The organism is Kurthia sp. FSL E2-0154, from assembly GCF_038003625.1.
Taxonomy (GTDB): Bacteria; Bacillota; Bacilli; order Bacillales_A; family Planococcaceae; genus Kurthia; species Kurthia gibsonii.
Genome location: NZ_JBBOPO010000001.1, coordinates 2,485,172 through 2,600,514 on the forward strand (window position 1 = coordinate 2,485,172; position 115,343 = coordinate 2,600,514).

General features: G+C 35.4%; 114 protein-coding genes, 2 pseudogenes and 1 riboswitch (2 of these 117 running past the window's edge). Of the genes and pseudogenes, 27 read left to right on the forward strand and 89 right to left on the reverse strand.

All coding sequences use genetic code 11. The features are described from left to right. The 5 genes from MHB75_RS12395 to MHB75_RS12415 all read right to left on the reverse strand — a co-directional run. A protein-coding gene (locus MHB75_RS12395) for an ATP-dependent Clp protease ATP-binding subunit (RefSeq protein ID WP_340998028.1) crosses the window boundary here: on the reverse strand, nucleotides 1-105 show its 5' end (the start). Its footprint begins 2,334 nt before the window's first position; 105 of the gene's 2,439 nt are visible here — the first part of the coding sequence; it begins with the start codon at nucleotides 103-105; the stop codon falls past the left edge of the window. Beyond that, nucleotides 95-1,198, reverse strand: coding sequence for a protein arginine kinase (locus tag MHB75_RS12400; RefSeq protein ID WP_340998030.1), 1,104 nt, complete (start codon nucleotides 1,196-1,198; stop codon nucleotides 95-97). The genes MHB75_RS12395 and MHB75_RS12400 overlap by 11 nt, the downstream gene beginning before the upstream one ends. Next, on the reverse strand, nucleotides 1,188-1,742 hold the full coding sequence (locus tag MHB75_RS12405; RefSeq protein WP_141272408.1) for a UvrB/UvrC motif-containing protein: 555 nt from the start codon (nucleotides 1,740-1,742) through the stop codon (nucleotides 1,188-1,190). The genes MHB75_RS12400 and MHB75_RS12405 overlap by 11 nt, the downstream gene beginning before the upstream one ends. A 17-nt stretch (nucleotides 1,743-1,759) precedes the next feature. Further along, the gene (locus MHB75_RS12410; protein ID WP_141272406.1) at nucleotides 1,760-2,230 is read right to left on the reverse strand and encodes a CtsR family transcriptional regulator; all 471 of its coding nucleotides are present in this window, start codon (nucleotides 2,228-2,230) and stop codon (nucleotides 1,760-1,762) included. A 160-nt stretch (nucleotides 2,231-2,390) separates the two neighbouring features. After that, nucleotides 2,391-2,705, reverse strand: coding sequence for a DUF4870 domain-containing protein (locus tag MHB75_RS12415; RefSeq protein WP_141272404.1), 315 nt, complete (start codon nucleotides 2,703-2,705; stop codon nucleotides 2,391-2,393). Nucleotides 2,706-2,849: 144 nt separating this feature from the next. Between MHB75_RS12415 and corA the strand changes: the two genes are divergently transcribed. From corA to MHB75_RS12430, 3 genes are all read left to right on the forward strand, one after another. Further along, nucleotides 2,850-3,815 carry a magnesium/cobalt transporter CorA gene (gene corA, locus MHB75_RS12420; protein ID WP_340998033.1) on the forward strand — a complete coding sequence of 322 codons (966 nt, stop codon included), beginning with the start codon at nucleotides 2,850-2,852 and terminating at the stop codon, nucleotides 3,813-3,815. Nucleotides 3,816-4,444: 629 nt separating this feature from the next. Then, on the forward strand, nucleotides 4,445-5,749 hold the full coding sequence (locus tag MHB75_RS12425; RefSeq protein WP_340998035.1) for a globin-coupled sensor protein: 1,305 nt from the start codon (nucleotides 4,445-4,447) through the stop codon (nucleotides 5,747-5,749). A 99-nt stretch (nucleotides 5,750-5,848) separates the two neighbouring features. Continuing rightward, nucleotides 5,849-6,475 carry a histidine phosphatase family protein gene (locus MHB75_RS12430; RefSeq protein WP_340998038.1) on the forward strand — a complete coding sequence of 209 codons (627 nt, stop codon included), beginning with the start codon at nucleotides 5,849-5,851 and terminating at the stop codon, nucleotides 6,473-6,475. Between the two features lie 118 nt (nucleotides 6,476-6,593). Here the strand turns inward: MHB75_RS12430 and MHB75_RS12435 are convergent, their stop codons facing one another. The 5 genes from MHB75_RS12435 to exaC all read right to left on the reverse strand — a co-directional run bounded on the left by MHB75_RS12435 (nucleotide 6,594) and on the right by exaC (nucleotide 12,573). Next, nucleotides 6,594-7,082: an acyl-CoA thioesterase gene (locus MHB75_RS12435; protein WP_068450058.1), complete on the reverse strand. Its 489-nt coding sequence runs from the start codon at nucleotides 7,080-7,082 to the stop codon at nucleotides 6,594-6,596. 116 nt (nucleotides 7,083-7,198) lie between these two features. Next, nucleotides 7,199-8,626: an aldehyde dehydrogenase family protein gene (locus tag MHB75_RS12440; RefSeq protein WP_340998040.1), complete on the reverse strand. Its 1,428-nt coding sequence runs from the start codon at nucleotides 8,624-8,626 to the stop codon at nucleotides 7,199-7,201. Between the two features lie 177 nt (nucleotides 8,627-8,803). After that, complete coding sequence (locus MHB75_RS12445) at nucleotides 8,804-10,372, reverse strand: IS1182 family transposase (protein WP_141275126.1); 1,569 nt, start codon at nucleotides 10,370-10,372, stop codon at nucleotides 8,804-8,806. Nucleotides 10,373-10,663: 291 nt separating this feature from the next. Next, complete coding sequence (locus MHB75_RS12450) at nucleotides 10,664-11,029, reverse strand: DUF779 domain-containing protein (protein ID WP_141272392.1); 366 nt, start codon at nucleotides 11,027-11,029, stop codon at nucleotides 10,664-10,666. A 23-nt stretch (nucleotides 11,030-11,052) separates the two neighbouring features. Continuing rightward, nucleotides 11,053-12,573, reverse strand: a complete 1,521-nt coding sequence (gene exaC / locus MHB75_RS12455; RefSeq protein ID WP_340998042.1) for an acetaldehyde dehydrogenase ExaC — start codon at nucleotides 12,571-12,573, stop codon at nucleotides 11,053-11,055. 262 nt (nucleotides 12,574-12,835) lie between these two features. Between exaC and MHB75_RS15140 the strand changes: the two genes are divergently transcribed. Further along, nucleotides 12,836-13,453: a DUF6904 family protein gene (locus MHB75_RS15140; protein ID WP_445667025.1), complete on the forward strand. Its 618-nt coding sequence runs from the start codon at nucleotides 12,836-12,838 to the stop codon at nucleotides 13,451-13,453. A 144-nt stretch (nucleotides 13,454-13,597) separates the two neighbouring features. Here the strand turns inward: MHB75_RS15140 and MHB75_RS12460 are convergent, their stop codons facing one another. The 12 genes from MHB75_RS12460 to MHB75_RS12515 form a co-directional block, all read right to left on the reverse strand. After that, a complete protein-coding gene (locus MHB75_RS12460; RefSeq protein ID WP_141272440.1) occupies nucleotides 13,598-14,305 on the reverse strand; it encodes an ABC transporter ATP-binding protein in 708 nt (235 codons plus the stop codon). Continuing rightward, nucleotides 14,305-15,081 carry an ABC transporter ATP-binding protein gene (locus MHB75_RS12465; RefSeq protein ID WP_068457156.1) on the reverse strand — a complete coding sequence of 259 codons (777 nt, stop codon included), beginning with the start codon at nucleotides 15,079-15,081 and terminating at the stop codon, nucleotides 14,305-14,307. Before MHB75_RS12465 ends, MHB75_RS12460 begins: the two co-directional genes overlap by 1 nt. A gap of 1 nt (nucleotide 15,082) precedes the next feature. Then, nucleotides 15,083-16,033, reverse strand: coding sequence for a branched-chain amino acid ABC transporter permease (locus MHB75_RS12470; protein ID WP_340998045.1), 951 nt, complete (start codon nucleotides 16,031-16,033; stop codon nucleotides 15,083-15,085). An 11-nt stretch (nucleotides 16,034-16,044) separates the two neighbouring features. Next, the gene (locus MHB75_RS12475; protein WP_340998046.1) at nucleotides 16,045-16,923 is read right to left on the reverse strand and encodes a branched-chain amino acid ABC transporter permease; all 879 of its coding nucleotides are present in this window, start codon (nucleotides 16,921-16,923) and stop codon (nucleotides 16,045-16,047) included. Nucleotides 16,924-17,000: 77 nt separating this feature from the next. Continuing rightward, the gene (locus MHB75_RS12480) at nucleotides 17,001-18,194 is read right to left on the reverse strand and encodes an ABC transporter substrate-binding protein (RefSeq protein ID WP_340998047.1); all 1,194 of its coding nucleotides are present in this window, start codon (nucleotides 18,192-18,194) and stop codon (nucleotides 17,001-17,003) included. Nucleotides 18,195-18,561: 367 nt separating this feature from the next. Next, on the reverse strand, nucleotides 18,562-20,130 hold the full coding sequence (locus tag MHB75_RS12485; protein ID WP_340998048.1) for an IS1182 family transposase: 1,569 nt from the start codon (nucleotides 20,128-20,130) through the stop codon (nucleotides 18,562-18,564). Nucleotides 20,131-20,168: 38 nt separating this feature from the next. Next, nucleotides 20,169-20,372 (reverse strand): hypothetical protein, encoded by a 204-nt coding sequence (locus tag MHB75_RS12490; protein ID WP_340995029.1) that lies wholly within the window; start codon nucleotides 20,370-20,372, stop codon nucleotides 20,169-20,171. 53 nt (nucleotides 20,373-20,425) lie between these two features. Then, nucleotides 20,426-20,872 carry a MarR family winged helix-turn-helix transcriptional regulator gene (locus tag MHB75_RS12495; RefSeq protein WP_087681994.1) on the reverse strand — a complete coding sequence of 149 codons (447 nt, stop codon included), beginning with the start codon at nucleotides 20,870-20,872 and terminating at the stop codon, nucleotides 20,426-20,428. A 38-nt stretch (nucleotides 20,873-20,910) separates the two neighbouring features. Beyond that, a complete protein-coding gene (locus MHB75_RS12500) occupies nucleotides 20,911-21,666 on the reverse strand; it encodes an SDR family NAD(P)-dependent oxidoreductase (RefSeq protein WP_340998049.1) in 756 nt (251 codons plus the stop codon). 66 nt (nucleotides 21,667-21,732) lie between these two features. Then, on the reverse strand, nucleotides 21,733-22,938 hold the full coding sequence (locus tag MHB75_RS12505) for an MFS transporter (RefSeq protein WP_340998051.1): 1,206 nt from the start codon (nucleotides 22,936-22,938) through the stop codon (nucleotides 21,733-21,735). A gap of 17 nt (nucleotides 22,939-22,955) precedes the next feature. Further along, on the reverse strand, nucleotides 22,956-23,369 hold the full coding sequence (locus tag MHB75_RS12510; protein ID WP_340998052.1) for a MarR family winged helix-turn-helix transcriptional regulator: 414 nt from the start codon (nucleotides 23,367-23,369) through the stop codon (nucleotides 22,956-22,958). A gap of 119 nt (nucleotides 23,370-23,488) precedes the next feature. Next, nucleotides 23,489-24,082: a class I SAM-dependent methyltransferase gene (locus tag MHB75_RS12515; protein WP_340998054.1), complete on the reverse strand. Its 594-nt coding sequence runs from the start codon at nucleotides 24,080-24,082 to the stop codon at nucleotides 23,489-23,491. 155 nt (nucleotides 24,083-24,237) lie between these two features. On the opposite strand from MHB75_RS12515, the gene MHB75_RS12520 reads away from it, so the two are divergent. After that, nucleotides 24,238-24,909 carry an SDR family oxidoreductase gene (locus MHB75_RS12520; protein ID WP_340998056.1) on the forward strand — a complete coding sequence of 224 codons (672 nt, stop codon included), beginning with the start codon at nucleotides 24,238-24,240 and terminating at the stop codon, nucleotides 24,907-24,909. A gap of 108 nt (nucleotides 24,910-25,017) precedes the next feature. On the opposite strand, the gene gltP is transcribed toward MHB75_RS12520, so the two are convergent. From gltP to MHB75_RS12560, 8 genes are all read right to left on the reverse strand, one after another. Beyond that, nucleotides 25,018-26,286, reverse strand: coding sequence for a glutamate/aspartate:proton symporter GltP (gltP, locus tag MHB75_RS12525; RefSeq protein WP_141272375.1), 1,269 nt, complete (start codon nucleotides 26,284-26,286; stop codon nucleotides 25,018-25,020). A 200-nt stretch (nucleotides 26,287-26,486) separates the two neighbouring features. Then, nucleotides 26,487-27,386, reverse strand: coding sequence for a response regulator (locus MHB75_RS12530; protein ID WP_340998059.1), 900 nt, complete (start codon nucleotides 27,384-27,386; stop codon nucleotides 26,487-26,489). A gap of 2 nt (nucleotides 27,387-27,388) precedes the next feature. After that, nucleotides 27,389-28,663 carry a sensor histidine kinase gene (locus MHB75_RS12535; protein WP_340998061.1) on the reverse strand — a complete coding sequence of 425 codons (1,275 nt, stop codon included), beginning with the start codon at nucleotides 28,661-28,663 and terminating at the stop codon, nucleotides 27,389-27,391. A gap of 221 nt (nucleotides 28,664-28,884) precedes the next feature. Continuing rightward, nucleotides 28,885-29,319, reverse strand: a complete 435-nt coding sequence (locus MHB75_RS12540; RefSeq protein WP_340998063.1) for a CAP domain-containing protein — start codon at nucleotides 29,317-29,319, stop codon at nucleotides 28,885-28,887. Between the two features lie 439 nt (nucleotides 29,320-29,758). After that, nucleotides 29,759-30,496, reverse strand: a complete 738-nt coding sequence (locus tag MHB75_RS12545; protein ID WP_141272369.1) for an amino acid ABC transporter ATP-binding protein — start codon at nucleotides 30,494-30,496, stop codon at nucleotides 29,759-29,761. A 14-nt stretch (nucleotides 30,497-30,510) separates the two neighbouring features. Continuing rightward, nucleotides 30,511-31,299, reverse strand: a complete 789-nt coding sequence (locus tag MHB75_RS12550; RefSeq protein ID WP_141272367.1) for an amino acid ABC transporter permease — start codon at nucleotides 31,297-31,299, stop codon at nucleotides 30,511-30,513. Nucleotides 31,300-31,363: 64 nt separating this feature from the next. Then, on the reverse strand, nucleotides 31,364-32,215 hold the full coding sequence (locus MHB75_RS12555; RefSeq protein ID WP_340998067.1) for a transporter substrate-binding domain-containing protein: 852 nt from the start codon (nucleotides 32,213-32,215) through the stop codon (nucleotides 31,364-31,366). A gap of 120 nt (nucleotides 32,216-32,335) precedes the next feature. Continuing rightward, nucleotides 32,336-32,522: riboswitch (Lysine riboswitch) on the reverse strand. Between the two features lie 128 nt (nucleotides 32,523-32,650). Continuing rightward, a complete protein-coding gene (locus tag MHB75_RS12560) occupies nucleotides 32,651-34,090 on the reverse strand; it encodes a hypothetical protein (RefSeq protein ID WP_340998068.1) in 1,440 nt (479 codons plus the stop codon). 342 nt (nucleotides 34,091-34,432) lie between these two features. On the opposite strand from MHB75_RS12560, the gene guaC reads away from it, so the two are divergent. Next, a complete protein-coding gene (guaC, locus tag MHB75_RS12565; RefSeq protein WP_068457104.1) occupies nucleotides 34,433-35,416 on the forward strand; it encodes a GMP reductase in 984 nt (327 codons plus the stop codon). Nucleotides 35,417-35,765: 349 nt separating this feature from the next. Further along, a complete protein-coding gene (locus MHB75_RS12570; protein ID WP_340998069.1) occupies nucleotides 35,766-37,655 on the forward strand; it encodes a methyl-accepting chemotaxis protein in 1,890 nt (629 codons plus the stop codon). Nucleotides 37,656-37,791: 136 nt separating this feature from the next. Here MHB75_RS12570 and MHB75_RS12575 read toward each other — a convergent pair whose 3' ends face one another. From MHB75_RS12575 to MHB75_RS12585, 3 genes are all read right to left on the reverse strand, one after another. Further along, a complete protein-coding gene (locus tag MHB75_RS12575; protein WP_068457098.1) occupies nucleotides 37,792-38,142 on the reverse strand; it encodes a hypothetical protein in 351 nt (116 codons plus the stop codon). Between the two features lie 110 nt (nucleotides 38,143-38,252). Further along, nucleotides 38,253-38,747 carry a HugZ family pyridoxamine 5'-phosphate oxidase gene (locus MHB75_RS12580; RefSeq protein WP_340998071.1) on the reverse strand — a complete coding sequence of 165 codons (495 nt, stop codon included), beginning with the start codon at nucleotides 38,745-38,747 and terminating at the stop codon, nucleotides 38,253-38,255. 4 nt (nucleotides 38,748-38,751) lie between these two features. Continuing rightward, nucleotides 38,752-39,165, reverse strand: coding sequence for an ABC transporter ATP-binding protein (locus MHB75_RS12585; RefSeq protein ID WP_340998074.1), 414 nt, complete (start codon nucleotides 39,163-39,165; stop codon nucleotides 38,752-38,754). An 8-nt stretch (nucleotides 39,166-39,173) separates the two neighbouring features. Between MHB75_RS12585 and MHB75_RS12590 the strand changes: the two genes are divergently transcribed. Continuing rightward, on the forward strand, nucleotides 39,174-40,052 hold the full coding sequence (locus tag MHB75_RS12590; protein WP_340998076.1) for an IS110 family transposase: 879 nt from the start codon (nucleotides 39,174-39,176) through the stop codon (nucleotides 40,050-40,052). A gap of 486 nt (nucleotides 40,053-40,538) precedes the next feature. Here the strand turns inward: MHB75_RS12590 and MHB75_RS12595 are convergent, their stop codons facing one another. Both MHB75_RS12595 and MHB75_RS12600 read right to left on the reverse strand, forming a co-directional pair. After that, nucleotides 40,539-41,981 (reverse strand): DEAD/DEAH box helicase, encoded by a 1,443-nt coding sequence (locus MHB75_RS12595; RefSeq protein ID WP_445667009.1) that lies wholly within the window; start codon nucleotides 41,979-41,981, stop codon nucleotides 40,539-40,541. Between the two features lie 20 nt (nucleotides 41,982-42,001). Then, on the reverse strand, nucleotides 42,002-42,883 hold the full coding sequence (locus MHB75_RS12600; protein ID WP_340998081.1) for a LysR family transcriptional regulator: 882 nt from the start codon (nucleotides 42,881-42,883) through the stop codon (nucleotides 42,002-42,004). 110 nt (nucleotides 42,884-42,993) lie between these two features. On the opposite strand from MHB75_RS12600, the gene MHB75_RS12605 reads away from it, so the two are divergent. The 3 genes from MHB75_RS12605 to MHB75_RS12615 all read left to right on the forward strand — a co-directional run bounded on the left by MHB75_RS12605 (nucleotide 42,994) and on the right by MHB75_RS12615 (nucleotide 46,292). Further along, nucleotides 42,994-44,184: a coenzyme F420-0:L-glutamate ligase gene (locus MHB75_RS12605; protein WP_141272353.1), complete on the forward strand. Its 1,191-nt coding sequence runs from the start codon at nucleotides 42,994-42,996 to the stop codon at nucleotides 44,182-44,184. Nucleotides 44,185-44,320: 136 nt separating this feature from the next. Further along, complete coding sequence (pgeF, locus tag MHB75_RS12610) at nucleotides 44,321-45,079, forward strand: peptidoglycan editing factor PgeF (RefSeq protein ID WP_340998083.1); 759 nt, start codon at nucleotides 44,321-44,323, stop codon at nucleotides 45,077-45,079. Nucleotides 45,080-45,164: 85 nt separating this feature from the next. Next, the gene (locus tag MHB75_RS12615; RefSeq protein ID WP_340998084.1) at nucleotides 45,165-46,292 is read left to right on the forward strand and encodes a fused response regulator/phosphatase; all 1,128 of its coding nucleotides are present in this window, start codon (nucleotides 45,165-45,167) and stop codon (nucleotides 46,290-46,292) included. A 22-nt stretch (nucleotides 46,293-46,314) separates the two neighbouring features. On the opposite strand, the gene MHB75_RS12620 is transcribed toward MHB75_RS12615, so the two are convergent. From MHB75_RS12620 to MHB75_RS12660, 9 genes are all read right to left on the reverse strand, one after another. Further along, the gene (locus MHB75_RS12620; protein WP_340998633.1) at nucleotides 46,315-47,148 is read right to left on the reverse strand and encodes a CheR family methyltransferase; all 834 of its coding nucleotides are present in this window, start codon (nucleotides 47,146-47,148) and stop codon (nucleotides 46,315-46,317) included. After that, a complete protein-coding gene (locus tag MHB75_RS12625; RefSeq protein WP_340998085.1) occupies nucleotides 47,148-49,823 on the reverse strand; it encodes an ATP-binding protein in 2,676 nt (891 codons plus the stop codon). The genes MHB75_RS12620 and MHB75_RS12625 overlap by 1 nt, the downstream gene beginning before the upstream one ends. A 241-nt stretch (nucleotides 49,824-50,064) precedes the next feature. Beyond that, nucleotides 50,065-50,571 carry a QueT transporter family protein gene (locus MHB75_RS12630; RefSeq protein ID WP_141272345.1) on the reverse strand — a complete coding sequence of 169 codons (507 nt, stop codon included), beginning with the start codon at nucleotides 50,569-50,571 and terminating at the stop codon, nucleotides 50,065-50,067. 130 nt (nucleotides 50,572-50,701) lie between these two features. Beyond that, nucleotides 50,702-51,448 (reverse strand): 3-oxoacyl-ACP reductase, encoded by a 747-nt coding sequence (locus MHB75_RS12635; RefSeq protein WP_340998087.1) that lies wholly within the window; start codon nucleotides 51,446-51,448, stop codon nucleotides 50,702-50,704. A 55-nt stretch (nucleotides 51,449-51,503) separates the two neighbouring features. Further along, complete coding sequence (locus tag MHB75_RS12640; RefSeq protein WP_068457053.1) at nucleotides 51,504-51,725, reverse strand: DUF2829 domain-containing protein; 222 nt, start codon at nucleotides 51,723-51,725, stop codon at nucleotides 51,504-51,506. 35 nt (nucleotides 51,726-51,760) lie between these two features. Beyond that, entirely contained in the window at nucleotides 51,761-52,723 is a 963-nt protein-coding gene (locus MHB75_RS12645) for a sensor domain-containing diguanylate cyclase (protein ID WP_340998089.1), read from the reverse strand. Beyond that, nucleotides 52,720-53,532: an alpha/beta fold hydrolase gene (locus MHB75_RS12650; RefSeq protein ID WP_340998091.1), complete on the reverse strand. Its 813-nt coding sequence runs from the start codon at nucleotides 53,530-53,532 to the stop codon at nucleotides 52,720-52,722. Before MHB75_RS12650 ends, MHB75_RS12645 begins: the two co-directional genes overlap by 4 nt. A 139-nt stretch (nucleotides 53,533-53,671) precedes the next feature. Continuing rightward, nucleotides 53,672-55,360 carry an FAD-dependent oxidoreductase gene (locus MHB75_RS12655; RefSeq protein ID WP_340998094.1) on the reverse strand — a complete coding sequence of 563 codons (1,689 nt, stop codon included), beginning with the start codon at nucleotides 55,358-55,360 and terminating at the stop codon, nucleotides 53,672-53,674. 70 nt (nucleotides 55,361-55,430) lie between these two features. Continuing rightward, the gene (locus MHB75_RS12660; protein ID WP_170214687.1) at nucleotides 55,431-55,604 is read right to left on the reverse strand and encodes a hypothetical protein; all 174 of its coding nucleotides are present in this window, start codon (nucleotides 55,602-55,604) and stop codon (nucleotides 55,431-55,433) included. Between the two features lie 230 nt (nucleotides 55,605-55,834). On the opposite strand from MHB75_RS12660, the gene MHB75_RS12665 reads away from it, so the two are divergent. Continuing rightward, nucleotides 55,835-56,383 (forward strand): ECF transporter S component, encoded by a 549-nt coding sequence (locus MHB75_RS12665; RefSeq protein WP_068457043.1) that lies wholly within the window; start codon nucleotides 55,835-55,837, stop codon nucleotides 56,381-56,383. Between the two features lie 39 nt (nucleotides 56,384-56,422). Here the strand turns inward: MHB75_RS12665 and MHB75_RS12670 are convergent, their stop codons facing one another. From MHB75_RS12670 to MHB75_RS12695, 6 genes are all read right to left on the reverse strand, one after another. Beyond that, on the reverse strand, nucleotides 56,423-57,046 hold the full coding sequence (locus tag MHB75_RS12670; protein ID WP_141272333.1) for an NUDIX hydrolase: 624 nt from the start codon (nucleotides 57,044-57,046) through the stop codon (nucleotides 56,423-56,425). A gap of 189 nt (nucleotides 57,047-57,235) precedes the next feature. Next, on the reverse strand, nucleotides 57,236-57,733 hold the full coding sequence (locus MHB75_RS12675; protein WP_340998101.1) for an LURP-one-related/scramblase family protein: 498 nt from the start codon (nucleotides 57,731-57,733) through the stop codon (nucleotides 57,236-57,238). Nucleotides 57,734-57,743: 10 nt separating this feature from the next. Then, on the reverse strand, nucleotides 57,744-58,673 hold the full coding sequence (locus MHB75_RS12680) for a Gfo/Idh/MocA family protein (protein ID WP_340998103.1): 930 nt from the start codon (nucleotides 58,671-58,673) through the stop codon (nucleotides 57,744-57,746). A gap of 122 nt (nucleotides 58,674-58,795) precedes the next feature. Continuing rightward, on the reverse strand, nucleotides 58,796-59,440 hold the full coding sequence (locus MHB75_RS12685; RefSeq protein WP_340998106.1) for a peptidylprolyl isomerase: 645 nt from the start codon (nucleotides 59,438-59,440) through the stop codon (nucleotides 58,796-58,798). Nucleotides 59,441-59,771: 331 nt separating this feature from the next. Further along, nucleotides 59,772-60,113 (reverse strand): ankyrin repeat domain-containing protein, encoded by a 342-nt coding sequence (locus tag MHB75_RS12690; protein ID WP_340998108.1) that lies wholly within the window; start codon nucleotides 60,111-60,113, stop codon nucleotides 59,772-59,774. An 8-nt stretch (nucleotides 60,114-60,121) separates the two neighbouring features. Continuing rightward, a complete protein-coding gene (locus tag MHB75_RS12695) occupies nucleotides 60,122-60,325 on the reverse strand; it encodes a hypothetical protein (RefSeq protein ID WP_255314682.1) in 204 nt (67 codons plus the stop codon). 159 nt (nucleotides 60,326-60,484) lie between these two features. Between MHB75_RS12695 and MHB75_RS12700 the strand changes: the two genes are divergently transcribed. Further along, nucleotides 60,485-61,666 carry an MFS transporter gene (locus tag MHB75_RS12700; RefSeq protein ID WP_340998111.1) on the forward strand — a complete coding sequence of 394 codons (1,182 nt, stop codon included), beginning with the start codon at nucleotides 60,485-60,487 and terminating at the stop codon, nucleotides 61,664-61,666. A 297-nt stretch (nucleotides 61,667-61,963) separates the two neighbouring features. On the opposite strand, the gene MHB75_RS12705 is transcribed toward MHB75_RS12700, so the two are convergent. Further along, nucleotides 61,964-63,736, reverse strand: a complete 1,773-nt coding sequence (locus MHB75_RS12705) for an aminopeptidase P family protein (protein WP_340998113.1) — start codon at nucleotides 63,734-63,736, stop codon at nucleotides 61,964-61,966. 169 nt (nucleotides 63,737-63,905) lie between these two features. On the opposite strand from MHB75_RS12705, the gene MHB75_RS12710 reads away from it, so the two are divergent. Continuing rightward, entirely contained in the window at nucleotides 63,906-64,526 is a 621-nt protein-coding gene (locus tag MHB75_RS12710) for an NAD(P)-dependent oxidoreductase (RefSeq protein WP_340998115.1), read from the forward strand. Nucleotides 64,527-64,580: 54 nt separating this feature from the next. Here MHB75_RS12710 and MHB75_RS12715 read toward each other — a convergent pair whose 3' ends face one another. After that, entirely contained in the window at nucleotides 64,581-65,267 is a 687-nt protein-coding gene (locus MHB75_RS12715) for a type 1 glutamine amidotransferase domain-containing protein (protein WP_068457013.1), read from the reverse strand. A gap of 74 nt (nucleotides 65,268-65,341) precedes the next feature. On the opposite strand from MHB75_RS12715, the gene MHB75_RS12720 reads away from it, so the two are divergent. Beyond that, the gene (locus MHB75_RS12720) at nucleotides 65,342-65,674 is read left to right on the forward strand and encodes a MerR family transcriptional regulator (protein WP_340998118.1); all 333 of its coding nucleotides are present in this window, start codon (nucleotides 65,342-65,344) and stop codon (nucleotides 65,672-65,674) included. Between the two features lie 41 nt (nucleotides 65,675-65,715). On the opposite strand, the pseudogene MHB75_RS12725 reads toward MHB75_RS12720, so the two are convergent. Beyond that, nucleotides 65,716-66,297: pseudogene (locus MHB75_RS12725) on the reverse strand (NAD(P)H-dependent oxidoreductase). 119 nt (nucleotides 66,298-66,416) lie between these two features. Between MHB75_RS12725 and MHB75_RS12730 the strand changes: the two are divergent. Beyond that, on the forward strand, nucleotides 66,417-66,848 hold the full coding sequence (locus MHB75_RS12730) for a MarR family winged helix-turn-helix transcriptional regulator (RefSeq protein ID WP_141272317.1): 432 nt from the start codon (nucleotides 66,417-66,419) through the stop codon (nucleotides 66,846-66,848). Between the two features lie 44 nt (nucleotides 66,849-66,892). Here MHB75_RS12730 and MHB75_RS12735 read toward each other — a convergent pair whose 3' ends face one another. From MHB75_RS12735 to MHB75_RS12745, 3 genes and pseudogenes are all read right to left on the reverse strand, one after another. Next, nucleotides 66,893-67,222 (reverse strand): sensor histidine kinase, encoded by a 330-nt coding sequence (locus MHB75_RS12735; RefSeq protein WP_141272315.1) that lies wholly within the window; start codon nucleotides 67,220-67,222, stop codon nucleotides 66,893-66,895. A gap of 208 nt (nucleotides 67,223-67,430) precedes the next feature. Beyond that, the gene (locus MHB75_RS12740) at nucleotides 67,431-68,276 is read right to left on the reverse strand and encodes an AraC family transcriptional regulator (RefSeq protein ID WP_010731423.1); all 846 of its coding nucleotides are present in this window, start codon (nucleotides 68,274-68,276) and stop codon (nucleotides 67,431-67,433) included. A 114-nt stretch (nucleotides 68,277-68,390) separates the two neighbouring features. After that, nucleotides 68,391-68,810, reverse strand: a pseudogene (locus tag MHB75_RS12745) (recombinase family protein); the annotation flags it as partial. Nucleotides 68,811-68,968: 158 nt separating this feature from the next. On the opposite strand from MHB75_RS12745, the gene MHB75_RS12750 reads away from it, so the two are divergent. Further along, the gene (locus MHB75_RS12750; RefSeq protein ID WP_340998121.1) at nucleotides 68,969-69,349 is read left to right on the forward strand and encodes a hypothetical protein; all 381 of its coding nucleotides are present in this window, start codon (nucleotides 68,969-68,971) and stop codon (nucleotides 69,347-69,349) included. A gap of 124 nt (nucleotides 69,350-69,473) precedes the next feature. Here MHB75_RS12750 and MHB75_RS12755 read toward each other — a convergent pair whose 3' ends face one another. The 5 genes from MHB75_RS12755 to MHB75_RS12775 all read right to left on the reverse strand — a co-directional run bounded on the left by MHB75_RS12755 (nucleotide 69,474) and on the right by MHB75_RS12775 (nucleotide 75,857). Next, on the reverse strand, nucleotides 69,474-70,940 hold the full coding sequence (locus MHB75_RS12755) for an N-6 DNA methylase (RefSeq protein WP_340998123.1): 1,467 nt from the start codon (nucleotides 70,938-70,940) through the stop codon (nucleotides 69,474-69,476). A 74-nt stretch (nucleotides 70,941-71,014) separates the two neighbouring features. Continuing rightward, entirely contained in the window at nucleotides 71,015-72,523 is a 1,509-nt protein-coding gene (locus tag MHB75_RS12760; protein ID WP_340998125.1) for a DUF1846 domain-containing protein, read from the reverse strand. A 219-nt stretch (nucleotides 72,524-72,742) separates the two neighbouring features. Beyond that, nucleotides 72,743-74,311, reverse strand: a complete 1,569-nt coding sequence (locus tag MHB75_RS12765) for an IS1182 family transposase (protein WP_340998127.1) — start codon at nucleotides 74,309-74,311, stop codon at nucleotides 72,743-72,745. Nucleotides 74,312-74,391: 80 nt separating this feature from the next. Then, on the reverse strand, nucleotides 74,392-74,553 hold the full coding sequence (locus MHB75_RS12770; RefSeq protein ID WP_340995838.1) for a hypothetical protein: 162 nt from the start codon (nucleotides 74,551-74,553) through the stop codon (nucleotides 74,392-74,394). A 56-nt stretch (nucleotides 74,554-74,609) separates the two neighbouring features. Next, nucleotides 74,610-75,857 carry a GTPase family protein gene (locus MHB75_RS12775; protein WP_340998129.1) on the reverse strand — a complete coding sequence of 416 codons (1,248 nt, stop codon included), beginning with the start codon at nucleotides 75,855-75,857 and terminating at the stop codon, nucleotides 74,610-74,612. A 399-nt stretch (nucleotides 75,858-76,256) separates the two neighbouring features. On the opposite strand from MHB75_RS12775, the gene MHB75_RS12780 reads away from it, so the two are divergent. Both MHB75_RS12780 and rluF read left to right on the forward strand, forming a co-directional pair. Next, nucleotides 76,257-77,381 carry an IS4 family transposase gene (locus MHB75_RS12780; protein ID WP_340998131.1) on the forward strand — a complete coding sequence of 375 codons (1,125 nt, stop codon included), beginning with the start codon at nucleotides 76,257-76,259 and terminating at the stop codon, nucleotides 77,379-77,381. Nucleotides 77,382-77,967: 586 nt separating this feature from the next. Then, nucleotides 77,968-78,675 carry a 23S rRNA pseudouridine(2604) synthase RluF gene (rluF, locus tag MHB75_RS12785; RefSeq protein ID WP_068456946.1) on the forward strand — a complete coding sequence of 236 codons (708 nt, stop codon included), beginning with the start codon at nucleotides 77,968-77,970 and terminating at the stop codon, nucleotides 78,673-78,675. Between the two features lie 200 nt (nucleotides 78,676-78,875). On the opposite strand, the gene rlmH is transcribed toward rluF, so the two are convergent. From rlmH to yycF, 8 genes are all read right to left on the reverse strand, one after another. Next, entirely contained in the window at nucleotides 78,876-79,355 is a 480-nt protein-coding gene (gene rlmH, locus MHB75_RS12790) for a 23S rRNA (pseudouridine(1915)-N(3))-methyltransferase RlmH (protein ID WP_087682057.1), read from the reverse strand. Nucleotides 79,356-79,444: 89 nt separating this feature from the next. Beyond that, complete coding sequence (locus tag MHB75_RS12795) at nucleotides 79,445-79,609, reverse strand: CxxH/CxxC protein (protein ID WP_082701495.1); 165 nt, start codon at nucleotides 79,607-79,609, stop codon at nucleotides 79,445-79,447. A 146-nt stretch (nucleotides 79,610-79,755) separates the two neighbouring features. Next, nucleotides 79,756-80,976, reverse strand: coding sequence for a S1C family serine protease (locus MHB75_RS12800; RefSeq protein WP_340998136.1), 1,221 nt, complete (start codon nucleotides 80,974-80,976; stop codon nucleotides 79,756-79,758). A 187-nt stretch (nucleotides 80,977-81,163) separates the two neighbouring features. Continuing rightward, nucleotides 81,164-81,952: an MBL fold metallo-hydrolase gene (locus tag MHB75_RS12805; RefSeq protein WP_141272287.1), complete on the reverse strand. Its 789-nt coding sequence runs from the start codon at nucleotides 81,950-81,952 to the stop codon at nucleotides 81,164-81,166. Between the two features lie 12 nt (nucleotides 81,953-81,964). Continuing rightward, nucleotides 81,965-82,858, reverse strand: coding sequence for a two-component system regulatory protein YycI (locus MHB75_RS12810; protein ID WP_141272285.1), 894 nt, complete (start codon nucleotides 82,856-82,858; stop codon nucleotides 81,965-81,967). Further along, a complete protein-coding gene (locus MHB75_RS12815) occupies nucleotides 82,845-84,200 on the reverse strand; it encodes a YycH family regulatory protein (RefSeq protein WP_255314690.1) in 1,356 nt (451 codons plus the stop codon). The genes MHB75_RS12810 and MHB75_RS12815 overlap by 14 nt, the downstream gene beginning before the upstream one ends. Then, nucleotides 84,200-86,029 carry a cell wall metabolism sensor histidine kinase WalK gene (gene walK, locus MHB75_RS12820; protein WP_340998139.1) on the reverse strand — a complete coding sequence of 610 codons (1,830 nt, stop codon included), beginning with the start codon at nucleotides 86,027-86,029 and terminating at the stop codon, nucleotides 84,200-84,202. Before walK ends, MHB75_RS12815 begins: the two co-directional genes overlap by 1 nt. A gap of 6 nt (nucleotides 86,030-86,035) precedes the next feature. Continuing rightward, nucleotides 86,036-86,746 carry a response regulator YycF gene (gene yycF, locus MHB75_RS12825; RefSeq protein WP_141272279.1) on the reverse strand — a complete coding sequence of 237 codons (711 nt, stop codon included), beginning with the start codon at nucleotides 86,744-86,746 and terminating at the stop codon, nucleotides 86,036-86,038. Between the two features lie 310 nt (nucleotides 86,747-87,056). Here yycF and MHB75_RS12830 point away from each other — a divergent pair, with 310 nt between their 5' ends. Beyond that, entirely contained in the window at nucleotides 87,057-87,464 is a 408-nt protein-coding gene (locus MHB75_RS12830; protein WP_340998142.1) for a hypothetical protein, read from the forward strand. 54 nt (nucleotides 87,465-87,518) lie between these two features. Here the strand turns inward: MHB75_RS12830 and MHB75_RS12835 are convergent, their stop codons facing one another. The 8 genes from MHB75_RS12835 to rpsF all read right to left on the reverse strand — a co-directional run bounded on the left by MHB75_RS12835 (nucleotide 87,519) and on the right by rpsF (nucleotide 95,008). Further along, on the reverse strand, nucleotides 87,519-88,811 hold the full coding sequence (locus tag MHB75_RS12835) for an adenylosuccinate synthase (RefSeq protein ID WP_141272275.1): 1,293 nt from the start codon (nucleotides 88,809-88,811) through the stop codon (nucleotides 87,519-87,521). 136 nt (nucleotides 88,812-88,947) lie between these two features. After that, nucleotides 88,948-90,309: a replicative DNA helicase gene (gene dnaB / locus MHB75_RS12840; protein WP_141272273.1), complete on the reverse strand. Its 1,362-nt coding sequence runs from the start codon at nucleotides 90,307-90,309 to the stop codon at nucleotides 88,948-88,950. Between the two features lie 12 nt (nucleotides 90,310-90,321). Beyond that, nucleotides 90,322-90,771, reverse strand: coding sequence for a 50S ribosomal protein L9 (gene rplI, locus MHB75_RS12845; RefSeq protein WP_141272271.1), 450 nt, complete (start codon nucleotides 90,769-90,771; stop codon nucleotides 90,322-90,324). Next, nucleotides 90,768-92,744 carry a DHH family phosphoesterase gene (locus MHB75_RS12850; RefSeq protein ID WP_340998144.1) on the reverse strand — a complete coding sequence of 659 codons (1,977 nt, stop codon included), beginning with the start codon at nucleotides 92,742-92,744 and terminating at the stop codon, nucleotides 90,768-90,770. The genes rplI and MHB75_RS12850 overlap by 4 nt, the downstream gene beginning before the upstream one ends. Nucleotides 92,745-92,756: 12 nt before the next feature. After that, nucleotides 92,757-93,710, reverse strand: a complete 954-nt coding sequence (locus MHB75_RS12855) for a YybS family protein (protein ID WP_340998146.1) — start codon at nucleotides 93,708-93,710, stop codon at nucleotides 92,757-92,759. A 162-nt stretch (nucleotides 93,711-93,872) separates the two neighbouring features. Continuing rightward, nucleotides 93,873-94,109, reverse strand: coding sequence for a 30S ribosomal protein S18 (gene rpsR / locus MHB75_RS12860; RefSeq protein ID WP_068456906.1), 237 nt, complete (start codon nucleotides 94,107-94,109; stop codon nucleotides 93,873-93,875). Between the two features lie 36 nt (nucleotides 94,110-94,145). Continuing rightward, the gene (ssb, locus tag MHB75_RS12865; protein ID WP_068456903.1) at nucleotides 94,146-94,679 is read right to left on the reverse strand and encodes a single-stranded DNA-binding protein; all 534 of its coding nucleotides are present in this window, start codon (nucleotides 94,677-94,679) and stop codon (nucleotides 94,146-94,148) included. Nucleotides 94,680-94,717: 38 nt separating this feature from the next. Then, a complete protein-coding gene (gene rpsF / locus MHB75_RS12870) occupies nucleotides 94,718-95,008 on the reverse strand; it encodes a 30S ribosomal protein S6 (RefSeq protein ID WP_068456899.1) in 291 nt (96 codons plus the stop codon). A gap of 158 nt (nucleotides 95,009-95,166) precedes the next feature. On the opposite strand from rpsF, the gene MHB75_RS12875 reads away from it, so the two are divergent. Further along, the gene (locus MHB75_RS12875; protein ID WP_340998148.1) at nucleotides 95,167-95,730 is read left to right on the forward strand and encodes a DUF3267 domain-containing protein; all 564 of its coding nucleotides are present in this window, start codon (nucleotides 95,167-95,169) and stop codon (nucleotides 95,728-95,730) included. A gap of 18 nt (nucleotides 95,731-95,748) precedes the next feature. Here MHB75_RS12875 and ychF read toward each other — a convergent pair whose 3' ends face one another. The 12 genes from ychF to rpmH form a co-directional block, all read right to left on the reverse strand. Then, nucleotides 95,749-96,849 carry a redox-regulated ATPase YchF gene (gene ychF / locus MHB75_RS12880; protein WP_068456893.1) on the reverse strand — a complete coding sequence of 367 codons (1,101 nt, stop codon included), beginning with the start codon at nucleotides 96,847-96,849 and terminating at the stop codon, nucleotides 95,749-95,751. A 76-nt stretch (nucleotides 96,850-96,925) separates the two neighbouring features. Then, nucleotides 96,926-97,132, reverse strand: a complete 207-nt coding sequence (locus MHB75_RS12885; RefSeq protein WP_141272262.1) for a DUF951 domain-containing protein — start codon at nucleotides 97,130-97,132, stop codon at nucleotides 96,926-96,928. A gap of 2 nt (nucleotides 97,133-97,134) precedes the next feature. Next, nucleotides 97,135-98,043: a mechanosensitive ion channel family protein gene (locus tag MHB75_RS12890; protein WP_340998150.1), complete on the reverse strand. Its 909-nt coding sequence runs from the start codon at nucleotides 98,041-98,043 to the stop codon at nucleotides 97,135-97,137. Nucleotides 98,044-98,193: 150 nt separating this feature from the next. Further along, nucleotides 98,194-99,033 (reverse strand): ParB/RepB/Spo0J family partition protein, encoded by an 840-nt coding sequence (locus MHB75_RS12895; protein WP_340998152.1) that lies wholly within the window; start codon nucleotides 99,031-99,033, stop codon nucleotides 98,194-98,196. Next, the gene (locus MHB75_RS12900; protein ID WP_340998154.1) at nucleotides 99,026-99,787 is read right to left on the reverse strand and encodes a ParA family protein; all 762 of its coding nucleotides are present in this window, start codon (nucleotides 99,785-99,787) and stop codon (nucleotides 99,026-99,028) included. Before MHB75_RS12900 ends, MHB75_RS12895 begins: the two co-directional genes overlap by 8 nt. A gap of 114 nt (nucleotides 99,788-99,901) precedes the next feature. After that, nucleotides 99,902-100,747 (reverse strand): nucleoid occlusion protein, encoded by an 846-nt coding sequence (gene noc, locus MHB75_RS12905; RefSeq protein WP_340998156.1) that lies wholly within the window; start codon nucleotides 100,745-100,747, stop codon nucleotides 99,902-99,904. A gap of 156 nt (nucleotides 100,748-100,903) precedes the next feature. Continuing rightward, a complete protein-coding gene (rsmG, locus tag MHB75_RS12910; RefSeq protein ID WP_340998158.1) occupies nucleotides 100,904-101,620 on the reverse strand; it encodes a 16S rRNA (guanine(527)-N(7))-methyltransferase RsmG in 717 nt (238 codons plus the stop codon). A gap of 31 nt (nucleotides 101,621-101,651) precedes the next feature. After that, the gene (gene mnmG, locus MHB75_RS12915) at nucleotides 101,652-103,541 is read right to left on the reverse strand and encodes a tRNA uridine-5-carboxymethylaminomethyl(34) synthesis enzyme MnmG (protein ID WP_340998159.1); all 1,890 of its coding nucleotides are present in this window, start codon (nucleotides 103,539-103,541) and stop codon (nucleotides 101,652-101,654) included. Between the two features lie 32 nt (nucleotides 103,542-103,573). Continuing rightward, nucleotides 103,574-104,962: a tRNA uridine-5-carboxymethylaminomethyl(34) synthesis GTPase MnmE gene (gene mnmE / locus MHB75_RS12920; RefSeq protein ID WP_068456871.1), complete on the reverse strand. Its 1,389-nt coding sequence runs from the start codon at nucleotides 104,960-104,962 to the stop codon at nucleotides 103,574-103,576. Between the two features lie 151 nt (nucleotides 104,963-105,113). Continuing rightward, on the reverse strand, nucleotides 105,114-105,845 hold the full coding sequence (jag, locus tag MHB75_RS12925; RefSeq protein WP_340998163.1) for an RNA-binding cell elongation regulator Jag/EloR: 732 nt from the start codon (nucleotides 105,843-105,845) through the stop codon (nucleotides 105,114-105,116). A gap of 67 nt (nucleotides 105,846-105,912) precedes the next feature. Beyond that, complete coding sequence (gene rnpA, locus MHB75_RS12930) at nucleotides 105,913-106,302, reverse strand: ribonuclease P protein component (RefSeq protein WP_087682065.1); 390 nt, start codon at nucleotides 106,300-106,302, stop codon at nucleotides 105,913-105,915. Nucleotides 106,303-106,403: 101 nt separating this feature from the next. Further along, nucleotides 106,404-106,538: a 50S ribosomal protein L34 gene (rpmH, locus tag MHB75_RS12935; protein ID WP_036200974.1), complete on the reverse strand. Its 135-nt coding sequence runs from the start codon at nucleotides 106,536-106,538 to the stop codon at nucleotides 106,404-106,406. A gap of 546 nt (nucleotides 106,539-107,084) precedes the next feature. Here rpmH and dnaA point away from each other — a divergent pair. The 6 genes from dnaA to gyrA all read left to right on the forward strand — a co-directional run. After that, the gene (dnaA, locus tag MHB75_RS12940) at nucleotides 107,085-108,428 is read left to right on the forward strand and encodes a chromosomal replication initiator protein DnaA (RefSeq protein WP_141272246.1); all 1,344 of its coding nucleotides are present in this window, start codon (nucleotides 107,085-107,087) and stop codon (nucleotides 108,426-108,428) included. Nucleotides 108,429-108,596: 168 nt separating this feature from the next. Continuing rightward, nucleotides 108,597-109,733: a DNA polymerase III subunit beta gene (dnaN, locus tag MHB75_RS12945; protein WP_068456860.1), complete on the forward strand. Its 1,137-nt coding sequence runs from the start codon at nucleotides 108,597-108,599 to the stop codon at nucleotides 109,731-109,733. 146 nt (nucleotides 109,734-109,879) lie between these two features. Continuing rightward, nucleotides 109,880-110,107 (forward strand): S4 domain-containing protein YaaA, encoded by a 228-nt coding sequence (gene yaaA / locus MHB75_RS12950; RefSeq protein WP_141272244.1) that lies wholly within the window; start codon nucleotides 109,880-109,882, stop codon nucleotides 110,105-110,107. A gap of 3 nt (nucleotides 110,108-110,110) precedes the next feature. After that, nucleotides 110,111-111,226, forward strand: coding sequence for a DNA replication/repair protein RecF (gene recF, locus MHB75_RS12955; protein ID WP_141272242.1), 1,116 nt, complete (start codon nucleotides 110,111-110,113; stop codon nucleotides 111,224-111,226). Between the two features lie 70 nt (nucleotides 111,227-111,296). Beyond that, nucleotides 111,297-113,216, forward strand: coding sequence for a DNA topoisomerase (ATP-hydrolyzing) subunit B (gene gyrB, locus MHB75_RS12960; RefSeq protein WP_141272240.1), 1,920 nt, complete (start codon nucleotides 111,297-111,299; stop codon nucleotides 113,214-113,216). 28 nt (nucleotides 113,217-113,244) lie between these two features. After that, nucleotides 113,245-115,343, forward strand: the 5' portion of a protein-coding gene (gene gyrA, locus MHB75_RS12965) for a DNA gyrase subunit A (protein WP_340998172.1). Its footprint extends 385 nt past the window's final position; only the first 2,099 of its 2,484 coding nucleotides appear in the window; it begins with the start codon at nucleotides 113,245-113,247; its stop codon lies off the right edge, out of view.

Below are 115,343 nucleotides of genomic sequence, written 5' to 3' on the forward strand. Positions count from 1 at the left end.
TAAGATGTGTTCTGTCCCAATCGCTTCATGCTTCATACGAATGGCTTCTTCTTGTGCTAATTGCAATACTTTTTGAGCTCTTTGTGTAAATCGATTAAACATCATATGAGTCCTCTCCTTCATCTTCCAATTTATTTTGGCATGCTTCGCTAATCATGTCGCGAATCAATGTCGCGCGGTACACATCTCGCTCATTTGGCTTCAATGTTGTACCTGTATATTGTTGTAAGAAGCCCGGTTGCATAATCAGCATACATTTATTTAAAACTTCATTTGGAATTCTTTGTATGATACCTAAATCTATACCCAAACGCACGTTAGATAAACAATTCGCAGCTTCTGTACTCGATAGGATTCGAGCTGTTTGTAAGACTCCTAACGAGCGATGCAAACGGTCTGAAATTGCAATCGGCGCATGTTCTAACATTGCCTTTCTAGCTTCCACCTCTTTTGCAACAACTTGTTCTACAATCGTTTCTAATTCTTGAATGATTTCTTCTTCTGATTTACCAAGTGTTACTTGATTTGAAATTTGATAATAATTCCCTACAGCCTCTGTTCCTTCACCATAAATTCCACGCACGATTAAACCTAGTCGTGGCATCATATTGATTAAGGCGCGAACTTGATTCGTCATCGTAAGAGCTGGTAAGTGCATCATGACGGAAGCACGTAATCCTGTCCCTACATTTGTCGGACAAGTGGTCATATAACCAAATTTTTCATCAAATGCATAGTTCACTTGTTTTTCAATACAATCATCAATTTCATTTGCTTTTAGTAAAGCTTTTTTAAGATTAAGTCCTGGTTCTAAACATTGAATGCGAATGTGATCTTCTTCGTTAATCATGACACTAATTGATTCATCTTCAGATACGAGAATCGAACCAATCCGTTCTTTTTTCGCAAGTTGTGGGCTAATTAAATGCTTCTCTACTAAAATTTGTTTTTGCAAAGAAGGTCTTTGCCCCAAATCAAAGTGATAGAGTGGTGTTTGAAGTGTTTCGCAGTCGAGTAAAGCACTACTCACTTGACGATCAATAGCCATCGCTTCTTCTTCACTAAAAGCACGTGGGAAACGATACGCAGATATGTTACGCGCTAAACGAATACGTGTACTCATGACAATATCACCGTGCTCACCATCGCCAGCCATCCAACTAATATTGTCACCTTTTAGAAAATGATCAATCTTCATCGTTCGCTGCACCACCTTGCGTTAACTGTTTTTCAAGTTGTTTTACCTCATCTCGAAGTTTTGCTGCTTCTTCAAACTCTTCTTGCTCTACAGCTGATTTCATCTTCTGACGTAATACTTCAATCTCTTTTTTAATTTGATATGTTTTATTTAATCCGCCCGGTATCTTACCCGTATGTTCCGTTGCACCATTATGAAGTCTTTTAAATACTTCAGGCAAACGTTCATAAAAAGCATGATAACAATTTGGACAGTTAAATTTACCCTCTTTTAAAAACTGTTGGTACGTCATACCACATGATTCGCATTGCTGCTTTCCTTGCGGTGGTTGTTTTGACTGAGGTGCATTGGATGACCATGTTGGAATACCAAACCAGTCCGAAAAGATTTGTTCGATTGTCACAGGCTTTACTTCTTCATCTATATGCAAATAATCTTGTTGCCCACTGCAAACTTCGCAGTAGTGTTTTACGACTTCTTCATTATTTTTTGTCATCGTAATGGTGACAGTAGCTGGACGTTGTTTACAGTTTTCACAGATCATCCTCTATACACCTTCTTTTAAAATTCTTTTTCATACTTCAGTGCTACTAACATTGCTTGTAAAAGACGAGAGCGGAGCTGATCACGATATGGTAAATCAATCGCAATGACTTCTCGGTCCATAGCAGTAAGAATGAGCTTTGCCTCACGTTTTGTAATTGCTTGTTCTTCAGTTAAGCGATGTACAATATCCTCTGCAGCCGTTTGCGAAATTTGATAATTAATTTGAGATAGAATATCGTCTAACAGTTCTGTTTTCGAGTTCGTACGTACACGTAAAATGCGAATATATCCCCCACCTCCACGTTTACTTTCGACGATATAACCTCTCTCTACTGTGAATCTTGTATTGATTACGTAATTTATTTGCGACGGTACACATTGGAAGCGGTCTGCAATCTCACTGCGTTTAATCTCAATGTGTCCATTACCACCCATTTCAATAATTTCTTTTAAATACGCCTCAATAATATTCGACATATTCTTCATGTCGAGTCCCCACCTCCTTTAATCAAGCTGACTTTGACTATCTTTGACTATATTATAAATAAATTGTTTTATAAATTGCAATAAAAATGCTCGTTCCTTTTTTGTTTTATAAAAAACAGACATCCTAACCATTACAATTAAAATGTCTGTCTATTTATGATTATTTAACCCAACGTCCAACGATTGGATAATTCCAATACTCACCTTGCAATGCACGAATAATCCCGATGATTGGAATAATGAATCCCATTAGTCCAAAGACGATTAAAAACGGAATTCCAATTAACACATACGAAAATACAACTGAAATACTAATAAGAATTGACATAACAATTTGGAATAACAATGCTTGTAGCGATAAACTTTTCACTCTCGAATCATCAATTAAGAGCATAAAGAGTAGTGGAAGTAGAATCGGTAAATAATATGCACTTGAATGTAGTATAACTTTAATCCATTTATTGTCTTGTTCCATCTAAAACCCGCTCCTTTTCTTCCTTATATATACATATATACGTATGAACAGTACCATCCGTTTCATTTTATTTTTGTGATTATGTGACAAAAAAATTTAATTATGGGAAGATATAGAGTAAATAGATCATGAAGAGGTGACAAGATGATTTACACTCTAGGTCTTACAAAAGACCAGCAGCTCGTGGAAAACTTCCCTTTAGAACATATTAAAGAAGATCGTTTCGATTGGTTTTGGGTTGATTTTTCAGAACCTACTGCTAAAGAAAATTTATTACTGCATACTTTTTTCCAATTTCATCCCCTAGCTGTAGAAGATGCATTGATGCGTTTACAGCGTCCAAAAATAGATTACTATGATGATTATTATTTCACTGTTGTCCATAAATTAAACCCAAAAGAACTAATATCTGAGGAAATTAGTCTATTTATTTCTTCTAAATTTGTCGTCTCATATCATCAATTCCCTGTTCACGAATTTGAAATCGTCAAACGTGAATTAGAAAGTCATCCGAATCGTTGGGATCGCGGTACATTTTTCATCATGTATCAGACAATCGATAAAATTGTCGATGAGTTTTTCCCCCTTGTTTTTACTATTGAAGATCGACTTAATACCATTGAAGATCAGTTAGATTATAAAAATAGTGTAGATTTAATGAACGATGTATTCGACCTTCGCAATGATTTACTCCATATAAGAAGAACGGTTCTCCCAATGCGTGATTTATTATATCGGATTTTAAATTCAAACCGCTTAAATTTGACACAAAAAGAAAAAGCCTATTTTAGTGATGTACACGACCATCTCGTGAAATTGACTGAAATGGTTGAATCAAATCGTGAATTAACTGCCGACATGCGAGATAGTCATATGTCAATGAACGCAATTCGTATGAATAATATTATGATGACGCTTACCATTGTATCAACTATTTTTATTCCACTCACATTCATCGCAGGAGTTTATGGTATGAACTTTGTGAATATGCCCGAATTGAATTGGCATTATGGATACTACTTTACATTAGGACTTATGGTTTTCATCGTATTTGCGATGCTCATGCTATTCAAAAAACGTGGCTGGCTTGGATTTTTTAAAGATGATTAGTAAGGTACGTCTAAGACAGAAGTATTTTAAACAGCGAAAACCCTGTATGATTGAAGTGACACCTAAAAGTTAGACACGGTTATTTCATCAGGCAACGGTTTGGGTATGCGTTCGATATTGTATCGAACGCATACCTTTTAATTTTGCCTTGATGCGTTTCGCGAGCAGGGATTATTTTTTCTATGCGTTTAATTAATTTGATTATCCGTTTTTGAAACACTCTAATTTTACTCTATCGTAAGCTCTTTATTTTTAACCTATTTACGATATCAAAAAAATATCATTTATTCGTTAATAACCATATGAATTACTCATATTTTATTATTACTTAACTTTTTTCACTGTTAAATACAATTTATACTCTTTTTACTTCAAAAAAAACGATTTAAATCATCATTTAATATTTTTATTGCTATAAACACAAATATATAGAAATTTATGTGAAATCTTTTTTTTTTCGTTGAATACGGTTCTCTTTTTCTTAATAAAATGATAAATTATTAGATGATACACTCCCAAGATTTAAAACTTATTACTTATTATTTTTCAAAAAAACAAGACTAAAGAAATGATATACCTTTCTAAGATTGAAAAGACTTTTTTACTATAATATTTTGGAGGCTTCACCTATGATTTGGAACCGTTCGAAAAAGACAAAGAACGAGACTTTTTTCGATATAGAACAATATAAGAAAAACGTCAAAATTGATTTATCACATAATCAGCACTTACAAAAACAAATTGAACTACTTAGTTTAACATTAGAGGACTTAGCTATTATTCATCAATTGAAATTTGTTGCAACAGATACTTTTGTACATATGACAGATGCATTCTATGATGCGATCGTAAAAGCACCTGAATTAACACATATGATTTCACAGAACTCTAGTATTGATCGTTTAAAAGTAACGCTAACAAAGCATATCAGCGAAATGTTCGATGGACGAATTGATGCACAATATATTGAACAGCGAAAAATTATTGCACATGTTCACGTTAAGATTGGTCTACCTTCAAAATGGTACTTAAACTCATTCCAATCACTAACAAATTCATTCATTGACTTTATTGAAGATTTACAAATTTCAACACATGAATCTACTCAAGCAATTAAAGCATTTACAAAATTGATTAACTTTGAACAGCAAATTGTTATTGAAGCTTATGAAAATCGAGTGGATGCCATTCGTGATGAACACGGTCGTGTAAAACAACAAGTTATTCACACAGTTCAAAATACTTCAGAAGAATTAAATGCGATTAGTGAAGAAACAACCGCTGCAATCCAATCACTATCTCGCCAAGCTGATGAAATTGCTTCTTCTACAAAACAAGGTTTAGACTTTGTAAATTCAACAAAAGAAAAATCTGAAAATGGTCGCGCATTACTTCATACGCAAAATGAATTAATGCAAAAAATGTCTGCAAGCATCAAAATGCTCGACGAAACAATGTCTAAACTGAAAATCTCTTCTAAACAAATTAATGATATTGTTCATTTAGTAACAGGTATTGCCGACCAAACAAACTTATTAGCATTGAATGCATCAATTGAAGCAGCACGTGCTGGGGAGCACGGTAAAGGCTTCGCTGTTGTTGCTGAAGAAGTTCGCAAACTAGCTGAAGAAACAAAGTCAGCTGTTCAAAATGTCTCTAAATTAATTTTAGAAACTGAAAACAACATTGAAAACATGTCTGTATCCGTAAACGATGTTGACGAACAAATTAATGAAGGTGTTCAAATGCAGGATGATTTATCTACTAGCTTCCATACAATTGTTGAAGCGGTGAGTGGTATTCAAGCAATCAATGAAAGTACAACTGAAGATGTAAATACAATTTCACGTTTATTAGATGATTTAACAGAAGGTACAATTCAAGTATGTAATTCTGCTGAACAACTATTAGAAGTTACTTATGAGTTAAATTAAAACGAAATATGAAATAGATAGCTAACCTATGCGATGTAGGCTATCTATTTTTTTCATTCTTCGCTACAATATGTCCATGCAGATGGAGGAGGATTCAATATGGTTAAAATTTATCTTACACGACATGGGCAAACAGAATGGAATTTACAAAAGAGAATGCAAGGCTGGTTTGATTCCCCTCTTACGCAAGAGGGTCAACAAGCTGCAATCGCGCTTGGTAGAAGACTGGCGCAAATTCCTTTTAGTGCGATTTATGCCAGTTCTAGCGGTCGAACAGTGGATACTGCGAAATTTATTTGTTGTGAACGCCAAATGCCTATTTTCTTTAAACAACAACTACGCGAAATTAACGTAGGTGAGTGGCAAGGTTTGACAGACGGTGAAATTAAACAAACATATCCTGAACAGTATCATCATTATTACAATCACCCAACAGCATATAAATCTGAAGAAGGTGAAACTTTTGAAGATGTTTTACAACGCGTGCTACCATTAATTAAAGATTTAATAGAAGATTACGAAGATGATGAACCCGTTTTAATCGTCACACATGCCGTTGTAAAGAAACTATTAATTGCTCATTTTCAAAATCAATCAATTGATCATGTATGGGATCCTCCCTTCATTCACGGAACGAGTTTAACGGTACTTCATTTAAAGAAAAATGGTGATGTACACTTTGAATGCATTGGTGATACAGAACACATGCAAAAACAGATTAGCTAACAAAAAACACCTCCACGTTGATTTACTAGGTTTAATACCCGTTTTTCAACGAAAGGTGTTTTTATTTGTCTCATTTAATTTAGGTCAGTTCCATATTCGCGTGGAAAGTGTTTTATATTTATAAAAAGAATGAATGTGGCATATTACGTTTTTCTTTACGATGAGCACGACGCAGTGGACCTGATTCAAAGAGTCTTTTTTCTTCTTCTGACTCAGGAAACACAGGTGGAACAGCTTGAGGTTTCCCATCTGCATCAATCGCTACCATCGTTACAAAAGATTCAGTTGTTAATTTTCGTTCTTTTGTTTGAATGTTAAGTGAAGATACACGAATATAAACTTCCATCGAAGTGCGACCTGTTGCACTGACAATTCCTTCTAACTCCATAATTTCTCCTGCACGAATTGGTGAGAAGAAATCCACTGAATCAAAAGATGCTGTAACTGTCTCCATTTTAGAATGTTTCATCGAAATAATTGCTGCAATTTCATCGATATACGCTAATACTTTACCACCAAAAATTGTATTCATATAGTTGGTATCAGGTGGCGCAACCAGCCTTGTTTGAACTGTACGTGAATTTGACATTGGAATCGCTTCTAACATGATCAACACTCCTTTTTTATTTTCTGTATCTATTTTAACATAAATAAAATGAAACACACCTATTATTTACATATTAAAATAAATATTCTGTACCTATACACAACGAAAATATATTATTACAGTTTTGTTTTTATAGTAATGAATTTCATTTCAGACATTTCTTGAACAGCATATTTAATTCCTTCTCGTCCATAACCACTCGTTTTCACACCGCCATATGGCATATTATCTGTGCGGAATGTTGGAATATCATTAATAATAACGCCGCCAGCTTCAATCTCATCTGCTGCTCTTAAAGCATCTTCAATATTCATTGTGAAAATACCCGCATTTAAGCCTAAATCTGATTCATTCACATATTGAATCGCTTCGTCTAATGTGCCATATGGAATAATTGATACAATCGGTGCGAATGTTTCTTGTTTAATAATTTTCGCATCATGTTTAGCGTTTAATATCACAGTTGGTTTCATCGTACGTTCTGTATATTCTGCACCTGTCGCTACCTTTGCACCATCTGCTACTGCTTCATCAACCCATTCTTTAATACGCATTACTTCTTTTGGATGAATCATTGCACTTACATCTGTTTTTTGATCCATTGGACTACCTACAACTAACTTTTCTGTTTCTTCTACGAAAGCTTTTGTGAATTCTTCATAAATCGACGCATGTACATAAATACGTTGTACTGAAATACATACTTGACCTGCAAAACCAAATGCGCCATCTACACAACGTTTCACCATCTTATCGATTGGTGTACTTGGTTCAACAATGACTGCTGCATTGGACCCAAGTTCAAGTGTAATCTTACGTAGGCCTACTTGTTCCTTAATCTTCATTCCGACAGCACCGCTACCTGTGAATGTCACCTTTTTAACTAATGGATGTGTTACAAGAATCTCACTTAATTCACTACCTTTTCCTGTTACAATTTGTAACATTCCATCTGGTAATCCTGCTTCTTTAAATATTTCAGCTAGCGCAATACTACTTAAAGGTGTTTGAGAAGCTGGTTTCAATACAACTGCGTTACCTACAGCAAAAGCAGGACCTAATTTATGTGCAACTAGATTGAACGGAAAGTTAAATGGTGTAATAGCAGATACGACACCAAGTGATTCTCTTTTTGTCCAACCAATTCGATCACGTACGCCAGGCGCTGCATCTAAAGGTACTGTTTCACCATGTAAATGTTTTGCTTCCTCCGCCGCAAACTCATACGTTGCAATTGTACGATCTAATTCACCTAAAGCAGCTGTTAAAGGCTTCGCTGCTTCCATTGCAATTATTTTAGCTAGTTCTTCTTTTTTATCTTTCATAATTTCAGATACGCGATGTAAAATTTCAGCTCTTTCATAAGCTGTTTTTTCTTTAAATTTTATATAGGCACGGTGTGCACCTTCTATCGCAACCGATACTTGTTCAGGAGTAGCACGTGCAACTTCCGCAATGGTTTCACCATCATAAGGGGCTTTTAACGTATCTTTCTTCACCGTTTCCACCCACTGACCGTCAATCCATAAACTTGTTTTAATCATGTAATCTCCTCCTATGCTTTTTTACTATCATACGCTTATTGTATACACTTTTAAAATAATTTTAATCATAGAAGAAAAAGAGGCTGGGACATAAATAGCTCTCAGTCACACAAAAAAGGAGATTGCGCAGGCAATCTCCTTTTTTGTGTGATTTTTTTCATAAGTGATGGGAGGGTTTTACCCTCTCATCGCATACTTTCTTAGGTTGGTTGCCATTAAGGCAAGTCCGATTTCATTTCGGACCTTCGATTTTCCACGAAGTGAAAATCGAGTGAAACCTAAATTCGCCTTCAAAAATCCAAAAACTGGTTCCACATCGATTTTTCGTTTTCGATAAATGGCGCCTGTTTTTGCTTCTGAAAGCGTCGCTTGAATCATTTTCTTCTGTTCTTCCCAATGCGTATTGATGGCCAATCTTCGATTGTTTCCTTCACGTGCTTTTGTACAAGATGAACGGAAAGGACATCCTGAACAGTCTTCACATGTATAGATTTTAAAATGACGTGTAAATCCTGTCTTATCCGTACGTGTTGAATCATATTGGTACTTTACTAATTGTCCATTCGGGCAAGTATAACAATCGGTCGTTGCGTCATATGCCCAATTGCTTGTTTTAAAAGGATCTTTAAGATATTTTCGTTGCTGTTCTTTGCGATACATACCATATGTAATTAATGCTTTACGTTGGAGTGTTTCTACCACGTATTGATAGTTCGGTTCACTACCATAACCTGCATCGGCGACAATATGTTCAGGTAATTCAAAATAATGAGCTTGAATATCTTGTAAAAAGGGCACGAGCGTTTTTGTATCTGTCGGATTCGGATACACCTCATAAGCAAGGACATATTGATTTTCTGTTGCGATTTGAACATTGTAACCGGGTTTCAGTTGTCCATTCTTCATATAATCGTCTTTCATACGCATAAATGTCGCGTCGACATCGGTTTTTGAATAACTATTTCGTGTACCCATCTGTTGTAAATGAAGACGATATTGTCTTTTTCGGACAATCCAATCTTTCACTTGTTTTAAATATTGTTTCGGTGTTTTACGTGCTGCACGCAATTGTTTTCGTTCGGTTGAATCAGAGGAAGCTTCCAGCTTTTCTGTATAATCATCAATTACTTCTTCTAATGTCGAAGCGACTTGTTCTAGCTCTTCTTCAGATAAAGCCTCTTTTTGTTCCTTTTGAATGGCAGGCAAAATACGTTCTTCTACGAGTTGCTCGTATAAGGCATTAGACTTTTCAATCATACTAGCTTGATAGTTTTCAACCGACTTCTTCCATACAAAAGTGAACTTATTGGCATTCGCTTCAATTTTTGTACCATCAATGAAGATTGCTTGTTGGTCAATGCATTTTTCTTCAATTAATCGACACCGGAATTGGATAAAGCATTGTTTTAGAAGTTCTTGCATCTGTGGATGAACGCGAAAACGATTAATCGTACGGTAACTTGGTTCGTAACCTTGTGCTAACCACATCATACGTACACTATCTTTTGTTAAATCTTCCATCCGGCGACCTGAAAAAATAGATTGTGTATAACCACATAAAATAATTTTCAACATCATTTTAGGGTGATAAGAAGGACAACCTGTCGCTTTGTAGAAAGGAGCGAAAGCTTCTTCTGGAATACTTTCGACTAAATGATGGATCGAAAAAGCAATATCTTTTTCAGCTAGTTTCATTTCAAAATCTAATGGTAAAATCACTTGATTCATGTTATAGTTTTTATACATAAAGAGCACTTCCTTTTATTATTTTTGTGGTAGGATACTTAAATTTTAACAGGAAAGGCTCTTTTTTTGTATCCGTTTTTTTGTTTTGGATGGGCGTGTGGGCGTGACTTCTGCGGGAACAGCACGAGCGGAATATCCATGTTGGCGATTCATCGCCAACATGAGATGAAGCCGTGCCCGCGAAAAGCATCGCCCAAAACGAACATCCGCAGACAGACCAAAAAGAGCTTCGGCATTTTCATGTGCCGAAGCTCTCTTGCTTTTAACTAGGGTTTTGTCCCAGCCTCTTTTTTAGAGACTCTTTTTTATTTCTGCATACTCTTCATCTGTAAACATGTGGCTCCGTGATAGAAAACTTTTCCCTTCTAAACTTTCAAGTGAAAACCCACTACCAAATCCATCGATAAGATCTACAATAATTTGTGTATGTTTATTGTAACGATACAAAGCCTCATGCATATAGAATGGAACATCTTCATCTATTGTTTCTAACAATAAATCTACACTGCCTACTTGAAAATCACCTTGTTTATAACACATAGGGGCAGAACCTTCACAGCATCCACCAGACTGATGGAACATGATTGGGCCATGCTTTTCTTTTAAAAATCGAATCATTTGTAAAGCCTCTGGTGTTACTTCTACACGCTTCACCATATTTGCTTCACCTCCTATTCGATTTAGAAGAACCCTTGTGGCTTTTCAGCGTAACTTACAAGTAAGTTTTTCGTTTGTTGATAGCTATCTAACATCATTTTGTGGTTTTCACGTCCGATACCCGACATTTTGTAACCACCGAATGCTGCTGCTGCTGGATATTGATGATATGTGTTTGTCCATACACGACCAGCTTGAATTGCACGCCCTGCTTTGTAAGCTGTATCGCCATGACGTGACCATACACCTGCACCTAGACCGTAGTCTGTATCATTCGCAATCTTGATTGCTTCATCGAAGTCTTTAAATGTTGTAACAGCTACAACTGGACCAAAGATTTCTTCCTGGAATACACGCATATCATTCGTACCTTTAAAAACAGTCGGCTGGATGTAAAAACCATTTGCAAATTCTTCGCCTAAATCATTTACATCGCCACCTGCAAGAACTTCAGCGCCTTCTTCTTTACCGATTTTTAGGTAAGAAATGATTTTTTGATATTGCTCATTTGAATTTTGTGCGCCCATCATTGTTTCTGTATCAAGTGGGTTACCGATTTTAATCGCTTTAACACGCTCAAGAACACGCTTCATAAATTCATCGTAGATTGATTCATGAATTAATGCACGTGATGGACATGTACATACTTCACCAGAGTTAAGTGCAAACATAACGAATCCTTCTACTGCTTTATCTAAGAAATCATCATCTGCTTCCATAATATCTGGGAAGAAGATATTCGGTGATTTACCACCTAATTCAAGTGTTACAGGAATGATATTTTCAGTCGCATATTGCATAATTAGACGACCTACTGCTGTAGAACCTGTGAATGCAATTTTTGAAATACGCTTATTTGTTGCTAAAGCTTTACCTACTTCTGCACCAAAACCATTTACGATATTTAAAACACCTGGTGGTAATAAATCTTGGATTAACTCTACAACATATAGAATCGAAGCTGGTGTTTGCTCAGCTGGTTTTAATACAACACAATTCCCTGCAGCTAAAGCTGGTGCTAGCTTCCATGTAGCCATTAAAATAGGGAAGTTCCAAGGAATGATTTGTCCTACTACACCAAGCGGCTCTTGGAAGTGGTAAGCAATTGTATCTTCATTAATCTGAGAAGAGAAGCCTTCTTGTGTACGAATTGCACTTGCAAAATAACGGAAGTGATCTACTGCTAATGGAATGTCTGCATTTAATGTTTCGCGAACTGCCTTACCATTTTCCCACGTCTCAGCAACAGCGATTTTTTCAAGATTCTCTTCAATACGATCAGCAATCGCATTTAAAACCTGCGCGCGGTGTGCTGGGGATGTTTTACCCCAAGCATCTTTTGCAGCGTGTGCCGCATCAAGTGCTAATTCAATATCTTCAGGTGTTGATTTCGGAATGCATGTAAAAGCTTCACCTGTAATTGGTGTAATATTGTCAAAATACTGTCCTTTTACCGGTGGAACCCACTCGCCCCCAATAAAGTTTTCATATTGCGGTTTAAAATCTACAACGGCACCTGCTGTATTTGGATTTGCATAAATCATGATAAATTTCCTCCTCTGCAATCATTCAATACACAAGAAAAATTACGTCTTAAACAGAATTTTTGTGTATCTTTGACTTTATTTTGTCTTAAAATTCAATATTTTTCAACTATTAACTTTCAAAGTATGGTATTTATTTTAAAATAATAGGGTATACGTTCTAAAAATGAGGTCTTTATGTGTTAGCCGTACTAAATACAGAACAATTAGAAAATATCCGTATAAGTGGTGATTATTAGGATTTAAAAGGCCTACAAAAGCTATTGAACAATTACTTCATACATCTATTAAAAATAATTGTACAAATCATGTACAAAAAAATTATGTACTTCGTTTTTGTCGCGAACTTGAACAAGTAATCAAAGGCGAAGTTGCTATCGAGACCACATATAATGGCATTTACGACGAATTACAAGAAGAGTTTGTTATTCCATTTCCACAAGAAAATATTTATTTCTCTTTTGAAAAATGTTGGCCAAAAATGCTGTTTATAGTTCTCTGCTTAAATCATTTTATTGAAAAAACAACAACTCATAAAGAACAACCATTCACACAAACTCATATTATGGTCATTCGAAAATTCGAGTCCCTCGTGTTCGAATGTTTCACCTCAAAAATCACGCTCATTAATAAGTCTCAAATCGCTACATTATTTTTTAGCGCCCCTCACGACTTTCGTCAATTCATTGCACAATATGTCGATCTCATCACAGCTAAATATCTGGCTCTACCCCAAGAAACTAAAATGATATACCTACCTCACATTCTTAAAAAATTCCATATACGTGATTTTGAATACACTTGTTTTAAAAACATGCTAAATCGTACTGCAAAAGAATCTAATCTACCAATACATAGAATTGTCTTACAAGCAGACTAAATCATTGGTAGTTCAAAATAAACAGATTGAGACAAAACATTTTTTAACGTTCGCAACGAAAAACTGGAACCGTGCCATAGCGCAATTCCAGTTTTTATTATGCTCTTGTAATATGGTGTTTTCACACTTATATCCCAGCTTGTTTTAAATACCACCTAAATAGGCAGCGCGTACTTCATCAGACGCTTGTAATGTTTTCGCATCTCCAGACAATACGACCTTACCTGTTTCAATTACATAACCACGTTCCGCAATCGATAATGCCATATGCGCATTTTGTTCCACAAGTAAGATAGTTGTACCATTACGATTTATTTCTTCAATAATTTCAAAAATCGTTTTAACCATTAAAGGTGCTAAGCCCATAGAAGGTTCATCTAAGAGTAACAGCTTTGGTTTTGCCATAATGGCTCTGCCCATTGCGAGCATTTGCTGTTCACCACCAGATAATGTACCTGAAGGTTGTTTTCGACGTTCAAGTAGTCGAGGGAATAACTCGAATACACGCTCTAAATCTTTCGAGATATTCGCGCGATCACGTCGCAAGTATGCACCTAAGTCTAAGTTCTCTTCAACTGTCATATTCGAAAAGACACGACGACCTTCTGGCACATGTGAGATTCCCGTCTTGACAATACTTTGCGCTGCTTTTTTATTGATAGATGAACCTAAATATTCAATCGTACCTTGCTTCGGACGAAGTAGCCCTGAGATTGTTTTGAGCAATGTACTTTTGCCTGCACCATTCGCGCCAATTAACGTAACGATTTCGCCCTCATTTACTTCGAGTGATACACCTTTAAGCGCTTGAATATTACCGTAATATACATTTAGGTTCTCGATTCTCAACATCACTCATCAACCTCCTGACCTAAGTAAGCTTCAATTACTTTCGGGTTATTTCGAATTTCTTCTGGTAATCCATCTGCGATTAATTGTCCATGATCAAGTACATAGATTCGTTCACAAATGCCCATTACAAGACCCATATCATGTTCAATCAATAGAATCGTTAAATCAAAACGTTTTCGAATGAGTGCAATCAATTCCATCAATTCTTTTGTTTCTTGTGGGTTCATACCAGCAGCTGGCTCATCAAGTAATAATAGTTTCGGTTTAGCCGCTAAAGCGCGCGCAATTTCTAAACGCCGTTGCATACCATAAGGTAAATTTTTAGAAAGTTCATCTTTATACTTTTCAAGTCCGAATATTTCTAAAAAAGCAATTGACTCTTTCTCCATCTCTTCTTCGCCTCTGAAAAAAGATGGTAGACGTAAAACAGAGCTTAAGATAGAGTGCTTAGCTAATGAATGGTTCGCTACTTTCACATTATCTAAAACCGATAATTCCTTGAATAGACGAATATTTTGGAATGTACGACTCACACCACTTTTAGTAATTTGGTGAGGTGACATACTTTTTGTATTCTTACCATCAAAATAGATGGCTCCTTCTGTCGGTTTATAAACACCTGTTAACATGTTGAATGTTGTCGTTTTTCCCGCACCATTCGGTCCAATTAGCCCAATTAACTCACCTTGATATAATTCCATATTCAAACCTGAAACAGCTTTTAAACCACCAAATTGAATCCCTGCTTGATCTACTTTTAATAAAGGGTTATTCATGCTAATCTTCCCCCTTCGCTACAGGTTTACGTTGTTTTTTTGTTTTAAAAATATCCGTAATTTCTTTCGTACCCATTAAACCCGAAGGACGATATAGCATCACAATAATTAAAACTAAACTGTAAATAATCATGCGTGTCTCTGGGAACTCTTGTAGGTACTGTGAAATAATCGTTAACAGTGTTGCTGCGATAATCGCACCTGACATACTTCCTAAACCACCAAGTACTACATAAATTAAAATATCAAATGACTTTAAGAAACCAAACTGTGATGGCAGGATAATATAGAAGTTGTGCGAGAATAACCCACCCGCAAGACCTGCAAAGAATGCACCCATCACAAAGGCAATTACTTTATAAAATGTCGTATTAATCCCCATTGAATCTGCTGCAATCTCATCTTCTCTTACTGCGATACATGCACGGCCATGACGTGATTTCGTAAAGTTTGAAATAACAATAATCGTCACGAGTGTCGCAAAGAATGCGAATGTCCATGTTGTTTGCTGATCTACTTGGAAGCCTGAGGCACCACCTACGAACTCCCAGTTTAAAAACGTAATACGAATGATTTCAGCGAACCCTAGTGTTGCAATAGCTAAATAGTCTCCTCGTAAACGAAGGGTTGGCATACCAATTAGGAATCCCATTACTGCCGCTGCCAATGCACCGATAATTAAACTCACAATGAATGGCATATTAAAATTCATTGTACACATCGCAGAAATGTAAGCACCAACCGCTAAGAACCCAGCGTGTCCGATTGAGAACTGCCCTGTGATTCCAATAACGAGGTGAAGACTAACTGCTAATGAAATATTAATTAAAATCGTAATCATTAAATTTGTATAATATGCATCTAGTTGTCCACTTGTAATCATAAACTGAACGACTGCATATACAACAAGCGCCAAAACAGTATATATCCAAAACACTTTAGACTTTTTCATAAGGCCGCCACCTACACTTTCTCGCGGGTATTTTTACCGAAAATACCTGCTGGTCTAAAGATTAAAATAATAATCAAAATAATGAATGCGGCTGCATCTCTCCACAGTGAGAAGCCAACTGCACTTACAATTGTTTCAATAACACCTAAAATCATACCGCCTGTCATCGCTCCTGGAATACTACCAATTCCACCTAATACCGCTGCAACGAAGGCCTTCATTCCTGGAATAACACCCATTAAAGGGTCGATTTTTGTGTAATATAATCCGAAAATAACGCCTGCTGCACCTGCTAATGCAGATCCAATCGCAAATGTAGCTGAGATTGTATTGTCCACATTAATTCCCATTAATTTTGCTGCTTCCGCGTCATGTGATACCGCACGCATCGCTTTACCAACCTTCGTTTTATGTACAATAAACTGTAATAAAATCATCAATGTAATCGATACACCTAAAATTAATAATGATTGCGAACTAATATCTGCACCGAATAAATTAATTTGCTTATTGGCAACTAAATCTTTTGGATAGGCTTCAGGTTGTGCACCACGAATATAAATTGTGACATATTCAATTAATAACGAAACGCCAATCGCCGTAATAAGTGCCGCAATTCTGGTTGAATTTCTCAATCGTTTATAAGCGAGTCTTTCAATTACTACGCCAAGTATTGCGCATAAAACCATCGCAATGATGAGTGCTGGGAAAAAGCCCATTTGCCAAGACGTGACAGCATAAAAACCTACAAATGCCCCGATCATGAATACATCACCATGTGCAAAGTTAATCAGTTTAATAATGCCGTATACCATTGTGTATCCTAATGCAATAAGCGCATAAATACTACCAAGTGATATACCATTAATGAGTTGTTGTAACCACTCCATTTGCACCTCTCCCTATCATTAAAGTAAAAGAGCGTGCCTAGCGTAAACTAGACACTCTCTTACTATTCAGCTCATTATTAAGGATTTACTTTTGAGTTGAATACTTGTTTGCCTTCTTTAAACTCAAGTACTGTTGCTGTTTTTACAGGGTGATGATTTTTATCAACTGAGAATGTACCTGTTACAAGACTTAAATCTTTTGTATCAGCTAATGATTTTTGGACTTTCTCACCATCTGTTGATCCAGCACGTTCAATTGCATCCTTCAACCAATACACTGTATCGTAACCAAGTGCATTGAATGCATCTGGTGTTTTATCGTATTTCTTTTTATATGCACTTACGAAATCTTGAATACGCTTGTCTGGATCTTCAGCTGAATAGTGATTTGTGAAGTACGTATTGTTCAGTGCTTCATCTCCTGCTAATTCAACTAATTTTGGCGAATCCCAACCGTCTCCACCCATTAGTGGTGCTGTAATACCTATTTCACGTGCTTGTTTTACAATAATACCCACTTCTTCATAGTATCCCGGAATATAAATAAAGTCAGGATTTTTAGCTTTTAAACGTGTAAGTGTTGATTTGAAGTCTGTATCTTTTGCTACATATGCTTCTTGTGCAACGACTTTCCCACCTTTACTTTCGACTGTCTCTTTGAATGATTTTGCCAGTCCTTTTGCATAGTCACTTGAACTATCTGAGAAAATTGCTACATTTTTTGCTTTTAACGTATCAATGGCAAAGTTAGCTGCAATTTTACCTTGGAATGGATCAATGAAACATGTACGGAATGCGTAGTCATTTACTTTATTTGTCTTTTCATCGACTGTTACGTTTGGTGACGTTGCAGATGGTCCGATAACTGGCATTTTGTTTTGATTCGCAATTTTCACCGAGGCAAGTGTATTACCTGATGTTGCAGAACCGATTTGTGCAACTACTTTGTCTTGTGTAGCTAACTTCAAAGCAGCTGTTGTTGCTTCGGCAGAATCAGATTTATTATCTACTTTAACTACTGTAATTTTTTTACCGTCAATTCCACCATCGGCATTAATTTCGTCAATCGCTAGTTGTGCACCATTTGCGATACCAGATCCATAAGAAGCTACAGGACCTGACAATTCTAAGTTCATACCTAACTTGATTTCTTTTGCGTCGTCTTTACTGCCACCGCCTGATGAATCTTTTGCTCCACATCCTGTAAGTGTTGCTAAAACAAAAGAAGTTGCTAAAAATACCGAACCATACCGTTTTAATTTTTTATTCATATGAATCCCCCTAAATTCTGATTTTTCTGAATTATGTAATGATACTTGTTCAGAAATATAAATGATACTTCCCCTTCATCTAACAATTCAAATTTTAAATGATTACTTTTAATTCGTCTACATTAATTTTCTGTAAATTCTAAATTTTTAAATAAAATTAATTGTTTAAACTAGTTTTTTTATATAAAAGTCCTTATACAGCTTCACTTCAAGCCTTTTACGAGAAAATTATTTCGAATAAATAATTCTTCTCTTTTACATACAAAAAAGAGGCTGGGACATAAATAGCTCTCAGTCACACAAAAAAGGAGATTGCGCAGGCAATCTCCTTTTTTGTGTGATTTTTTTCATAAGTGATGGGAGGGTTTTACCCTCTCATCGCATACTTTCTTAGGTTGGTTGCCATTAAGGCAAGTCCGATTTCATTTCGGACCTTCGATTTTCCACGAAGTGAAAATCGAGTGAAACCTAAATTCGCCTTCAAAAATCCAAAAACTGGTTCCACATCGATTTTTCGTTTTCGATAAATGGCGCCTGTTTTTGCTTCTGAAAGCGTCGCTTGAATCATTTTCTTCTGTTCTTCCCAATGCGTATTGATGGCCAATCTTCGATTGTTTCCTTCACGTGCTTTTGTACAAGATGAACGGAAAGGGCATCCTGAACAGTCTTCACATGTATATATTTTAAAATGACGTGTAAATCCTGTTTTGTCCGTACGTGTTGAGTCGTATTGATACGTTACTAATTGTCCATTCGGGCACGTATAACAATCTGTCGTTGCGTTATATGCCCAATTGCTTGTTTTAAAAGGATCTTTAAGATATTTTCGTTGCTGTTCTTTGCGATACATACCATATGTAATTAATGCTTTACGTTGGAGTGTTTCTACCACGTATTGATAGTTCGGTTCACTACCATAACCTGCATCGGCGACAATATGTTCAGGTAGTTCAAAATAATGAGCTTGAATATCTTGTAAAAAGGGCACGAGCGTTTTTGTATCTGTCGGATTCGGATACACCTCATAAGCAAGGACATATTGATTTTCTGTTGCGATTTGAACATTGTAACCGGGTTTCAGTTGTCCATTCTTCATATAATCGTCTTTCATACGCATAAATGTCGCGTCGACATCGGTTTTTGAATAACTATTTCGTGTACCCATCTGTTGTAAATGAAGACGATATTGTCTTTTTCGGACAATCCAATCTTTCACTTGTTTTAAATATTGTTTCGGTGTTTTACGTGCTGCACGCAATTGTTTTCGTTCGGTTGAATCAGAGGAAGCTTCCAGCTTTTCTGTATAATCATCAATTACTTCTTCTAATGTCGAAGCGACTTGTTCTAGCTCTTCTTCAGATAAAGCCTCTTTTTGTTCCTTTTGAATGGCAGGCAAAATACGTTCTTCTACGAGTTGCTCGTATAAGGCATTAGACTTTTCAATCATACTAGCTTGATAGTTTTCAACCGACTTCTTCCATACAAAAGTGAACTTATTGGCATTCGCTTCAATTTTTGTACCATCAATGAAGATTGCTTGTTGGTCAATGCATTTTTCTTCAATTAATCGACACCGGAATTGGATAAAGCATTGTTTTAGAAGTTCTTGCATCTGTGGATGAACGCGAAAACGATTAATCGTACGATAGCTTGGTTCGTAACCTTGTGCTAACCACATCATACGTACACTATCTTTTGTTAAATCTTCCATCCGGCGACCTGAAAAAATAGATTGTGTATAACCACATAAAATAATTTTTAACATCATTTTAGGGTGATAAGAAGGACAACCTGTCGCTTTGTAGAAAGGAGCGAAAGCTTCTTCTGGAATACTTTCGACTAAATGATGGATCGAAAAAGCAATATCTTTTTCAGCTAGTTTCATTTCAAAATCTAATGGTAAAATCACTTGATTCATGTTATAGTTTTTATACATAAAGAGCACTTCCTTTTATTATTTTTGTGGTAAGATACTTAAATTTTAACAGGAAAGGCTCTTTTTTTGTATCCTATTTTTTGTTTTAGATGGGCGTGAGGGCGTGACTTCTGCGGGAACAGCACGAGCGGAATATCCATGTTGGCGATGCATCGCCAACATGAGATGAAGCCGTGCCCGCGAAAAGCATCGCCCAAAACGAACATCCGCAGACAGACCAAAAAGAGCTTCGGCATTTTCATGTGCCGAAGCTCTCTTGCTTTTAGCTAGGGTTTTGTCCCAGCCTCTTTTCAAACTAAGGCTTATATTGTTGATTTCGTGCTATTGAAGCTTCTAATAACTTCTCAGTAATATTTAAATATTGTTCGAGTTCTTCATCAGTTAATACTTCAAATAGTTCTTGATGTACTTTTCGTCCTTGTACCTGTGCATCTTTTAATACTGAAACACCTGCATCAGTAATTTCCATGAGCACATGACGACGATCTTCTTCGTTGTAAACACGCTTCGCATAACCTAATTTTACAAGTTTATTCGCAATATTTGTCATAGCACCAGGTGTACATCCCATTCTTTCTGCTAACACAGTTTGCTTTAAAGCACCATGCTGTAAAAGTTCAGAGAGTACAAGTACAGGTGTTACACCTAATTTATGCGGAAAACGTCTTGTAAAATGATAGATGTTTGAGTTATTAATATACTCCGTTTTGTGTATAACTTGAAATAAATTTGAATCCTTCACAACTATATCCTCCTCAATAGCCACGAAAATCATCGTTTCTAGTGAAGCATTAATGATCCACCATCAACCATTAGAGTTTGACCAGTGATATATGAAGAATCATCTGAAGCTAAGAATACAGCTACACGGCCGATGTCTTGTTCTACTTCACCAAAGCGACCTAGTGGGATTTGATTACGAACTTGCTCATAGTACTCTGGTTGTGATTTTGACCAAGCTTCAACGCCTGGAGTGTATGCTAATGGACTGATGATATTGACATTAATACCGAATTCGCCCCATTCATTTGCTGCTACACGTGATAATCCACGAATTGCCTCTTTTGCTGCTGCATAAGCACCTTGTGTTTTATGGCCAGAAAGACCAGCACCTGATGCAAAGTTAATGATATTACCTTTTGTCTCTTTTAAGTATGGTAATGCAGCATTCATTAAATAGAATGTAGGGTAGAAACTTGTACCAAATGATAGATCTAAGTGTGCTTGTGTTGTTTCTGCTAGTGGCACTTGTTTTGAAACGTGTGCATTGTTTACTAGAATATCTAGTTTACCACATTTTTCAACCACTGTTTCTACAATGTTTGGAAGATTTGCATAATCCATTAAATCGGCTTTTAAGAAAAATGATTTTGGAGAAATCGCTTGAAGTTCTGCTTTAGTCGCTTTTCCCATTTCTTCGTTTAAATCAACGATTGCTACAACTGCACCTTCTTTATCCATTGCACGTGCCATACCACTTCCGATACCGCCAGCTCCTCCAGTAATAATTGCTACTTTACCTTCTAACTTTCCCATATATTTCACTCTTTAAAATATGTCCATGCATATTTTAACACTAAAACATTTATTTTTAAAACGTTTTTAGCTTAATTGTGAAACTTTTAACATTCTTTCTCTTTTACCATAGACTACGTAATAGAGAAGAATGAGTACAAAAATAAAAATACCAAGAGAGGTATATAGAACACTATAGCCGAATACAGGAATCACATACCCCAAGAGATATGGTCCTACACCTAAGCCGGCGTCTAACGCAATAAAGTAAGTAGATGTAGCCAGTCCCATACGCTGCGGAGGCGTTAACTTAATAGCCAGTGCTTGGGCACCAGATGATAAATTACCATACCCAATACCAATTAAAATACCAGCTAAGAGGAGTATAAAAGCTGAATGTGCAAAGCTCATTAAAATTAATCCAGTACCAAAGAAAATAAAACAAGGATACATGACGGAGTTTCCACCGAAACGATCTAGCATTTTCCCTGTTACAGGTCGTGTTAATAAAACAGCAATTGCATAAACGATAAAGAAGTAACTAGAAGCTACTTCTAAATTACGTTCTTTTGCAAACAAGCTAATAAAAGATAAAATTGCTGCATAACCAAAGCACATTAAAAACGTAACAATGGCAATGGGCATTGCTTTTAGTTCAATATATTGTGAAATAAAACTTCCTTTTGATTTTTCAGTTGGTTGTACTACTGTAGTTGATTCAGCATCAGGTACTTTTGTGAATACAGCAAGTAAGAAACTAATAATACCGATTATCATACACATCATAAAAATAACAGAATATGTTGTATGTTGAACCATAGATAGTCCAATAAAAGGACCAATTGCTGTACCTAATGTTGCACTCATTGCAAAATAACCAATTCCTTCACCTTTACGCGATGGAGGCAAAATTTGCGCAACAATGGTTCCAGTTGCTGTAGAGGCAACTCCTACCCCAATCCCATGTACAAGGCGACATACTAATAAAAGAATAATTCCTGCATGAATGAAATATAATCCCGTAGTTGCAATGAAAAAGAGCAAACCAAATAATAATACTCTTTTGCGTCCAATTTGTTCAATGACACGACCTGTAAATAATCGTCCTAATAATGTACCAATAATATAAATACCTGTTACTAAACCAACTTGACTTGTTGTTGCTCCGTACTCACTAATCGCAAATTTGCCGATTGTTACCATTAATAAATAAAAAATAACAATTAATAAAAAATTAATGGCTGACATCACAATAAATTGTGGTGTCCATAAAGCTGCTTTTGTCTTACTCATATTATTCCTTCTTTTTATTAAATTTTTTCTCTTAACGCTACTAGCAATTCAATCATCTGCAGCTGTTCTTCCTCTGAAACCCCCTCCAATAAACGATGTTCAAATGCATCAATTGGAATACGAACTTGATGATATAGTGTTCTTCCTTTTTCTGTTATGGTTATACGTTTCTCTCGTTTATCATGTGTAGCCATAGGTTTAATTAAACCAGCTTCCTCTAATTTTGTAACAGTTCTTGTCACAGTCGGTTTTTCAACTCCTTGTAACTGTGCTAATTCAACTAAAGTTATTGAATCATTTTTCTCTAAGTAATAAAGAATTGACCACTGCGCTCGATGCAATTGATGGTCTGCTAAAATAGCATTCAAATGTGTTTCAAAAGGTCTATAAAATAAAATGATTTGATGGAACAGTGATGATATATGTGCCAAATCAGTTCCTCCCTTCACAATTAGTTACTTTGGGTAACTTTTAGTTTCACTAAATAATTGTATCACAATTTCCCAGGAAATAAAGAGTAAATAAAAATAGATTGCCTTATAAAGGCAATCTATTTTTGAATAATGAATTGTATAACATGCGCTAATCCTGTGTGCAACGTGCCTTCATTACGTACTACTTCACCAACATAAAAATGTTTAATCTTATAGTCACTACACCACTCTAAAACATCTTGTGGATTATATAATAAATCGATATCTTTTGGTCCACCTGTTTGATAATGTAATTGTTCTTCGCTATACAGCTCCATCATAATCATGCCACTTGGCGTGACTGATTTTACTACTTTATCAAAAATGAGCTTTTGATATTTTTTGGGGAAATGCCCAAAAATCATAACAGCTCCATTAAACTCTTCAATTGGTGTTTCATTATGAATAAGGTCTGTTAATCTTGTTGCGACATGCACATGATTTTCAGAAGCTAATTTCTTCGTTTTACTTAAACCACTTTGTGCAAAATCAAAAGCAGTTAGCATAAATCCTCGCATTGATAAGAAAACAGCATTTCGTCCTTCTCCCTCTGCAAAAGCACCGATTTTCTTACTTCCCTTAAATACTTTGTAATATTGTTTTACAAACTCATTTGGCTCGATACCGTACACATAACCCTCTGTATCAAAACGATCTTGCCACATATTCATTGCTAACCCTCCACTGTGATTAAAAGACTTAAATTTATATCTATAATAGATGATCAAATCATTCAACTATAAATACTTTATTTTTATTAAAATATCGTTACATATAACGATTGCGTAATCTATCTTAACTATATAATAGGAAAAGGTGAAGAACAATGTCACGATTAAATGATAAAGTTGCAATCATTACAGATAGTGATTCTGAAATCGGTAAGGAAATTGCACGTAGTTATGCAAAAGAAGGTGCAAAGGTTGTTATTGCTGACTTTAATGACGAATCCTTACGCGAAACAGTTGCAGAATTTCAAAAAGAAGGATTAGATGCTTTCGGTGTTCAAGTGAATGTCGCTTCTGAAGATGATATTCAGCGCATGGTAGATGATACATGGAATCGTATAATTGATATTAACTTAACTGGTGTCATGCGAGCCATGCGAAAAGTAATTCCTCACTTTGTTGAGCAAGGAGGCGGTACGATGGTTAATATGGCCTCTATCTCTAGTTTAACAGGTGGTTGTGACGACTTAGCCTATACAGCTGTGACACATGCAGTTGTTAGTATGACAAAGAACGTCGCTTCACCATACGGACCTCATCACATCCATTATAACGCGATTGCGCCTGCCCAAGTCGCAACAAAATTCGCTGCAAATATAAGTAAGATGGACCAATTCGGCTTAGAAGTCGCAACGCGTGGTGTCAGCATGATGCCTCGCATTAGAACAGTCGAAGAAGTTGCGAATATCGCAATCTTCCTTGCTTCAGATGAATCATCTCTTATTAATGATGTAGCCATTGCTGCCGATTCAGGTTGGAGCGCTTACTAAACCAGACTATTTAAGTCATATACCCTGAAATAAATATTACAATTCATAAATTAGAAAAGGAGAGCACTCGATATGAGTACTCTCCTTTTTCACTATATAAATACTGTATTATGCTTTTGATTGGTTTTCAAAGTAGTTATCGTACTTCTCTTGATCGAAACGACCTTCCCAACGAGCCATTACTAATGACGCTAATGAGTTACCTACTACGTTTACAGCTGTACGAGCCATATCTAGGATACGGTCAATACCAAGGATGAATGCTAAGCCTTCAACTGGAATACCTACAGCGCCAAGTGTTGATAATAATACAACGAATGATACGCCAGGTACACCTGCAATACCTTTAGAAGTAACCATTAATGTTAATACTAATGTAATTTGTTGTGTGATTGATAAATCAATGCCATACATTTGTGCAATGAAAATCGCTGCGATTGACTGGTACAATGTTGAACCATCTAAGTTAAATGAATAACCTGTTGGAATAACGAATGATACAACATCTTTTGGAGCACCAAGGTTCTCCATCTTTTTCATAACACGTGGTAAAACGGTTTCAGAACTTGATGTTGAATAAGCTAGAATCAATTCTTCTTTTAATACTTTGATTAACTTGAAGATGCTGATTTTCGCCATTTTTGCCACAATTCCTAATACAACAAAAATGAAGAATGCCATTGCTACATATACAAGAATTGCTAATTTTGATAATGGAATTAATGATTTTACTCCGAACGTTGAAACTGTTACAGCGATTAATGCAAATACGCCAATCGGAGCGAATTTCATGATTGTGTTTGTTACCCAGAACATCGCATCTGCTACACCAGAGAAGAATGCTAGAACTGGTTTACCACGTTCACCAATTGCTGCGACACCTAAACCAAATAATACTGAGAAGAAGATGATTGCAAGCATATTACCGCTAGCCATTGCTGCTACAATATTTGTTGGCACGACGCTAATAATCGTATCCGCAAAACCACCATGCTTCACTTCTTCTGTAGTTGTTTGATATTGAGAAATATCACCTTTAGATAAATGTTCCATATCAACGCCAGCGCCTGGGTTGAAAATGTTTGCTGCTAGTAAACCAATTAAAATAGCTACTGTTGTGATAATTTCAAAGTAAACGATTGTTTTTAAACCTAGTTTACCAAGCTTCTTCATATCTCCAGTACCAGCTACACCTAAAATTAAAGTTGAAATGATAATAGGTACTACGATCATTTTGATCATGTTCATAAAGATTGTACCTAATGGTTGAAGATATTTAGTTACGTTGTCGTTTCCGTAGAATACAGCACCGACAATAACACCTAAAATAAGACCGATTAAAATCTGCCATGCTAGACCTAATTTAAACTTCTTCATCAATGAGTCACCTCTCAGATTATATTAGTTTTTTTCATGAATTTTTAAAAACTATAATCTTATTCTATGGTTGACCTTAATTTTCCGACATTATCCGACATTTTAATTAGATAAAATTTTCAAAAAAAGTTCAAAAACATATATTTTCCTTATCATTGAAGTAACTATTATGCTGTTTTGATATGAAAACGATTTCTGAATTATATTTTACTAGAATTATTGTTAAATTTTTCATTTGATTCGATATAGAGTACTTGTAAGAACTTTTTCACATTAATCTTCACCTTTTTAGGTGTTGTTTCATCTTGAATCGCCTTCATCACTGTACGAATCTCTGAGAATTCAAAATAACGTGGCGCATAATATTCAAATTCTGGATTTGTATAGTCTACTACACCTAATGTCGCAATATTATTCATTGCTGCACCGACTGTACGACGAATACGTTGTTCAATAGCTTTACTCTCTTTTAGAATCTCAAGTGGATCAATTTTTGTTTTACGTGCTACTGCTTCATATAACTCTTTAAGCGGTGGTAGTTGCATCGAATGTTCTTCCTGTTCAGCTAAATACGTCAGCATATTCACAATATCATCTGTTCCTACCTCACCAACAATCCCCATGTCGTTCAAAATAGAAAGTGCGATATCTTTTAAATTACGATAATTTTCTGTATTCGTACTTTCTTCAAAGTTCATGATTGATTTACGAATCGTCATAAGCGATTGTTTCAAAATTAAATTCTCACTCGTTCTCTTTAAAATACTATGCACTTCAATACGATTAATGGGCTTATGAATAAAAAATTCGACACCTTTTTCATATGCCTCTCCCACCATCTCTTTATTTACAACTTGAGATAACATAATGAACGTTCCTTTGAATCCGTGCTTTTGCAATTCATCAATTGTTTCGATTCCATCTAAATGTGGCATTAGTAAGTCTATTAATACAACATCTGGATCACTTGCGATAATTTTTTGAATAGCCGACTCACCGCTATCTGCCTCACCGACGATTACACCCATTTCTTCTTCTAAAATAATCGTTTTTAACATACGGCGACTTGCCGCATCATCATCTACTATAAAATAACGCATTATTATTCGCCCCTCTGCTCAATTTTGCTCCTTGGTATTTTAATTGTAAATGTTGTACCTTTTCCTATAACCGATTGCACACGAAGCTCTCCTTCTAATAAACGAATCGCCTCTTGAACATGCGATAAACCGATTCCTGTTGCCGCGACACCTTTGTCATTAAATTTAGTTGTAAAACCAGGCTCATAAATTAATTGCAAATCTTCTTCTGAAATACCTTTACCTGAATCTCTTACTTGTATATAAATTGAATCGTTTAATTCATTAATAATGAATGAGATGCTTCCTTTTTTCTTAATTGCTTCGATTGCATTCGCAAGTACATTATTAATAATCGCTAAAAAAAGCATTTGCTCTTTTACAATAAAATTCACATTCACAGTTGTATAAATTGTAATTTCTTTCTCTAAATGTTGAGCATATTTACGATTTCCTTCTATAGCTACTTCTATTACTTCGGATAAATCATAATGTGTATAATCACGTGATCGTGTAATTGCAGATAAGCCCGAATAAATACGCTGTGAATCTTTTTTAACTTCATGAATTTCTTGAGAAATGTGCAAAGCTTTTTGGCTAAACTCTCTTTGTTCGCTTTTTTTTAATACACGATATAAATCATAACTATCTGCCATGATTTGCTCAATATGGTTCATGGATTTTTGTAAATAAAGTGTTTCAATATATAAACCTGACCCTACCGCGAACTCATCTTCCAATCTTTTTTTCTGTTCAGATAACAAGACAGAGCTGTATAATCCCACAACAAAGAAACTACGAAATACAGCAACTGCTGCGAGTAGTAACCATTCTTGTAAACTACTCGTTAAACCATCCGTTGTTAAAATACGTAATAGATGCTCGATACTATTACTTAGTATTTCTAAAAATGTTGCTAAAAAACCTAATTTTAAAGGTTGTCCAATAAAATTTTTAAGCTTTAAAAAATGAAAACCTATTATATATACGAAATAATAAGCACCTGCTGGATAATGTTCAATGAATCGATTATAAATTGTTATGTTCGGCACTTGTTCTAATGGAAAACATATACGAAATCCAACAACAATACACGCTGTAACTATACCCGTTAGTATGTAACGCTTTGGCATACGAATAAGTAACATTAAAAAAAATACAATACTCCCCATGCCAAAACGGAAATTTTCGCCACTAAATGGAGAGAGTTTAATTTCACTACTGATTGCTGTAAATACAGCTATTAATATAATCCAGACCCACTCAAAACGAAATATCTGATTAACTCTTTTATTCATTAGTCTCTCCTTTATCCCCATTGTTTCTTCAGTTTACCACTGCCTCTTTATAATTCTCTACTATTTCATAAAACAAAACCGGCTGGACAAAACATTTAACTTTTATTTTTTAGCGTTCGCAACGAAAAACTGGAACCATGCTACAGCATGATTCCAGTTTTTCACACTTATGTCCCATCCTGTTCAATTTATTTAGCAAACCATTGTGTAGCATAGGTAGGCTAGTCACTATTTTTTGTACCTTTTACTACTGTTACGCTAATCTTTTCAAATCGAGGATTTAACATATTTGCTTTATGGCCTGGTGAATCCATCCATCCTTGTATAAAATCTTTCGCAGTCATGTACCCCGCCGCTAGATTCTCACCTGCAAATGAAAATTTATATTCCCCTGTATAAAGAAAATTTGCCCAGCGTCCATATTTTGGACTGCTATGACCAAAATAATTTACCATTGCCATATCATTACTTCTAAAATGTGTGTATTCTTTTAATGATGTATCTACTTTTAGAGAGGAAATTCCACGTTTTTTACGTTCTTTATTTACTAATGTCACAATTTCTTTTTCCATTGTTGCATTCGTCTTAGTAGGTAATTTCGAAAGGCTTTTTACATTTTTAATCCATACATATTTTTGTGTCTTACTATTTTTCACCTTAACCCAGCTACCAGACTTACTATATTGCTTATAAATACTTGGCGATAATTTCGATTTATATTTTCTTTTCCTTTACTTTTATACATGGTCGTTGCTTGATTCACATAAATAAGCAGTTGTTCTTTTTTTGCTTGTGGATTACCTTCCATAGAGAAAGAAGGAATCATAAGAAAACATAATAGTAATAAACTAATATACAATCGAACATATTTTTTATTTACTAAAATCGCACTCACCACTTTCTAAGTTGTTTTAGGATGTGTTAATATTTTTGACTAATTTGCCATTTCCTAAACAACAATTTATGTCTTTTATGAAAGTATTTTGTATAAAAAGTGATGATATCCTTGATAGAGCAAGGTTTTACAATTTTAAAATAAAAAAGAATCATGCTGATTTAGCACAATTCTTTCTTAATTATAATAAAATACTACCCTCAGTTTTTAAACGTACGTTGTAAAAAGGCTTTTGTTCGTTCATGTTTTGGATGATTAAATACTTCATCTGGCGTTCCGTCTTCAACAATCACACCTTGATCCATGAAAACAATACGATCCGATACTTCACGCGCAAATTCCATTTCATGCGTTACGATAATCATTGTTGAACCTGCTTCTGCTAATTTTTTCATGACTTTTAATACTTCACCGACCATCTCTGGATCAAGTGCTGAAGTTGGTTCATCAAATAATAATGCAGTCGGCTTCATAGATAATGCTCTCGCAATCGCCACGCGCTGTTTTTGACCACCCGATAATTGAGCTGGTCTTGCGTTAATATATCTGCCCATCCCCACGATATCTAGATATTCTTTCGCAATTTCTTCTGCCTGTTGTTTTGAACGCTTTAATACTTTAATCTGTCCCAATGTGCAGTTCTGTAAAACATTGCAGTTATTAAATAAATTAAACTGTTGGAACACCATGCCTAACTTTGTTCGGTACTCATTCACATCTTCCATATGTGTTAATACATTTTGACCTTCATAATTCACTTCACCACCATCTGGTGTTTCAAGTAAATTTAAACAACGTAATAAAGTAGATTTACCTGAACCTGAAGAACCAATTACGGTCACAACTTCTCCTTTTTCAACTGAAAAGTTAATGTCCTTCAAGACTTCATGTGACCCGAAGGATTTACTTAAATTTTTAATATTAATGACTGTGCTCAATGTAAATTACCTCCCTACTTCATTGGTCCTTCAGCTCTTCTAGGCTGCGGAATATCTAACATTTGATAGTTGGCTGTGCCACCTAATTTACGTTCAAAGAATCGTAGAATCTGTGTCACAACAATCGTTAAGACTAGATAGATTAAACATGCTACGAAGAATGATTCAAAGTATCTAAAGTTCGCACCTGCAATTGACTTTGTGACGAAGTATAACTCGGTTACACCGATTACATTTAATACAGATGTATCTTTAATATTCATAACGAATTGGTTACCTGTAGCTGGTAAAATATTGCGTAAAACTTGTGGTAATACGACATGCATCATCGTTTTCCAGTGATTCATACCAATTGCTTGTGCCGCTTCGAATTGTCCTTTATCTACGCTGACAATACCACCACGGACAATTTCTGCCATGTAAGCCCCTGTATTCAGGGATACAACTAATACTGCCGCAACTGTACGATTCATATCACCTGTGACACCAAAATCAGTTCCGATTGATTCTTTAATTGACTGCATAATCAATGGGAATCCGTAGAATACGACCATCGCTTGTACCATCATTGGTGTACCACGGAAGAACTCTACATAGACACGTAAGATGACACGAATGACTTTTAATACAATCATTTTAAATGCTGATTTTGTTTTCGGAATCGTATCAATTACCCCAATTAATAAACCGATAATCGCCCCCAGAATGGTACTGACGGTGGCAATAAACATCGTCATTCCTGCGCCACGTAAAAACATTTGCCAATTATCTTTAGCAATTTCAAATAGCCATTCTAGACTCATTTCGCTCTCCCCTTATAAAATACAAGCTACCGACTAAACAAGACAGTCGGTAGCCACGTACGTTCTATTTTGCTGCTGGTTGGTTTTTAATCTCTGTTTCCATAATCTTTTGACGCTCGTCTTCTGAAATACTTGCTAATGCTTTATTCACTTGCTCTGTTAATTCGCTACCTTTTTTCACACCAACTGCGACTGAGAATTCCGCTTTATCAGCTTTGAAACCTGAACCGTCTTTGAACTCAATCATTTTAAATTTATCATTTGCTGCTGAAGCTGATAAACCTTCTGGACGTTCTGATACGTATGCATCAATTTTTCCTGATTCGAGTGCTACACGCATTGCTGAGAAATTATCTGAAGCAGGTTGTTTTTGTACACCATTAATTTGGTCAATTACTGTATAGTGTGACGTATTTAACTGACCTGTTACTTTTGCACCTTTGAAATCTTGAATTGATGTAGCATTGTCGTATTTACCGCCTTTTTTCACGACCATTACAAGATTTGAAGTGTAGTAAATATCTGAGAAATCAATTGTTTTTTTACGTTCCTCTGTTGGTGACATCCCTGCAATTACTGCATCAATTTTCCCTGAAATAAGTGCCGGAATTAAACCATCCCACTCTGTTTTTACAATCACTAATTCACGATCTAAGCTATCTGCGATTTTTTTAGCAATTTGTACATCATAACCGCCCGCATATTCTGCATTACCTTCGATTTTTACAGCGCCGTTAGCGTCATCTTTTTGTGTCCAGTTGAATGGTGCATATCCCGCCTCCATACCGACTGTAAATTTTTCTTTCTCTTTATCGCCTGAAGATTCCGATTTTTTCGAATCTTCCGAGCTACATCCTGCTAATGCAAAGACAAGCACAAGTAATAGTGCTGTAAATATTCCCCATGATTTTTTCATTTGTACCTCTCCTTTAAATATGTTCCCATTGTGAAAACGAAAAGGACTATAACAAAAGGTGGATGAGATACTTCTCCAGACCTTTTGGTATAGTCCTTCTAAAAATCCTCATCATTGCCCAATTGAGATAGCTCAACTTACTTTATTCGGGTAAAAAAAGTAAGACAGTCCTGCAACTATTAATTGCAGACCCAGCATATGATGTTGAGAACCCACCATACACTTCGGCGACATCTCCTTCTAAGTAGCATCTTTGTATTCTCGTACTCCGCTACTTACTAATAAATATCGCGCCTCTACCTCACAATTGTGTCAATGTGAGGTCATATTCGTTTGTTATAATTAACAATAGTCTACTTTATAGACTATTTTATGTCAATATACTGAAAAAAAGAAAAATATAAATTTTTTATTTAAAAATAAAAATTTATGTATTTATTCTTCGTATTCAATATCATCTAATTGATCATAATAAAAAATATTTCCATTCTCTGCATCAATTCTCTCAATGCGTTGTCCCACTTCTTTTTCTTTTACAACATAGCATAATTCATATTTTGTAAATTCTTCATCTTCATATGGAACACGTGCTAATTCCATCTTAATGGAGTCTTTATAAATTTCATTTGCTTCTTCTAATGTAATTGTCGGTTCCATTGACATATTCTCAATATGCTCTTCTTTTAACATTGGAATCACTGCATCTGTTACACGACCTGAATAAATACCCATATCAATATTTGCTGTATATTCACTTAGTGGAATGCCATTAATGTAACGGTGGAATGTAAAAGTCACAAATGGTTCGAAAGCATAAGAATCATCTTCGTCATCTTCCTCTTCATACTCACCATCTTCTGCTGATAGAGCTTTTAACATCTCAATTTCCTCTTCTGTTAACTCATCATCTTCATCATCTTCTAAATCTTCTTCAACGAATGCATCTTCTAATAAATAATGTTCAGACACATTTCCTACTTTGGATTCTAAAAAGGCAATTGCACGTTTACGAAGTTCATCTAGTGTGTATTCGTCCCCTTCTTTGAATGGCAGAGTAGAATCAATAATCAATTGATGTTCATCAGACATATCGAATTTAACATAATGTTGGTCAGATTGTTCATATGTAACTGTATTTTCTTCTTCAACTTTATTCATATCCGGTGTAATACCTAACAAAATTGCTTCATCATACATTTCCATAACAGGTGGAACTTTTTCTAATTCAACAGGACCATTTTCTAAAAATTGATTTAATGAAATAATATCTCCGTTTGCGCCAACTACTTCATTTAAATTTTTAGGGTAGTACATTAATCGAATTTCATCTTCTTGTTGGAAAGCAGCTAATTCAACTAACATTCTATTTTTATAAATCATCAATGCCACATCTGCATCGACTGTAAGTTTCGGATGTGTTAATTGATAATAAGATTGATTGAATGTTGCGGATAATACAAAACCTTGTTTATTCATCTCAATTGTTGCACCTGAATCAGGTAGTGGGATTTGATACTGCACATCCATTGCCTCAAACGTTAGTAAAAACGTCTGATCGCCCCACTCAGAAAAAGAAGTTAACTGTAAATTCTTTTGACCATATTCATCTACAAAATCTTGAGCAATCTCTTTTAAATCTTCAGCTGATAGTTCTTCATATTCATCTAAAGATACATCATTATTTTCTAAAATGGCTTCTAAATCAATAATTAATGATGTAATTTTCCCTTCATCTGACACTTCAACTTGTCCATAAGAGATTTCGCGATGTGCATCTACAATCTCTCCGAATTCTTCCATTTCTTCTTCTGTCATAATTTTAATCGGTGGTGCACCAATTAAAAGTTCACGTAATTCTATTTCTAATTGTCGCATGACTAACTTCCTTTCTCACTTGCTCTTTCCGTATTTCAATCTATGAATAAAGCAATCAATAACTGTATATATTTTACTACTCTTTAAATTCTAATTTTATCATATTGTTACCACTTCGTCTTGATAGTTTCATACTTCCACGTATTTTATTCGTTTTTATAACTTAAAATGAAAGCATTTACAAGTCTTAAATTGTTCAATTTGTGTGAACATCAAAAAATTTTCTAAATATTTATACACAAAACCTTTGACATGACTTTGAAAATGAGGTAAATTACCAAAGGACGAACATTTATAGTCCCAACAAAAATAATATTCGCCTTTAGGAGTGTATTTTAAACAATGGATAACGTATTTGATTATGAAGACATTCAATTAGTACCAGCAAAGTGTATCGTAAATAGCCGCTCAGAGTGTGATACAACAATCGAGCTTGGTGGACATAAATTTAAATTACCGGTTGTCCCTGCAAATATGCAAACAATCATTGATGAAACAATTGCTACAAAATTAGCAGAAGATGGTTACTTCTACATTATGCACCGCTTCAACCCTGAAAAACGTATTGGCTTTATTAAAGACATGCAATCAAAAGGTTTAATCGCATCAATTAGCGTAGGTGTAAAACCAGAAGAATATACATTCGTAGAAGAATTAGCTGCTTTAGGTTTAACACCTGAATTCATTACAATTGATATTGCACATGGTCATTCAAATGCAGTCATCAACATGATTCAACATATTAAAGGTCTATTACCAAACGCATTCGTAATTGCAGGTAATGTTGGTACACCTGAAGCAGTTCGTGAACTTGAAAATGCTGGCGCTGACGCTACAAAAGTAGGAATCGGACCAGGTAAAGTATGCATTACAAAAATCAAAACAGGCTTTGGTACTGGTGGCTGGCAATTAGCTGCTTTACGTTGGTGCTCAAAAGCTGCAACGAAACCAATTATCGCAGATGGTGGTATTCGTACACATGGCGATATCGCAAAATCAATTCGTTTTGGTGCTTCAATGGTTATGATTGGTTCATTATTCGCAGGTCATGAAGAGTCACCTGGTAAAACAGTTGAAGTCGATGGTAAAAAAGTAAAAGAGTACTTCGGCTCAGCTTCTGAATTCCAAAAAGGTGAAAAGAAAAATGTTGAAGGTAAGAAAATGTATGTGGAGCACAAAGGTGCTTTAAAAGATACATTAGTTGAGATGCAACAAGATCTTCAATCATCAATTTCTTACGCTGGCGGCACAAAACTAGATGCTATCCGTACAGTTGATTATGTAATCGTTAAAAACTCAATTTTCAACGGTGACAAAGTTTACTAATCGTATCAACCAATATATAAAGCAGCTTACATTATTTTGTAAGCTGTTTTTTTATATCAAAATTACATTTAATGACTTTCATTCTATTAATTTTTTTTTAGTATATTTATCACACTCTTAATCATTAATTAACCTATACAAAATATTAGTTTTTTACTAAAAAACACTATGAAATGTTAATTTTCCTTTATTACAACTTGAATTCATCATTTTTGTTTATAATACATATTTTGTTCCGATACTAATATATATGTATTTTATGAAAGAAGGTTATTAGAAAATGTTAAAAAATATGCGCTTGCGTACCAAACTAATTATTTCGTTTTCGGCAATTTTAATCATTCCTAGCATGATTATCAGTACTGTAGCATTTCAAAATATCAAATCTCTTGTAATTGAACAGCAAGGTGGATATGCGCATTCTAGTTCAGATATATTGAACGCAAATATCACAAATACATTACAAAGTAAAATAGATGATATTGATTATTTAGCAGATCGCATCTCAAAACTGCCTTTAAAAATGGATAAGAAATCTGAAGTACGAACAGTTTTAAGTGAGTATGCAGAAGGACATAATGATGTACAGATTGCGTATGTTGGATCTGCAAAGGGCGATATGATTCAAATGCCTTACTACATTTATCCAAAAGATTATAATCCAATAGAACGTCCGTGGTATAAAGGGGCTTTAAATGAACAAGATTATTCAATTTCAGACCCCTACATCTCTGCTTTAGATAATAAATTGGTTATTACCATTTCAAAAAAGTTACCGAATGATATGGGTGTTGTCGGTATCGATATGTCGATTAATTCATTCCAAAAATTAGCGAATGAAGTGAAAATCGGCAAGAAGGGTTTTATCTCTATTATTGACCAACATGGAAACTATATTACCCATCCGACAAAGGAACTTGGAAAACCTGTAGATGATGAGATGAAATCTATCATATCTAGCAATAAAAAAACTGACACAAAAGATATAAATAATAAAACTTTATCGTTAAAAACAAATGATTTATCTGATTGGAAAATTGTAAGTACAACTTATATTTCAGAAGCTACTACACAAGCAAGTAAAACATGGATGAATATCATGTACATTCTTGTTGGTTCTTTAATTTTAGGTGGTATTTTAAATTTCTTCATTATTCGTTCAATCATTTCGCCAATTAAAAAATTACGTGATAGTGCTTTAACAATCAGTGAAGGTGATTTAACAACTGAAATTACGGTTTCTGGTAAAGATGAAGTAGGTCAATTAGCTGAAGCATTCGAAAAGATGAAAATTCATTTAACAGCTTTAATATCTAATTTAAAAAATAATGCTAATACCATTCGCGAGTCTTCTGACTTACTTTCTGCAAGTACAAGCGAAAATATGGCAAGCTCACAGCAAATTACTGCTGCATTGCAACAAGTAACGATTAATAATGAACATCAAACAAACCAAATGGCACAATCTAACCAAGCTCTTGGTGAAGTTTCTGATGGTATCCAAGATATGGCTTCAGACACTAGTCAAGTAACTGAATTATCACAAACAGCAAACCAACAAGCTCTTGAAGGCGGACAATCAATCCAAGAAACTGTTGAAAAGATGGAAAGTATTCAATTGGCTGTAAATGAAACAGATTTAAAAGTCCGTTCACTTTATGATCGTACAAAAGAAATCAATTCAATTTTAGAAATGATACGCTCAATTGCTGACCAAACAAATTTACTTGCATTAAACGCTTCAATTGAAGCAGCACGTGCTGGGGAACATGGGAAAGGTTTTGCTGTTGTAGCTGAAGAAGTTCGTAAACTTGCTGAAAGCTCACAACAATCTGCAGGACAAATTGAAACATTGATTCAAACAGTTCAAGATGATACGGGCGAAACAGTGAAAATTATGGAATCTGCTCTTCATCATGTGCAAGATGGAACAAAAGTGGTTGAAAATACAGCTGAGAAATTTGATGTAATCGTTAAAAATATGCAAAGTATTACACCACGTATGGAAAATGTTTCTGCTGTTTCACAAGAAATTGCAGCAACTATTTCAACGATGACAAGTAGTTCACAAGTATTAATTGATGCAGCAACTGAAAATGCAGCTGCATTAGAAGAAGTATCTGCTTCTACTGAAGAATCTTTGTCTTCAATGGCAAGTATGGAACGTACTGCACAAGAATTACAACACTTAGCTGAAGAATTACAACAAAGTATTCAAAAATTTAAATTACCAAATTAAACAGACTAGGACATAAGTGCAAAAAACACTATCACACATGAGCATAAAAAAACTGGAATCGCGCTGTAGCACGGTTCCAGTTTTTCGTTGCGAACGCTAAAAAAGGGAAGTGAAATGTTTTATCCTAGCCTGTCTCTTATGAGATTTTTCTTTGAATTGAAGAAGTTAAAACTTTTGATAAGTAATTCCCTTCGAACGGTTGAATGACTAGACCTTGCTGAATAAGATGTAACCAAATCGCTTGATCAAGTGCATACGGAGATTCTTGCTGTAAAATGTCAATTTCACTTTTAGTAAAGGCAACTTGATAAGACTGTCCACGATATTGTATTTTAACCGTGTATAAACGCCATGCTTCTGCTTCTAATACAACTTCTGAATCCCATTGTTGTAATTGCAAATATGCATCATGTACAACTTTTTTGAAAAACTTTCGTGCCGTATAAGATGTTGCCATCGTTGTTCTAAAAAAGTGATTTGTATTCATTTTAATCAGCCTCCGTTCAATACCCTAGTTATCTTATAAGAATAATAACAAAATTATTTTGAAATGTAAATAAAGAAAACAGACACCTATCGTCTAAGTGTCTGCTTCTCTTACTTTTTATCGATGACTACATGTGAGATGGTATTCTCAAGTAAATTAATATCAAAAGCTTTTCTAAAACCAACTACATATCGTCCTTCCAATGGTGTTAACTCAAAAAGCGAAAAATCTAAGCCACGTAAAAGATCAATCATTGGCTTCTTAAACTTTTCTTCAAATTTTTGAAAAATTGATTCGTGTGTAGCTTCTTCTACTAATTGTGGTCTACATACAAAACGTAATCGTTCTCGTGCAAATAAATTAGGTGAATGCACTTCATCTACTATTAACATAGCTTGAATACACTCACTTTGTTGAATAGAGGCGTAGTGATCTGATATACGGCTAATATAGATATATAACTTCCCCTCATTCAAAATATAAGGAGCATAACTAATTAAAGGTGTCCCTTCCGATGTTATACTGCTAATCATAACTATTTTTTGTGTTTGTAAAAATGTTTGACATGCTTGTTGTTGTTCAGCTAAATCTATTTCTTTTTTCATATGTTTAATCTACTTTTGCAATGCCAACCCATTGAATTCTTGGTCGACCATGTTTAAAGTGTGCATTAATATCGCAATCCACATGATAAACTTGGCGAATTAATTCACGTGTCATCACTTCTTCTGACGTTCCATACTTCACGATTTTTCCTTTTTGAATCATACATACACGATCGCTATATAGGCTCGCTTGATTTAAATCATGTAAAACCATCACAATGGTCATACCAAAATCACGATTCACACGATGGATAAGTTCGAGTAATTGTAACTGATGTGCGATATCTAAATAAGTAGTAGGTTCGTCTAAGAGTAGAATTTTAGGTCGCTGTGCGAGCGACATAGCAATCCATGCTCTCTGTGCTTCTCCACCTGAAAGAGAGGATACAAAGCGATGCTCATGAACTCGCAAAAACACATTTCAAAATGGAGCGAAAAATAACCTATATTCAAGATGATTATTATGAACAGATGCGAGCACTTACACGTTATTATGATGAAATTGATGAAGAAATGATTTTACTAAAGAGCCGTATGCATGCAATTTTACATATGAGTTTTCCTGAATTAGAAAAATTATTTACTCCGAGCTCCGCATTATTTTTAAATGTTGTACAGCTCTATCCACATCCAGCACTTGTACTAGCCCATTCCAAAACCATCATTAAAAATCGTTTGAAAGCGAATACGAAAAAGAACCTTTCACTTACTCGTGCGGAGAAAAAGGCGATTGAACTAATAGAAGCAGCTCAAAATAGTTATCCCGCAATTAAGCCGACAGATGTTCGATGTGATCAAGTAAAGGATTACGCCATTCGTATTGCGGAATTAAAGGAAAAGAAAGAAGCACTCGTCCAACAGATGACAGAGCTATCAAAAGAACGGCAAGAATATCATGTATTGCGTTCGATTTCTGGTGTGGGCGATTCAACTGCTTGTCGTCTAATTGGTGAAATGGGTGATATTCGTCGTTTCCAAAATGCGAAACAATTAAACGCCTATGTAGGAATTGACATTATGCGATACCAGTCTGGGAACACACAGTACCGCGATCGAATTAATAAACGAGGAAACAAGCATTTACGAAAGATTTTATATTTTATGGTGTGTGCCATGTTAATGGCGAAGGGAAAGCCAAATCATTTTGTCGATTATTATTATAAATTAAAAAAGCAACCTCAGAGAAAACCTCATAAGGTTGCGATCATCGCCTGCATCAATAAGTTTCTGAAAGTGACATTTCAGTTACTGACGCGTGGCATTCTTTACGATTATGAGTCCGCACTACCAGCTCAGAAATCGTAATACCTATTCTTAAACTATATCACAACGACCTTTCGAAAAAAATAAAAAGTCGCAAGGTCTTTTTGGCTTGTGTAATTTTTGTGAGGGAGGGGGTACCCCCTCCCTCACAAAAAAACCTTTCAATATCTTACTATTTTTTTATAAAAGCTATTGACTAATCGTAAGTAAAGAGCTTGGGACAGAACAAAATAATATGTCTCAAATGCGAATGATCAAATCAATTGAACGCGTAGAAAACGACTCCTGCGGGAATAGCATGAGCTGAAAACCCCACAGGAACGCAGTGACGAGGAGTTTGAAGCCATGCCCGAACGCTACGTGATGTAGTGGGGCAAGATTTGCAAGAGGACGTTGCGTTCTTTTCTTACCTACCTCTATTCGTTTTTCGAAGCGGAAATTAATCTGAACGAACAAATCCCGTATGATTTTGAAAAATCATACGGGATTTGCTATGTTGAAAATACTTTTGTCTCAGCCTCGTGTAAATTATGCTTTTTTCGCAACATGTACTTTTAGTTTTTTATTTTTAACTGTACGATTTTGCATTTCTTTTAAAACGAGTGTTCCTTTACCATTTAAAATCTCAACAAAACTGCATGTATCTTCGATTGTAATAATGCCAATATCATCAGCTGTCACACCATCAATTTTTGCAATGGTTCCTACAAAATCAACTGCACGAATTTTCTTCTTTTTACCACCATTAAAGTAAAGCTTGGTAATGTGTTCATTCAATTGCTCACTTTTCATCACTTTACGTTCTGGTCGTGTATTCATTTTTTCTTCAAAGGCAGCTTGGTTTTCAGCTATTTCCTCAGCAGTCGGTACTTGTTCAACTGGAATCATTTTCTCAATATATTCTTCGATCTCTTGTACGTAACGTTTTTCATTTGGACTAGATAATAGAATCGCTGTACCTTGTTGACCTGCACGTCCTGTACGTCCCATACGATGTACATAACTCTCTTTTTCAAATGGTACATCATATTGAACTACAAGTGAGATCCCTTCAATATCAATACCACGTGCTGCTACATCTGTTGCAACCAAATAACGGAAGTCTCCTTTTCTAAAATCTTTCATGACAGCTAATCGGTCATCTTGCGTCATTCCACCATGTAGCATGTCCACACTATAGTATGCTTTTTCTAATTGGTCACATACAGAACGTACTTGCTCTTTCGTATTACAAAAGATGATACAACTATCTGGATTTTGGACGACTGTAACATCACGTAACACACGCATTTTATCTTCTGCTTTCACTTGAATACGTTGTTGACGAATCGTCGTTTTCTCTTGCTCTTTCGCTTCATGTTCAATAAAGACAGGTGTTTTCATATATTTCTCTGCTAAACATTTAATCTCATCTGCATATGTTGCAGAGAAAAGTAATGTTTGACGCTTTGTTGGTAACTTCCTAATGATTTTTTCAACTTGATCGATGAATCCCATGTGCAATAATTCATCTGCTTCGTCAATAACAAGTGTTGTCAGTTGATCTAAATAAAGTGTTCCGCGCTCAATATGATCCATAATACGCCCCGGTGTCCCAACAACAACATGTGTTTTTTGTCGAAGTGCGGTCATTTGGAATCGAATTGGTTGGCGACCATATACAGCTACTGCTTTAATACGTTTATAACGACCGATATTTGTAAAATCCTCTTTTACTTGTACAGCTAATTCACGCGTGGGAACAAGCACAAGTACTTGCGGTTTGTTCTCCTCCCAATTCATCTGTTCAATTAGTGGAATCGCAAAAGCAGCTGTTTTTCCGCTACCTGTTTTAGACTTTGCGATGACATCTTGTTTTGATTGTACAATTGGTAGTACTTTCTCTTGAATCGGTGTTGGTTTTTTATAACCTAAATCCTCAATGGCCTGTAAAACTTTTGAATCTTGAATATAATTTGAAAATGAATGCATGTAAATTCCTCTCTTACTCATTATTTAACAAGCATTTCGAAAAAACGTGTGGAAGCAGGAGTTAGAGGAACATTCTTCAAATAGCAAACACCGATAGAACGTGGTGGAATATCATGTTCAAGTGTCATCTCAAATAAACGACCCCTCTCTAACTCTTCGAGTGCAAACTCTTTTGTTACACAGGCAATTCCTAAATTACTCTTAGCAAATTCCACGAGTAAATCGTGTGAACCAAGTTCGAGTTCTGGTTCAATCAGGGTTCCCTGTACTTTTAAAAAGTTCTCTACATATTTTCGCGAATTTGCTGAGCGCTCAAGCATAATGAGTGGTAAATTTTTTAGTTGTTCGAGCTTTAATGGATATTTTATAAGTGGTTTGTATTTCTCCCCACAGACAAAAATATCATGAATTTCTTTTAGTGCTGTAACTGCAAGTTGTTCTTCATGAATGGGTAAGTTACACACTGCTAAATCAACAGCACCAGACTTTACTTGTTGTGTTAACTCAATCGTTGTACCATTTACCATTTTAAAATGGATATTCGGATAACGATTTCGAAAATCTTCTAAATAAGGTAAAAGATAATGCTTAGAAATCGTATCACTTACTCCTATTTTTAGTTCTCCCACTGTTAAATGTTTTAATTCTAACAATTTATTTTCGCCCACTTCAATTAAAGCAAGTGCTGATTTAATATGCGCATATAAAATCTCGCCTTCACTTGTTAATGTAACGCCCTTTGGTGTGCGATTAAATAAACGACAATTCAATTCGCGCTCCAATTGAGAAATGGCCTGACTAATAGCCGGTTGTGTCATATATAAAGTTTTGGCTGCTTTTGAAAAACTCTCTGCACGACCCACATGTAAAAATATACGATAGTAGTCTAGTTTGACAACCATATAACCTCTCCTTATATGTGCTATTTCTTATATTAATTTTACTTATATATAGAAGCAAAGTATAGTTATTTATATCATATATAATACATAATTATTGAGGAGAGATTATTTTGGAACGAGTAGTAGGAACTGTTGTACGTGGACTTCGTGGTCCGATTATTAATGAAGGTGACGATATCGCACAAATCGTTGTAGATGCGGTATTAACTGCATCAGAAGTAGAAGGTTTTGAAATTCAAGATCGCGATGTTGTAACTGTAACAGAATCAGTTGTTGCACGTGCACAAGGTAACTATGCTTCAGTTGACGCAATCGCTGAAGATGTATCAGCAAAATTTGGAGATGACACAGTTGGTATTATCTTCCCAATTCTAAGTCGTAATCGTTTTGCAATTTGCTTACGTGGTATCGCAAAAGGCATTAAAAAAGCTGTTTTAATGTTAAGCTACCCATCAGATGAAGTAGGTAACCACTTAGTAAGCTTAGATGCATTAGATGAAAAAGGTGTGAACCCTTGGACTGATACACTTTCAGAAACAGAATTTCGTGAACACTTCGGCGCAAACACACACCCATTCACTGGTGTTGATTATATCGAGTACTATAAATCATTAGTTCAAGAATATGGTGTTGAGGTGGAGGTTATTTTCTCTAACAATCCAAAAGCAATCTTAGACTATACAAAGAACGTTTTAACTTGTGATATCCACTCACGTCAACGTACAAAACGTATTTTAAAAACTGCAGGTGCAGAAAAAGTTTACTCACTTGACGATATTTTAAATCAATCAGTAAACGGTAGTGGATTCAACGAAGCATACGGTCTTCTAGGTTCAAACAAATCAACAGAAGATAGCGTAAAATTATTCCCACGTAACTGCCAACCAATCGTTGATGGTATCCAAGCAACATTAAAAGAAAAAACAGGTAAGACAGTTGAAGTAATGGTTTACGGAGACGGTGCTTTCAAAGATCCTGTAGGTCAAATTTGGGAACTAGCTGATCCTGTTGTATCACCAGCCTACACAGCAGGTCTTGATGGTACACCGAACGAAGTAAAATTAAAATATTTAGCTGATAATGATTTCGCTGATCTACGCGGTGATGAATTAGATGCTGCAATTAAAAACTACATCAATAATAAAGATGAAGATTTAACAGGTAATATGGCTGCCCAAGGTACTACACCTCGTCGTTTAACTGATTTAATCGGTTCTCTATCAGATTTAACTTCGGGTTCTGGTGATAAAGGAACACCAATGATTTACATCCAAGGTTACTTCGATAATTACACAAAATAATCATTTATTTATGAGAGTCTAGGGGAAATCCCTAGACTCTTTTTTTATAAATTGGCGTAGAGTATAAATAGTCTAAAACCCTGTCTTTTGATTTTCGGACTTAAATATCATACAGTAATTTAAAAGGGGTGATTGCATGAAAATCCAATATATTTGTCAAGATGACGAAATCGTATCAGGTATTACGTTAAAAGATGAAACTGAACCAGAAGCCTATAATCTAGCACTGCATTGTTGCCAAGAAGCTACAGCCGTTCTAAATAATCGACGTGCTTTAGCTGACGAACTAGGGGTGGAATTAGAGCAACTAATTTGCGCAAACCAAACACATAGTGCTAACTTATATAAAGTAACAAGAGATGATTTAGGTCGTGGTTCTACAGATGCAGATACTGCCATTCCAAACACAGATGCTTTATACACATTTGAAAAAGACTTGGTTTTGTGTACTTTTACAGCCGATTGCGTTCCTGTAACATTTTATGACCCTACATCTGGGTTGATTGGTGTGATTCATTCAGGGTGGCAAGGTACTGTAAAAGAAATTAGTTTACGTGTAATGGACTTCCTGAAAAATCGAGAACGACTTAACGCTGAAAATTTACAAGTTCATATTGGTACAGCACTCAGCCAACAGCATTTCGAAGTAGACGAAGATGTATATATTCGTTTTAAAGCTTTAGGCTATGCGAATGATTTTATCTATTTTAATGAAGGTACTTCCAAATATCATATTGATAACCAACTCGTTGTAAAAACACAATTTGAATTATCAGGTGTACCAAGTAATAATATACAAATAGATCCTACATGTACATTTGATTCGATTGAAGGCTTTTCTTATCGACAATGTAAGCAAGATGGACGACATTTAACTTTTATTTATAGAAGGTAATGCATTTATGTGTTGTTTTATTTTTAGTATTTTTTAGAAATTTAGTATAATATATGTATTATTTAAGTGAGAGGTCGTATAATCTATGAGTATTTTATTAGTTGATGACAATTTAATTAATCTATTCACATTAGAAAAACTATTAAAAAGTTCGGGATATGAAGATTGTATTCCACTTAATTCTTCAAAAGATTTACTAACTTATATGCGTACACCTGCACATGCTAAAAATGTCGATTTAATTTTACTCGACATTATGATGCCAGAGATGGATGGTTTAGAAGCTTGTAGGCAAATCAAAGCCATGAATCACGCTAAAAATGTTCAGATTATATTCGTTACCGCATTAGAAGATAAAAAGAAATTAGTCGAAGCACTGGATATAGGTGGCAGTGACTATATTTCAAAACCACTTAACAAAACTGAATTACTCGCGCGTATTCGCGTAGCATTACGGCTTAAAAAAGAATTAGATTGGCATACAGAACATGATAAAAAAATTCAAATTGAATTAAACCTTGCTTCCAAAGTACAACAGAATTTATTAAGTACACCATTTGAGAATGAACAATTAAAAATCGATGTATCTTATTGCCCTTCTTCCAACCTTTCAGGGGATTTGTATTATTGGTATCGACTAGACGAAAATCGTTACGCGATTATCTTACTTGATATGATGGGGCATGGGATTTCATCTTCACTTATTTGTATGTATATATCTTCTGTTCTCCGTGAAACAATTAATAATATTGTTGAGCCTGTAGCTGTTATGACAGAACTAAACCGCTATATGTCGATTTTACATAGTGAAACTGATAATGGTATACCTTACTATTTCACAGGAATTTACTTAGTAATTGATACAAAAGAAAAAACGATTGAATACATTAACGCAGGTCATCCAGCAGGTTACCTTACATTAGATGAAAAAACCGTTCAACCACTATCATCTAACACAATGGCTGTTGGTTTTTTTGATAAGTTATGTGCTATTAAAGATAAAGTTCATTATGAAAAAAATTTTCAAATTGTGTTATTTACAGACGGTGTATTAGAAGCAATTCATGCAGATGAATATATTGCGGAAGAAAAAATTAAAGCACATTGTTCACACCATTGGATTTGTCCAAATACCGTAATAGACGAACTACTTCCACCTGACCAACAACTTAATCAAACAGATGATATGTGTGTGATTTTAATTCAAGGATAAAAAAGAGATGCATTATGATGGTTTACTCATCATAACGTATCTCTTTCTTTTTATAAATTTGATGTTCAATTGATTTTGTTTCATAAAATTTGCAGACATCTGTAAACTGAAGTGTTTCTCGATGCCCCAACCCTAAAATACCACCTGTACTTAGACTATCAAAGAAGATTTTTTGCACTTTATTTTGTAAACCTATATTAAAGTAAATCAATACATTTCGACAGAGAATCATATGAAATTCATTAAATGATTGATCTGTCACTAGATTATGTTGCATAAAACTAATTGATTTTACTAAATCTTCTTGTAGATAAGCATATTCTTCATCTGTCGTATAATATTGTGAAAAGGATTGCTTTCCACCAGACAATTGATAGTTTTTCGTATAGTTTTTCATCTTACTTAAAGGAATTTTACCTTCTTTTGCAATCTTTAATATTTCTTCATTCATATCTGTCGCATAAATTTTAGATTTCTCTAGGAGCCCTGCTTCTTTTAATAAAATAGCCATCGAAAAAGCTTCTTCTCCTGTGGAACAACCTGCATGCCAAATTCGAATCTCAGATAAATCTTTAAATAGTGGTAGAATTTCTTCACGCATATATTTAAAAAATAAAGGATTGCGGAACATTTCCGTCACATTAATTGAAAAGTCCTGTAATAATTGATGAAGCATTTCTTCGTTCGTAAAAACTTCATTTTGTAAAATCGAAACGGAATCCATTTGATTCATTTTCATTCGATGATGAATTCTTCTCATAATAGATGGTCGACTATAATCTCTAAAATCATAGCCTGTTAATTGATGAATGGCTTGGAGCAACAATTCTACTTCAATTGTTTCGCGTTCATGAATCACTTACCTTTCACCTCTTTAGTCAGCCAGACACGTAAGATACTTAGTAATTGTTCCATATTAAGAGGCTTACTAATATAATCAGATGCACCTACCTTCATACACTGATCGCGGTCAATTTCCATTGCTTTTGCTGTTATAGCTATAATTGGTAAGTCTAAGTTCATTTGTTCTCGTATGATTTGAATTACTTCATATCCATTCATCCCTGGCATCATAATATCCATTAATACGGCATCATAATCAGTATTGTATTGTAATTTTTGTAAGCATTCTAATCCACTTTCTCCTGATGTAACAATCGCCCCTTTACTTTCTAAAAGTGTTCGCATGGAATATATGTTACGTCGGTCATCATCAATCATTAAGATTTTTTTACCTTGAAAGATATTCACCTTTTCTTCGGGTTGAACTGCCAAGCTTCCTTTCACAGCCTCTATATTCTCTTGGCATTGCCTCATATTAGGTAAATACAGTTTGAACGTACTTCCAATACCCTCTTCAGATTCTACTTGAATAAATCCACCTAATAATTTAGCGTATTCTTTTGAAATAGCCAAACCTAAACCTGTACCACCATATTTACGTACTGTTGCACCGTCTACTTGATGGAACGATTCAAAAATAATACTATGTTTTTCTTTCGGAATACCAATGCCTGTATCCTCAACAGCAATCTCAAGCCAATCGTCACTTACTTTCTGCATTTCTTCTGTAATTAACGCCGCACTTTGAATACGAACTTCTACTTTCCCTTGTTCTGTAAATTTAAAAGCATTAGATAAAAAGTTTTTCAATATTTGACGCAATCTTAATTCATCTGTAAAGAATAGTTTTGGTATTTCTCCTAAGATTTCAATATGATAAGTTAAATCTTTTTGTTTAGCAAAATGTGCAAAGTTTGCTTTTAAAATCTTTGGTAGTTCACTAATATTCACATCGGAAAACTCAATATTCACTTTTCCCGTTTCAATTTTAGATAAATCTAAAATATCATTAATAAGCTCTAATAAGTCCTGTCCTGAAGAATGAATGACTTTTGCAAACTCTTTTTCCTCATCTGATAAATGACTATTTTCTTGGTCTGTCAGCATTTCTGATAACAATAAGATACTATTAAGTGGCGTTCTTAACTCATGTGACATATTCGCTAAAAATTCCGATTTATATTTTGCACCCTGAGCAATTTCCCTCGCCTGTGTCTCTATATCTCGATTTGCAAGCGCTAACTCACGCGTTCTTGCTTCCGCTTCTTTTGTACGAATTGCTAAACTATCATTCATTGTCGATAATTCATTCGTCTGTGCTTGTAACTCCTCAGACTGTGTTTGCAATTCTTCAGATTGAGCCTGCAATTCCTCTGTTAAGCGATTAGAATCTAATAATAACGACTCAATATGCATCGTACGTTTTACACTATCAATCGATATTCCGAGTGTTTCATTTACTTTATTTAATAGTTGAATATGCTTTTCTTCAAAAGTATCGAGCGTTGCAAACTCTAAAACTGCAATTACTTGACGGTTAAAATAGACAGGCATTAATAACAGCGTCCTAGGTGCTGTATCTATTAAACTAGTCGAAATGACATGTGTACTTTCTGGACTTACAGCCATTTTATACATATGCCCATCTTTTGCAACTTGTCCGATTAATCCTTCACCTAATTTAAATGAGTCTCTCCCAATATTCAAATTATTCTCAGCAAAAGCACCTTTTTTTACATACAATATATCTTTATCATCTTCTTCACGCAAATAAAAAACGCCATGAACTGCATGAATGACTTTCGATATTTCAGATAAGATAACATCGGCTAATGTATGGATATCATTGACTCCTTGATATGCATAAATAATATAATTCACATTATTTTGAAGCCATTCTTTTTCTTCAAGTTGATTCAATAATTGATTTGTTTCAATCGTTAAATCCCGCACTTCATCCCGAGATGTAATGTCGATTCGTTCTTGTAAATTGCCACCTTTTTGGCGAATATTTTGAATTGTATTTTTTACATTTTGAATCGCTTGAGTGATATTTTTAGAAACATAATTTGAAACAAATAGACCGACTAACATAATTGATAAAATCGCAATAAATAATACCCACATTAATTGAGTACTTGTTTGTTCTAAATTTTTTGTCTCGTCATTTAGTAGTACATTTTGCTCCTGACGTAAACGATTAATCGTTCGATTAATACTCGGTACTTCATTGTTTTCTATTTTTTGTTGTAAAAAAGCTGTCGCTGCGGGTTCGCCTTTTTCTTCTCTAATTTTGAGGGAAGGCTCAACGATAAGCGTTATCCACTTATTCACACTTTTTTCTAAATCTAATGCAAGTATTTTTTCATTGGACTGTTTTGCTACTACATTTTTCAGATTTTCTAAATCGTTAAGAACATTTATACGCTGTTCCTCATACTCATTTATGTATCTTTTTTCTCCTGTTAAGATATAGCTATTCTGCTTTTTTTCAATTTGAATAATCGATTGTTCTACTGTGTTAATCATTTGATGTACTTCTAAATTGCGATTTGTGACATCACTTCTTTTACTGTTTAAAACAGTGACTTTCTCTAAAATGAGAATAGATGATAGTAAAACACAAACAATAATCACGATATAACCTAAAGTTACTTTTAAGCGGATACTGCTTTTTCGTTTAGCCACCTCTCACTTCCTCCTCCACTTTTAATGATTTTTTATTATAGCAAATTAATAATAAAAAGATTTCTTTATTATCATATAGCCCATCGCTCTTTTATTTATTATCTACATTACCTAAGACAATCAACAATAAGTCTTTTTTTATATTTCACCATACATTTTTTTACATTTTACAAGACCATAAAATCTGTTTATCATAATAAAAAAATTACGCACAGATTATGCACGTAATTTAATCAATTCATTATTTATATAAATTAATTCGTTTACTAATTAAATAAATGGTAATTCCGCCTATTGTCATTGACAATAACTCACCAATTCCAACAAACAACCATGTTTCCCAGAATGGTAAATTTGCTAATACATATAATTGCAATGCTACAGTAAACATAGAGACAGCGAAAATAAGTGCTGTAATAATCATCTTTAATTTCATATTTTGCATATTTCGCGTTGCATAGCGACAAATCATTAACACAACAAATGTCGCAACTCCACCAATCGGTACATCTAAGAACCAAGTGGGTGAGGCAAAATTAGCGATGATTACACCTACTGTGACACCTATAACATAACGCTTATGATACAAAGCTAAATAATTTAGCATCTCCGATAAACGTAATTGGATGGCACCAAAACTAATGACAGCTAAAAAAACGGTTACAACCACATATAATGAGGCAACCAGTGCTGTTTTCGATAGCTCAGAAATATTTGTTGAGCTTTTTGTAATCGACGTATTATTCATTTTTCTTCTCCTTTGTGGTACTACTATTTAAGTAGTCCAGTAATAACTACGACCAAAGGAAGCGAGTTTTCACCCGATCTGAAGTGCCGTAGTGTAAGTATTTTGCTTACCGAATTATTATAACAAATTCTTATTTGGCTATCCAGCCCCCATCAATTGGAATAACTGTGCCGTGAATATAATCGGCGTCATCGCTTGCAATATAACTTGTTAGACTCGCTACTTCTTCTGGCTTTGCCCATCGTCCAGCTGGTGTCTGTTCTGCTACCCATTTTGCCATTTCACCATCTCCTTCAAAATCAGCTGCATTCATTGGCGTATGAATGGCTCCTGGCGCAATCGCATTGACGCGAATCCCTTCTCGACAATAATCTTGGTCTACTTGTTTCGTGTAACCGACAATCGCATGTTTTGAAGCAGTATAAGCTGCTCCTCCTCCGCCAGCTACAAGCCCTGCAATGGAAGTCATATTGATGATGACACCTTTTTTCTGTTCTAACATAATCGGCAATACTTCATTCGTTACGAAATACGTTCCTTTGACATTCGTATTCATAATTCGATCCCAAAGCGCCTCATCTGTATCTAAGGTTTTCGCATAACCATCTAATACACCTGCAGTATTTAATAAGATATGAATCGTATGAAATGTTTCGAGTGCTTGTTTCACAGATTGTTTCACATGAAACTTATTCGATACATCGCCTACGCTATAGGCAAACTGTTTTGGAAATGAGCTTTTCATCTGTTTCATCTGTGTATCTTCTAAGTCAAAACCATATATATAAGCACCTTTTTCTAAAAATAAAGCTACTTGTGCAGCTCCAATTCCTGAATTTGCACCTGTTACAAAAACTACTTTTTGATTAAAATCCATCTATATTCCTCCATATGAAAAGAAGCTGGCTCTAAGATTAGAGCACAGCTTATTGTTATTCTACAATTGACCAATCTTCAGCTAAGATGTCACACACTGTCGGTTGAAACATCGTGTAACCTTCACCTTCTACATTAATTAAAAAATATGGATTTAAGTTTTCTCCATCGAATTGAGAAGCCCCTACTAATTTTACATATAGTTCTGGACCGCTCCAACCGTCACGAATTACTTTTTCACCATTTTTTAGTTTTGGTAATACCTCTTCGAATGTCATACATACACTTCCTTTTTTAGCATAGATTCATTTTATCATAATTGATTCGCATGAACTGCCTGATTGCGTCCATTATTTTTAGCATAGTATAGCGCGTCATCTGCTCTTTTAAACAGTGTTGTAATCGTATCCTCTTCTGTACGTGTTGATACACCTAAACTAATTGTAATATGGTCTACAACTTCAAATTCTTGGTTTTCTACTTCACGATTTAAAAACTGTGCAATTTTTAGTGCTTCTTCTGCATCAATTAAAGATAATAATAACGCAAACTCTTCTCCACCATAGCGCGTTACATTCCCTTTATCTCCTAAAGTATTACTTAAGCATTTCGATAACTTTGTTAAGACGACATCGCCTGTTAAATGTCCATATGTGTCGTTTACCTTTTTAAAGTGATCAATATCTACCATAATCACAGATAATAGCAACTTCTCTTGCATAATCTCTTCCATACGTTCATTTAGATAACGTCGATTATAAGCACCTGTTAAAGCATCTACATGAGATATTTGTGACAACTCCAAATTCATCTGTTCTAATTTTGCTTTTTGCTCTTCAATTTGCTGATTAATTTTTTCTAATGCCTCTACTGCAATTTGATTTTGTTTTAATGCATCTTGTAGAGCATACTGTACATTTCTTAATTCTTTTTCATAATCGACTCGACGATTAATTCGCATAAACACGCAATCAATAATAGGTGCTTCTTCTTCGAATTTTTTAGCATTTAATACATACGAATCACTTGCACCTTCAGCTGTTTTTAATGTCAGTAGCATCTCTTCAACATGCCCTTGAATTGAGATTTTCGGATAAAAATAAGAATAGAACATCATCATACTTACTTTCGATAATACTTTTTCAATGGATTGATGAAGTAGTTGTTGCTTATCCATCTTCAACCATTTCGCCATTGTCTCATTTAGATTTAAAATTTCACCATTTAAACTTAGCTGCATATAACCGCATGGAGAATGTTCAAAGTGATTCATCATATTATGCGATTACTTTCAATAAAATCTATAATAATCGATGCTGTTTCTGAAGTATGACTAATATGTGGATAGTGCCCTTTTGCATTCATAACGACTAGTCGACTATTCGCAATTGACTGATGTAGATAATCACCTACATGTTTTGGAACGATACTATCTTCTGCGCATTGTAAAATTAATGTATTCGTTTGTAATTGTGGTAATTGTTCGCGATAATCTGAAAAGAATGTGACTTCCGCAAACTCACGTGCGATTTTAGGATTTGTTGAAACAAAAACCTTTTCAAGATCTTCTGTCATCTGAGGTGCAGCTTCTTCTCCTATTCCAACAGGCGCCATATAACTCGCCCATCCTGAAAAGTTCATCTCCATCATCTCTAACAGTTCACGAACATCACTTTCTTCAAAGCCACCATTAAAATCTTCTTTATTCAAATAACATGGCGAAGGTCCAATCATAATCATTTTCTCAAATAGTTCTGGTCGCTCGATTGCTACAAGCATACCAATCATCGAACTGATCGAATGCCCTAAAAAGATGACTTTTTCTAAATTCATCTCATCCATAATGTCGATAATATCTTGTTTGTAACCATGTAATGTACTATATTTTTCCTTATGATAGGCCTGTAAATCAGAACCTCCCGCACCTACATAATCAAATAAAACTAAGCGATATTTTTCTGCAAATGCAGGTGTGATATATTGCCACATGCTTTGTTCACAACCAAAACCATGTGCACAAATGATTGTCTGGTCGCCATCTCCAACCATGTTGACATTATTACGCTGTAAAATATCCATCTTCATCCACCTCTTTATCTATCTTATTTTCTTTTTAAAACGATAAGACTATTCTTTCTATCTTATCATGAATTTCCAAAAATGAAATAAACGAGTATGTTCTAGAACATAAAGAAAAGCGAAGGTTAGCCCCTCGCTTTGTGCATTATTTAAAATTATATGCTGTTACAATCGGTTCTCGCTGTTGTAATGTATCTTGTACATATTCATACAAACAGATTCCTAAGAATGAGCCGGATACATTATAAACTTGTGTGAATCCGCTGTTTTGAAGTGCCATCACAGCATTATAACTACGTTGTGCCGAACGACAATGAACATAGATTGGTCGGTCTTTTGGAATTTCATTCATACGTTCACGTAGTTCACTTAAAGGAACATTTAATGCTCCCTTAATCTGTCCATTTTCAACCTCATTTTTTTCACGCACATCTAAAAAGAACGCACCTTGTTCATATAAATCACGTACTTCCGATACATGAACTTGTTTAAAACGCCCATACAATACATTCGTTGCAACAAGAGCTGCCATATTCACAACATCTTTTGCTGTACTATACATTGGTGAATAAGATAGTTCTAAATCTTTTAAATCCTCAATCGTACCGCCCATCATAATCATTGTAGCGATTACATCAATTCTTTTATCTGCATTCCCTTTACCAATCGCTTGCGCACCTAAAATTTTGCCAGTTGGCACTTCATAAACTAATTTAAAATGAAGTGGATTACTTGAAGGCATTAATCCCACTTTATCTGGTGCAATCACGTAAACAAAGTCCGCTTCGATACCAGCCATTTTAGCTGTGCGTTCATTAATACCTGTCGCTGCACAGTTGTAATCAAAAACTTGAATACTAGATGAACCCATTACACCACGTTGACGATTTGTAATACCATACATATGGTCTGCGGCTGCACGTGCTTGTTTTTGTGCTGGACCAGCTAAAGCAAGACGTGTTGGACGACGTAGAATTTGATCGTATACTTCAATTGCATCGCCTACAGCATAAATCGAAGGATCATTCGTTTGATAATTCGTATTTACTTTAATACCACCTGTTATCCCTAAATCTAACCCCGCTTGTATCGCTAAATCGGTTTCCGGTTTCGCACCTGCTGCAACTATAACTACCTCTGCTGCAATCTTTTTACCGTTTGCAAGTAACACATGCGCTGTTTCAATTTTTTCAACCGCTGCACGCAATTCTAAATTCACGCCATGATCGAGTAATTCTTTTTGCATGATTTGCACCATATCTTCATCATACGGATCCATAATTTGTGCACCACGCTGAATTAATGTCACTGACTTTTTCGCTTCACGTAAATTTTCTGCTACTTCAACACCAATAAAGCCACCGCCAATAACCACAATATCCCGTACACCATTCATCTGAATATAGGTTTGTAATCTCTCAATATCTGCTACATTTCGAATCGTAAATACATGCGAAGAATGGATTCCTTCAATAGGAGGTAACGTCGGTTTTGCACCCGGTGATAACAGTAAAATATCATATGCTTCTTCATAGACTTCACCTGTAACAACATGCTTCACTTCAATTGTTTTGCGGTCCCTATGAATCGCAATCACTTCTTGATTCACACGTGCTTCTAAATTATATTGTTTTTTAAATTTTTCAGGACTCATCATAATTAATTTTTCACTTGTTGGAACAATTCCACTTAAGTAAAACGGTAAAGAGCAATTTGAAAAAGAAACATGTGGTCCTTTTTCAAACATGATTACCTCTGCCTGTTCATCCAATCTACGAATACGAGCAGCTGTAGAAGCTCCGCCTGCCACACCACCAACAACTAATACCTTCATTGAATATATCCTCCTCATTTGTTTATACCTACATCATATACCCCTACAGGTAATTAAACAAGGAATATCATTACTTTTCGCTTAGTTCTTTTCTCATTTCTTCCAATTCAGCAATTTGCTCTTTTGTTAGTTCAATTAATTCTTTTGTGCCTTCGTCAATTTCACCAGGTGCTTCTAGAACAGATAACATATCCTTTGCATCCTCTAACATTAACTCAATATTTTCTAATGACAATTTCGCCATTGTAAACGCCTCTTTTCGTTCAGATTATTTTCATACTATAGCGTATTTATCGGTAGATATGAAGCAATTCAGCTCGTATTAAATGACAATTTATCGAATAAATCAAATTTATGACAAACTACCATTTTATAAATTTTCTGACCACTTTAAATATATTAATTCTGGCACTTTTAAACAGTCAGTGTGTTTGCTAATGTAAGAGTACAAATTGAACCAAAGGGGTGGTTACTATGCAAAAAACATTATCGAATACAAACGCTCGTCCGCGCTCTCATACATACGACTTAATTATTACAGCGATGTGTATTGCACTTGTTTTTGTTGCAACATTATTTTTAAACATTCGTTTACCAATCTCAATTAATGGTGGACTCGTTCACTTAGGTACAGCGATGTTATTCATTGTAACGCTATTATTCGGACCGAAAAAAGGGATGATTGTCGGTGCCATAGGTATGAGTCTATTCGATTTATTCTCAAATTGGACATTATGGGCTCCGTTCACATTCGTAACACGTGGATTACAAGCCTATATTGTTGGCTCTATCGCCTTCTATGGTGGTCGTAAAGGTCGTAGTATTCCATTTAATATTGTCGGTATTTTAGCTTCTATCCCCGTTATGTTAGCAGGTTACTATTTATGTGAAGGTATCCTATTCGGTAATTGGGTTGCACCAGCTACATCGATTCCAGGTAACTTACTACAAAACAGTATAGGTTTACTTGTAGCGATTCCAGTAGTTGCTATACTTAAGAAAATACCGATGTTCCGACCATAATGAAAAACAGGCTTCGCTCGATATGCGTCGCCTGTTTTTTTATGCATCTTTTTTTAATTGCTCAATCACATAGCGTAATATACGTGCTGTTAAGCCCCATACCGTATGCCCTTCATACTCATAAAACCATTCTTCCATATCGCGAGAACGCCATTTATAATCTCTTCCGCGCGCAATTTTATCATATGGAAAATCATCTTTTGGTTGTAGTTTCACTGGGACATAATGACGGTAAGCTTCATGACTTAACAACCAATCGACAGGAATTGTGAACGTAGATCCCACTTCATCAGGATTTAATGTGTAGTGCGTTTCATCTGGAATCACTGCAACAACAGGATAAACGACAAAAGATGGCGACATGATAAGAGGACTTAGCTCTTGTAAGATTTGAATATCTTCTCTTCGAACACCTAACTCTTCTTCTGTTTCACGTTTTGCTGCTTCTATAATCGAAGCATCTGTATCATCAATTTGTCCACCTGGGAAACTAATATCTCCCGGCTGCTTACGCATTGTGGCAGAGCGTACTTCAAATAATATATGCCACCCATCTTCTTTTTGAATCAACGGAATAATAACAGCAGAACGGAAGGCTTGTTCTTCACCAATAAAAAGCGGCTGTGGTTTACGCAATTGCTGTCGAATACGTTCTAATTCCATTTCACTTCTCTCCTATACGTTTATTCTCTCTCTATGATACAGCGTATGAAAGTGGAACGAAATCTTTTTATAGATGTGTTAAATCTTCTTCTAAACGGTAATCCACACCTTTTCATTATTTAATTAGGTATGACTCTCTTACCCCTTTAAATAACGAAATAACGCTATCATATCATTCTGTAACGTCAACTATACAGATGTAGATGCTGCTGCTGCACGTTCATCTGCTTTTACGCAATCAATTGCTACAACAATCGCTACAAGTATAATCTCCATCGCCTCATCTAAAACTTCAATCTCATAACTATCGCCCCAACTAAACCACTTTTGTCTAACAGAGCCAATACGCGTGCGATCTTGATATACCTCAAAATTCATATCCCACCAATTTCCATTCACTTCAATTCCGTGACCCTCAATACTATATTTCGCTTTTAAAAAAGAGAACTCTTTTTTAATGGTTAATACTTCTTGCCCTTCTACCTCAACGAAAAATCGCGGTAAAAAACTAAATACTTTCTTAGTTACAAGCGCTACCTCTTGTTGCTGCTGATTTGTAATAGAGAATTTTTTAGGAATACGTAAAAAACTACCTTCTACACGATAAACATCTTCTTCAGCTTCATTTTTTACCGTAAATTTACTGTTTAAGCTAAGTACTTTTTGCTTCATATACAACTTTTTCATATTCTCACTCCTATTTTAATAAAGAATCAATTATATGTTGGACAGACGCACCTTCTTCAAATGAAACGTAGTTTGAACCTTTACCCTGAAAATAGAGAGAAACCTCATCTAAAAAAGAAATGTTAGATTTTTGTAATGTTAGTCTTTCGGCCGGTTGGTTAGGTGTACTAACCCATAATTCTGCCCAATTTCGAATGGTCATTGTCTTTTTCGTACCATGAATACGATAGATTATTTGCTCTTGTTCTGCGACACCATGCGCTCCTTGTAAAACAAACGGAATATTTCCCGGAAGTTGTGCAAGTGCACAAATACTCTGTTCACAAAGCTCTGGATTCTGCGGATAATGTGTCTGATGAGATTGAAGTGATCCTTCACCAAAAAGTCGTTCTGTCATCTGAAGATAGTGTGGGAAAATTTCACGAATAAAACCACCCTGTTCACGCGTACGAATCCAATTATTTTCTTGCCATGGACGCGGCCATTGTGGAAAATAAGTTGATAACTCAACCTGAATAACATCACCGAGTTCCTGCTGCTGTATTGCTTTTTCTACATATAAAAACTCTTCCCCGTATATCATTGGAAAGTGCATAGCTGTTTTAACACCATATGCTTTTGCAATTTCCACCATTCTTTTTCCTTCTTCTTCATTGTGAGCAAGCGGTTTTTCACAAATAACATGTAATCCTCTTTTTGCACAACCTTCTGTCAAAAACATATGGCTAATAGGTGGTGTGCCAATATAAGCGAATTCAACCTCTATTTCTAATAGTTCTTCTAAAGAAGAAGTTGTTTGAACGTTATAACGCGCCGTCATTTCCTGTAACCGCTCTGTATTCGCGTCGTACATTGCTACAATCTCTACACTGGTGGAGTTAGCTGCTTGTTGAAGTATTCTCTCTCCAACAACACCTGCTCCAATTAAAATCCCCTTCATCCTCATCATCCTCTCTTTGTGGATATCTTTTCAACTAGTATAAGTTATACACATGTGGATATCTTTTCAAAAAAATCATCCTTTATTGTATTGTGGACAACTTAGGATGATTTTTCAAATCTTTATTTTACTTTTACTGGTTCTGGGTAATCAAAGCCTTTTGTATCAACTTCGACTTTTTTCATCTTTTGATCTTTATTCGGCTTATCCGAGCCATCACGTTCAACTTTTACAATTTGGTCTACAACGTCCATTCCCGATGTCACTTTACCAAATGCCGCATAGTCACCATCTAAACTTGGTGTGTCTGCCACCATAATGAAAAACTGTGAACCTGCTGAATCATTGTTTTGACTGCGTGCCATTGATACAACACCACGTGTATGTTTTAAGTCATTGTCAAAACCATTTTTAGAGAACTCCCCTTTGATTTCATAGCCAGGACCTCCTGTACCATCCCCATCTGGGTCTCCACCTTGAATCATAAAGTCCGGAATGACACGATGGAAGATTGTTCCGTCATATGTGCCTTTTTTAATTAATGAAATAAAGTTCGCAACTGTATTCGGCGCTTTTTTTGGATATAACTCCATTTGAATTTTTTGATTATCTTCCATTGTGATGGTCACAATCGGATTCTCTTTTACTTCTGATGCATAATTTGTTTCAGGTTCTTTTGATTCTTTTTTATCTGAACTACATGCTGCTAACAATGTGATGAGTGCCATCACCATAAATAATAGTAGTCCATACTTACTCTTTTTCATGTATAAATCCTCCCTCTCTTCTTACCAAAAATATACCATACTTTTAAATAGAACCAAAAAGACAGAATGAGATAAATTATCTTACTTTCCTTTTAAACTTCGCAACGAAAAATCGGAACCGTGCCACAGCCCAATTCCGATTTTTCTTATACTCATATAAGGTGGTTATGTTCCAACCTTTATTCTAATTTAAAATCTCAATCATTTTGCGATACCCTTGTTCTTTTGCGTAATCTAACGTTGTCTTACCATAGCGGTCACGTAGATTTTGATTTGCTCCTACGTCCACAAGCTCTTGCACAATTTCTTGATATACTTTCGAACCATCTGTTCAGACAACTGCTTCAATCAATGCTGTATAACCATAATCATTTTGATGGTCAATATCTAATTGCCCTTTTTCAGCTGCTGGAATTAATGCATTTCCGCAAAAACGATTTCTTACTTGTTGATTTGGTTTTGCATGTTCCATCATGTAACGTAAAATCTCTGTTTTTACTTGTGCACCTACATATAAATAGGCGCTATCTTGAATCGCATCTTGCTGGTTAATATTTGCACCCGCGTCAATTAATAATTTTGCAATTTCTATATCATTTTCATGTGTAGCAATGAGTAATGGCGTTTCCTTTTTATTATTTATTTCGTTTACAGTCGCATTGCTACGTGCCAAAATCTCTTTTACTTTTTGTACATTTTTTCTTCTACAGCTTGTAGAAGTTCCCCTTTTTGTACTTGCTGTTCTTCTTTTGGTTGTACGTCTTCCTCTACCGCTTCTTCTGTTACCTCTGTCTTTGTCTGTTTTTCCACATTGTCACCCTCTTTTGATATGCATCCAGTCAGTAATAATATGGTAACTGCTGTTAAACCCATTATATTCTTCAACCTCTATTCACTCCATTTATATCTATTATGTTTCTCTTTTATGTCGTCGTTTACGATGCCAAGGCAATTTAAATAAATTAAATAAATTCACCTTTTCCTTATTTTATGTCCTAATTATGCTATGCTAATGAAGTTATTTTGAGAAAAAGGAGCCTGTCTATGACACAACAAGAAAACAAAACACCCTATGGTCTACTCATTTTCTCTTTAAGCCTACTTACATTCGTATTAGGTACAAGCGAATTTGTGATTGTCGGAATTTTAACTGATATTTCTTCTAGTCTTCATATTTCAAATGCACAAGCAGGTACACTCGTTTCTGCATTTGCCTTTACTTTTGCCATTACTACACCAATCGTTATGGCACTTACAAGTCACTTTAAAAAACGTCCTTGGATGCTACTGTTAATTTTAGCTTTTGTTCTATTTAATACATTATCCATTTTTGCAACAAGCTATACCGTCCTACTCGTACTTCGTATGCTGACAGCAATCGTTACAGGTGTGTTAATCTCGTTAGCGATGGTCGTAGCCAATGAATCGGTTCCCGAACACAAGCGTGGCATGGCCATCTCATTCGTATTCGGAGGCTTTACACTAGCGAATGTGATTGGCGTTCCCATTGGTACATTACTTGCTGGACACTTTTCTTGGCACGCAACATTCATCTTAACCGCTTCACTCGGTTTAGTTGCGTTCATCTTTGCACAGCGTTTATTACCGCATAAACTCAGTCAGGAGAAAGGTTCCATTCGTGACCAATTCGCACTACTTGGTAACAGTCGAATTCTAATGGCATTCTTCATTCCAGCTCTTGGCTTTGGCGCTACCTATGCCGTATTCACGTATCTTGTACCGATTTTAAAAACATTAGATATTCAAAATGAGTCCATCAGTCTCGTATTATTTGGTTATGGTGTCATTTCAATCTTTAGTAATATTCTTGCTGGAAAGATTGCTAGTCATCGTCCAATCGCCAGACTGCGTATCGTCTTCTTTATTCAAGCACTTGTATTAATCGCAATCTACTGGACAACTGATTCGTTACCACTCGCTTTAGTTAATATTGGATTGATGTCACTCATGTCGATTCTCTTAACGACTTCAACTCAGTTATATTTAATTGATTTAGCAAAAATTTATCAGCCGAGCGCAACAGGTCTTGCAGCTTCTCTCATGCCTGTCGCAAGTAATGTAGGGATTGCGATGGGTTCTGCAATTGGCGGATTTGTCTATCACGCAAGCTCGCTAACATTCATTCCATTTGTAGGTGGTGTTCTTGCGATTCTAGCATGTATTTTAACGAGTATTAGTTATCGATTGGATCAGAAATCAAAATAAAAAATTTTTTACGAAAAAGAGGACTTTTTTAAATAAGCTACGAGCGTCATAAGATATAAATAGAAATTAATATAAACCGTTAAAAACATAAAAGATTCACCCTGTAAAAAATTAAAAATAAGCAGTGAATAGATCATCGATATGATGGATGCAACTAAAAATCGACCTTTTTTCGCTAGATGATACTGCCACACAATAAAAATCATTGAGTATAAAAATACAACATAAAACATGGGATGCAACTCCTTATGTAAAAAGCGAAGTCACTCAATTTTGAATGGCTTCGCTTTTCTTTGTTTAAATTGCTCTTGTTTCGTGTTTTAACCAAGCTCGTTCTTCTTCATTTAAATATGGAGAAAGTTTGGCATATACTTCTTCATGGTATGCATTTAACCATTGCTTTTCAGCTTGTGTTAGTAATTCTACTGCGATTGCATCTACTTCAATTGGGCAGTATGTGATGGTATCAAATGCCATGAATTGACCAAATTCCGTTTTTTCTGCTTCTACTACAACTAACATGTTTTCTATACGAATGCCATGTTTTCCTTCTAAATAGATCCCTGGTTCGTTCGTCAAAATCATGCCTTTTTCTAACACAACGTGATTGTTGTTGCGAATACTTTGTGGTCCTTCATGTACATTTAAGAAGAAACCAACGCCATGTCCTGTACCGCACTTATAATCAATTCCTTCAGCCCAGATTGGTTGGCGTGCTAACACGTCTAAATTGCCGCCTGTTGAGCCATGCAAGAACTTCACTTTACTTAGTGCGATAAAACCTTGTAATACGAGTGTGAAATGGTGTTTTTCTTCATCTGTTAAAGTACCTAGCGCAATTGTACGTGTAATATCCGTCGTACCATCATAATATTGACCACCTGAATCGACTAAGAATAATCCTTGTGCTTCTAATGTCTTTTGAGTCGCTTCCTCTGCTTTATAATGCATCATCGCTGCGTTCTCTTTATATGCCGCAATTGTATCAAAGCTTGGCTCTACAAAGTCAGCCTGTTCACGACGGAAGTCTTCTAATTTTTGTTCTGCTGCGATTTCGGTAATGTTCCCAGATGCCACTTCTTCTTTTAACCATTTAATAAAACGAACCATCGCTACGCCATCACGTAATTCACATGCTTTGAAATTTTCAATTTCTACATCGTTTTTAATCGCTTTTAAGGTTGTTGTTACATCTGTTTTGGCGATGCGTTTAACAGCTGTTGGAATGGCTTCATCTAAAGCATAATTGATGCGTTGGTCATCATATAACATGACTGCATCTGTTGGTAACTTTTCAAGTGTTGCTGTAGTTTCTTCATATTCTTTAACCTCAATACCATCTGCTTCTAAAACTTCTTTCACATCTTGTGGTAATTTTTTAGAATCAATAAAGATGGTGCAATTTGTATCGGTAATCAACACATTTGCTGTCACTACAGGGTTATTTGGAACATCTGTCCCGCGAATATTTAATAACCATGCAATATCATCTAAAGAAGCAACAAGATAATGTGTTGCCTGATGTTTTTTCATCTCAGCACGTACTTCTGCTAATTTTTCTGTACGTGATTTCCCTGCATACTTCACGTCATGAATATAAGCTGGTGCATCTGAAACAGCTGGACGATCGAGCCATAGTTGACCAATTAAATCGTCTTTTGCATGAATTTTCATCTGTTTAGCAGCTGTATCCTTTTTCATACGTTCTACTAATTGTGTTGAAAATACGCGACCGTCAAAACCAATTGTCGCCTGTTCTTTTAAAACATCCGCTAACCATTCTGTATAAAAAGGTACTTCAGGATCTGCCATACGGAATAATCGAATGCCTGAACCTGCTAATTGTTTTTCTGCTTGAATATAATAACGCCCATCTGTCCATAGCCCTGCGTCATCTAATGTAATTACGACCGTACCAGCAGAACCTGTAAAACCTGAAATCCATTCACGACTCTTCCAATAATCTGCTACATACTCTCCTTGGTGTGCATCAAAACTTGGAATAATATACGCATCCAATTGATGTTCTTTCATTAATTCTCTCAGTTGTGCTACGCGTTCTTTAATCATTTTCATTTGTCCCCCTATCAAAATTACTTACCTCTCTATTTTGAACAAAAAAAGTTATTTTGTGAACCAAAGAGTGTTGAATATTTAAAAAAATCGAACATTATTTGATTTGTTATGTCATTTTCATTTAGGGTATAAGTAAATAACGCTATATTCGAGGAGGATTTTTATGAAAATCATTGTATTCGGTGCTACTGGAGGCGTTGGACGTCATGTAGTCAATCAAGCACTTCAAGCAGGTTATGAAGTGACTGCTTTTGTACGTGACTTAACAAAATTACAAATCGAAAATGACCATCTTCATGTCGTACGCGGTGACGCGACAAATGCAGAAGAAGTATCTGCTGCAATTGCAGATCATGATGCCATTGTTTCTTGTCTCGGCTCAAATAAGATGGTGGCGAAGTCTACACAATTAGAAGAAATGACCCAACACATTGTAGCTGGTATGGAAGCACATCACGTGAAGCGAATCGTCTATACCGCCTCTGCTGGAATCAATAATGAACTACCGGGTGTAGGTGGCAAAATGGTGATGAAAATGCTTCAAAATGTTTTAACTGACCATCGCCACGCTGTTGATTTGATTCAAGCACATAAAGACTTACAATATACGATTGTTCGTCCACTTGGTTTGACGAATGATGACTATACAGGAGAATATCGTGAAGCAAAAGAAGGCGTACCAGAGAATGCACGTAATATACCACGTGCTGATGTCGCACACTTTATTTTAAAAGCCTTAGATGACGACACATATATAGGCGAATCGGTAGGAATTGCACAATAATAAACCATAAAAAAATCCGAAATTGCACTTATAATGCGACTTCGGACTTTTTTATTATTGTGCTTCTAAATATTGAATAACTTCTTTTGCAACTGCAGCACCTGAAGAAGGATTCTGACCGCTTACGACACGTTCATCTGCTACTGCAAATGATGCCCAGTCATCTGATTTCACATACTGGCCGCCACGTTCTTTTAACGCGTCTTCTGTTAAGAATGGTACTACTTCTGTTAATCCTACAGCTTGTTCCTCTGTATTCGTAAATCCAGTTACTTTTTTATCTTTAATTAAATAGTCACCTGTTGCAGTTTGAATATTTAATAAGCCGACTGAACCATGACATACAGCCGCTACTACGCCGCCTTTTTCATAAATGGCACTCGCTAATTTTTGAAGGTGTGCATCTTCTGGGAAGTCCCACATTACGCCATGACCACCTGTGTAATAAATTGCATCATACTCGCTTGCATCTACTTCACTCGCAGCCATTGTTGTACCTAAACGATTTAAAAATGTAGGGTTCGTATAGTAAGACCAATCTAGTTCAGACATTTGATCTGCTTGAAGACTATGTGGATCAAGTGGTGTATAACCACCTTTAGGACTTACATAATCTACTTCATATCCTGCTTTTGTTACTTCTTCTACGAAGTGAACTGCTTCTGCTAACCATAATCCTGTAGCACGCGCTTGGTTTGGATATTTTGATACATTCGTTACGACAACTAAGATTTTTTTCATTATACATACTCCTTTTTTCTTGATATGCTTCATAATACAAGTTAAACCATACTTTAAGTCAAGGCGGACGATTCATGTACTCTATTAGACAAGCTTCAGAATTAACACAAGTGCCTGCAAGCACAATTCGCTACTATGAAAAAATTCAACTACTTCCTTTTATTCAACGTGACACAAAGGGTAATCGAATATTCACAGAGAAAGAAATCGAATTACTCAACTTAATTCGCTGTTTTCGAACGCTCGGTATGTCCATTCAGACAATCCAGCAGCAAATTCAAACATTTGAATCACAACATGCAGAATTAAATGTGCAAGCAATTTTGCAACAACATAAACAAACATTAGTTGAGCAAATTGACATTCTTCAAACTTATATTCAAGAAATTGATACAAAAATTGAATAAATGAGTATCTATAAAAAACGCATATGAAATTGCGTTTTTTTTTATAAATTTCTCATATGACTTTCAATTTGTAACAACCTCTTTTGTTGTTTTCCCTCTTTTTTCTCCATAGAACCAAATTCAAAAAACTTTATCTTTTTAATACCGACAAATTGAAATAGTGCACGCTTCATCAAAATTTTATGTGCATTATGCAGCTAAATGAATGGATAATGTGTTGGTCCTTTCATTGTTGAAATACAAATAGCTGATTTTCCTTTTAATAACCCCTCTGCAAATAATCCCTTTGTATCTCGATATGCAAAGTTTGCAGAAAATAATTTATCAATATATCCCAATAACATTGCGGGTGGTCTTCCCCACCAAATTGGATAAATAAAAATCAGTTGATTCGCCCATTTAATTTGCTCCCTGTATTTCTCTAAATCTGGGTCTTTATATAAATCTCTTCTTCGTTTTTCTTTATGGAAATCTAATACTGGATTAAAATTTTCAGCATATAAATCGAGCACTTGTACTTCATGTTTTTGAGAATGATCATGCAGCCCTTTTAATGTGTGTTGTAAAAATGACGCATTTAAACTTTCGTGATTCGGATATGTGTACACAATTAAAATATTCATTCTACACCTCTTTTAGTTATCATTTGATAACTAAATATAACTTGCAAAGTAATTAGTTGTCAAATGATAATTGTTTTTAGATAAGTTATTTGATATGTTTTTTTAAAGGAGTGTCTCTTATGAACGAAAAAACCTTATTTGAAAAAGTTATTTCCTTTACATCTGCTGTACATTTAACCACACAACAACTCACAAAGGATGTAAAAAATGAACATCTAACAGCTGTTCAATATGCTATTTTAGAGTACATTACAGTGAGCCAACCGGTAACACCAAGTGAAATTAGCGAATGTCTCCATATTTCTCTACCGAATACAAGTCGTGAATTACGAAAATTATTAGAACAAAAATGGATTATAAAAGAAACCGATGCTGTGGATCGTCGAAAACAAGTAATTTCATTATCTACTGAAGGTACAAAAATGATGTCTACTTCTTTTCAAAAAATCGAACATAAATTTCAAAAAAGAATCGAGCATTTAACTGCTGCCGAAAAGTTTGAACTTGAAAAAGCACTTGATTTACTACAACAAAAATTATTTTATGACTAAAAAACAGCCCTTTCTTGAACCAAAGGGCTGTTTTTTTATATCTATTATGTGTGCAATGTTTTACTAATTTTAATGGTAACGGTTGTCCCTTCATTGATTGTAGAATCAGTCGTCACACCGTACGTTTCTCCGTAGTACAGTTTAATACGTTCATCCACATTTTGAATACCGACACCGCCTAGTTTTGTTTGTTTTTTCTCTTGTATTTCATCTAGAGTAGATGTGTCGAATCCTTCTCCATTATCCTCTACATAAAAGGTTAAATCTTCTCCTTCATCTTTTACATAGATTCGAATCTCACCTGTATGCGAAAGACCTCGAATCCCATGATACAAGGCATTTTCAACAATCGGCTGTAATAAAATTTTTGACATTTGAATAGAAGCAAGTGACGGTTCACACTCAATTGTGTAATTAAGTTGATCACCATAACGCTCTTTTTGGGGTAGCGTCAGGAAAATGCGGATTTACAACGATAAGGAATTTCCAATATAAAAAGCCTGATTTCCCATCACCTAAATTGAGAAATTAGGCTCTTTTTTCGTTACTCCATAAACAGCATTCTATTACTGAATATGTAATTTACTTCGGGATAACAGGGACCCAGAGTTCGTGTCTTGGTTTATGCTTCGGACCGTAATAACATTCTATACACGGTAAATTTGCAAGTTCATACTCGGAGGTAGGGACCCACTCGGAATATAAACGTTTCCATGCATCCACTATGTTCGGAAAAACTGCCCATGTACTTGCGGGAATAATAAGCGTCTCCATATTTTCTGGGGATTCCCCATCGTATCTTACGCCCATGAAATAGGAAAATTGTTCATCTGTTATGGCAGCTTCTTTTCCGCAAACCCCCAGAAGGCTTTCAAGCGTGCATTTTGGATTTTCCCATGACATATCTACTAGTTCTTGCATAAATCCATCTTTTTTCGCAGTGTTCCAAAGCGTAGGGATTGTTTTAAATGCTCTGCTTGTTTTTACTGGCTTACTTTTTCCAACAATTCTTAATTCAAAATCAAGGTTTTCAATTCTGTACTCCATCTCGGTATCTCCTTTAATAGAAATTTGAAAGGAAATTCTGGGAAAGGCTTTTAACTGTACCCCTCTATTACGAGCATTGGAAGGGGTTACTCCATGCATTTTTTGAAAAGCACGTGAGAAAGTATCAGAAGAAACATAACCATATTTAATTGCCACATCAATGATCCGAATATCACTTTTTTGAATTTCAAATGCTGCGAGTGTTAACCGTCTACGTCTAATATATTCTGATAGCGATATACCTGAGATTGAAGAGAACATTCTTGAAAAATGAAACTCAGAACAATTAGCTGCTTTTGCAATCTCTTTGTAGTCTATTTCTTCATTCAAGCTATTTTCAATGTAGTTTAACGCATTGTTCATTCTTTCTAGCCAATCCATAGGTTTACTCCCTTTCAATATTTACTTTAAAACAAAATAGATAATAATTGCCGACATTTCATGCCTAAAAATGTTGGTATCAAAAAATAAACCTTTTGATAGAATCAGGACAAACTATTTGTTTCCTTCCGATAGCCTTCTATATAATGAAGCCCTAGACACATTAGTAATTTCGCAAATTTGATTTACAGTCATACCGCCTTCTTTATATAGTTTTACTGCATAATTCATTCCTGCGTGATTTTTATGATATTTCTTTAAACGACCCTTAAACTTCCCTTCTTTCTTAGCCAGCTCAATCCCTTCTCGTTGACGCATACGGATAAGATCTCGTTCTAATTGGTTCACACCAGCCATTACTGTAATTAAGAATTGGCTGTATGGATTATCCTCTGATAAATCTAGCCATGTATCCTTGAGTGATTTTAAGCTTGCCTTTTTCCTGCGTATTAAATCAATCAATTCAAATAAGTTCTGCGTACTCCGAGTGATCCGAGTTAAGTCTGTAACATAAATAATGTCATCATTTCCCCACCCATCTAAAATATATACTATTTTATACATTATAAGGTCTTTTTAACTAGAACTAAAGATGTATTGTATATACTTTTTAATATTTCCACTATTTTTAAATGGTTTATTGATTTACATTATAAATCTTTTTTTATATTTTATGGTAAAATAAGGTTGAGGTGGTGAATAATATGAACTTTAAACAACTATCACTCGGTAAAAAAATTATCTTAATTACAACTGTAATCGCTCTTATTTCTTTATTTTTGCCGTGGGTTGAATTAGGTATTTTAAGTACTTCTGGTTTCCAACAAGGTGGATATCTTTTTTTAATTGCTTTTATTTATCCAGTTTATTGTGTTCTCAAGAATACTTATATAAATAAAGTTGGCGGACTAGTTTGTGGAATCGTAGCATTAATTGCTTCAATTGCTTATATTAGTTCAAAATCAGACGAAATATTTGGGACTGCCATTAATGTAGCAGGTTCAGGTGCCTATCTTTTTTTAATTTCAACAATCGGATTGATTATTGGCGTAGTTTTAGATAAGCGAATCTGATTAAGAGCGTTTGGTAGCTTTATTTATTTTCTAATTAAATGTATTTCAAAATGGCCCCTAGGATTTTTGATATCTAGGAGCTATTTTTAATTCTATAAATATAGTGAAAATTTTTCTTGGTATTTTATGTCCGTTGTACCAGATTCCTATTAAATTCTTTAATTTTCTTCGTTGTTTCATTTGAGAATGCAGTAACGCGATGAATCATGTCGTTGATGTCCCTTAATTGATCCTCATATGCATATTGTTGTTCTGCAAGTTCATAAGCTTGTTTTGCTAATATGCCTAACTGACTTTTTTGCTCATTCGTAAACGGTAATAAGGGGACTCTCGCCACATAACCTGAGGTCACCATATTTGAACGATTTAAAATACCACGTACTAAATAGGTGACTAACTCTGAATTGAGGTAAGCTAGTAACCACCAAACATCTTCATCCTCACAAATAATATTCGCGTTCACACCATATGTCACATTTTTAGGGAGACGACTCGCTGTAAAAGCTACACCCATTGAAGAACAGGTAATACCAGATTGATAGAGAAGTTGTTTATTACGCACATTAAACGTTGGTATCAATCGATCAAATTCTAAAAAATCTTCATGTAAATAAAGTCGAACTGGTGCGTAGAAGCGGTGACTTCCCGGATTTTTATAAAATGGAATTGTAAACGGTGCACGTTTTTCTTTTGATAAATAAAGTGAGTCTTTTCCTGTCGAGATCCCTGTCACACAATCAAACTTGTCACCGAGTCGGGCATATTGAAAAAGCTTTTTAACCTCTACAGGACAATCAATCATCCACTCTGCATAATCTTTTTCATCATTCAAAATTAATTCATCTAACGTATGTGTGTTCACTTCTCCATTCATAAATTCAGTCAGCTGTTGTTGCAATTGTTCTGTAAAAGCAGCTGTTGAAATTGGTCGGTTTTTTGCATAGACGCCCTTTTGATAAGACGTTCCTTTTTGTAAAATGATGATACTTGTTCTTACGTCTGCCGATTGTTCATGAAACAAGTCTGTTGGACACATCGTAATCTCATGAATCGTACATGTTTCCAATATCTTTCTGCGTAAATTCTGATGAGCCTTTGCTGTAAAGAAAGAATCGTATGTAATAAATCCTAGTACTGCACCGTCTTTCGCTACATCAATTAAAGCCGATATGAACATGCTATACATATTGTGTACGCCTACATCGGAAAATAATACTTTCAATTCTTTTTTATTCTTTTGAATGTAATCGACTTCGTGGCAATTATAAGGAGGGTTCGCAATATAGTAATCATAGTGAAGTGGTTCTCGTTGTTCTCTATATACATCAATAAAATTCATCTGTGTAAATGTGCAACTATACGTTTCTTCATGTCGAAAAATATCTACACCGTCCACTGTATAACCCTCTGCTAAGAAATGCGTGATTAACTCTTCCTTCCCCACACAAGGGTCCAATACAGTTCGTCCATTTGGTTGAATCATGCGAAGTCTGTCCGTCAGATAACGCGCTACGAAGTCGGGTGTATAGTAATAGCCAAGCTCTCGTCGGTCCATCTTCTCTACTTGTAAAACTTTCAAACCTCTACCCAAGATACTCTCCTCCTTTTCTTTTATTGTACATGAAAAAATGTAGCCTTCTCTTGCAAAGAAGACTACATATATCATTAGTTATAGAATAAATTATCAGTTGGATAGATTGGATCGTTCGTTACGTCCATACCTAAGTTTTTCAATGTTTGCTCATTCTCATGATTTAAAATAACTGTTGAATGCGCCTGTGTATCTTGTAAGTTTGGTAATTGCTTATAAGCTAACTCAGACGTTGGATTCGTTACTGCGCTAATTGATAACGCAATTAACACTTCGTTCGCAGTTAATGTCGGTACACGACTATTTAGCTCATCTGTTTTTAAGCGTTGAATCGTTTCTAAAATCATTGGTGATAATAGTTTAATTTCATCTGAAATATTCGCTAATTTCTTCAAGCTATTTAAGATGGCTGCAGCTGATGCATCCATTAACTTTGTTGTACGCCCTGTAATCATTTCACCGTTCGGTAATTCTACAGCGATTACAGCTTGTAAATTCGTGCTACCTTCTTGTTCCTGTAATTGCTTCGCATATTCACGTGCAGGCAATACTGGCGCACGATCTTCTTTTTTCAAATTCGTTTCTTCTAAAATCACTTGCATGTGACGTACGCTATCTTCATCAGCTAAACCTTTTTTATAATCATTCTCTACGCTAAAGCTACGACGAATGATTTCTTGGCGTGCTGCTTCTTGTACGATTTCATCGTCTGTAATTCCTGATTTCAGACGGTTTACACCCATATCTGTTGGTGATTGATACACTGATTCTTTCCCTGTAATACGCTCAATAATACGTTTAATGACAGGGAATGTTTCCATATCACGATTGTAGTTTACAGCGACTTTTCCATACGCTTCATAGTGATAGTTATCAATTAGGTTCACATCTTTTAAATCGACTGTTGCGGCTTCATATGCGATATTCACAGGATGTTTTAAAGGTAAGTTCCAAACAGGGAACGTCTCAAACTTCGCATAACCCACTTTATTACCTAAGCGATGTTCATGATACATCTGATTCAAACAAGTCGCTAACTTACCACTAGCTGGTCCTGGAGCTGTTACAACGATGATTGGCTTCGTTGTTTCGATATATGGATTCTTCGCAAATCCTTCTTCTCCGATGACTTCTTCTACGCTTGTAGGGTAACCTTTGATTTGGCTATGTGTGAATACACGAATACCACTACGCTCTAACTTCGTCATAAATACTTTGGCTGTTGGTTGTCCTTCATAACGTGTTAAAAGTACGCTATTCACAGAAATACCGTATGCGCGGTACTCGTCGATTAAACGCAGTACATCTTGGTCATAGGTAATCCCGTAATCTTCACGTACTTTATTACGCTCGATATCTCCTGCATACACACAAATGATAATCTCTGCATTATCTTTTAATGTGTTTAATAATTTGATTTTCGCATCTTCATCAAATCCTGGTAACACACGCTTCGCATGCTTATCCCCGATTAATTTCCCACCAAATTCTAAGTATAACTTATCATACTGCTCTACTCGTTCTAAGATATAAGCAGACTGTTCTTGCAAATACTTCTCGATATCAAATCCAACTTTTTTCATTTGATTTCTGCGCGCCCTTTCTCTCAAGCTCTTTCCTCAAATGGTTACCCATTTCGAAAGAATGCTCACTAAAATACATCTTTTATCATTATAAGGCTTTCAAAAAAATAGACAAAGGAAAAGAGGCTGGGACATAAATAGCTCTCAGTCACACAAAAAGGAGATTGCGCAGGCAATCTCCTTTTTTGTGTGATTTTTTTCATCAGTGATGGGAGGGTTTTACCCTCTCATCGCATACTTTCTTAGGTTGGTCGCCATTAAGGCAAGTCCGATTTCATTTCGGACCTTCGATTTTCCGCGAAGTGAAAATCGAGTGAAACCCAAATTCGCCTTCAAAAATCCAAAAACTGGTTCCACATCGATTTTTCGTTTTCGATAAATGGCGCCTGTTTTTGCTTCTGAAAGCGTCGCTTGAATCATTTTCTTCTGTTCTTCCCAATGCGTATTGATGGCCAATCTTCGATTGTTTCCTTCACGTGCTTTTGTACAAGATGAACGGAAAGGGCATCCTGAACAGTCTTCACATGTATATATTTTAAAATGACGTGTAAATCCTGTTTTGTCCGTACGTGTTGAGTCGTATTGATACGTTACTAATTGTCCATTCGGGCACGTATAACAATCTGTCGTTGCGTTATATGCCCAATTGCTTGTTTTAAAAGGATCTTTAAGATATTTTCGTTGCTGTTCTTTGCGATACATACCATATGTAATTAATGCTTTACGTTGGAGTGTTTCTACCACGTATTGATAGTTCGGTTCACTACCATAACCTGCATCGGCGACAATATGTTCAGGTAGTTCAAAATAATGAGCTTGAATATCTTGTAAAAAGGGCACGAGCGTTTTTGTATCTGTCGGATTCGGATACACCTCATAAGCAAGGACATATTGATTTTCTGTTGCGATTTGAACATTGTAACCGGGTTTCAGTTGTCCATTCTTCATATAATCGTCTTTCATGCGCATAAATGTCGCGTCGACATCGGTTTTTGAATAACTATTTCGTGTACCCATCTGTTGTAAATGAAGGCGATATTGTCTTTTTCGGACAATCCAATCTTTCACTTGTTTTAAATATTGTTTCGGTGTTTTACGTGCTGCGCGTAATTGTTTTCGTTCACTTGAATCAGAGGAAGCTTCCAGCTTTTCTGTATAATCATCAATCACTTCTTCTAATGTCGAAGCGACTTGTTCTAGCTCTTCTTCAGATAAAGCCTCTTTTTGTTCCTTTTGAATGGCAGGCAAAATACGTTCTTCTACGAGTTGCTCGTATAAGGCATTAGACTTTTCAATCATACTAGCTTGATAGTTTTCAACCGACTTCTTCCATACAAAAGTGAACTTATTGGCATTCGCTTCAATTTTTGTGCCATCAATGAAAATCGCTTGTTGGTCAATGCATTTTTCTTCAATTAATCGACAACGGAATTGGATAAAGCATTGTTTTAGAAGTTCTTGCATCTGTGGATGAACGCGAAAACGATTAATCGTACGGTAACTTGGTTCGTAACCTTGTGCTAACCACATCATACGTACACTATCTTTTGTTAAATCTTCAATCCGACGACCTGAAAAAATAGATTGTGTATAACCACATAAAATAATTTTTAACATCATTTTAGGGTGATAAGAAGGACAACCTGTCGCTTTGTAGAAAGGAGCGAAAGCTTCTTCTGGAATACTTTCAACTAAATGATGGATCGAAAAAGCAATATCCTTTTCAGCTAGTTTCATTTCAAAATCTAATGGTAAAATCACTTGATTCATGTTATAGTTTTTATACATAAAGAGCACTTCCTTTTATTATTTTTGTGGTGAGATACTTAAATTTTAACAGGAAAGGCTCTTTTTTTGTATCCATTTTTTTATTTTGGATGGGCGTGTGGGCGTGACTTCTGCGGGAACAGCACGAGCGGAATATCCATGTTGGCGATGCATCGCCAACATGAGATGAAGCCGTGCCCGCGAAAAGCATCGCCCAAAACGAACATCCGCAGACAGACCAAAAAGAGCTTCGGCATTTTCATGTGCCGAAGCTCTCTTACTTTTAACTAGGGTTTTGTCCCAGCCTCTTTGTGATTTATTAACTTAAAATAGTTTGTTTCTTTTCTGTTTCTTTTTGCGCTTCTTCCATTAATTTTTTGGATTCTTCTTTTGACTTTCCATCAATATAATAAGCCAATGCCGCTTTACCAACTGAATAAGTACCGGTGTAAGCTAGTGAGCTACTAATAGCTGCACCACTTCCAGGTATCGTTAGATTCAATAATTTAGAGCCTTGTTGAGCGATAAAACGTAATGCCATACCAAATAATGCTACGCCACCTAAAGATAAAATAAACTCTCTAGCTGATTTTACATCCAGCTTCTCACCTGCCAGATAAGCAATTACTCTAACCTCTAAAATTTGAATTGGGATTAAAATAGCGATATCACTAGCTGGAATTGGTGTAATAGCTACACTTGCACTAGCTGTTGAAAATACTTTTATAAACTTATCTGCTACTTTTCGAATTGCTACTTCATATTTATTGTTTAACATCATATACACAGCTGCTCGAAAATCGATATTATCTTCTAATAGTTGTAGTAGCTTATCAATATTGTAGCGACCATCAAACTCGATTGTTAATGCTTCTTTTTCTTCCTTCGTTAACTCTTCTGGATTATCATGATTCCATTCAATATAAGAAGAAACTGGTACAACAAACGCTTTAGAAATACCTACGTCTGATAATACCTCCTTAACCTGCTCTACTTTAGTATTAATATTTTCTTTCTTTTTTGCTGAGTATTGAGTAGGTTCTTTAATTCTTGAAGGCTCTATATCATCAATTCGATTAATTACCGTAATAAGTGGTACATGAATTTCTAATTGTTTATAAATTTCATTTAAATAAATTGCATCCTCTCTTAACGTAGAGCGATCAGCACCGTTTGTGATTAATAAAAAAGCATCTGGCTCAAAATCTTCAATAACTTTTTGTAAATCTATTTCTGCCTCACTATCTGTTTCTTGGACATTTTCACGTATTCCACGTGTATCAATTATCTCAAAAACTACTTCATCGCCTTTTTTATACTGAAATACATGAGCTTCTGTTGTACCAACATTTACAGAACTTGTTTCGGCAAGATATTCACCAAACATTGCATTAATTAAACTACTTTTACCAACACCTGAACGTCCCATAATGACTAATTTAGGTGGACGTTTTTCTTTTACACCATCAACTATTTCTTTGATTTCTTTTGATTGTACCGCTTTTAAAATTAATTCTTTAGCTGGTTTAGGCAATGAAAAATCTAATTGATCTATGAATGTTTCCATTGATTCTAATATTTTAACAATTTGACTTAATCTCTCTTCTAAAACTACTGCGTTTTGCTTCATAATACATCTCCTTAATATTTTTATATAATTCATATGTCACTCATAATTCTATCTTTAAATATAATTTTTTACCATATTTTTATAATAAAAAATAAAAAATAGTCTTTTCAAAAAATATATATTATTTTTTTGATTTATCAGTATGATATAGATATATTTCTTACAAAAATCAATCATACTATCATTTTTTTAGTTTTCGTCACTAGCGTCGCATTAAAATAATGCAACACGATTAACTAAACTGAATTTTCTGTAATATAATCCAAGCATAAAAAAATCCTTTATACTGGTTGAGCGGTAGTAAACCATCCAAATCCAATACAAAGGACCATAAGCATGGATAAGTTTACACGAAAAACATCATTTGAACAATGGTTTACACCGATTTCTTCAAAGAAATTAGAAAAATTAGTGGAAACCCATCATTTAAATTACTATACAAAGAAGCTACACATCACTTCATTCTTGAAATTACTCGTATTTGCACAACTCAACGAAATCGAAAGTTTACGTGCTGTCAGTGAGACATTGTTTTCAGACGACCTTCAAAAAGCAACGGATTTAGAATCGATTAGCTTTTCGCAATTAGGTCGCCGATTAAATCAAATTCCAACAGACGTGTTCCAGCAAGTTTTTCTGGATTTAGTCGCTCAGATTCATGAGAAATCTCAATATGAGCATCGCCGGAAAACGACAACACCGCTGAAAATCATTGATTCGAGTACGTTGCCACTCAATTTGAATAATCACAAATGGGCGGAGTTTCGCAAAACAAAATCAGGTATCAAGCTTCATTTGCGCCTTGTTTACGCAGAAAAAGGCTGTTCCTATCCTGATAATGCGGTGCTGACAAATGCGAAAGAACACGATCGTGGCCAGCTAGAGGTACTCGTTGACGACAAAGAATGCATGTGCGTTTTTGACCGTGGTTACTTAGATTATGAGCGATTTGACCGCATGACAGATGACGGCTATTTCTTTGTCTCACGCTTACGAAAAAACGCTGTCACTCGAGTTATCGAGCCGTTTGAACTACCAAATGATTCAACTGTATTATCTGATGAGATGATGTTGATTGGCACCACACAAAATCGTGCAGAAAACGTCTTTCGCCTCATCAAAGTGCTCGATTCAAAAGGTAACGAACTGCATCTAATTACGAATCGATTTGATGTAAGCGCCGATGATATCGCTGAATTGTACAAATCGCGCTGGGCAATCGAGTTATTTTTCAAATGGTTGAAGCAGCACATGAACATCAAAAAGTTCTACACGCAGAGCGAACAAGGCGTGCATAACCAGGTGTACATCGTGATGATCGTGTATTGTCTACATGTGCTGGCACAGTTGAACACGAATAGCTCAAAAACGTACTTGAAGATTAGTCGTTTATTGAAAGCAGCACCTTGGAAATCAGCTCATCTGTGGATTCGTAAAATCGCAGGAAAAGCCGTTCCATAAGGTTTAAACCATTATTGTCGCACGCGTCACAGGTTATAGTAAAAAAATGGATGATTACTACCTCTGTTCCAGTGTCTTCGTTTTTCATCTGAAATGGAAAAACAAGAAGACAGAAAATTGCGTCAAAATTTATGCGACGCTAGTGATAAAACACAATCAACTTAATTCTATATATGCTTTTTTCTGTAAGCTTATTTTATTAAAGTAAGAAAACTTGCATTCAAGTACATTTTAAACATATAATAAAGTACATGAAAAAATCCGCAGGCGATTTGTAAAGGTCGATTTTCTTTTTTAGAAAATCGACCTTAGTTTTTTTTCTTCGTAATATTAACTTTAAATAACCTACTCCTGTTTCTTATCAAAAAATAAACTACCAACTACAACAATAAGAAAGTAATAGTCCCCTTCCATTCCCTTTTATATCCCTTTCTCTATATAAAAAAGATAACCTATGATGACAATCCATAATTCAATTACCCACAAATTTTAACTTGTTTGACCTACACAATAGTATGTAATTTATCCTTAAAATAAAGTATAGTTAATATTTAATAAAACAATCCATGAATAAGGATGTGGCAACATGCGTATTAATAAATATATAAGTGAATCTGGGAAGACTTCTAGACGAGGCGCTGATAAATTAATTACCGAAGGCCGAGTTAAAATTAATGGTAAACGTGCAACTATAGGTAGCCAAGTTGAACCTGGGGATGAAGTTGAAGTAGATGGAAATATTGTCCGAGTGGCACGAAATAATGTCTATATTGCCTTAAATAAACCTGTAGGTATTACGAGTACAACAGAAAAAGGGGTAAAGGGAAATATTGTTGATTTAGTCAATCATCCATTAAGAATATTTAATATTGGACGTCTGGATAAAGATTCAGAAGGCTTAATACTTATGACGAACGATGGCGACATTGTAAACGAAATTCTGCGTTCTGAAAATAGACATGAAAAAGAATATATCGTTTCAGTAGATAGACCCATTACGCCTGAATTCTTGAAGAAGATGTCGGAAGGTGTCAAAATATTAGGCACAACAACCCTTCCATGTGAAGTCGTTCAACTATCAAAATATGATTTTAAAATCATTTTAACACAGGGATTAAATCGTCAAATTCGCCGTATGTGCGCTGAATTAGGCTACGAAGTTTACCGATTACAAAGAATTCGCATCATGAACATTGAATTAGGCAAACTTCCTCCTGGACAATGGAGAGATTTATCTAAAAAAGAGCGAACTCAATTATTTAGAGAATTAAACTATGAACCAAAAGAATGGTAAAGTAGAATGATTGATTGATATATAATTAAGAAACTCAAGAACCGCACTTACTTGTGATGACAGTAAGTGCGGTTTTTTAAGCTTAGCAAGTTGTATTGGAATAAATGCTGGAACCCTACAGATTTTCATTCTCTAGCTAACAAAAATAAACCACCAGCTACAATAAAACTACTGTAATTGATGGTTTATTAAAATAGCACTTACTTGTGATACGGTTCACCTTTCATAATTCGAAAGCTGCGGTAGATCTGTTCGGTCAGGACGAGTTTCATGAGTTGGTGAGGGAGTGTCATTTTGCCGAACGAGATTTTGGTGTCGGCGCGTTTGAGTACGTCGTCATGTAGTCCGAGTGATCCGCCAATGATGAAGATGATTTTGCTTTGTCCATAGGTTAAGAGGTTCTCAATCTCTTTTGACATCTCTTCAGATGTACGTTGCTTCCCGTCAATTGCGAGTGCAAATACGTAAGCATCTTGTGGGACTTTGGCTAAGATGCGTTCTGCTTCTTTTTTCTTCACAATCTCCATTTCTGCTTCACTTAATTGTTCAGGTGCTTTTTCGTCCGCTACTTCAATTAAGTCTAACTTCGTATAACTACCAAGACGTTTCGCATATTCATCAATGCCCAACTTCAAATACTTTTCTTTTAATTTTCCAACTGAAATGATACTAATCCCCACGTATTCGTCACTCTTTTCCTTTATTTGTTAGTGAGTTATCCACAAAACTTATACACATATCCACAAAACACCCTATATCTTGTAGGGGATTATTTGTTCCCTACAACATATTCTGCTGGGGCTTCACAGTATGCACATGATGTGGACAACTGTTCGCTTTCTTCTAGCTTATTTAAAATTGGAAAATCTTTTTCCTTTTCTAGGAATACGTCAATCGCATGTCCTGTATGGTTTTCACAGCATTTAATCTCCATGATCTAACATCCTTTCTATTTTCAGAATTTATAAAAAGTTATACACAATTCACATTTTTTATCCACACATCATTGTAACAAACAAAAAAGACTGTCGCAAAGTGTATCCACACTTTCCACGACAATCTCTTTTGAAGTTATCCACATTACTTAGAAATCGTACTTGTTAGTTTCATCGTTTTCGTTACAAGTTTACCATCTTGATAAGCTTTCACTGTAACTGAATCGCCCACTTTTTTACTGTATAGAATTTTACGTAATTCAACCGAGTTACCGACTTTTTGTCCATCCATCTCAACAATTACATCGTATTGTTTAATACCTGCTTTTTCAGCAGCTGAACCATTTTCAACTTGTGCCATGACAACGCCTTCTGTCACATCTTCAGGCAATTTTAATGTTTCTTTTTGATAGAATGCAGGTACTTCTGTTAAGTCGATTAACGATACGCCCATCGCCGGTCTTTGTACTTTACCTTTCTCTTCCAACTCACTGATGATTGGAATTACTGTGTTACTTGGAATGGAGAATCCTAAACCTTCAACTGTAGATTGTGAAATCTTCATTGAGTTAATACCAATTACTTGTCCTGCTAGATTGATTAACGCACCACCTGAGTTACCTGGGTTAATCGCTGCATCTGTTTGTAATACTTCCGCATTCCAGTCTGCATTACCATCACCATTAATATCCATTGGTACTGTTCGTTCTGTACCTGAGACAACACCTGTTGTTACAGAGCCGTATAAATCTAAACCAAGTGGGTTACCAATCGCAATCACTGTTTCCCCTTGTTTTAGTTTATCCGAATCACCGAATTTCGCTACTGTTGTGGCATATTTTTCATCCATTGAGATAACAGCTAAGTCTGTCCATTGATCTGTACCAACTAATTTTGCTTCTACTTTTTTATTGTTTGGTAATGTTACTTCTAAACGATCTGCATCTTCTACAACGTGATTATTCGTTACGATGTACGCTTTACCGTTCGCTTTTTTATAAATAACCCCTGAACCACTGCCCGATTCTTCTGTTGTGCTTGAATCACGGTTATCTGTGCTTCCACCAAATGCACCACCGAAGATATCATTCGCTGTTTGGCGTTTTTGAATATTTGTAATCCCAACAACTGCATCCTTCGTCTTATCAACAGCTTTTGTGACATCTGTCGTTACTTCTGTGGATAGTTGTTCTGTTTTTACAGGATTCGTTGTATTATTACTTCCTGTATTCGAGATAGAAGGTACAATCAACCAGACAAGTAATGCACCGACAATTACACCGATTAAACCCGTGAAAAAGTAGCCTACTTTACTTCCCTTTTTTTGTTGCCTTCTTCCATGTTCTGTATCATCATAGTATCCCATTTGTTTGCCTCCTCTATTCTTTTGTTATCTTTACTATACCTGCCAAACATGAAAATTAGATGAAAATTGCTTTAAAATACCCTCAAAATTTCATGATATCTCATTTATTCCCCTTCTCGAATAGATAAAAACTATCTCTTCAAAATATAAAAAGAACAATCGCAGATTACGATGGTTCTCTCTTCGATTAAACACGTACTAACTTTGTTGGCTCTTCTGCATCCGTATCATGTAGATGAATAAATTCACCTGGCATGATGCCAACAGATTGCAGCGTTTGTGCCACACTAAGTCTTGCTAAATCTTTCATATTGTTATCTTTACTTAGATGCGATAAGTAAATGTGCGTATCTTTTTCAAATACCACATCACTCATTGCAATTGCCGCATCTTCATTACTCACATGCCCCACATCGCTTAAAATACGACGTTTTGTAGACCACGGGTATGAGCCCATCTGCAACATATTCACATCATGGTTACTTTCGAATACGAATGCATCTGCTCCGCGTATAATCCCCTTCATACGGTCACTCACGTAGCCTGTATCCGTAATCACTGCTAACTTACGACCATTCTCATGGAATGTATAAAACATCGGATCTGCGGCATCATGTGACACACCAAACGATTCAATCTCTAATGTTCCAAAAGCCTGAACCGTCTCCATATTGAATTGAAAACGCTGGTCTAATGGAATATTCCCAACAGATGGTGTCATCGCTTGCCACGTCTTCTCATTCGCAAAGACCGGCACATTATATTTACGTGCTAATACCCCAACACCTTTGATATGGTCTGAATGTTCATGTGTGACAAGAATACCTGATAATTTTTTAATATCGCGATCAATTTTGGCAAATAGCTGCTCCATCTTTTTACCTGTCAGCCCTGCATCTACGATGAAAGCTTGATCGCCACTTTCAACATAGACAGCATTACCCGTACTACCACTCGCCAATACACTAAACTTCATGTGAAAGACTCCTTACTTACTTAATTCAGATTGCTTTGCATCTACATTTGAGCGAACTCTCTCTTTATATTCTACATCCGTAGCTGCTTTATTTTTGAATTGAATATTTTTTTCAATATCTAATATTTGATTATCTACTGCATTCACAAAAAAGTCCTGTTGTTTTTTACGTCCATTTTCATCTGGTACCATAGCACGAATATGCCATGTTGGAGACAATACTTGCGTTTCTGTTAATGGAACTAATGTTGAATAGCCCAAATTTACAAATGAAATAGTTGTATGGTCTTTTAAATAGCCTTTTTCAAAAATAGTTTTAATCGCTTGAATTGGTTTAATCAACATACTTTTCTCACCAACAGCTTTTAAAGAACCAAACATCGTTTGCTCATACTTTGTAATCTCTTCTTTTTCAGACCAATAAACTTTAATGGTCGCACTTTGATTATAAAAGATCATTTTATCGTTCATCACTTGGAAGAATGTCGCTTCGCGTGCCGATTTATCAATCTGCCATAGTCGATATTCTTCACCTTTGAAAACCGTCCTTTTTAAGAATTCAGTGAGTGTTTTTTCATTTAGCGCTTCTAGTTTTTCTGGTTTTTTCATTGTTCCTTCAATAATCATATTGTCACTTACTGTAATAATTTGATTTTTCGTCACTTGATCAAAATCAAAATTATCAAAGGTATTAATTTTTCCTGATACATATGTTACTTTCTCCGTCGAAACAGGTAAATTCCCTACTGAGATATTCGCATTTTTTAAATCACTCTCAATATTGGATTCACCAAGTATTTCTAACTCTTGTTCTTCATTGTAATTATTAATATACACCGAGTATAAGAATACATTCAAAATAGAGAATACGATGATAAAGATGGTTTTTGTTTTACTCCAATCCATCTGTATCACCTCCTACTTGTGAATCTTTCGGGTTAATTGGATACCATACACCATCTAAACGATAAAACCATGTCGGTTCAAATAAATAAATCGATGAGCGCCCTTCATCTTGTTTCATTGTTAATCCAACACGAAGTGCAGTAATTTTATTGAAGTCAATTTCATTACTTGCCATCAGTTTTTGAACGACATCAATACCTGAAATTAGCTTAATCTCCTTATTTTCCTCTTGTGGTAAATAAGCTAATTTATATGTCGGACGAATGTAACGATAGATGCGACCATTCCCCCAGAATGCTTCAATTTTAGCGGTACCTAAATCTGTTTTTAGCACTGGTAAATTTTCTATATACAGTTGGTACACTACTTCTTGTGCATTATAGTCCACCTTGGCATAACGATAATCGCCTGTCCATCCACCGTGTAAGTTAATAAAATTAAACGTTGATGCAATCAAATTACTCTTTTGAATATTTTCTTGATTCTCTGTAGCTGTCGCGTCTACAAATGTTGCGAGATAGCGATTTTTATCAATTGTCATAATCGATTTATCATCAGTGTATTTATCAATACCTGCTTCTAAATCTGGACTCATCTTCACAATACCTGGCATCGTAAAGAGTGCATTTTTAAAATCCTCAATGCTAATCGCTGAAATCAGATATTTATACTGTGTTAATTTTTGCGTTTGAGTTGGTAAGAATAATGTATTTGCATTATCTCTTTGAATCGGTTCATATGATGCTAAATCTTGGAATGATCCTAACACATCATTTTTAAAACCGTTCTCACTTTTCACTTTCACTTTTCCTCTGTATAACTGCTTCTGTTTTACATTAGAAAAAAGAATTGTTAATTCATTCTTAGGGATATCTGATTCTTCTGTAGACCAACTGATAATTACCTGATCGAAAATAATTTCAGGTACTTTCTTACTTGTCACAGGAAGTAAACTTTGAAATACAGGCATTGGTACTTCTCCATCGAATTGAAGAACAATTCGTTGATCTACTAATAGTTGATCATTTAATTTTTGTAAATTAAAGTTACTACTAACAATTGAAATATCCGTCAGTTGCCATTTCTTCATCTCAGTAAATAGTGGAGCCATTTCTTCTGTATCAATGGTTCCACGCCAGTCACCTTCTTGACGAATTAATAGACGAGCAGGCTGAATAATTTCAGGTAATGTTCGTTTTTTGTCCATCAGTACACCTGATGGCTCTGGCTTTTCTACTTTTTCATAGTTTGGATGGTATGACCAAATGGAGAATGTTAATAAAATACTTAGACCGACTAGAATAATTAATACAACGGTTTTACTTTGTTCTAAATACTTCATTATTCCCACTCACCATCCTCTTCTGCATTATTTGGTAGTGTAAAGAATACAGATGTGCCTTTTCCCTCTACTGATTCAGCCCAGATGCGTCCACCATGTGCATTAATCATTTCACGTGAAATGGCTAGTCCAAGACCCGTTCCCCCCATAGAGCGCGCACGTGCTTTATCGACACGATAGAAGCGGTCAAAAATGCGATCAACATTCTCTTTTGGAATTCCCATACCCGTATCTTTAATTTCGACTAAAATCTCGTCATCAATATTTGTTAACTTAAACCGAATATACCCACCATCTGGCGAATACTTTAACGCATTTGAAATAATATTATCAATAACTTGTGTGATTTTATCTGTATCAATTTCAACATAAATAGGTGTAGTAGGTAGTTCACGAATGAATTCTACTTCTTTAGATTTCGACATCTCAAAACGATTAATAATGCGATCAAAGAATTTAACAAAATCAACGAAATCCGTATTCAATTCATATTCACGACTATCCATACGAGATAATTGTAGTAAATCTGTAACCAGACGAATCATACGCTCTGTTTCTGTACGTGTCACATTTAAAAATGTTGGTGCAATATTTTCATCACGCCATGCACCATCTGCCAATGCTTCTAAATAACTGCGCATCGTTGTAAGTGGTGTGCGTAACTCATGTGATACATTTGAAACAAAGTCACGACGTTCCATTTCAATTTTCTCTTGTTCTGTAATATCATGTAATACAGCAATTAAACCATTCACAAAACCTGTCTCTTTTTGAATAACAGAGAAATTTGCTCGCCAAATATAAGGGCGGTCTTGCGTGCTGAAATCTAAATTCACCGCCTCTTGCATATGAATCAAATCTTCAAATGTGTATTCTTCATCTAAGCCCAGAATCTCTGTAATTTGTCGCCCCATTAATTCATTATTTTCAGTCGCAAGTAATTTCTGTGCAGGCGCGTTAATCAAAATAATTTTCCCTTTACGATCTGTTGCAATTACACCATCTGTCATATTCGTTAAGACAGATGCTAACTTCCTTCTCTCACCTTCAGTCGTTGAGTGCGCCTCTTGTAAGCGATTCGTTAAATGGTTAAAAGATACAGCCAACTGACCAATTTCGTCATTCCCGTATACTTTAACCTTTCTCGAATAATTCCCTTTTGCCATTGCAACAGCTTGCCTACGCATATCCGAAATTGGTTTTGTAATCGTCTTAGCGATGAAAACGCCTAAAATAATTGTAATTAATAAAGCAATTGCTGTACCTACGGCGAGAATCTTATTAATCGTAGCCATTTGTTCAAATACCGTTTCAATATTGGCTTTAACATAGATGACACCAATTGTTTTTCCTTGTGATTGAATAGGTTTTGCAATAATCCATACGCGTTTATCAGTCTTTTTATCAATCGCCATCTTTTCAATTGGTGATGATGTAGAAAGCGCTGAAGTCACTGCGCTTTCTGCCGAACGTTGGCCAATAATCGATTGACTGTTATTATCTGAAGTCGCTAAAATGCGATTATGTGAATCGATTACACGAATTTCACTAATATCTCCCGAACCAGAAGACAATCCACCTAGAATGTCGCGTAAATTGGATTCCAGTGTCCCATCATTTTCTTCACGTGACTTAACCATTTCTTCTTTCACGCTAAACTCGACTAGCTTAAGACGATCTGTTACGGAATGCGTAAAGTTGTGCTTAAGCGTAGCCTCTAATTTATTCGCAAAGTATAACCCCATAATTTGCATGGCAATCAATATTAAAAGTACATAAATCAATACAACTTTTGCGTGTACAGATTTAAAAAAACCTACCTTTTGCATTCAACATTACTCCTGTTCAGGATTTCTCAAATAGTACCCCACACCACGACGTGTTACAATCCATGCTGGATGACTTGGATTATCCTCAATTTTTTCACGTAGACGTCGAATTGTTACGTCAACTGTTCGTACATCACCGAAATAGTCATAACCCCAAACAGTTTGTAATAAATGTTCTCGTGTCATCACTTGTCCGATATGTTTCGCTAAATAATGTAACAATTCAAATTCACGATGTGTTAATTCAATTGTTTCATCTCTCTTTAAAACTAAATAAGCTTCTGGTTGGATTATTAATGAGCCTACAACAATATCATTTGAAGACTCTTCTTCCTCTTCAACAGTGGCTGTTGTTTGATGGCGACGCATATTTGCTTTGACACGCGCAACTAACTCACGTGTACTAAACGGCTTCGTTACATAATCATCCGCACCAAGCTCTAAACCCAAAACTTTATCAATTTCAGAGTCTTTCGCTGTAATCATAATAATTGGTGTGTCGTATTTTTTACGTACCTCACGCACTACTTCCATACCATCACGTTTTGGTAACATGATGTCTAATAAGATTAAATCTGGTTTTTCTGCTTCTACTTTTTCTAAAGCTTCATCACCATCATAAGCTGTTACTACACTGTAACCTTCTTTTGTTAAATTAAATTGTAATATATCTGCAATCGGTTTTTCATCATCCACTACTAAGATTTTCTTATCCAAATTCTTTCATCCTTTCTCTCTAAAATACACTGTTTTATTTACATTCACTCTCTGTTTACTCTAACATGATTTCAATTCTGACGCACCTTTAGGTAATATTTTGTAATTTATTCCCCAGGAAATATTATAATACAGAAGAATGAACTCTTCTAACTTATCATATATTATAAATACTACCCATTTTGAAATTGTATTGTAAAGAAATTGAAACTTTCTGTACATATACTTTTGTTATAAAAATAATCAAAAAGGATACTATTCGACATGAATCAACTTCATTTTCCAAACATTTAAGGAAGGTGGCCCACCTATGGTTAGGAATCGTACATTACTTCTCATTGCTTGTTTTGTATGGCTTATTGTAGGAATTAATATTGTACGCATTGGTTTACTTGCTTATGTTGGACATATAACTGTCCTCAATATTATTTTATTAATTATTGTCTTTTGTTTGTTTTGGTTTTTGATTTTTAATCGCCTCGTTAATAAACATACAATCCGAATTGCTGGTTATGAGATAGAAAAACAATATTTTTGGTATTTCTTTGATTTAAAATCGTTTATTATCATGGCTGTTATGATAACACTCGGTATTACCATTCGTGTCATGAATTTAATGCCCGAATCCTTTATCGCGTATTTCTATACAGGTTTAGGCACAGTCTTAACCCTTGCAGGAATTAAATTTGGGATTCGTTATCTTCGTTTTGATACGTAGGTATAAAAAAGCAGGAACCGCGTCTCATGCGATTCCTGCTTTTTTTATATGATACTAAATCTCGTCCCAAATATTTAATAATACATTTGTTTGATCACGGTCAGGACCTACTGAGAATGTAGCAATTCGAATACCTGTTAATTCACTTACACGTTCTACATACTTACGTGCATTTTCTGGTAAATCTTCTAAACGACGAACACCTGTAATATCTTCGTCCCATCCAGGAAGTTCTTCATAAATAGGTTTGCATTGTTCGATAATGTGTAAGTTTGCTGGATATTCTGTAATACGTTCACCATTATAATCATAAGCTACACAAATTTTCACTGTATCTAAACCTGATAAAACGTCAATTGAGTTGAGTGCTAAATCTGTAATACCTGAAACACGACGCGAGTGACGTACAACCACTGTATCAAACCAACCAACACGACGTGGACGACCTGTTGTCGTACCGTATTCACGACCGACCTCGCGAATTTGATTCCCTACTTCATCAAATAGTTCAGTTGGGAATGGACCATCACCTACACGTGAAGTATATGCTTTTGATACGCCGATTACACGATTAATAGAAGCCGGGCCAACACCTGTACCTGTTGTAACACCACCTGCTACTGGGTTTGAAGATGTTACATATGGATATGTTCCATGATCTACATCTAATAGTACACCTTGAGCACCTTCAAATAATACTTTGCCGCCTTCATCCATGACATCATTTAAGATCTTAGAAGTATCTGTTACATAAGGAGCAATCTCTTGACCATACGCATAGAATTTTTCAAAAATATCATCAAACTCTAATCCTTCTACTTCGTAGAATTTCGTGAATAAACGGTTTTTCAATTCTAAGTTTGTACGTAATTTTTCTTCAAATACTTCCTTATCAAGTAAGTCTGCAATACGAATACCAATACGTTGTACTTTATCTGTATAACATGGCCCAATACCTTTACATGTTGTGCCGATTTTTGCATCGCCACGTGAAGCTTCGTCTACTTTATCTTGATGAATGTGGTACGGTAAAATGACGTGCGCACGATTTGAAATACGTAGATTTGACGTATCCACACCACGTTCTTGTAATCCTTTTAATTCTTTTACTAAAGATTCTGGATTGATTACCATTCCATTGCCCATTACAGAGCGCTTATCTGCATAAAAAATACCTGATGGAATTAAATGAAGCTTATACGTTTCGCCTTCGAATTGAATTGTATGACCTGCATTGTCACCGCCTGAAAAACGCGCAATGATATCTGCTTGTTTTGAAAGAAAATCTGTAATCTTCCCTTTACCTTCGTCTCCCCATTGCGTTCCTACTACTACTACTGATGTCATTTTATACAGCACCTCCGTCAGATACCTTGTGTATCCTGATTAAAAACAAAAGTTATTTTAACAACCATCTTCTAAAAAGTCAATTAAAAATACGAACAGATTTCATTTTTACAATTGAAAATGTTCGTATTTAATGTTAGTAACTCGCTGGTGGTGATTCTTGAGACCAATCAACACTCACAAACTTATTAAATTCTTTTTTAAATGCTAATTTCACTGTATCTGTTGGGCCATTACGTTGCTTTGCTACAATAATCTCAATTGTATTGGCATCTTCCGTTTCTTTATCATAATAGTCTTCACGATATAAGAAAGCAACGATATCTGCATCTTGCTCAATCGAACCAGATTCACGTAAATCAGACATCATCGGACGTTTATCTTGTCGTTGCTCTACACCACGTGATAACTGCGATAAAGCAATAACAGGCACTTCAAGCTCCCTAGCAAGTGCTTTAAGAGAGCGTGAAATCTCAGAAACCTCTTGTTGACGGTTTTGTCCTGATGAACCACTACCCTGAATTAACTGAAGATAATCAATTAAGATCATCCCAAGACCACTTTCTTGTTTTAAGCGCCGACATTTAGCTCGAATTTCATTTACACGGACACCAGCTGCATCATCAATATAAATACCTGCATGCGATAAACTTCCCATAGCCATCGTTAATTTTCGCCAGTCTTCTGTTGTTAATGCACCTGTACGTAATACTTGTGCATCAATATTACCTTCAGCACACAACATACGCATAACAAGTTGGTCTGCCCCCATCTCTAGTGAGAATATGGCTACATTTTCAGATGTTTGCGTCCCTACTGCTTGTGCAACATTCAAGGCAAATGCTGTCTTACCTACAGATGGTCTGGCTGCTACAATGATGAGATCACCACGCTGAAAACCAGCTGTTAAGCGATCTAAGTCGCGGAAACCTGTTGGAATACCCGTAATGTCTCCTTTACGATTTTGGAGCTTTTCCACATTCTCGTACGTCTGTACAAGAACATCTTTTACATGCTTAAAGTCCCCTGAATTACTACGATTGGCTACTTCCATTATTTGCTTTTCAGCTTCAGCTAATAATTCTGCTACTTCATCTTCTCTTGTAAAACTATCTTCTACAATTTTTGTAGCTGTACGAATTAACTTACGCAGTAATGATTTTTGGGCAACGATTTCTGAATAGTACGCGATGTTAGCAGCTGTCGGTACGGCATTGGCTAATTCCGTCATATATGAAATACCACCGACATCGTCCAATTGATTACGGCTTGAAAGTTCTTCCGTTACGGTTACGACATCGATGGCTTTTCCTAAATCGCTCAAGCGTAGCATCGTTTCAAAAATCAAACGATGCGCTGCTTGATAAAAATCATCTGCTAATAATGTTTCAGAGGCTGTAATTAAAGACTGTGGTTCAAGGAAGATCGCACCCAATACTGATTGCTCAGCTTCTTGATTGTGCGGTGGAATACGGTCCATTAATGGATCATTATTCATATTTGTCTCCCCTTATTTTTGCTCTGTTACATGCACTTTCAATGTTGCTGTAACTTCTGGATGTAATTTCACAGGAACTTTTGTTACACCCAATGTACGAATTGCTTCTGGTAAATCCATTTTGCGCTTATCTACTTTAATACCATGCTTTTTATTTAACTCATCTGCAATTTGTTTTGATGTAATTGAACCAAATAGACGACCACCTTCGCCAGTTTTTGATTTTAATTCCACTGTTAATTCTTCTACTTTTACTTTTAAATCTTTAGCAGCTTGTAATTCTGCTTCTGCATTTTGCTGCTCTTTACGCTTTTGACCTTGTAATTGGCTCATTGCTTGAGGTGTAGCTTCTACAGCTGATTTATTTTTTAATAATACGTTACGTGCGTAACCATCTGATACTTCTTTTACCTCACCTTTTTTACCTTGTCCTTTAACGTCTTTTAAGAAAATTACTTTCATGATTCTTGACTCCCCTCTAATGTTTCATCAATTGCTTTCTTTAAACGTTCGATTGCTTCTTCGATGGTATCCACTTGTAATTGTGTAGCTGCATTTGTTAAATGACCGCCACCTCCAAGTGCTTCCATAATGATTTGAACATTAATTTCGCCTAAAGAGCGTGCGCTAATACCTATTTTACCATCACTTCTCCGTGCGACAACAAAGGACGCTGAAATGTCTTTCATCGTAAGTAAAATATCAGCTGTTTGTGCAATTAATACTGAATTATATACTTGGTCTTTTTCACCATGTGCAATCACAATGCCATTATGCACAAATTCTGCTGTTTTGACAATTTGTGCGCGTTCTAAATACGTATTTAAATCTTCTTTTAGTAAGCGTTGAACTAAAATAGTATCTGCACCATTTGTTCTTAAATATGATGCAGCCTCAAACGTCCTAGCACCCGTTCTAAGCGTAAATGATTTCGTATCGACAATGATCCCTGCTAGTAGTGCTGTTGCTTCTAACATCGAAATTTTATCGTTCTTAGGCTGATATTCGAGTAATTCTGTGATTAGTTCTGCTGTTGAAGAAGCATATGGCTCCATATATACAAGCATTGGACGGTCAATAAATTCCTCACCACGGCGATGATGGTCAATCACGACAACCTTACTCGCTTGATTTACAATGCGTTCATCAATCGTCATACTCGGCTTATGTGTATCGACAATGACAACGAGCGACTTATCTGTCATTTTATCCAATACTTGATCTGGTGATAAAAATCGATCGTACAAATCAGACTTATCTTTAACAACTTGCATTAAACGATTAATGCTTTGATCAATTTGTTCAAAATCGATGACAACGTATCCATCAACTTTATTCATATCCGCCATCTTTCGTACACCAATAGATGAACCAATCGCATCCATATCAGGCATCTTATGCCCCATTACAAATACTTGGTCACTATCTTGAATCAAATCACGTAAAGCATGTGAGATAACACGCGCTCTTACACGCGTACGTTTTTCTACAGGGTTTGTTTTACCACCATAGAATTTCACCTTTCCATCAGGTTGTTTAATCGCAACCTGATCTCCACCACGTCCTAAAGCAAGATCTAAACTCGATTGTGCTAACTCGCCTAACTCTGTTAAAGAAGGTGAGCCAGCGCCTACACCAATACTTAATGTAAGTGATAAGTTTTGCTGAGCAGTGATTTCACGAATATCATCTAAAATTGCAAATTTCTTTTTTTCTAAATTCGATAAAATGGATTCATTCATAACCGCCATAAAACGATCTGACGAAATACGTTTAATATAAATATCGTGATAGGATCCCCACTTATTCACAAGTGATGTAATCAATGTGTTCGTCTGACTACGTGTTTGGTCATCCATACTTTGCGTAATTTCATCATAGTTATCAATAAATAGTATAGCTAAAACTGTACGATCTTCATAATACAATTCTTCAATTTCAACTTGCTCTGTAATATCAAAGAAATATAGCAATTTTTCTTCTCGTTTAAATAATACGCGATATTGGCGATCTTCCACTGTCGCGTTCATTTCATGTAAATCTTCATGTGCTGTTAATGAGATTAGCTCCTCTGATATAAAGGATAAATCACGACCAATTAATTCATCACCGTTCATCATCTTTTTAATATGTGGATTTGCCCATTCAATCGTTGTTCCATCATCAATTAAGATAATTCCAATGGGCATTTCAAGCAATGCTTTTTCGCCCACATTCTCTAAACGATAACTTAGCATAGCGATATGACGTTCCGTTTCTTCGTACGTATTTTTCTCATACTTCCAAGAAACAAATGTCGTAGCGATTACTAAAATCCCGTATAACGTACCAATAATTGGATGCCAGACAGTAAGACCCACAATACTTACAATCATCAACAGCGATAAAATTAAAAGAGGATATCTTATTGGTCTTTGTCTAAATCGAGTACCCATAGTTCTCATCTCCTATTTTGTCTTCTTATCGCCTAGTAATGCGCGAAGTCCAAATCCTAAATCTATTATACCCAGTAACGTGATAAACGAATTCAATGGAATTGCAAAAATTGTTGCAACCCATGCTACTGCTTTTGGCATTTCAGAACGTGCTACCATAAAATGAATAAATGAAACACCCTGTAAAAAGAACAACATCGACAATAATAAATATGCATTTACATAAACAAGATATAAATATGTACCATCTTCAGGTTTCACAATAAATTGCACTAATAAAATAGCAAAATAAAAGAGTAGCAACATTCTTGGTAGTCTTAAGTCTTTGATTGGCGGAAACTTTGGTACAGGAACACGCAATTTTTTTATAACAGGGAAATTAATTGTGATTAATAACCACGCTAAAATAAATGTCGACAAAAATAACATAGCAGGCATTGTATCTGTGAAAATTTTCACAATATTTGCGGCCATTTCATCCGTAAATGTCGATTTAGTATTTGTCAATTTAGCCATTTGCTCTGATAATTCCACATTTTTATACACAGCCGACTTTAACTGCTTTAATGTATCTGTAATTAAATTAATACCTGTAAACTGCATATAAGCAACAATAATTCCAGCCATCGCTACCAACGTAGCTAAACTCGTTGTTAAAAACACTTCTGTTTTACTTCTTTTGTTATGCAATGTATAACCGATTGCGAGACCAATAATAGCAAATAAAGCACTAATCAACATTGCTAATATACCTACAATTAAGAAGTTCACCATTGTACCCGCTACAATGACAAGTAATCCACTTTTCCATGAATAACGGTACACGTGCAAAATAATCGGTAATGGAATAAACCATGTAAAAATAAGTGAAATAACAGGTAAACTACTTAGCAGTGTTAAAAGTACAAACATTGCGGCCATCATTGCACCTGTTGTTAGCTGCCGAACTTTAGGATCTTGCGTCATTTTTAATCTTCCTTTTTTGTTTCAACATGAATATTTTATCTGTTTATTGTACCATGTTTCCCAATTGCAAACAAAAAAGCAAATGGCTACTTTCAAAAGACATATATTAGAAAATCGTATAAAAAAAGACTAGGACGATATGCCCTAGTCTCTTTCAATTACTTATTTATCATCAGTTGTGAATGGAAGTAAAGCCATTACGCGTGAAGTTTTGATAGCAAGTGTTAATTTACGTTGGTATTTCGCACTTGTACCTGTTACACGACGAGGAAGAATTTTTCCTCGTTCAGAGATGAATTTTTTTAGTAAATCAACATCTTTGTAATCGATGTGTTTAATGTTGTTAGCAGTGAAATAGCAAACTTTACGGCGTTTGCGGCCTCCTCTACGTGGTGCCATAGTATATGTCCCCTCCTTGTTTAAATTTGTACACGATTAGAATGGTAAATCGTCATCTGAGATGTCAACTTTACCTTGATCATTTGGCATTGCAAATGGATCTTGTTCTACACGTGTATAGTTTTGTTGATTTGGTGATTGATTTTGCTGATAATTGTTTTGCTGTGGTGCTTGGTTATACGATTGACCGCCACCATACGATGGTTGGTCACCAAATTGTTGGTTCGTTTGTGGAGCACCGCCGCCTGCATTGCGAGGTTCTAAGAACTGTACGCTATCTGCAACAACTTCAGTTGTGTAAACTTTTTTACCATCTTGACCATCATAACTACCTGTTTGGATGCGGCCCTCAACACCCGCTAAAGAACCTTTACGAAGGAAATTAGCTGTGTTTTCGGCTTGCTTACGCCAAACGACGATATTAATGAAGTCTGCTTGTCTTTCGCCTTGTTGGTTCGAGAATGTACGGTTTACAGCAAGTGTAAAACGTGCAACTGCTACACCAGATGGCGTATAACGAAGCTCTGGATCTTTTGTAAGTCTTCCAACTAATACAACACGGTTAATCATCAGAAATCAACCTCCTTATCTATTTTATATCGATGTTATTACTTTTCTTCTTCGCGAACAGCGATGTGGCGGATGATATCTTCGTTGATGTTAGCTAAACGAGTATACTCATCGATTGCCGCAGCTGGAGCAGTAACTTTCATGATTTGGTAGAAACCTTCACGGAAGTCATTGATTTCGTAAGCTAAACGACGTTTACCCCAATCTTTTGATTCATTAAGTTCTGCACCGTTTGAAGTTAAGATTGTGTTGAAACGTTCAACTAAAGCTGCTTTCGCTTCTTCTTCGATGTTTGGACGAATAATGTACATTAATTCGTATTTTCTCATTATTAAGCACCTCCTTATGGACTTAGGCCTAGACTCATTGAGTAAAGGCAAGGAGCTAGTATTTAATACTACTCACATCGTTAAATTGTAACATAGGGATATCCATAGTGCAATAACTTCATATCGAATATACTAAGAATAAAAGGAGATGATTTTTCATGGGAAATTTCGAAAAAGTCGGTGAATTTGAATTAAAAATCGAAGAAATCGTTAAACCTATGACAAAATGGACAATCATTTTAACGCTATTTGTATTAGTTCTTCAATTTGTAATCCATCAAAATTTCACATTTACGATTACCAATTTTCTAATCGGTACATTAATTATCATTCTACTTTACATACTCTTTATGTTTTTACATGAAATTTGTCATCTCATTGGTTTTGTACTATTTGGACACGCTCCTTTAAAAAGTTTGAAGATTGGCGTGAACTTACAAATGGGTGTAGCTTATGCTACAACAACAAAATTAATGCCAAATAAAGCGATGCGAAAAGCACTTCTACTACCTTTTTGGGTGACAGGAGTAGCTCCTACTATTTGCGGCATTTATTTTGATTACACACCACTTACATTAGTGGGTGCTTGGCTTATGGTAGGTGCAATTGGTGATTTTTATATGTACAGACAATTAAAACGTGTAGATGATGCCTACTATATTCAAGATGATACTGAGAATCCTAAACTACATTTCTATACAAAAAAACTCGAAACCGATTGATTTCGAGTTTTCTTTATTTTATACGTTGAATAAGAATTCCATTACATCACCGTCTTGTACAACATATTCTTTACCTTCTAAACGTAAACGTCCAGCCTCTTTTGCTGCTGGTTTTGAACCGTACTCTACTAAATCATCAAATGATACAGTTTCTGCACGGATAAATCCACGCTCAAAATCAGAATGAATAACACCAGCACATTGTGGTGCTTTCATACCTTTACGGAATGTCCAAGCACGTACTTCTTGTACACCTGCAGTAAAGTATGTAGCTAAACCTAATAAGCTATATGCTGCTTTAATTAATTGATCTAAACCTGATTCTTCAATTCCTAATTCTTCTAAGAACATTGCTTTTTCTTCATCATCTAATTGTGCAATTTCTTCTTCAATCTTTGCACAAACAACAATTACTTCAGCGCCTTCTTTAGCTGCATATTCACGAACTTGTTTTACATACTCATTTTCTTCTGAATCTGATACTTCATCTTCAGAAACGTTCGCTACATAAAGAGCAGGTTTTAAAGTTAGTAGGCTTAAACCTTTTACAATTTTCTTCTCTTCATCTGTTAGTTCAACAGAGCGAGCTGGCATTTCGTTCGCAAAAGCATCTTTTAGCTTTTCAAGAACTGCTGCTTCTTCCATCGATTCTTTATCTTTTTGTTTCGCTAATTTACTTACTTTTGCGTAGCGTTTATCCACAGATTCTAAATCGGCTAGGATTAATTCTAAGTTAATTACTTCGATGTCGCTGATTGGATCTACTTTACCTGCTACGTGTGTAATATTCTCATCTTCAAAGCAGCGAACTACTTGTGTAATCGCATCTACTTCACGAATATGAGATAGGAATTTATTTCCTAAACCTTCACCTTGGCTAGCGCCTTTTACAATACCCGCGATGTCTGTAAATTCAAAAGAAGTTGGAACTGTTTTCTTTGGTTCAACTAATTCTGTTAATTTATCAAGACGTGCATCAGGTACTTCTACGATTCCTACGTTTGGATCAATTGTTGCGAATGGATAGTTTGCAGCAAGTGCTCCTGCTTTTGTAATTGCATTAAATAATGTTGATTTACCTACGTTTGGTAAACCGACAATACCGGCTGTTAAAGCCATATATGTCACAACCCTTCAGTTTGTTTGTTTTCAAATTTTCAACTCGTCTTATTATAGTGACTTCTATCGTAAAAGTCTAATTGTCTTCTGGATTCGCTTGTACAAGTACTTTTTTCATTTTTTTCTCAAATTCGCGACGTGGAATCATCACGCTATGTTGACATCCAACGCATTTAATTCGAATGTCTGCACCTAATCGAATAATCTTCCATTCGTTTGTGCCACATGGATGTGCTTTTTTCATTTCAACGATGTCGTTTAAATTATACACTTTTGCTTGCACTCTTATTTTTCCTCCTCTTTATTTTTTGTCGTATCTCGTTCATAAACCATCATTTTAGGATATGGAATTTCAATATGATTTTCATCAAAAATTTCTTTAATATCTTTACGTATTAAATTAGCTGTAGCAAAGTGACGCATTGGTAATGTTTCGACTGACATACGTAATGTAATTTCTGCTCCATTCACATTTTGAACACCTAATAAATTAGGTCGTGTCACGACATCTTCATAACGTTCCACTAAACCGTCTAGATATTCTTCAATTAACCGTTCAGCTTTGTTGATATCTGCATTGTATGCCACACTAATATCCACAATTGCAACGGAGTTATTCACAGAGCAGTTAACAACTTCTAAAATGGAGCCATTCGGAATAATATTTATCTCGCCTTCAATTCCACGAATTTTTGTAGTGCGTAATCCAATTTCGATAACTGTTCCCTGTACTCCAGCAACTTTAATGAAGTCCCCAACACCAAATTGATCCTCAAATATAATGAAGAACCCTGTAATAACATCTTTAACTAAACTTTGCGCACCGAATCCAACTGCTAAACCCACAATACCAGCCCCTGCCAATAGTCCGGCAACTTTTACTTGCATAACAGATAAAATAGCCAAGATTGCAGTAAAGTAAACAACATATGTGATAACGCTTTGTAAAAGTTTCAAAATCGTTTCGTATCGACGTTCACGCTGTTGCGTCATTTTTGTAGGTGCGTGAATCCGTAAATCAAATGCTTTTTTTATCATATGATTTCCGAGATTTACTAAAATAATTGAACAAATTGTAATGGCAATAATTTTTAACAATCCTGTTCCTAATGCTACCCACATATCTTCATCTGTCAGCTTATTCATAACCCATTTATATATTTGACTTTTGGCATTTCCATACAAATTAGACAAATAAAATCCCTCACTTTCACTCGTTTGATTATATAAAAATTATGTTATAGATGCGATGAATCACTATGGAGATTTTATAAAATTTTAATTTAAGTCAAACGATTCCTTTAATTGTGCAGAAGATTTTATTGCACTGCTTTTTATAGCCTATTACTTTTCAAGTATTTCTAAAATGCGTTCTAAATCGTCTTCTGAGAAAAATTCAATTTCAATTTTCCCTTTTTTCTTTCCTTTTGTGATTACAACACTTGTTCCAAAGACATCACGCAATTGATCTTCACGCTCTTGTAAAAATAAATCCTTTTTAGGTTTTTCTTTCGTTTCACGTGAAACATCTTCATTATATTGTTGAACAAGCGCTTCTAACTGACGAACATTTAAACCTTGTTGAACGACTTTAGCTGCTACTTGTGAAATGAGCTTATTACGTTTTAAACTTAGTAATGTACGACCATGTCCCGGTGTAATTATTTGTTCTGCTATTAATTGTTGAACATCTTTTGGTAACGATAGTAAGCGAACTTGATTCGCAATATAGGGACGGCTTTTTCCTAAACGCTGTGCCAATTGTTCTTGTGTAAAATTCAAGTTCTCCATTAAATTTTGATAGGCCTCTGCTTCTTCCAATGCCGTTAAATCTTCACGCTGTAAATTTTCTAAAATAGCTAATTCCATCATTTGTTGTTGATCGAATTCGCGAATAATTGCCGGAATTTCTTTTTGCAAAGCCATTTTAGCAGCTCTAAATCGTCGTTCTCCCACAACTAGTTCATAGCCTTTTCCTTGTTTACGAACAACTACTGGTTGTAAAATGCCATGTTCTTTAATTGATTCTGCTAATTCTTCTAGCGCTTCTTTTTTAAATTCTTTACGTGGTTGATACGGGTTTGGTTTAATATCACGTACTTGAATCTTCTCAACTTTTTCCCCTGCAACTACTTCATCTGTATTAAATAAGGCATTTAATCCTTTTCCTAAACCTTTAGCCAAGCTGATTCACTTCCTTTGCTAATTCTAAATAAACGAACGCACCTTTTGATTTTGCATCATATTCTAAAATAGATTCGCCATGACTTGGCGCTTCACTTAAACGAATATTTCTTGGAATAACTGTTTCATAAACTTGATTACCAAAAAATTGACGAACTTCATCTGCTACTTGTGTACTTAAGTTTGTTCTTATATCAAACATTGTGAGTAAAACACCGGTAATTTTCAAATCTTGATTCAAATGTTTTTGCACTAATGTAATTGTGGATAATAACTGACTCAAACCTTCTAAGGCGTAATATTCACATTGTACTGGAATTATTACTTCATCCGATGCTGTTAGTGCATTTAACGTTAATAATCCTAAAGATGGTGGACAATCAATTAGAATATAATCAAACTGATTTTTTATTTCTTCTAATGCTTTTTTTAAACGTGATTCACGCGAAATAATAGAGACTAATTCAATTTCTGCACCTGCAAGCGCGATTGTCGTCGGCACAATGGATAGATTAGATGTATTGGTTTTATGTATAACTTGATTGATGTGTACATCTCGAACTAATACATCATAAATTGAGTGTTCGATTGTACTTTTATCCACACCTAATCCACTTGTTGCATTTCCTTGTGGATCTAAATCAACAATTAATACACGTTGTCCTAAACTAGCTAAACCTGCACTCAAATTAATCGTTGTGGTTGTTTTACCAACACCACCTTTTTGATTAGCCGTCGCAATTACACGTACCATATAAATTCCACCATCCCTTAATTGTCTGTATTTTCTATATTCTATCAAATTTTTTTCAGTATAAGTATATGAAAAAGGGAAACAGCTCATATGTCTGCTTCCCTTTTACGCAATTTATTTTTTATTTTTTGGTATCTTTACAGTAATTTGATAATACTCATCATGTTCTTCTTCTTCTGCTTTTACATCAATACCTGTTTTATTAACAAGGGTTAATGATTCACGAATTGTATTTAAAGCAATACGAACATCACGACTAACAGACTTCCTTTTAACACGTGGTTTCTTCACCTTTTCAATCGGCTCTAAAATTTCACGAATCCGCTGTTCTAACTGACGCACATTGTAGTCTTGTTCCTTAATTTCTTCTAATAATTGCAATTGCAATTCTTCATTTTTCAAAGGAACTAATGCACGAGCATGACGCTCAGAGATTTCACGTTTTAAAATAGACTCTTTAATTTGTTCAGGTAATTTTAATAGACGCAATTTATTTGCGACAGTCGATTGGCCCTTACCTAAACGTTGCGCTAACGCTTCCTGTGTTAATTCATGTAGCTCTAGCAACTGTTGAAATGCTTGTGCTTCTTCAATTGCTGTTAGTTCTTCTCGTTGAAGATTTTCGATTAATGCGACAGAAGCAGTCTCTTTATCTGACATCTCTCGAATAATAGCTGGGACTTCCACCCATTGTAATGACTTCATCGCACGATATCGGCGTTCACCTGCAATGATTTCGTAATCACCATTCTCCATCGTTCGTACAACAATTGGTTGAATAATCCCATGTGTATGAATTGTTCGAGCTAATTCTTCAATTTTGGAGTCATCAAAAATTGTACGTGGTTGGAAACGGTTCGGATGAATTTTACCAATTGGTAAGTTTAGCACATTTTCAGTTGACTCTTTCGTTACAGTTTTATCGCCGCCACCAAAAATACGTGATAAAGCACTTTTCAAGTTTAGCACCACCTTTTAACGATTATTTCAAGTATATCCTTATTCCACATCATTGTGATAAGTCGATTTTATGTCTGTTTTGTTGCGCAATACCTCTATTATAGTTTCTTTCTACAAAAAAAGTAAGATGACATATCGTTTCACATGAAACATTCGTTATTTAATAGGAGATTTATTCGGTGTTCCAGGTTTTCTTGGATATTTTTTTGGTGTTGCTTTTACTTTATCAAATACATAGATGGTACGTTCACTTTCCTCAACAGGTAACTCAAAAGCAACATGATGCACTAATTTACCACCTAACACAGTAATCGCTTTTTTAGCATCTTTTAATTCATCATCACCACTTGCAGCTTTTAAAGCAAGGAATTGTCCCCCCTCTTTAACAAGAGGCAGACATAGCTCTGATAACACGGATAAGCGTGCTACAGCTCTAGCAGTTACAAGCTCAAACTTTTCGCGGTATTGAGGGTTTTGACCAAATTCTTCTGCTCGCGCATGTACAAATTCGACATGATCTAAACCAATTTCATCGCTTAAATGATTTAAGAATTGAATACGTTTATTCAAAGAATCCACAATCGTAATGTGTAAATGTGGATAACAAATTTTAATTGGTAAACTTGGGAAACCAGCCCCTGCACCTACATCACATACAGTTGTAACTTTTGTAAAATCAAAATGGAAACTTGCACTAATTGAATCGTAGAAGTGCTTTAGGTAAACAGATGGTTCATCTGTAATCGCTGTAAGATTCATTTTTTCATTCCATTCAACTAAAATTTCAAAGTAGCGACGGAATTGTTGAATTTGTTTTTCTGATAACTCAATACCTTGTTCTTTTAACGCTTGTATAAACTGTTCCTCGTTCATATTGTTCCCCTCTCATCTCGACTAAATTGATTTATGCTTGTGCGATTTTAGCAATTTTACCTTGTTCAATATACACTAATAAAATTGAAATATCGGCTGGATTTACACCTGAAATTCGTGATGCTTGTGCAACAGTTAATGGACGAATCTCTTTTAGCTTTTCACGTGCTTCTGTCGCAATTCCTGAAATGGCATCGTAATCAATTTGCTCTGGAATTTTCTTACCTTCCATTTTCTTAAGCTTTTCAACTTGTTGTAAAGCTTTTTCAATATAACCTTCGTACTTCACTTGAATTTCTACTTGTTCTTTCACATCTTCAGGTAGTTCAGGAGCTTCTGTCACTTTAGCAACAAAATCATAATTTAATTCTGGACGTTTTAATAAATCTGTTCCATGAATACCATCTTTTAAAGGACTACTGCCCATTTCAGTTAAAGCTTCATTGACAAGACGTGGTTTTATGCCAAATTCAGCTAGACGATTAATTTCAGCTTTTACTAACTCACGTTTTTCAACAAATTTGTTATAACGCTCTTCAGAAACAAGACCTAATTCAAAAGCTTTTTCTGTTAAACGCATATCTGCATTATCGTGACGTAGTAATAAACGATATTCTGCACGTGATGTTAATAAACGATACGGTTCATTTGTACCTTTTGTAACTAAGTCATCAATTAAAACACCGATATAAGCATCTGCACGACCTAAAATAACTTCTTCTTTGCCTAATACGCGCGCTGCTGCATTAATACCAGCCATCATTCCTTGACCTGCTGCTTCTTCATAACCAGAAGTACCATTAATTTGACCAGCTGTGTATAAGTTTTTAATCTTTTTCGTTTCAAGTGTTGGCCATAATTGTGTAGGAACTACTGCATCATACTCAATCGCATAACCTGCACGCATCATTTCAGCTTTTTCTAATCCTGGGATTGTCTCAAGCATTTTACGTTGAATATGTTCAGGTAAACTTGTGGATAAACCTTGTACATAAACTTCTTGTGTATTACGTCCTTCTGGTTCTAAGAACAGTTGGTGACGTGGTTTATCATTAAAACGTACAATTTTCGTTTCAATTGATGGACAATAACGTGGACCTGCACCTGTAATCACACCTGTGAACATTGGTGATGAATCTAAGTTATCATTAATAATTTGATGTGTTTCAGGACTTGTATATGTTAACCAACATGGAATTTGATCCATAATGAATTCAGTTGTTTCAAAACTGAATGCACGTGGCTCTTCATCGCCTGGTTGAATTTCTGTTTTTGAGTAATCAATTGTTTTACTATTTACGCGAGGTGGCGTACCTGTTTTAAAACGCACCATTTCAAACCCTAAATCACGCATATTATCTGCTAATTTAATCGATGGTTGTTGATTATTTGGACCTGATGAATATTTTAAGTCGCCAATAATAATTTCGCCGCGTAAAAATGTACCTGTTGTAATAACAACTGTTTCTGCACGATATACAGCACCAACTTGTGTAATTAATCCTTTAATTTCACCATCTTCAACGATTAACTCGTCTACCATTGCTTGGTGAATTGTTAAATTATCTTGTTCTTCTAATAATTGTTTCATAGCTTGTTGATATAAAACTTTATCTGCTTGCGCACGTAATGCACGTACAGCTGGACCTTTACCAGTATTCAGCATACGCATTTGAATATGAGTTTGGTCGATGACTTTTCCCATCGCACCTCCCATTGCGTCAATTTCACGAACGACAATTCCTTTTGCCGGTCCACCAACTGATGGATTACATGGCATAAAAGCAATCATATCTAAATTAATTGTTAAAACGAGTGTTTTTGCGCCCATACGCGCTGAAGCATAAGCAGCTTCTACTCCTGCATGACCTGCTCCTACTACGATGACATCAAACGTGCCTGCTTCAAATGTGTTTGGCATGTTCGTACTTCCCTTCTTTTTTAAAAATAAATTTATTTTCCTAAACAGAATTGTGAGAATAACTGATTTAATAAACTTTCTTGCATTGTATCGCCGATAATTTCTCCAAGGATTTCCCATGTACGTGTTACATCAATTTGAATCATATCCACAGGCACATCTGCCTCTGCTGCATTAATCGCATCTGTGATACGATCTAATGCTTGATGCAGTAACGCAATATGACGTGAATTCGATACATACGTAGCATCTCCGGCATCAATTGAACCTTCAAAGAACATCGAAGAAATTGCTTCCTCTAAAGCGTCTACACCTTCTTCATTTAAAATAGATGTTGTAATCACACGACGATCCTTTGCTAAAGTCTTCACTTGATCTAAATCGATATTTTGTTCTAAATCTGTTTTATTTACAACGACAATATAATTCATATCTTGAATTGTTTCGAAAAGACGTAAATCTTCGTCTGTTAATGCTTGATTATAATTTACAACAAATAAAATGAGATCTGCTTCATGTAATACTTGGCGTGAACGTTCTACACCAATACGTTCTACAATATCTTCTGTTTCGCGAATACCTGCTGTATCCACAAGACGAAGTGGCACACCACGAACATTGACATACTCTTCAATGATATCACGAGTTGTTCCCGCAACATCTGTTACGATTGCTTTATTTTCTTGTACTAAACTGTTTAAAAGCGATGATTTCCCTACATTTGGACGTCCTAAAATAACTGTGGATAAACCTTCTCGTAAAATCTTACCTTGTGAAGAAGTTTGTAATAACTTTTCGATTTCACCTTTTACCCAATTTGATTTTTCAAGCATAAGTGGAATTGTCATTTCTTCCACATCATCATATTCTGGATAATCAATATTTACTTCTACTTGTGCAAGCACTTCAATTAGTGCTTGGCGTAACTGTGTAATCAAACGAGACAATTTTCCGTCCATCTGTCCTAAAGCTACATTCATCGCGCGATCTGTTTTCGCACGAATTAAATCCATTACTGCTTCCGCTTGAGATAAATCAATTCGCCCATTTAAAAATGCGCGTTTTGTAAATTCACCAGGCTCAGCCATGCGTGCACCGTTTCGTAAAATAAGTTGAAGTACACGATTCACAGTAACGAGACCACCATGACAGTTAATCTCAACTACATCTTCACGTGTAAAAGTTTTTGGCCCCTTCATAATTGAAACCATGACTTCTTCCACAACTTGTCCACTATCCACTTCTTTTAAATGACCATAATGAATTGTGTGAGATGGTGCTTCCATCAAACTTTTTCCACTCGGGGAATGAAATACACGATCAGCAATTGCAAATGCCTCTTCACCACTAATGCGTACAATCGCAATCGCCCCTTCTCCTGGTGGCGTAGAAATTGCCGCAATTGTATCAAATTCAAACATCTTTTGAATCCTCCTTGGATCTAATTTTCCGTAATTCACTAATGATATATGTTAACATAAATTCTTTTTTCACTACACTCATATTACTTCAAAAAATAAAGAGTCCTTCTCCGTAAAAACGTGAGAAGGACTCTTTCACAATCCTTTAATACTATGAGCGAATAGGTTCAATTACTAAATGGCGACGGTTCGCGTCACCTTCAGAAAAAGTATCCACATCCAAACGTCTCGCTAACGAATGATGAATAATTTTTCTTTCACTAGATGGCATTGGTTCTAAATCAATACGTTTACCTGTGGATACAGCTTGATCAGCTAAACGATGTGCCAATTCAATTAATGCTTCTCTACGCTTTTGGCGATAGTTTTCCACATCTAATTCTAAAGTAAGGTAGCGCGTTGTATATTTTTGTACAACTAATTGCGAAACTAGTTGAAGTGAGTTCAATGTTTGACCTCGTTTTCCAATTAACAGTGCTGCTTTCTCGCTTGATAATTGAATATGAATTGTTTTCTGCTTTTGTATAACATCCATTTGCAAGTCATGGATATCCATTTGCTTTACGATAGACTCAATATACGTTTTTGCTTCTTCAATTGCACGGGTGTCATCATGCTTTATTTGAATTTCTTCTTTTTCCACAGAGTTATCTACAGTTTGTGGATGAACTTCATCATTTTCTACTTCTTCAATTTCTGGTTCAACCAGTATTAATTTCTTTTTTACATGAACATGTGCATCACGAACACCAATGCCTAAAAAACCTTTTTTAGGCTCCTGTAAAATTTCTATTTCTACTTGGTCATGGGTCAAATCAAGTTTTTTCAAAGCATTCGCAACAGCCTCTTCGACTGTTTTCGCGACTTGGATCGATTCTTTCAATTGGGCCCCTCCTGTTGTTCGCAGGATGAAGTAATGTAGAAATCTTTTTAGTGATCGCCCCTGCGAGTCAATTCATTTTCTCTATTTTATCATGCTTATTCTGCTTAACTCTAGTAGTTCTCTTCAAAAATTTAGAGATTTTTAAAACATGTTCTAAACTCTTTTTTACTTCTTCAAAATTCATTGTGGCCGCCGGTTTTCTGGCGATAATGACGTAATCCATATCTTGACGTAACTCAAGATCTAGCTCGTGAAAGCTTTGTCGGATATAACGTTTAATTTGGTTTCGTGTTACGGCATTTCCTAACTTCTTACTCACAGATAAACCGATACGAAACTGTTCTTGCTCTTCTTTTGCTAAACCGTAAACAACAAATTGACGATTCGCAAAAGATTTACCTCTTCGAAATACTTTTTGAAAGTCATGTTCTGACTTCACTCTACGACTTTTTTTCATCGTTCACCTGCTCAACAATTATTGAATAGAGTTGTCCGTGCCAAAAATTGACACGAACCTCTCAAAAGAAAAAGACCACTGATGTTGGTCAGTGGACTTGCTTATGCTGATAATACTTTTCTACCTTTACGACGACGAGCTGCTAATACGCGACGACCGTTTTTAGAACTCATACGAGCACGGAAACCATGCACTTTGCTATGTTTACGTTTTTTTGGTTGGTATGTGCGTTTCATTGTGTAATACACCTCCTGTTGAAAGTCTAAAGTCCATTTATAAATGCTACAGACAGTCTTGCACATTATAGCGTTTTTATAAATAGTTTGTCAATACGGATCCCAAAAAGTCTGCTTCAAAAATACCCTGATTTTCATTGCTAAATAACAAATAAGATTTATCCACAAATCTTATTTTGGTTATACAGAAAGCTTGTGACTAAAAATTTTCAGATATTTTTTATCCACAGGTATTATCTACAAGTTTTTCACAAATTAATACCCTGTGGATAAAGTTATTCGAGTGGTAACCTCCCACTGTGGATAAGTACTTTAAATACTCGTATACCAATTATTAAAGGACTTCAGTTTTGTTGAAATGTTTGTATACAATTTTTCCCTTAACTCTATTTTTCCACAATTTATTATAACCTGTGGATAAAGTTATTTGCACCCTCTTAACAACACTTATCCACAGGTTGTTGCTATTGTGTATAATTCTATTTTCATGTATATTAAACATTGCGCTTTTATTTACATAAAAATTAATTGAAAGGAGAGACGATTTTGAACCAAGAAGAACTGAAACATTTTTGGAATCAGGTGTTACATGAGGCCAAAAAAATCATATCGAAACCAAGCTTTGATACTTGGCTTAAATCAACTGAATTAATTGCATATGAAGATGATCAACTCGTTGTTTCAGCTGAAAACTCATTTTCAAAAGAATGGTTAGCTAAAAATTATGTAACTACAATTCAAGGGATTGTTAAAAAATTAACGGGTTCGTCATTGGATATTCATTTTACTGAAGTAGCAGATGATGATTTTCAACCATCAACTAAACGTAAGAAAAAAGAGTTACCTGTCGTTGCAAATGATCACTCTCCAGCAATGTTAAATACAAAAAATACATTTGATACATTTGTAATCGGACCTGGAAATCGCTTTGCACATGCTGCATCATTAGCTGTAGCTGAAGCACCAGCAAAAGCTTATAACCCTTTGTTTTTACATGGGGGAGTAGGTTTAGGAAAAACACATTTAATGCATGCAATTGGTCATTATGTGTTAGAACATGACCCAAATGCGAAAGTAGTTTATTTATCTTCGGAGAAATTCACAAATGAATTTATTAATTCAATTCGTGATAATAATACGGAGGCTTTTCGTAATAAATATCGAAAAGTAGATGTGTTATTAATTGATGATATCCAGTTTTTAGCTGGAAAAGAATCTACTCAAGAAGAGTTCTTTCATACATTTAATACCCTACATGAAGAGTCTAAACAAATTATTATTTCAAGTGACCGCCAACCGAAAGAGATTCCAACATTAGAAGATCGTTTACGTTCTCGTTTTGAATGGGGATTGATTATCGATATTGGTCCACCTGATTTAGAAACACGTATTGCCATATTAAGAAAAAAAGCTGATGCAGATGGTTTGCAAATTTCAGATGATGTAATGAGTTATATTGCAAGTCAAATTGATTCGAACATTCGAGAGTTAGAGGGTGCTTTAACACGAGTTGTTGCTTATTCAAACTTACTAAATCAACCTTTAACAGCTGAATTAGCTGCTGAAGCTTTAAAAAGCATCATGCCTTCAACAACTCCAAAAATTTTATCCATTTTGGATATTCAAAAGACTGTTGGGGAACACTATGGTATTAAACTTGAAGATTTTTCTGCTAAAAAGAGAACAAAATCAATTGCTTTTCCTCGTCAAGTAGCTATGTATTTATCACGAGAAATGACAGACTCCTCACTACCAAAAATAGGTGAAGAATTTGGCGGTCGTGATCATACAACTGTAATTCACGCACATGAAAAAATTACATCCTTATTAAAAACAGACGCAATTTTACAAGATGATATTAAACAGATTAAAACCAAGTTAAGTAATTAGCTTGTGGATAAATTAGATTTTTAACCACACACTTATACACAGTCTATCTACAAGCAGATAGACTGATTTTATTCGTACGAGATGGGTTATCCACAGAATCCACACCCCCTATTACTTAAACTATTAAAAATAATATTAATTAATAATATATAAAGAGAGGTTATTTACATGAAATTCAACATAGTAAGAGATCAGTTATTAAATGCACTAAATGATGTAATGAAAGCTGTAAGTTCAAAAACAACGATTCCAATTTTAACAGGTATTAAAATTGATGTATCTACAGAAGGTATTCGTTTAACAGGTAGTGATGCAGATATTACAATTCAAACATTTATTCCAACTGAAAAAGACGGTCAACAATTAATTCAAATTGATGAAACAGGTTCAATTGTTTTACAAGCTCGTATGTTTAACGAAATTATTCGTAAATTACCAACAAATGAAGTTGAAATTGAAGTAACTGAAAATTATCAAACGCGTATTCGTTCTGGTAAATCGGATTTCCACTTAATCGGCTTAGAACCAAATGAATATCCAATGCTTCCAGAAGTAAGTGAAGAAAATCAAATTTCAATTCCTGGAGATTTATTAAAATCGATTATTCGTGAAACAGTATTTGCAGTTTCAACAAGTGAATCGCGTCCTGTATTAACAGGAGTAAATTGGAAAGTTACAGAAGAAGGACTTATTTGCGTTGCAACAGACAGCCATCGTTTAGCACGTAGAATTGTCACGCTGGACAATTTACCAAAAGATGTGGAAAGTGTTGTTATCCCAGGGAAGAGTCTAACTGAATTAAGCAAAATTCTTTCAGATTCATCTACACCTGTGAATATCTATATGACAAATCAACAAGTATTATTCAAAACTGAAGATGTTCTTTTCTTCTCACGTTTATTAGAGGGGAATTATCCTGATACAAATCGCTTAATCCCAGAAACATATCAAACTACTGTACAAATTAACGGTAAAGAATTATTACAAGCTATCGATCGTGCATCACTTTTAGCACGTGAAGAACGCAATAATGTTGTTCGTTTTTCAACTTTAGATCAAAACCAAATCGAAATTTCTTCAAATTCACCTGAGATTGGTAAGGTTGAAGAAGAAATTCAAGTACAAGAATTAACGGGTGATGAATTGCGTATTTCATTTAGTGCGAAATATATGATGGATGCTCTAAAATCAATAGATGGTCAAGATGTAATCATTCAATTCACTGGTGCGATGCGTCCGTTTATCATTCGTTCAATTCATGACGACTCGATTCTACAGCTGATTTTACCTGTGCGTACGTATTAATATTTTAAAATAGCAACAGCGCGAATTATTTCCCAAGCGAGTTTAGTACCAGGTGCTAAATTCGCTTTTTAATACCTATTTTTACTTATTGCTTAAAATTCGGTATAATAGAAAGATAAAGAATCGTTATGAAAAGGATGAAAACTGTGAACGAAATCGTAATAGACACTGAATATGTAACATTAGGTCAATTTTTAAAAATGGTCGACCTTATTAGTTCTGGAGGCCAAGCAAAATGGTACCTTGCTGAGAATGATGTATTTGTGAATGATGAGTTAGAAGATCGCCGAGGAAGAAAATTAAGACACGAAGATATTGTGGAGTTACCTGAGGTAGGGAGATTTATTGTGAAAGATGCATTTCTTGAGGAATAATGCATGTATATTGAACGCTTAAAATTACATGATTACCGAAATTACAATTCTTTTGAATTAAATTTTTCTAAAACGATTAATATCTTTATCGGTGAAAATGCACAAGGTAAGACAAATGTCATGGAAGCAATTTATGTTTTAGCGATGGCAAAATCACATCGAACATCGAATGATAAAGAATTAATCCAGTGGGGCGCTGAGTATGGTAAAATAGAGGGAGACATTCAAAAACGATATGGAAAACTCCCTCTAGAACTTACAATCTCCAAAAAAGGTAAAAAAGCGAAAGCAAATCACCTCAATCAAAGTAAATTAAGCGAATATATTGGACAAATGAATGTAGTCATGTTTGCTCCTGAAGATTTAAATGTCGTCAAAGGAAGTCCACAGTTGCGCAGGCGTTTTTTAGATATGGAGATTGGTCAGATTTCGCCGACTTACTTACATGATTTATCTAGCTTTCAAAAAATATTAAAACAGCGTAATCATATTTTGAAAAAAAATCAGGGAAAACGAAATTTAGATGATTTAAGTTTTGATATTTTCACTGAACAATATGTTGCCGCTGCAGTGAAGGTTATTCGTAAACGTTTTGAATTCATGGAATTATTACAAGAGTGGGCTGCGCCTATTCATTTTGGAATCTCAAGGGAAAAAGAAAAGCTAGAAATTCACTATAAAGCTGTAAGTGGATTAGAAGCTTCTTGGGATTCAACAGCTATGGAAGAACATCTATTAGCTAAATTAAAAGAACAAAAAAATCGAGAGCTTGAGCGTGGTGTTACATTACTTGGTCCGCACCGTGATGACTTACAATTTATGGTAAATAGTTATGATGTACAAGTATATGGTTCACAAGGTCAACAACGCACAACAGCACTTTCTTTAAAATTAGCTGAGATTGAATTAATTAAACAAGAAGTGGGAGAAGCGCCGATTTTATTATTGGATGATGTTTTATCTGAATTAGATGATTATCGCCAATCCCATTTATTAAACACAATACATGGCGATGTACAAACATTTGTTACAACAACGAGTGTAGATGGCATTGACCACAATACAATACGTGAAGCAAAATTGTTTCACGTGAAACAAGGTTCTGTAGATTCTGAGTAACAGTATTTACAGAACCTTATCAAATCAAAAGACATCTAAATGTTATATGAAAGAGTAGGTGGAACCAGTTATGACGTTAGAAGAGAAAAATCCAACTTCATATGATGCCGAGCAGATTCAGGTTTTAGAAGGATTGGAAGCTGTTCGTAAAAGACCAGGTATGTACATTGGATCGACCAGTTCTAAAGGTCTTCATCATTTAGTGTGGGAAATTGTGGATAACAGTATTGACGAAGCTTTAGCAGGTTACTGTGACACGATTACTGTTGCAATTGAAAAAGATAATTGGATACGCGTAGAGGATAATGGGCGTGGTATTCCAGTTGATATACAAGAAAAAGTTGGTAAGCCAGCTGTAGAAGTTATTATGACAGTACTACATGCAGGTGGTAAATTTGGCGGTGGCGGTTATAAAGTTTCGGGCGGTTTACATGGTGTAGGTGCTTCAGTAGTAAATGCACTATCTGTCGAAACAAGCGTACAAGTTCATCGTGATGAAAAAATCCATGAAATCATCTTTGAACGTGGTCAAGTTGTACAAGAGTTAAAAGTGATTGGTGAGACAAATCATAATGGTACAACAACGCGTTTTAAAGCAGACCCAGAAATTTTCAAAGAAACAACTGTATATGAATATGATATTTTAGCGCATCGTATTCGAGAATTAGCATACTTAAATCGTGGTATTACGATGATTATTATTGATGAACGACCAGGTAGCGAACGTCGTGATGAGTTTCACTATGAAGGCGGTATCAAATCATATGTAGAACATATCAATGAGAACAAAGATCCACTTCACCCAGCGATTGATTTAAAAGGTGAAAAGGACGGCATTTCTGTAGAGATTGCAATGCAATACAATGATGGCTTTGCATCCAATATTTTCTCTTTTGCTAATAATATCAATACGTATGAGGGTGGAACACATGAATCAGGTTTTAAAACTGCCTTAACACGTGTGATTAATGATTATGGACGTAAAAATAATCTAATAAAAGAAAATGATGCGAACCTTACAGGTGAAGATGTACGGGAAGGGTTAGTTGCGATTGTTTCAATTAAACATCCTGATCCACAATTTGAAGGTCAAACAAAAACAAAATTAGGTAACTCGGAAGTTAGTACGATTACGAATTCATTATTCTCAGAACGCTTCGAACGTTTCTTATTAGAAAATCCAAATGTGGCACGTACAATTATCGACAAAGGTTTAATTGCCTCTCGTGCGCGCGTAGCTGCTAAAAAAGCACGTGAAATGACACGTCGTAAATCAGCTTTAGAATTTTCAAGCCTTCCTGGTAAACTTGCTGATTGTTCATCTCGTAATCCAGCTGACTGTGAGATTTACATTGTAGAAGGAGACTCTGCAGGTGGGTCTGCAAAATCTGGACGTGATCGTCATTTCCAAGCAATTTTACCGCTGAAAGGTAAAATTTTAAACGTTGAAAAAGCACGTTTAGATCGTATCTTATCAAACGAGGAAATTCGCGCGATGATTACAGCCATCGGTACAGGTATTGGTGAAGAATTTAATTTAGAAAAAGCACGTTATCATAAAATCGTTATTATGACAGATGCCGATGTTGATGGTGCGCATATCCGTACATTACTATTAACATTCTTCTTCCGTTTCATGCGCCCATTGATTGAAGCAGGCTATGTGTATATCGCACAACCGCCACTTTATCAAGTGAAGCAAGGGAAGCATTTAGAATACTGTTATAGCGATGCGGAATTACAAGAAATTTTAAATCGTTTACCAAGTCAACCAAAACCAATGACACAACGTTATAAAGGTCTTGGTGAGATGAATGCAGAGCAGCTGTGGGATACAACCATGGATCCAGAACATCGTGTATTATTACAAGTTGAATTAGATGATACAATTGAAGCAGATCAAGCATTTGAACAATTAATGGGTGATGATGTAGAACCACGTCGTCAATTTATTAATGAGAATGCAGTATATGCAGATTTAGATATTTAAGTAAGGTTTTTGAAAGGAGGTTTACGTTTTGTCTGAAGAAAATCACTCCGGCGTAAAAGGAGTCAATATTACTAAAACAGTTAAAACAGCATTTTTAGATTATGCTATGAGTGTAATCGTTTCACGTGCATTACCAGATGTGCGTGATGGATTGAAGCCAGTTCAAAGACGTATTTTATATGGAATGCAGGAGCTAGGTAGTACATCGGATAAACCATATAAAAAATCTGCACGTATTGTTGGGGATGTTATGGGTAAGTATCACCCGCATGGTGACTCATCTATTTATGAAGCAATGGTACGTATGGCACAGGATTTCAGTTACCGTTACATGCTTGTAGATGGGCATGGTAACTTTGGTTCGATTGATGGTGACGGTGCCGCAGCGATGCGTTATACAGAATCGCGTATGTCAAAAATCGCAATGGAGATGTTGCGTGACATTAACAAAAATACAATTGATTATAAAGATAACTACGATGGGAATGAACGTGAACCGGTTGTATTACCAGCGCGTTATCCTAATTTACTTGTGAATGGAACATCAGGTATTGCTGTAGGTATGGCAACAAATATCCCTCCTCACCAACTTGGTGAAGTGATTGATGGTGTTTTAGCAGTATCTGAAAATCCTGCAATTACGACAGAAGAATTAATGGAGATCATTCCAGGTCCAGACTTTCCTACAGGTGGTCTTATTCTTGGGCGCAGTGGAATTCGTCGTGCCTATGAAACAGGACGCGGATCAATTGTTGTCCGTTCAAAAGTTGAAATCGAACAAAAAACAAGTGGTAAAGAAGTAATCATTGTGAATGAACTTCCTTACCAAGTAAATAAAGCGCGATTAATTGAGAAAATTGCTGAATTAGTTCGTGATAAAAAAATTGATGGCATTACGAATATTCGAGATGAATCGGATCGTAATGGTATGCGTATTGTGATTGATGTACGTAGAGACGCAAATGCAAATGTTGTTTTGAATAATTTATATAAACAAACTGCAATGCAATCAAGTTTTGGTATTAACATGCTAGCTTTAGTAAATGGCCAACCGCAAACACTAAGTTTAAAAGAAGCTCTCTATCATTATTTAGAACATCAAAAAGAAGTAATTCGTCGCCGTACAGAATTTGAATTGAAGAAAGCTGAAGATCGCGCACATATCCTAGAAGGACTTCGTATTGCGCTAGATCATATCGATGCAATCATTCAATTAATTCGTAGTTCACAAACAGCAGATGAAGCGAAGCGAGCGCTAGGTGAGCAATATTCATTAAGTGAAAGACAAGCACAAGCAATTCTTGATATGCGATTACAACGTTTAACAGGTTTAGAACGCGATAAAATTGAAGAAGAATACAATGGTTTATTAGCTCTAATCGCAGAATTAAAAGAAATTTTAGCAAATGAAGGAAAAATCATTGCGATTATTCATGAAGAGTTAACAGAAGTAAAAGAGCGCTTCAATGATGCACGCCGTACAGAGATTATTGCTGGTGGCGCGAACATGATTGAGGATGAAGATTTGATTCCAAGAGAAAATTCGGTGTTAACACTTACACACAATGGTTATATTAAACGTTTACCTGCTAATACATACCGAAGCCAACGACGTGGTGGACGCGGTGTTCAAGGTATGGGAACGAATGAAGATGATTTTGTAGAACATTTAATGTATGCTTCAACACATGATACAATCCTATTCTTCACTTCAAAAGGTAAAACGTTTAAAGCGAAGGGGTATGAAATCCCTGAGTTTGGACGTACAGCAAAAGGTTTACCGATTGTGAATCTGTTAAATGTGGATAAAGATGAAAAAGTAACAGCGATGATTCGCGTTCCTTCATATGAAGAAGATGCTTACTTTATTTTCACAACGAAAACAGGTGTAACGAAACGTACATCATTATCAAACTTTGCAAACATTCGTACTAACGGTTTGATTGCTATTTCTTTACGTGAAGATGATGAATTAATCTCAGTGCGTTTAACAGACGGTACAAAAGAAATTATTATCGGAACACATCAAGGGATGTTAGTTCGTTTTAAAGAACAAGATATTCGTGCGATGGGACGAAATGCAGCTGGTGTTCGTGGTATTCGTTTACGTGACGATGACTATGTAGT

Excerpts from the sequence above, each read along its gene's own strand:
- pgeF (WP_340998083.1), top strand. The coding sequence starts at position 44,321 with ATGAAAATCCAATATATTTGTCAAGATGACGAAATCGTATCAGGTATT.
- walK (WP_340998139.1), bottom strand. The coding sequence starts at position 86,029 with ATGCAAAAGGTAGGTTTTTTTAAATCTGTACACGCAAAAGTTGTATTG.
- MHB75_RS12710 (WP_340998115.1), top strand. The coding sequence starts at position 63,906 with ATGAAAATCATTGTATTCGGTGCTACTGGAGGCGTTGGACGTCATGTA.
- MHB75_RS12445 (WP_141275126.1), bottom strand. The coding sequence starts at position 10,372 with ATGTATAAAAACTATAACATGAATCAAGTGATTTTACCATTAGATTTT.
- MHB75_RS12650 (WP_340998091.1), bottom strand. The coding sequence starts at position 53,532 with ATGAAGATGGATATTTTACAGCGTAATAATGTCAACATGGTTGGAGAT.
- MHB75_RS12440 (WP_340998040.1), bottom strand. The coding sequence starts at position 8,626 with ATGATTAAAACAAGTTTATGGATTGACGGTCAGTGGGTGGAAACGGTG.
- MHB75_RS12570 (WP_340998069.1), top strand. The coding sequence starts at position 35,766 with ATGATTATCAGTACTGTAGCATTTCAAAATATCAAATCTCTTGTAATT.
- MHB75_RS12780 (WP_340998131.1), top strand. The coding sequence starts at position 76,257 with ATGGATAAGTTTACACGAAAAACATCATTTGAACAATGGTTTACACCG.
- MHB75_RS12850 (WP_340998144.1), bottom strand. The coding sequence starts at position 92,744 with ATGGGTACTCGATTTAGACAAAGACCAATAAGATATCCTCTTTTAATT.
- MHB75_RS12665 (WP_068457043.1), top strand. The coding sequence starts at position 55,835 with ATGCAAAAAACATTATCGAATACAAACGCTCGTCCGCGCTCTCATACA.
- MHB75_RS12415 (WP_141272404.1), bottom strand. The coding sequence starts at position 2,705 with ATGGAACAAGACAATAAATGGATTAAAGTTATACTACATTCAAGTGCA.
- MHB75_RS12435 (WP_068450058.1), bottom strand. The coding sequence starts at position 7,082 with ATGTTAGAAGCGATTCCAATGTCAAATTCACGTACAGTTCAAACAAGG.
- recF (WP_141272242.1), top strand. The coding sequence starts at position 110,111 with ATGTATATTGAACGCTTAAAATTACATGATTACCGAAATTACAATTCT.
- MHB75_RS12560 (WP_340998068.1), bottom strand. The coding sequence starts at position 34,090 with ATGCGACAATTAGAAATAGAATTACGTGAACTTTTAATTGGTGCACCA.
- MHB75_RS12640 (WP_068457053.1), bottom strand. The coding sequence starts at position 51,725 with ATGACATTCGAAGAGGTATTACCAAAACTAAAAAATGGTGAAAAAGTA.
- MHB75_RS12460 (WP_141272440.1), bottom strand. The coding sequence starts at position 14,305 with ATGTTGAGAATCGAGAACCTAAATGTATATTACGGTAATATTCAAGCG.
- MHB75_RS12680 (WP_340998103.1), bottom strand. The coding sequence starts at position 58,673 with ATGAAGGGGATTTTAATTGGAGCAGGTGTTGTTGGAGAGAGAATACTT.
- MHB75_RS12685 (WP_340998106.1), bottom strand. The coding sequence starts at position 59,440 with ATGAAAAAGAGTAAGTATGGACTACTATTATTTATGGTGATGGCACTC.
- MHB75_RS12500 (WP_340998049.1), bottom strand. The coding sequence starts at position 21,666 with ATGGGAAAGTTAGAAGGTAAAGTAGCAATTATTACTGGAGGAGCTGGC.
- exaC (WP_340998042.1), bottom strand. The coding sequence starts at position 12,573 with ATGATTTATGCAAATCCAAATACAGCAGGTGCCGTTGTAGATTTTAAA.
- MHB75_RS12430 (WP_340998038.1), top strand. The coding sequence starts at position 5,849 with ATGGTTAAAATTTATCTTACACGACATGGGCAAACAGAATGGAATTTA.
- MHB75_RS12760 (WP_340998125.1), bottom strand. The coding sequence starts at position 72,523 with ATGAAAAAAGTTGGATTTGATATCGAGAAGTATTTGCAAGAACAGTCT.
- MHB75_RS12555 (WP_340998067.1), bottom strand. The coding sequence starts at position 32,215 with ATGAAAAAATCATGGGGAATATTTACAGCACTATTACTTGTGCTTGTC.
- MHB75_RS12655 (WP_340998094.1), bottom strand. The coding sequence starts at position 55,360 with ATGAAGGTATTAGTTGTTGGTGGTGTGGCAGGCGGAGCTTCTACAGCT.
- MHB75_RS12400 (WP_340998030.1), bottom strand. The coding sequence starts at position 1,198 with ATGAAGATTGATCATTTTCTAAAAGGTGACAATATTAGTTGGATGGCT.
- MHB75_RS12740 (WP_010731423.1), bottom strand. The coding sequence starts at position 68,276 with ATGGATTGGCTAGAAAGAATGAACAATGCGTTAAACTACATTGAAAAT.
- dnaB (WP_141272273.1), bottom strand. The coding sequence starts at position 90,309 with ATGAATAATGATCCATTAATGGACCGTATTCCACCGCACAATCAAGAA.
- MHB75_RS12470 (WP_340998045.1), bottom strand. The coding sequence starts at position 16,033 with ATGAAAAAGTCTAAAGTGTTTTGGATATATACTGTTTTGGCGCTTGTT.
- rluF (WP_068456946.1), top strand. The coding sequence starts at position 77,968 with ATGCGTATTAATAAATATATAAGTGAATCTGGGAAGACTTCTAGACGA.
- MHB75_RS12900 (WP_340998154.1), bottom strand. The coding sequence starts at position 99,787 with ATGGTACGTGTAATTGCGACGGCTAATCAAAAAGGTGGTGTTGGTAAA.
- MHB75_RS12480 (WP_340998047.1), bottom strand. The coding sequence starts at position 18,194 with ATGAATAAAAAATTAAAACGGTATGGTTCGGTATTTTTAGCAACTTCT.
- MHB75_RS12485 (WP_340998048.1), bottom strand. The coding sequence starts at position 20,130 with ATGTATAAAAACTATAACATGAATCAAGTGATTTTACCATTAGATTTT.
- MHB75_RS12735 (WP_141272315.1), bottom strand. The coding sequence starts at position 67,222 with ATGTCAAAAATTTTATTACAGCCGATTGTTGAAAATGCCTTGTATCAT.
- MHB75_RS12720 (WP_340998118.1), top strand. The coding sequence starts at position 65,342 with ATGTACTCTATTAGACAAGCTTCAGAATTAACACAAGTGCCTGCAAGC.
- rpmH (WP_036200974.1), bottom strand. The coding sequence starts at position 106,538 with ATGAAACGCACATACCAACCAAAAAAACGTAAACATAGCAAAGTGCAT.
- gyrB (WP_141272240.1), top strand. The coding sequence starts at position 111,297 with ATGACGTTAGAAGAGAAAAATCCAACTTCATATGATGCCGAGCAGATT.
- MHB75_RS12515 (WP_340998054.1), bottom strand. The coding sequence starts at position 24,082 with ATGAATATGTGGCAAGATCGTTTTGATACAGAGGGTTATGTGTACGGT.
- rnpA (WP_087682065.1), bottom strand. The coding sequence starts at position 106,302 with ATGAAAAAAAGTCGTAGAGTGAAGTCAGAACATGACTTTCAAAAAGTA.
- MHB75_RS12765 (WP_340998127.1), bottom strand. The coding sequence starts at position 74,311 with ATGTATAAAAACTATAACATGAATCAAGTGATTTTACCATTAGATTTT.
- MHB75_RS12615 (WP_340998084.1), top strand. The coding sequence starts at position 45,165 with ATGAGTATTTTATTAGTTGATGACAATTTAATTAATCTATTCACATTA.
- MHB75_RS12645 (WP_340998089.1), bottom strand. The coding sequence starts at position 52,723 with ATGATGAATCACTTTGAACATTCTCCATGCGGTTATATGCAGCTAAGT.
- MHB75_RS12450 (WP_141272392.1), bottom strand. The coding sequence starts at position 11,029 with ATGGTGAAGCGTGTAGAAGTAACACCAGAGGCTTTACAAATGATTCGA.
- rpsR (WP_068456906.1), bottom strand. The coding sequence starts at position 94,109 with ATGGCACCACGTAGAGGAGGCCGCAAACGCCGTAAAGTTTGCTATTTC.
- MHB75_RS12800 (WP_340998136.1), bottom strand. The coding sequence starts at position 80,976 with ATGGGATACTATGATGATACAGAACATGGAAGAAGGCAACAAAAAAAG.
- MHB75_RS12530 (WP_340998059.1), bottom strand. The coding sequence starts at position 27,386 with ATGCGTTATTTTATAGTAGATGATGATGCGGCAAGTCGCCGTATGTTA.
- MHB75_RS12465 (WP_068457156.1), bottom strand. The coding sequence starts at position 15,081 with ATGAATAACCCTTTATTAAAAGTAGATCAAGCAGGGATTCAATTTGGT.
- corA (WP_340998033.1), top strand. The coding sequence starts at position 2,850 with ATGATTTACACTCTAGGTCTTACAAAAGACCAGCAGCTCGTGGAAAAC.
- MHB75_RS12575 (WP_068457098.1), bottom strand. The coding sequence starts at position 38,142 with ATGAATACAAATCACTTTTTTAGAACAACGATGGCAACATCTTATACG.
- MHB75_RS12590 (WP_340998076.1), top strand. The coding sequence starts at position 39,174 with ATGGAGCGAAAAATAACCTATATTCAAGATGATTATTATGAACAGATG.
- MHB75_RS12580 (WP_340998071.1), bottom strand. The coding sequence starts at position 38,747 with ATGAAAAAAGAAATAGATTTAGCTGAACAACAACAAGCATGTCAAACA.
- rplI (WP_141272271.1), bottom strand. The coding sequence starts at position 90,771 with ATGAAAGTAATTTTCTTAAAAGACGTTAAAGGACAAGGTAAAAAAGGT.
- MHB75_RS12770 (WP_340995838.1), bottom strand. The coding sequence starts at position 74,553 with ATGAAAATGCCGAAGCTCTTTTTGGTCTGTCTGCGGATGTTCGTTTTG.
- gltP (WP_141272375.1), bottom strand. The coding sequence starts at position 26,286 with ATGAAGAAGTTTAAATTAGGTCTAGCATGGCAGATTTTAATCGGTCTT.
- MHB75_RS12600 (WP_340998081.1), bottom strand. The coding sequence starts at position 42,883 with ATGGTTGTCAAACTAGACTACTATCGTATATTTTTACATGTGGGTCGT.
- MHB75_RS12675 (WP_340998101.1), bottom strand. The coding sequence starts at position 57,733 with ATGAAAAAGTTGTATATGAAGCAAAAAGTACTTAGCTTAAACAGTAAA.
- MHB75_RS12815 (WP_255314690.1), bottom strand. The coding sequence starts at position 84,200 with ATGAAGTATTTAGAACAAAGTAAAACCGTTGTATTAATTATTCTAGTC.
- rsmG (WP_340998158.1), bottom strand. The coding sequence starts at position 101,620 with ATGAACGAGGAACAGTTTATACAAGCGTTAAAAGAACAAGGTATTGAG.
- MHB75_RS12830 (WP_340998142.1), top strand. The coding sequence starts at position 87,057 with ATGGTTAGGAATCGTACATTACTTCTCATTGCTTGTTTTGTATGGCTT.
- MHB75_RS12535 (WP_340998061.1), bottom strand. The coding sequence starts at position 28,663 with ATGAATAAAAGAGTTAATCAGATATTTCGTTTTGAGTGGGTCTGGATT.
- MHB75_RS12700 (WP_340998111.1), top strand. The coding sequence starts at position 60,485 with ATGACACAACAAGAAAACAAAACACCCTATGGTCTACTCATTTTCTCT.
- ychF (WP_068456893.1), bottom strand. The coding sequence starts at position 96,849 with ATGGCTTTAACAGCCGGTATTGTCGGTTTACCAAACGTAGGTAAATCA.
- MHB75_RS12425 (WP_340998035.1), top strand. The coding sequence starts at position 4,445 with ATGATTTGGAACCGTTCGAAAAAGACAAAGAACGAGACTTTTTTCGAT.
- MHB75_RS12730 (WP_141272317.1), top strand. The coding sequence starts at position 66,417 with ATGAACGAAAAAACCTTATTTGAAAAAGTTATTTCCTTTACATCTGCT.
- MHB75_RS12715 (WP_068457013.1), bottom strand. The coding sequence starts at position 65,267 with ATGAAAAAAATCTTAGTTGTCGTAACGAATGTATCAAAATATCCAAAC.
- MHB75_RS12775 (WP_340998129.1), bottom strand. The coding sequence starts at position 75,857 with ATGGAAACATTCATAGATCAATTAGATTTTTCATTGCCTAAACCAGCT.
- MHB75_RS12805 (WP_141272287.1), bottom strand. The coding sequence starts at position 81,952 with ATGAAGTTTAGTGTATTGGCGAGTGGTAGTACGGGTAATGCTGTCTAT.
- ssb (WP_068456903.1), bottom strand. The coding sequence starts at position 94,679 with ATGATTAACCGTGTTGTATTAGTTGGAAGACTTACAAAAGATCCAGAG.
- MHB75_RS12660 (WP_170214687.1), bottom strand. The coding sequence starts at position 55,604 with ATGGCGAAATTGTCATTAGAAAATATTGAGTTAATGTTAGAGGATGCA.
- MHB75_RS12405 (WP_141272408.1), bottom strand. The coding sequence starts at position 1,742 with ATGATCTGTGAAAACTGTAAACAACGTCCAGCTACTGTCACCATTACG.
- MHB75_RS12635 (WP_340998087.1), bottom strand. The coding sequence starts at position 51,448 with ATGGATTTTAATCAAAAAGTAGTTTTTGTAACAGGTGCAAATTCAGGA.
- MHB75_RS12505 (WP_340998051.1), bottom strand. The coding sequence starts at position 22,938 with ATGAGTAAGACAAAAGCAGCTTTATGGACACCACAATTTATTGTGATG.
- MHB75_RS12875 (WP_340998148.1), top strand. The coding sequence starts at position 95,167 with ATGGGAAATTTCGAAAAAGTCGGTGAATTTGAATTAAAAATCGAAGAA.
- MHB75_RS12595 (WP_445667009.1), bottom strand. The coding sequence starts at position 41,981 with ATGCATTCATTTTCAAATTATATTCAAGATTCAAAAGTTTTACAGGCC.
- dnaN (WP_068456860.1), top strand. The coding sequence starts at position 108,597 with ATGAAATTCAACATAGTAAGAGATCAGTTATTAAATGCACTAAATGAT.
- MHB75_RS12670 (WP_141272333.1), bottom strand. The coding sequence starts at position 57,046 with ATGGAATTAGAACGTATTCGACAGCAATTGCGTAAACCACAGCCGCTT.
- MHB75_RS12490 (WP_340995029.1), bottom strand. The coding sequence starts at position 20,372 with ATGAAAATGCCGAAGCTCTTTTTGGTCTGTCTGCGGATGTTCGTTTTG.
- MHB75_RS12795 (WP_082701495.1), bottom strand. The coding sequence starts at position 79,609 with ATGGAGATTAAATGCTGTGAAAACCATACAGGACATGCGATTGACGTA.
- MHB75_RS12705 (WP_340998113.1), bottom strand. The coding sequence starts at position 63,736 with ATGATTAAAGAACGCGTAGCACAACTGAGAGAATTAATGAAAGAACAT.
- MHB75_RS12520 (WP_340998056.1), top strand. The coding sequence starts at position 24,238 with ATGTCACGATTAAATGATAAAGTTGCAATCATTACAGATAGTGATTCT.
- MHB75_RS12550 (WP_141272367.1), bottom strand. The coding sequence starts at position 31,299 with ATGAGTCTAGAATGGCTATTTGAAATTGCTAAAGATAATTGGCAAATG.
- mnmE (WP_068456871.1), bottom strand. The coding sequence starts at position 104,962 with ATGTTTGAATTTGATACAATTGCGGCAATTTCTACGCCACCAGGAGAA.
- MHB75_RS12835 (WP_141272275.1), bottom strand. The coding sequence starts at position 88,811 with ATGACATCAGTAGTAGTAGTAGGAACGCAATGGGGAGACGAAGGTAAA.
- MHB75_RS12410 (WP_141272406.1), bottom strand. The coding sequence starts at position 2,230 with ATGAAGAATATGTCGAATATTATTGAGGCGTATTTAAAAGAAATTATT.
- rpsF (WP_068456899.1), bottom strand. The coding sequence starts at position 95,008 with ATGAGAAAATACGAATTAATGTACATTATTCGTCCAAACATCGAAGAA.
- mnmG (WP_340998159.1), bottom strand. The coding sequence starts at position 103,541 with ATGCCAAACACATTTGAAGCAGGCACGTTTGATGTCATCGTAGTAGGA.
- MHB75_RS12630 (WP_141272345.1), bottom strand. The coding sequence starts at position 50,571 with ATGAATAATACGTCGATTACAAAAAGCTCAACAAATATTTCTGAGCTA.
- guaC (WP_068457104.1), top strand. The coding sequence starts at position 34,433 with ATGGATAACGTATTTGATTATGAAGACATTCAATTAGTACCAGCAAAG.
- MHB75_RS12810 (WP_141272285.1), bottom strand. The coding sequence starts at position 82,858 with ATGGATTGGAGTAAAACAAAAACCATCTTTATCATCGTATTCTCTATT.
- MHB75_RS12855 (WP_340998146.1), bottom strand. The coding sequence starts at position 93,710 with ATGACGCAAGATCCTAAAGTTCGGCAGCTAACAACAGGTGCAATGATG.
- MHB75_RS12475 (WP_340998046.1), bottom strand. The coding sequence starts at position 16,923 with ATGGAGTGGTTACAACAACTCATTAATGGTATATCACTTGGTAGTATT.